This is a genomic window from Bradyrhizobium sp. USDA 376, assembly GCF_054063675.1.
Genome location: NZ_JBSSGN010000001.1, coordinates 6950367 through 7058644, shown reverse-complemented (window position 1 = coordinate 7058644; position 108278 = coordinate 6950367). Strand labels below are relative to the sequence as shown.

Below are 108278 nucleotides of genomic sequence, written 5' to 3'. Positions count from 1 at the left end.
CCAATATGGATGTCTTCCGGGGGAGCAGCACGGTCTTCAACCACGGCAGCCTGTGTCGGCGTCTCGCTGCTCGCAGCAACAATTTCAAGGCGATCAGCCTTCGCCAGCGCGCCATGTGAAGCGGAAATGTCTGTATTTTGCTTGACCATCGCGGCTGCGCGCCGCGATGGAGCACTCAACTCCATGGCCGACAGCATTCCTACACTCAGCAGGATCAGGAGGCCCAACAACGCCGTTCTCAGCATAATGCGCCTCTAACCAACGTTAGTGCTGCTGAAAATTCTCCGCTCCAATAAGGCAACTTGTCGGCGGGCCGCGGGCCCACGACGGATCATTTACCGACAGGGTTAACGTCGGTGATGCTCCCCACACATGCCGAGAATGCTGCCGCTCACGTCCTTCCGGCGGCGAAAATGGAGGCGACTACACGCTCTAAATCACCCCCACCAGCCGCAGCGCCACCCCGGCCGCGCAGCTGCCCGCCAGAACCGTCAGCATCCCCAGCCTGAACCGGAAGATCGCGGTCGCCGCCGCGATCGCCAGCACGAGCGCGGGGATGTCGACGCTGGTCAGCACCGGTCGGTCGAACGCGAACGGGAAGGCGTGCACCGGCGCGGTCTCGCGGAACAGCGTGTGCAGGGCGAACCAGATCGAGAGGTTAAGGATCACGCCGACGACCGCGGCGGTGATCGCGCTGAGCGCGCCGGCAAGGCCTGTGTTGCCGCGCAGGCGCTCGATGTAGGGGGCGCCGACGAAGATCCAGAGGAAGCAGGGCGTGAAGGTCACCCAGGTCGCGAGCAGGCCGCCCAAGGTCGCCGCAAGCATCGGTGATAGTCCACTCGGGTCGCGGTAGGCCGCCATAAAACCCACGAACTGGAGCACCATGATCAGCGGGCCCGGCGTGGTCTCGGCCATGCCGAGGCCGTCGAGCATCTCGTGCGGCTTCAGCCAGTGATAATGCTCGACGGCCTGCTGGGCGACATAGGCCAGCACGGCGTATGCGCCGCCGAAGGTCACCAGCGCCATCTTGGAGAAGAACAGCGCGATCTGGCTGAACACGTTGGCCTGGCCGAACGCGGCGAGCAGGGCGATCACCGGCACCAGCCAGAGCGCCAGCCACAGCGTGCCCACGCGGATCGCGCGGCCGGTGTCGGGTTTGACGTGATCGGGCACGGCCTCGCCGAGCATGCTGTCGATCACGGCGCTGCTGTCGCCATGACCGTGACCGGCGGGAGCAAATTCCGGACGGCCTTGTCTGGCGCCGATATAGCCGATCACGCCGGCGGCAATGATGATGACCGGGAAGGGGACGGCGAAGAAGAAGATTGCGACGAAGGCGATTGCGGCGAGCGCGATCATGATGCGGTTCTTCAGCGCGCGCTTGCCGACGCGCACCACGGCCTCGACGACGATGGCGAGCACGGCGGCCTTGAGGCCGAAGAACAACGCCTCGACGAAGCTGACATTGCCGAAAGCCGCGTAGATGTAGCTGAGTCCCATGATGGCGATGATGCCGGGCAGGATGAACAGCCCGCCCGCCATCAGGCCGCCGGCGGTACGGTGCATCAGCCAGCCGACATAGGTCGCCAGCTGCTGGGCCTCCGGGCCCGGCAGCAGCATGCAATAGTTCAGCGCATGCAGGAAGCGGCCCTCGGAGATCCACTTCTTCTCCTCGACCAGGATGCGATGCATCACCGCGATCTGGCCCGCGGGCCCGCCAAAGCTCAGGCAGGCGACGCGAAGCCAGACGCGGAAGGCTTCATTGAAGCTGATGCCGTGACCGGCATCAGCTCCCGTTTGACTGGCGCGGGTGTCCATTACGCCTTCACCTTGTTGGTCGGCCAGTTGTGGGTCTCGGTGGTGGCATCGCGGCACCAGCGGTAGAAGGCATCGTAGAGCGTCATGCCGGCCTCGAGCTGCTCGAGATCGTCATCGTACATTCGCGACAGCCCGAGCGAGGCCGCGAGCAGACCCGGCGCCTCAGGCGCGAGATCCGGCCGCGCGGTGTCGGCGCCGCGCACCAGCGTCGCGAGGTGGAGCAGGGGCGGCGTGGCAATGCCGAACTCCTCGATCATGACGTCGAAGGTGCAGAGCTCGCCGCGGTGGCTCCAGAACACATTCTCGATGTCGAAGGGTGCCGCGCTAAACCGCTCGCCCACGCCTGTGACCTCGGACGGTGCCACGTACAGGAACACCGCATTGGGATCGACGAAGCGGCGGATCAGCCAGGGGCAGGCGATGCGGTCGACCTTCGGCCGCGCCCGCGTCACCCAGACGGTGCGCCCCTTCGCATCGCGCGGCGGCAGCTTGCGGGTGTCGAGCAGCGGCAGGTTTGCCGCTTTCCAGCCCTCGTAGCCTCCGTCGAGCGTCTCGGCTTGCACGCCGAGCTGGCGGAGCCAGGCCGCGGTGCCCTGGGCAAGCTTTTCACCGCGCAGGCAGGAGACGATAACCCGGCGGCCGGCAAATGCGCCGCCCCAGTCCTGGACCTTGTCGTGGCTGAGTTTGACCGAGCCCGGGATCAGCCGCCGGTCGGCGGCAAAATCCTCCTCCGTCCGCACGTCGATCAGGGCAGGGGCATTGGCCGTGCCGATCAGGCGCGCCAGTTTGTCTGATGATATGGTCGTGAAAGTAGACATGATGCGTCCTCGCAAAAACCGAACGGGACGCGATACTTGGGCATGTCGCCTCGTGGGGAGATCGCTCAAATCCCCATGGGGTAATTACAGCGAAACCGGGGCGGCCTGTCAACGCCGGTTTCGTCGGTATTTGACGTTAGAAAGATATGCTGCCGGCGCATATATTGGGCTGCGGATTCTGTTTTCCGGAGAGACGAGCATGCATTCCCATTCCATCGAGCAGTGGACCCATGACCACGCCTTCCTGGGCGAGAAGCACGACGAGAACGAGCGACGCACCTGGCTCGTGGTTGTGCTGACGCTGGTCATGATGGTCGGCGAGATCGTGGCGGGCTCGCTGTTCGGCTCGATGGCGCTGCTCGCCGACGGCTGGCACATGGGAACGCATGCGGCGGCGCTCGGCATTGCCGCCTTCGCCTACCGCTTCGCGCGCCGGCACCTCGGCAATGCGCATTTCACTTTCGGCACCGGCAAGTTCGGCGATCTCGCCGCCTTCTCCAGCGCGATCATCCTGGGACTGATCGCGGTCGAGATCGCCTATGAGAGCGTGCTGCGGCTGATCACGCCGGTGCCGATCGTCTATGGCGAGGCCATCGCGGTGGCCGCGCTGGGGCTGTGCGTGAACCTCGCCAGCGCGTGGCTCTTGCGCGACAGCCATGACCATCACCATCATGGGCATGATCATGGCCACAGCCATGCGCATCATGATCACGATGATCATGACCACGGCCATGATCACCACCACCATCATCACGACAACAACCTTCGCGCGGCCTACGTCCACGTCATGGCGGACGCAGCGACCTCGGTGCTGGCGATCGGCGCCCTCGTGGTCGCGATGTATTCGGGCTGGGTCTGGGCTGACCCGGCGGTGGGCCTGATCGGCAGCGTCGTGATCGCAAGCTGGGCGTTCGGCCTGATCAAGAGGTCGGGTGCGGTGCTGCTCGACGTGCGCGCCGACGAGAAGCTGGAGCGGGTGATCCGGGCCCGCATGGAGGTCGGCGAGGATCGCGTCACCGATCTGCATCTGTGGCAGGTCGGCCCCGGCCATTGCGCCGTGCTGGTGTCGGTGGTGTCGGACAAGCCGAAGCAGCCAGCCGTGTACAAGAAGCGGCTCGCCGGTCTGAAGGGGCTCAGCCACGTCACGGTCGAGGTCGAGACCTGCCCGCATTGACGTGTTCGGCGTGAGCGGAATTCTGCGGCGCGGCCGGGGTTGATCCTCGGTCGTAGCTTCCCAAGCGCTTGCCAAGGAGGGAACCAGGGATGACGTCCAGGATCAAGCTCGCTCTCGTGGCCGCCGCGCTCGCTTTGTCCGGCCATGCAGCGATGGCGCAGTCGGAGAAGACCGGCGTCGAAAGGCTCTACGTCCTCAATTGCGGCGAGGGCACCGCCGGCGACATCTCGCGCTGGACGCCCGGCCTCAACGAGGGCAAGACGATGGACTTCGTCGACAGCTGCTATCTCGTCAAGCACGCCAAGGGCTGGTTCCTGTGGGACACCGGCATCGCCGATGCCGTCGCGGCCATGCCCAACGGTCTGGCACCGGCCGATCCCAAGGCCGTGACCTGGCGGCGGCCGAAGACGCTTGCCGCCCAGCTCGAGCAGCTCGGCGTCAAGCCCGACGACATCAAGGCCATGGCGGTCTCGCATACGCATCCGGACCACACCGGAAATGTCGAGCTGTTCCCGCAGGCTATGCTCTACGTGCAGAAAGTCGAATATGACTGGCCCGGCGCCAACAACGAGCCGCGCTTCAAGCCCTCGCATCCGGTCGAGCAGCTCGTAGGCGACAAGGACGTGTTCGGCGACGGCAGCGTGACCATCCTGTCGACGCCCGGCCACACGCCGGGACACCAGTCGCTGCTGGTGAAGCTGCCCAAGACCGGCGCGGTGGTGCTGTCCGGCGATGCCGTGCACTTCAAAGACAATTGGGACAACCGTCGCGTGCCCAGCATGAACGTCAACAAGGACCAGAGCGCGGCCTCGATGCAGAAGATCGCCGACACTCTCGCCAAGGAGAAGGCGCAGCTCTGGATCAACCACGACAAGGCCCAGCGCGACAGCCAGAAGATGGCGCCCGAATTTTACGACTGACCTCGCGCCGCTGTTGCCATGACGATGGCAGCAGCAGCGTGTTAGGCCCCCGGGAAAGCTCCGCGACAGGAGACGAAGCGTGGGGGAGTGGCTCGGGGTTGCGATCGCGCTGGCGTCGAGCAGTCTCGGTGGCACCGCGGCGGCGATCACGCGCTATCTCGTCGGTGGCGCCGATCCGGTCCTGCTGGCGATCCTGCGCTGGGGGATCGGATTCCTCTGCCTGCTGCCATGCGCACTGCTGCTCAGTGTGCGCTGGCCACAGCGATCCGACTGGCCGGCCGTGGCGTTGCTCGGCATCTGCTTCTTCGGCCTGTTCTTCATCCTCTACAATATCGCTGTGTCCTACACGACCGCGGCGCGCGCCAGCCTCGCGCTGGCGACGCTGCCGCTGCACACCATGGTGGTCGGCGCGATCCTCGGCGTGGAGCGGCTGACCGCGCGCAAGATCATCGGCGTCGGCGTTGCCGTGCTCGGCGTCGCGGCGGCGCTCGCCGCGGGGCTTGCGCAGAGCCCGCCGGGCGCGTGGCGGGGCGAGCTGATCATGACCGCGGCCGTGTTCTGCATGGCGTTCTACAACGTGCTGTCGCGCCCCCTGATGCAGCGCTCGAGCGCGCTCGGCTTTCTCACGGTCGGCATGGGCGCGGGCGCCGTGGTGCTGGTGCTGGCGGGTTTCGCGAAAGGCAGCTTTGCGGCGCTCGATCATTTCACCGCGGCGCAGTGGATCGCCGGCATCTATCTCGGCGCCGGCGGCGGCGCGCTCGCCTTCATCCTCTGGGTCATGGCGCTGGCGCGGGCGACGCCGACCCGGGTCGCCAACACCATGACGGTCAATCCGATTGCTGCGACCTTGCTGGCCGCGCTGCTGATCGGCGAGCCGATCACGGCAAATCTCTTGATCGGGCTGGTCGCCGTCTTCGCCGGCATCTGGATTGCGACCAGCGAAGCGAAGCCGGCCTAGCTCTTCGGCGCCGTGGCCGCGGGCGGGCTCGCCTCCGGCGTCTTCTTCGGCTTCAGCGTGCCGGCATAGAACGACAGCAGCCACACCAGGAGGAGGGCGAGGAGATAGACGCCCCAGGCCTGCGGCGGCGTGGTCGCCCAGCGCAAAAGGCCTTTGAATGTGCGGGGCGGGCTGTTGTCGTCGGTCATGGCCCGCTTGTGCGCGAAAGCGGCAGTGCGGTCAATCCGGCCGCCGCCCGGCGCGGATCAGGAACAGCGCCGCCAATGCCGAGAGGCTGAGCGCGGAGGAGACGATCAGCACCTTGGCGCCCATGACGTCGATCAAGAGGCCGAAGACCAGCGGCGCCACCGCCTGCGCCATCCGCGCCGGCGCGCCGATGATGCCGAGGCGATAGCCGAAATCCTTGGGGCCGAAGATCGACAGCGGCAGCGTCCCGCGGGCGATCGTCAAAATGCCATTGCCCGAGCCGTGGAACAGCGCAAAGGCGCTGGCGGCGGCACCGCCAAAGATGGCGAGGACGGCAGCGCCGATCGGATGGGTGAGGCAGGCGAGCCGCGTCGACCACAAGGGATGAAAGCGGCTGAGAACGCTGGCTTCGAGGATGCGCGCCACCACTTGCGCCGGGCCGATCAGCGCGCCGGCCGCGATCGCCTCGACATGCGTCGCACCGGTGGCCTCGACGATGCGCGGGAAATGCACCGCCATCGCGCCGGTGACGGTCCAGACCGCGGCGAAGACGAAGGCGAGCAGGATCATGGTGCGGTCGAGCGGCACATGCGGTTTCTCCGCCGTCGCCGCCGCCTGCTTGGCGCCCTTGATCGCGGGCAGCATGAGGAAGTTGAGCGGCAGGCCGATCAGGATGTTGGCGGCCGCCCAGGCAAAGCAGGTCTCGCGCCAGCCGATATGGGCAAGGCCCCAGGCGGTGAGCGGCCAGCCGACGGTGGAGGCAAAGCCAGCCATCAGCGTGATGCCGGTGATGGGCCGGCGCGCCTCGGTGCCGTAGATGCGGCCGAGCGCGGCGAAGGCGGCATCATAGAGACCCATCGCCATGCCGATGCCGAGCACGAGCCAGGCGATCGCCATCACCGCCACGGACTGCGAGAGGCCGAGCAGGACGAGGCCGGCGGCGATGGTCAGGTTGGAGGCCGACAGCACCTGCCGTCCGCCGACGAGATCGATCTGCCGTCCGATGCGCGGGCCGAGCATCGCGGAGATCACCAGCGAGGCCGAGAAGGCGCCGAAGACCCAGTTGGAGGAGACGCCGAGGTCGCGCGCCATGGGGTCGGCGATCAGGGCCGGCAGATAATAGCTGGAAGCCCAGGCCAGCGTCTGCGTGGTGCCGAGCGCCAGGATGATCGGAAGCTGGCGCTGGCTCATATTCCGGTATTTCTGATCGGCGGGGTCATCGGCTGCATTTGCGGCCTGCGGCGAGAGCGCGTCAACAGCGCCTGCGGCATATTCGACCTGCTGCTGGCGGGAGCCTCCTTGCACGTGCTCCGCACACGGCCTTTCGTTCGTCACGAATGCACGCCATAATGGCGTATGCAACTGACCTCGCGCCTCGCGCTGATGAACTGGCTGACCGGCCAGGGGCTCACGGGCCTGCCCGAAAACGAACTGCTCCGCGGGTTCTGCGAACGCTGCCGCGCCGAAGGGCTGGAACTCTCGCGCGGACTCGTCGTCATCGACACGCTGCATCCGATCTATGAGGGCCGCGGCTTCCGCTGGAGCGACCGTCCCAGCAACGAGAGCGACGCCTTCGAATACGGCTCGACCGCTGAAGGCGACGCGGCCAAGAGCTGGCGCCGTTCGGTATTCTTCCACATGCTCGAGCACGGCCACGACGAGATGGTGATCGATCTCGCCGATGCGCCGTCGCTGGATTTCTCGCAGATCGGCGATCTCGCCGAGAAGGGCCACAAGCACTATCTCGCCTTCGTGCACCGCTTCGGCGAGAACGGCGCGCTCGGCCTGATGGATTGCCTGTATTCCTGCTGGACCACACGCCGCCCCGAAGGCTTTGGCGAAGACGGGCTCGAGGCGCTGCGCGATCTGGTGCCGGTCTTGGGACTTGCGATCAAGTCGGCGCAGCAGGTCGATATCGCGCGCACGCTCGGCCGGGTCTATCTCGGCCGCGACGCCTCCGAGCAGGTGCTGCGCGGACGCATCTCGCGCGGCGTCACCGAGCGCATCAACGCCGTGCTGTGGTATTCGGATTTGCGCGGCTCGACCGGTATCAGCGAGAGCATCGGCCCCGACGAGATCATCCCGTTCCTCAACGACTATGCGCAGGCGGTGATCGATGCGATCCACGACGCCGGCGGCGACGTCCTGAAGCTGATCGGCGACGGTGTGCTCGCGATGTTCACCGGCGAGGACATGGCAGCCGCGCGCCGTGCCGCGCTGCGCGCCGAGCACCTGTTCCGCCAGAACGTCGCGGCGCTGAACGCGCGCCGGGCGGCCGACGGCCGTCCCACCACGTCGGCCTATATCGGCCTGCATGTCGGCGAGGTCTTCTACGGCAATATCGGCAGCGAGGACCGGCTCGATTTCACGGTGGTGGGCCCGACCGTCAACGAGGTCAGCCGCATCGCCTCGATGAGCCGCTCGGTCGATCGCGAGCTGTTGGCATCGGCGGAGTTCTACAAGGGCCTGGATGCCGCCGGCCGCCGCTATCTCGTCTCCACCGGCCGCTACGCACTGCGCGGCATCGGCCGCGCGCAGGATCTCTACACGCTCGATCCCGATGTCGACGCCAGTGAGCCGGTGACGGGGAGCTATGAGCGGTACCTGGCGGGTTAGGCTCGACTGTCTCTCCAACGTCGTCCTGGCGAAAGCCAGGACCCATAACCACCGGCCTCAGTTTTGCGAAGACTGGGGGGTAGCAGCTTCGTCCAGCAATTTCCTGTTGGGGTAATGGGTCCTGGCTTTCGCCAGGACGACGGCGGGGAAATTGCCTAACACCTCACCGCCACCTCATCCCCCACCATGTCCGGCTGCCGGTCGAGTGCTGCTGCCGGTGACAGCAGGATCACCAGCGCCTGCGCGCCGAACACCGCCGCCGCCAAATAGAGGCACGCTTCGGCGCTCCAGACGCCGCCGACGATCGCGCCCAGCGCCGAGCCGAGCGGGCGGGCGCCGTAGCTCATGATGTTGATGGCGGAGACGCGGCCGAGCAGACGCGGCGGCGTCACCGACTGGCGCAGCGTCGTGGTCGAGATCACCCACAGGATCGGCCCGACGCCGAGCAGGAAGAAGCTCAAACCCGCAAGCCAGGGCGAGGGGACCAGGACCGTGAGCGCCATCACCACCGCGGCGATGAAGCCCGTGACCGGACCGAGGCCGACAACCGTGCCGAAGGCGATGCGCTTCATCACGCGCGTCGCGAACAGCGCGCCGATTACCATGCCGACGCCGTACATGGTCAGCACCGTGCCGACGCCGGCCGCGGTCAGACCGAGATGGCGCACCGCATAGGGCACGAACACCGCGATCTGCAGAAACCAGCCGGTGTTGAAGATGAACTGGGTGATGAACACCGGCCGCAGCAGCGGATGGTGGAACACGAAGGCCGCGCCTTCCCGGATCTCCTGGAGCGGGTGACGGCGCGGAGAAGGCGCCCGCGCGGGCTCGTAGATGCCGGAGAGCAGCACCACGGCGATGGCCGAGAGCGCGGCGGCAAAGCCGAAGGCGAGACTCGCCCCCCACCAGCCGACTAGTGCGCCGCCGAGTGCAGGCCCACTCGCAAAGGCAATGGTGCGTGCAAGCTCGATCCGTGCATTCGCGGCGGGCAGGAGATCCGCGCTGACCAGCGAGGGCACCAGCGCCGGCGCAGCGACGCTGTAGACGACGGTGCCGCACACGGCAGCGAAGCCGAGCAGCGCCAGCAGCGGCAGATTGAGCGCGCTTAGCGCGAGCAGCAGCACGATGGCCGCGAGCGCCGCCGCCCGCAGCGCCTCGGCGCCCGCCATCAGCGCGCGGCGCGAGATGCGGTCGGCGAGCAGGCCGGCCGGAATGGCGAACAGCACGAAGGGCAGGGTCAGCGCAGTCTGCAGCACGCCGGTCTGACCCTCGGCGACCCCGAGCATCAGCACGGCGACGATCGGGGCGGCGGCCAGTGCGATCTGCTCGGCGGACTGCGCTGCGAGATTGGACCAGGCGAGGCGGCTGAAGGTGTCAGGGAGGCGCGGCGAATTTGACATGGCTCATTTCCTGCAAAGTCGGATTGGCGCCAGTATCCGCTTCCGGGCTCGGCCAAACCCACCCGCTTTCCGACAGGGCGGGGCAAAACGCGGCCGCACCGGGAACTGATGCGGCTAGATGCAGTTGCAAATGAGTTGCAATAAGCCTCGACTTCGGTATTCTGACCGCATGGATGCCCGATCGCCCGACCTGACCCCCGATGCCGCCGGCTGGCGCACTGATGCGCCAGCCACCAAAAGCCTCGCCGAGGTGAACGCCACGGTCGCCATTCCGGTCGCGGCCCAGTGGTGGCGGCGGCTGCTCGCCTTTGTCGGTCCGGGCTACCTCGTCTCGGTCGGCTACATGGACCCCGGCAATTGGGCGACCGACCTCGCCGGCGGTTCGAAGTTCGGCTACACGCTGCTCTCTGTCATCCTGCTCTCGAACCTGATGGCGATCCTGCTGCAGTCGCTGGCGGCGCGGCTCGGCATCGTCACCGACCGCGACCTCGCGCAGGCCTGCCGCGCCACCTATTCGCCGGCGGTAAATTTCCTGCTCTGGCTCGCCTGCGAGGCCGCGATCATCGCCTGCGATCTCGCCGAGGTGATCGGCACCGCGATCGCGCTGAAACTCCTGTTCGGCATCCCCCTGATCGGCGGCGCATTGCTCGCAGCGCTCGATGCGTTCCTGCTTCTCATCCTGATGAACCGCGGCTTTCGATTCCTCGAGGCCTTCGTCATCGCGTTGCTGGCGGTGATCGCGGCCTGCTTCGTGGTGCAGATCGCGGCGGCGGCACCTCCGGTCGCGGAGGTCCTGCGCGGCTTCGTGCCGAAGAGCGAGATCTTCACCAATCCGGAGATGCTCTACATCGCGATCGGCATCATCGGTGCCACCGTGATGCCGCATAATCTCTACCTGCACTCCTCGATCGTGCAGACGCGCGCCTATCAGCGCAACGACGAAGGCCGCCGCGAGGCGATCAAATGGGCGACGACGGACTCCACCATCGCCCTGATGCTGGCGCTGTTCATCAACGCCGCGATCCTCGTCGTGGCAGCCGCGACCTTCCACAAAAGCGGCCATTCCGACGTCGCCGAGATCGGCCAGGCCTTCGAGCTGCTGTCGCCGTTGCTCGGCCTCGGCATTGCCTCGACGCTGTTTGCCATCGCGCTGCTTGCCTCGGGCCTCAACTCCACGGTGACGGCAACGCTCGCCGGCCAGATCGTGATGGAGGGCTTTCTCAATCTGCGCCTGCCAAGCTGGGCGCGCCGCCTCGTGACGCGCGGCATCGCCATCATTCCCGTGATCATCGTCACGGCGATCTATGGCGAGCGCGGCACCGCCGATCTGCTGGTGTTCAGCCAGGTCGTGCTGTCGATGCAGCTGCCCTTCGCCGTCATCCCGCTGGTCCGCTTCGTCTCCGACCGCCGCAAGATGGGGAAGTTCGCGATACCGGTCTCCGTCGCTGCGATCGCGTGGATCGTCGCGGGCGTGATCGTGATTTTGAATCTGAAGCTGCTGGCGGATACGTTTTTCGGGTGATGTTGCCACCACACAGCTGTCATCGCCCGGTTCAACCGGGCGATCCAGTATTCCAGAGACGGTTGTGATTGAGCCGAGAAGCCGCGGCGTACTGGATGCCCCGCCTGCCGCCTACGCTAAAGCTTCGGCGCCCCTGGACCTCAGCCCCGGCGAAGCCTTGGCGTAGCCGGGTCGCGGGGCATGACAGAAAGCTAGTCCTGCGGCTCGGACGCCGTATCGCCCTGCGCATCGATGCGCAGCCAGCCTGAGGGCGCGAGGCGCTGCTGCGGCAGGAAGCGGGCCTTGTAGTCCATCTTCTTGGAGCCTTCGATCCAGTAGCCGAGATAGACGTAAGGCAGGCCCTGACGTCGCGCGCGGGCGATGTGGTCGAGGATCATGAAGGTGCCCATCGAGCGGCTGACCTGGCTCGGCTCGAAGAAAGAATAGACCATCGACAGCCCGTCGCTGAGCACGTCCGTGAGGGCGACTGCGATCAGCTCCTCGCCGCGGCCGGTGATGCCGCTGTCGGGGCCGCGCTTGCGGTACTCGATGATACGGGTCTCGACATGGCTGTCCTCGACCATCATGGCGTAGTCGAGCACGGTCATGTCGGCCATGCCGCCATGGCGGTGGCGGGCGTCGAGATAGGCGCGGAACACCGAATATTGCTCGGAGGTCGGCACCGCGCTGCGCTGCTCGCCGATGATGTCGGCGTTGCGCGCCATCACCTTGCGGAAGTTGCGGGAGGGGCGGAACTCGTTGGCGATGACCCGGACCGAGACGCAGGCGCGGCACTGGTCGCAGGCCGGCCGGTAGGCGATCGACTGGCTGCGGCGGAAGCCGCCATGGGTCAGGAGGTCGTTGAGGTCGCCGGCGCGGTCACCCACGAGGTGCGTAAACACCTTGCGCTCATGCCGGCCCGGCAGATACGGGCAGGGCGAGGGCGCCGTGAGGTAAAACTGGGGGGTGTCGCGCGAGTGCTGGGTCAAGGGACGTCGTGGGCCTCCGAAATGAATATCAGCATCGCGCTACGGAAGCTCTCGGTCAATTGGTCTGCTCGGCAGGTCAGATGCGTCAGCTTAGTCGGTCCTGGTTGATAGGTCCTTGATCGTCGGGTTCTCAGTAGGTCCTTGCGCCTTGCGGCACGGGTGCGCGGACGGAATTGTTGATCACGACCGTTCCCAGCACGAAATCGTGCAGCAGGCGCCGGCGGCCGTTGAACGGGCCGACCAGCACCACGAAGGGCGACAGGAACGACACCGTTACCCAGAACAGCACGGCATGGGTGGCGCCGAGCACGAAATAGCCGGGCGCGCCGTACCAAGTGCGCAGCTCCAGATCCATGACCCGCATGCCGATCGTTGCCGAGGAGGGACCGCCGATGCAGGCGCCGTAGTAGACGATGGCCCAGATCACCGAGGCCGGCCAGGCCAGCCAGAACAACGCCCAGCCGATGCCGAGCGTAACCACGCCGAACAGCGCGATGAAGATGTAGCCGAGGATGACGGGAACGGAGATCACGACCATGTCGATCAGGAACGCGAACACGCGCCGCGTCGCGACGCCGCGGAACAGTTCCGGATGCAGATAGGGATCGTAGGCGTGCGGCTGGACCGCGCCGTCGTTGCGCCAGGCGCCTGAATTACCCGAGTCGTACGACATGGTCCGTTCTCCAGCGAAGCCCCCGTCGCAGGACATGGGAACAGGCCATCCCCGTGCCAAGGGCGCGCAGGCGTCAGCAAGCCGAAATATTCCGGCGATTCGGGGGCGGTTCTTCTACCGTCGTCATTCCGGGGCGGTCCGCAGGACCGAACCCGGAATCTCGAGATCCCGGGTTCGATGCTGGCGCATCGCCCCGGAATGACGAGGGCTGGTGGGCACGCTACGCTTTGCCCACCCTACGGCACCTTATCCTTGGCTGCGCAGCTTCTCCGCCGCCTTCGGCGCAAAATAGCTCAGCACGCCGTCGGCGCCGGCGCGCTTGAAGGCGAGCAGGCTTTCCATCATGGCGCGCTCGCCGTCGAGCCAGCCATTGTTGGCCGCCGCGGCGATCATCGCGTATTCGCCGGAGACCTGGTAGGCGAAGGTCGGCATCGCAAACGTGTCCTTCACGCGGCGGACGACGTCGAGATAGGGCATGCCGGGCTTCACCATCACCATGTCGGCGCCCTCGGCGATGTCGAGCTCGACCTCGCGCAGCGCTTCATCGGTGTTGGCACTGTCCATCTGGTAGGTGCGCTTGTCGCCGGTGAGCGTCTTTGCCGAGCCGATGGCGTCGCGGAACGGACCGTAGAAGGCGGAGGCGTATTTGGCCGCATAGGCCATGATCTGCACATCGAGCAGGCCGGCGCGATCCAGTCCCTCGCGGATCGCGGCGACGCGGCCGTCCATCATGTCGGAGGGAGCGATGATGTCGCAGCCGGCTTCGGCCTGCACCAGGGCCTGGCGCACCAGCACGGCAACCGTCTCGTCGTTCAAAATCTTGCCGTCGGAGATCAGGCCGTCATGGCCGTGGCTGGTGAAGGGATCGAGCGCGACGTCGCAGAGGATGCCGATCTCCGGAAACTCCTTCTTGATCGCGCGCACGGCCTGGCAGACCAGGTTGTTCGGATTAGTCGCTTCCGAGCCTTCCTCGTCCCGCAAGGAGGGGTCGGTGTAGGGAAACAGCGCGAGGCACGGGATGGTGAGCTTCATCGCGCGCTCGGCCTCGCGCACGGCCTGGTCGACGCTGAGGCGGTCGACGCCCGGCATGGAGGCGACCTGCTCGCGCTTGTTGTTGCCGTCGATCAGGAACAGCGGCCAGATCAGGTCGTCGGTGGTGAGGACATTCTCGCGCACCATCCGCCGGGCCCATTCGGCCTTGCGGTTGCGGCGCGGGCGGACGGTCAGATCGAGGGCAGGGGAGGCTGCTCCGCCATCCCGGCGCGAAACCTCGCGCAATTCGATCGGACGTCCGTATTTGATCGCCATTACTCTTCCTCCGGCTGGAATTATTCTTATACCAGCTCGCATGGTTCCCGTCACCGCGGCTTGACCTGCCGCAAGGGATGGCAGCCGATTGATTTTGCGGTCCGAAGCAGCCAGAAGGGGCCATGTCCGAGATCTCCACCCGCGAAGCGGCCCGTGACAGCGCCAGTGCCAGGGACGCTGCCCGAGACAATGCCAGAGAGAGCGCGCTCTCGGTGGCGGCGATCTCGTCGGAGCGGCCTGAGTCCGACGACAATGTCTGGACGCGGCGGCTCGTGCTGTTCCTGCGGGTGATGGCGCTGCTCTCGATCCTCAAGGGCCTCTATCACTGGGCGCAGGTGACCGGCTTCGTCGGCGGCGAGGACGAGGCGTTCGAGAACCAGGCGATGGCCTGGCAGGCCGCGACCGTCTACTTCGCCGTGATCGAACTCGTCGCCGCCGTCGGCCTCTGGCTCGCCACGCCCTGGGGCGCGGTGGTGTGGCTGACGACCGTGGTGTCGATGGCGGTGATCGAGCTGATGTTCCCGGGAATCTATGGCGGCAGCCTGGTCGTGGTCGGCGTCGAGGTGTTCATGCTCGCCGCCTATCTCGCGCTCGCCTGGATGGCCGCGCGCGAACGGCCGCCGTAGGCGACGTCGCTCGCAAATACTCTCGTGCCCCGGACGCGACGCAGCACGCCGCTACTTGCGGCGTGATGCGTTGCAGAGCCGGGGGCCCATCGATCCGCAATCTCGCTTTGAAACATCTGGGTCCCGGCTCTGCGCTCCGCTTCGCTGTGCTTGTCCGGGACACGAGAATGTTGCAATTGGTTGACCGCTGGTTGCCTAAAATTTGCGGTAAGTTTTCGTTGACCAGCCGGTTCCGCCACAGCCGTTACGCGCCCGTTTCGAAACGGGGCGGGGCTGTTCTGGAATGCGACAGTCGCTGCGGACGGAGGGTGAACAGGACCTTGCGAAGGTCAACAGACGGTTGCGAAAAGTCCTTGCGGGACAGGCTTAATCCGCAATTCACTGTCTTAAATTCATGATCTCTTTATTCTCTTATTTAAGCCGATCTTCAAACGAGCCCCTTAAGTTGCACCTATCGGACGGGACACAAGTTTCGTCGAATAAGTGTCGATAAAAACGACAACAGGGGAAGTGTCATGATGAAAGCCGTCGCAACTGCGGCAGATACCGCAGAGCGCGTCTCCGGCCAGCAGGGTTCGGTGCAGTCGCTCTATCTGGAAGCTTTGACTCTGGTGGAGCGGCTGCATCGCCGGCTCCTCGACGTCATCAAGGACGAGTTCGATCGCCGCGGTCGCGCCGACATCAACTCGGTGCAGGCGCTGCTGCTCTACAACATCGGCGACAAGGAGCTGACTGCGGGCGAGCTGCGCACGCGCGGCTACTATCTCGGCTCCAACGTCTCCTACAATCTGAAGAAGCTCGTCGAGCTCGGCTTCCTCGATCATCAGCGCTCGCGCGTTGATCGCCGCTCGGTGCGCATCCGCCTGACCCCGCAGGGCCAGGAAGTTCGCCGCATCGTCGACGCGCTCTACCAGAAGCACGTCAAGACGGTCGAGCAGGTCGGCGGCATCTCGGGCGAGGAATTCTCGACCCTCAACAAGTCGCTGCACCGTCTCGAGCGGTTCTGGACCGACCAGATCCTGTACCGCCTCTGAGTTCCAAGGGATCAAGGCCAAGCCGGCCCGATAACAAGACCGGCAAGCCTCCCGAACGTGCCTGACTTCCCCAAGCGCATCGGCCCGGCTTTGCCCGGACCGGTGCGTTTTGCCGTTGTGCACCTGCGAAAAAAATAGCCTATCGGGCGGAACCAGACCCCCGCGGTCGCGGTTAGTCCTCTGGATCGGAGGATGCAATGCTGGGTGGGCGCGGGTTGCAGGCAATGAACGTCGAGCTCGTGAGCGATGCCTATGCGATCGCCGCGAATTATCTCCGCCGTTCCGGCGCAATCCCCGACACGCTCGTCACCAACGAACGCCTGCTCGAGATCATCATCAAGCTGCTCCAGCACGGCGAATTCAACAAGATCAGGCTCGCCAACAAGGCGATCGCCCGGTTCGAGACGCAGTCCGAGGCCCGCGCGGTTGCCTGATCAAGATTCCCAAGATTTGAGAGAACCAGAGGGTGCAATGGAAGCTGCCATCGACCGCATCATGCAGACCTATGACCTGCTCGCGAACCGCACCGCGGCGGCCAGCGAGGAGGCACGCGCAAAGGTGACGAACTACCTCAACACCCTGATGGAAGCGGGCGAGAGGGACCCGCACAGGTTGACGGTCTGCGGCTTGACCTATCTGCGCCAGCTCGACGGTAGCGTGGACCCGGTGAAGGCGGGGTATACCGGCTTATAGCTCTTTAGGGTCCAAAACGGGCGCTTCCGGGAGAATGGGGAGCGGAGGCGGTTCCAGAAGACCGCCCTGTCGCCCCAATCCCCGATCCCCACCATATCTGGCATAATTGCTGCGCCCGACCCGCAAATGCTTGGCCGGGGGCGGGCGATGTGGTAGATCGCGCGTGCTTCCGATCGCCACACCAGACCCGCCCGTAGCCCGCCAAAAGGCTGCGGCGGTGGAGATATTCGCAAGATGACCCTCGCAAAAACCGCCTCCGCGCCCGATTCGTTTTTCACCGCCTCGCTCGAGCAGGCCGACCCGGAAATCGCAGCCGCCATCAAGGGCGAGCTCGGCCGGCAGCGCCATGAGGTCGAGCTGATCGCCTCCGAGAACATCGTCAGCCGGGCCGTGCTGGAAGCGCAGGGTTCGGTGATGACCAACAAGTACGCGGAGGGTTATCCGGGTGCGCGCTATTACGGCGGTTGTGAGTGGGTCGACGTCGCCGAGAACCTCGCGATCGATCGCGCCAAGAAGCTGTTCGGCGCGAACTTCGCCAACGTGCAGCCGAACTCCGGCAGCCAGATGAACCAGGCGGTGTTTCTGGCACTGCTCCAGCCCGGCGACACCTTCATGGGCCTCGATCTTGCGGCTGGCGGCCATCTCACCCACGGCTCGCCCGTCAACATGAGCGGCAAGTGGTTCAAGGCCGCGCACTACACCGTGCGCCGCGAGGACCAGATCATCGACATGGACGCGGTTCAGAAGCAGGCTGAAGAGGTGAAGCCGAAGCTGATCGTCGCCGGCGGCTCGGCCTATTCGCGCGCCTGGGATTTCAAGCGTTTCCGCGAGATCGCGGACAGCGTCGGCGCGTATCTGCTGGTCGACATGGCGCACTTCGCCGGTCTCGTCGCCGGCGGCGTGCATGCTTCGCCGGTGCCGTATGCGCATGTCACCACGACCACGACGCACAAATCGCTGCGCGGTCCCCGCGGCGGCCTGATCCTCAGCAATGACGAGACGCTCGCCAAGAAGCTCAACTCGGCGATCTTCCCGGGTCTGCAGGGCGGCCCCTTGATGCACGTGATCGCGGCGAAGGCCGTTGCCTTCGGCGAGGCGCTGCGGCCGGACTTCAAGGTCTATGCCAAGAATGTCGTCGAGAACGCCAAGGCGCTGGCCGAGGCGATGAAGAGCCACGGCTTCGACATCGTCTCCGGCGGCACCGACAACCACCTGATGCTGGTCGACCTCCGGCCGAAGGGCCTGAAGGGCAACGTCTCGGAGAAGGCGCTGGTCCGTGCGGCCATCACCTGCAACAAGAACGGCATCCCGTTCGACCCCGAGAAGCCTTTCGTGACCTCGGGCCTGCGTCTCGGCACGCCCGCCGCGACCACCCGCGGCTTTGGCGTTGCCGAATTCCAGCAGGTCGGCGGCATGATCGCCGAGGTCCTGAACGCGATCGCGCAGTCCGACGACGGCAAGGCGCCGCTCGTGGAAGCCGCGATCAAGGAACGGGTCAAGGCGCTCACCGACCGGTTCCCGATCTACCAGTAAGGCCAAGGTAAACTGATCAAGGCAAGCGGATGCGGTGCCCGAACTGCAACAGTCTCGATACGCAGGTAAAGGACTCGCGTCCGACCGAGGACTCGTCCGTGATCCGCAGGCGGCGCGTGTGCGTCGCCTGCAATTTCCGTTTCACCACCTTCGAGCGCGTGCAGCTGCGCGAGCTCACGGTGATCAAGCGCAACGGCCGCCGCGTGCCGTTCGATCGCGACAAGCTGATGCGCTCGGTGCAGATTTCGTTGCGCAAGCGGCAGGTCGAACCCGAGCGGGTGGAGAAGATGGTCTCCACCATCGTGCGCGAGCTCGAGACCGGGGGCGAGGCCGAGATCTCTTCCGAGGTGATCGGCGAGACCGTGATGGAGCATCTGCGCACGCTCGACGACGTCGCCTATGTGCGGTTCGCCTCGGTGTACCGCAATTTCCGCGAAGCCAAGGATTTCGCCGACGTGCTCGGCGAGCTCTCCGGTGAGGAGGAAGCGCGGCTCGCCGCGATCCGCAAATGATCTTCCGCATCCTGGAAGATCAGTTCGCGCAGAAGGCCCGCGACGCCAAAGAGGCCGATCGCCGTTTCATGGAGCTTGCGCTCGCGCTGGGTCAGCGCGGGCAGGGGCGCACTTGGCCCAATCCGGCGGTGGGTGCCGTGATCGTCAAGGACGGCCTCATCGTCGGCCGCGGCTGGACGCAAGCAGGCGGGCGCCCGCATGGCGAGCCCGAAGCGTTGCGGCGCGCGGGCGAAGCGGCGTGGGGCGCCACGCTCTACGTCACGCTCGAGCCGTGCTCGCATTTCGGCAAGTCGCCGCCTTGCGCCGATGCGGTGATTGCGGCCGGCATCAAGCGCGTGGTGGCGGCGATCGAGGATCCCAATCCGGAAGTGGCGGGCCAGGGCCATGCGCGCCTGCGCGCCGCCGGCATCACGGTGGATGTCGGTCTTTGCGCGGCGGAGGCTGCGTTCGACCACGCCGGCCATTTTCGCCGCATCCGGGACAAGCGTCCGCATGTGATCCTGAAGTTCGCGGTCTCGCCCGACGGCAAGATCGGTGCGGCCGGCGGCAAGCCGCTCGCGATCACGGGGGAGGCGGCGCGCAATCGCGTGCATCTGCTCCGTGCGCAGAGCGACGCCATCCTGGTTGGTATCGGCACCGTGCTGGCGGATGATCCGCAGCTCAACTGCCGCCTGCCGGGCATGGCAGCGCGCTCGCCGGTGCGCGTGGTGCTCGACCGGAGCCTGCGTATCCCCGCATCGAGCCATCTCGTGCGCTCCGCACGCGAGACACCACTTTGGGTGATCGGTTCTGAACTTGCCGAAGCCGCGGCCGCGACCCGCCTTGGTGCGGCCGGTGCGCAAATCATGCGCATGCCGCCTGGCAGTGCATCCGGGCTCGATCTGGCGGCCGTGCTGCATGCGCTGGCCCAGAAGGGCATCACGCGGCTGATGGTCGAAGGCGGCAGCCGCGTTGCGGCTTCGTTCGTCGCGGCCGATCTCGCCGACGAAATCTGGCTGTTCCGCGGGGCGGAAGTGGTCGGCGAAGGCGGCGTCGATGCGCTCGATGCATTGCCCCTGTCGAAAATCACGCAGTCGCAGGCCTACAAGGTTCATGCTAGCGAGACATTCGACCACGATACTCTCACCATCTACGAGCGCGCGTAACATGTTCACCGGCATTGTCACCGATATCGGCGAGATCGTCAGCTTCACGCCGACGGCGCAGGGGCAATTGCACCGGCTGCGCATCGCCTGCAGCTACGATCAGACCACCATCGCCGATGGCGCCTCGATCGCCAGCAACGGCGTCTGCCTGACCGTGGTTGCGTCCGGCGTCGCGGACGGCAAGGATTCTACTCAAAAGACCTGGTATGACGTCGATGCGGCGGCGGAGACGCTGGCGCTGACGACGGCGAAGCACTGGAAGCTGGGCACCAAGCTCAACCTCGAGCGCGCGCTCAAGATCGGCGACGAGCTCGGTGGCCATATCGTCGCCGGCCATGCCGACGGCATCGCCACCATCGTCAGCCGCGAGGACCTGCCTGATATGGCGCGGTTCGTGCTCTCGACCACGCGCGAGCTGGCGCGGTTCATTGCCACCAAGGGCTCGATCACGCTCGACGGCGTCTCGCTGACGGTGAATACGGTCGACGACGTGACCTTTTCGGTGCTGATCATCCCGCACACGCTGACGGTCACGACCATCGGTGGCTGGAAGGCGGGGGCCGAAGTCAATATCGAGGTCGACCTGATGGCCCGCTACGCGGCCCGGCTGACGGAAATGAAGTGACGGCAGAGCCGTCATTTCGGGGCGGCTCGAAGAGCCGAACCCGGAATCTCGAGATTCCGGGTTCGATGCTTCGCATCGCCCCGGAATGACAGTTTCTAACTTGGCTTACGGACCTGCGGCGACTACATAGCGCCGACCCCTTTCGAAACGGATTGAACGATGGCAGACGCGCGGCGCGCACCCCTGAAGGACCAGACCGACATTTCCGGCGCACGCGCGCTGATTGTCGAGGCGCGGTTCTATGACGATCTCCAGGACGCGTTGCTGGACGGCGCGGTGGCCGAGCTGAAGGCGGCCGGCCTGACCCATGACGTGATCACGGTTCCCGGCGCGCTGGAGATCCCTGCGGCGGTGGCCATCGCGGTCGATGCCGCGGCGGCGAACGGCAAGCCCTATGACGCGGTGATCGCGCTTGGCTGCGTGATCCGCGGCGACACCATCCATTTCGAGATCGTCTCGCAGGAATCCTCGCGCGCGCTGATGGACCTCGCCGTGGCGCGAAAGCTGCCGCTCGGCAACGGCATCCTCACCGTCAACACCGAGGCGCAGGCCTGGGCGCGGGCGCGCGCCAGCGAGCTCAACAAGGGCGGTGATGCCGCGCGCGCGGCGCTTGCGATCCTGCGTATCAAACGCCGCCTGGCGCGGGCCTGAAGCCATGGCTGACACCAAGAAACCGGCGGGGCTTACGGAGAAGAAGGCGAACCGGCGCGGTGCGGCGCGGCTTGCGGCCGTCCAGGCGCTGTATCAGATGGATATCGCCGGCGCCGGCATCAATGACATCTTTGCCGAGTTCGAGAGCCACTGGCTCGGCAACGAGGTCGAGGGCGACACATATCTGCCGGCGGAAGCCGCCTTCTTCCGCGACGTCGTCTCCGGCGTCGTGCGCGACCAGAAGAAGCTCGATCCCCTGATCGACGAAGCACTGTCGAAGGGCTGGCCCTTGAAGCGGATCGAGGCGATCCTGCGCGCGGTGCTGCGGGCCGGGGCCTACGAGCTGGAGCACCGCAAGGACGTGCCGGGCCGTGTCGTCATCTCCGAATATGTCGACGTCGCCAATGCCTTCGTCGACCGCGAGGAGACCGGCATGGTCAACGCCGTGCTCGACCAGATCGGCCGCCAGTTTCGCGGCGACGAGTTCGGGCGGGGGTAGGACGGGACGATGACTTTGGCAGTAGCCGTCATCCTGAGGTGCCGTAGCGAAGCGGAGGCCTCGAAGGACGACGGCGTGCCACTGAAGGTGCACCTCGGCCGTGCATCCTTCGAGGCTCGCAAGAGCTCGCACCTCAGGATGACGGGTTTACTGTCGTGACACAGGACAGAGCACAGCCCTCCGCCGAAGACTCCCTCATCGCGCGCTATTTCAAGCCGCTGGCGACCGATCCCGGTGCGTTCGGGCTGGTCGACGACGCCGCGATCCTGTCCGCATCCGGCGATGACATCGTCGTCACCACCGATGCCGTGGTCGAGGGCGTGCATTATCTTGCCACTGATCCCGCCGACACCATCGCGCGCAAGGCGCTGCGGGTGAACCTGTCCGATCTCGCGGCCAAGGGCGCGGCGCCGGCCGGCTTCGTGCTGACGCTGGCGCTGCGCAGCAAGGAAGACTCCTGGCTCCAGCCGTTCGCGGACGCGCTCGGCGAGGACGCCAAGACGTTCGCCTGTCCGCTGCTCGGCGGCGACACCGTCTCGACGCCGGGACCGCAGATGATCTCGATCACCGCCTTCGGCCGCGTGCCGAAGGGACGGATGGTCGGCCGCACCGGCGCCAGGGCCGGCGACCGCATCCTGGTGACCGGCACGATCGGCGATGCCGCGCTCGGCCTCGACGTGCTTACCGGCGGCGCGGTGGCCGCGGCGCTCATGTCTGATCCCGCTGCACGGGATTTGCTGGTGTCGCGCTATCGCGTGCCGCAGCCGCGCAATGTGCTGGCGCAGGCGGTGCGCGATCATGCAACCGCGGCGATGGACGTCTCCGACGGGCTCGCCGGCGATCTGACGAAGCTCTGTGCTGCATCGGGCGTCTCGGCCACGGTCGAGGTGGCGAACGTGCCGCTCTCGGCCCCGGCCGCAAGCCTGATCGCGCGCAACGTTGTTGGTGTTGAGACGCTGCTGGCCGGAGGGGACGATTACGAGGTGCTCTGCACTGTTCCGTCGGCCCAAAGCGATGCGCTGATTGCAGCCGGTCGGGCCGTGGGCCTTGCCGTCACCGCCATCGGCACGATCATCGGGGGCGGGACGCCGCCGCGCTTCATTGACAGGCAGGGCCAGGAACTAACCCTGGAGCGGTTGTCCTACAGCCACTTCTAGGAATTGCTCCAAACCGGCGGCCAGACTCTCAAGGTTCGTCTAAATACCTGCCGAGATCGGTCTTTTCGGCCTCATCCGGCGTTGCACCCTCAATTTGATTTTGGCAAGCTTGTGACCGACTGGAGCCGCCCCTTCGGGAAAGGGGCGGCTTTGTTCAAAATCAAGGCGCCGCACCGCACGACGGACAACAAAAGGCGCCGGGGGTACATCAAGGATCTGAGGCAAAAATCACATGACAGCATTATGGTTGATAGTGCTCTGCGGAGTGCTTTCCGTCGTCTACGCGATTTGGGCGACGTCTTCGGTGTTGAGCGCGGATGCGGGGTCGCCGCGTATGCAGGAGATCGCAGGTGCGGTGCGCGAAGGCGCACAGGCTTATCTCCGGCGCCAGTACACCACGATCGGTATCGTCGGCATCGTCATCTTCTTGCTGCTTGCCTATTTCCTCGGCCTCTATGTCGCGATCGGTTTTGCCATCGGCGCCGTCCTGTCGGGGGCGGCCGGCTTCATCGGCATGAACGTCTCGGTCCGTGCCAATGTGCGCACCGCCCAGGCCGCGACGACGTCGCTCGCCGGCGGCCTCGAGCTCGCCTTCAAGGCGGGTGCCATCACCGGTCTTCTGGTGGCGGGCCTCGCACTGCTCGGCGTGACCCTCTATTTCGGCTTCCTGGTTCACTCGCTGAAGCTTGCGCCCGATAGCCGCACCGTGGTCGACGCCATGGTGGCACTCGGCTTCGGCGCCTCGCTGATCTCGATCTTCGCCCGTCTCGGCGGCGGCATCTTCACCAAGGGTGCGGACGTCGGCGGCGACCTCGTCGGCAAGGTCGAGGCCGGCATCCCCGAGGACGATCCGCGCAATCCCGCGACGATCGCCGACAACGTCGGCGACAATGTCGGCGATTGCGCCGGCATGGCCGCCGACCTGTTCGAGACCTATGCGGTGACCGCGGTCGCCACCATGGTGCTCGCGGCGATCTTCTTCGCCAAGACGCCGATCCTCGCCAACATGATGACGCTGCCGCTCGCCATCGGCGGCATCTGCATCATCACCTCGATCATCGGCACTTTCTTCGTCAAGCTCGGGCCGAGCCAGTCGATCATGGGCGCGCTCTACAAGGGCCTGATCGCAACCGGCATCCTGTCGCTGATCGGCATCGCCGGGGTGATCTATTCCCTGATCGGCTTCGGCAAGCTCGACGGCGTCGACTACACCGGCATGGCGCTGTTCGAATGCGGCGTGGTCGGCCTCGTCGTCACCGCGCTGATCATCTGGATCACCGAATACTACACCGGCACCGACTATCGTCCGGTGAAGTCGATCGCCCAGGCCTCGGTGACCGGCCACGGCACCAACGTGATCCAGGGGCTCGCCGTCTCGATGGAAGCGACCGCGCTGCCCGCGATCGTCATCATCGCCGGCATCCTCGTCACCTACAGCCTCGCCGGCCTGTTCGGCATCGCGATCGCGACCGCCACCATGCTGGCACTCGCCGGCATGGTCGTCGCGCTCGACGCCTTCGGCCCCGTCACCGACAACGCCGGTGGTATCGCCGAGATGGCGGGCCTGCCGAAGGAGGTGCGCAAGTCGACCGATGCGCTCGATGCGGTCGGCAACACCACCAAGGCGGTGACCAAGGGCTACGCGATCGGCTCCGCCGGTCTCGGTGCCCTCGTGCTGTTCGCCGCCTACAACGAAGACCTCAAGTTCTTCGTCGCGAACAAGACCCCGTACTTCGCCGGCGTCAATCCGGACTTCTCGCTCAACAACCCCTATGTGGTGGTGGGCCTGCTGTTCGGCGGCCTGCTGCCGTATCTGTTCGGCGCGATGGGCATGACCGCGGTGGGCCGTGCGGCCGGCGCGATCGTCGAGGAGGTCCGCCGTCAGTTCCGCGAGAAGCCGGGCATCATGCAAGGCACCGACAAGCCGGACTACGGCAAGGCCGTGGACCTGCTCACCAAGGCGGCAATCAAGGAGATGATCATCCCCTCGCTGCTTCCGGTGCTGTCGCCGATCGTCGTCTACTTCCTGATCTACGCGATCGCGGGTGGCGGCGCGGCCGGCAAGTCGGCGGCGTTCTCTGCCGTCGGCGCGATGCTGCTCGGCGTCATCGTGACGGGCCTGTTCGTCGCGATCTCCATGACCTCGGGCGGCGGCGCCTGGGACAACGCTAAGAAGTACATCGAGGACGGCCATTTCGGTGGCAAGGGCAGTGATGCCCACAAGTCGGCCGTCACCGGTGACACCGTCGGCGATCCCTACAAGGACACGGCGGGACCCGCGGTGAACCCGATGATCAAGATCACCAACATCGTGGCCTTGCTGCTGCTGGCGATCCTCGCGCACTGAGCGGCGATGTCGAGACAAGACAAAACCCCGCGGCGCGAGCCGCGGGGTTTTTGTTGTGTGCCGAGTATGAGCGACAGCTTGGAGGTGGAAGTCCTCTATCCAGCCTGATGGCGGCGAAGGATTAGCGAAGCGCAAGGGCGTCATCGTGAGGTGGGGTCTGAAGAAAGCGTGGAGCAAAGCCGCGGCCCGATGGACAAACACCGGATAACGAGGCCTACCCGGCCGGACGAGCGAGCAATTGATCGCGAAGTCCAAGGTCATCAAAGGTCGGGGTGGTAAATTCGGCGGGCGTGCGGTGAAGGCGGTCGGTCTTACCTCGGGAGGTCTGCGCTGTGTCTCGGCAACGAGACTGAGACCGTCGCAAGACGGCCTGACCGCAGCGCAGAAGTCAGCCGAGGGCGTAGTAGGCGGCAGCGCGCCGCTGAAGGCCTGAACGGTGGAAGTGGTCAGTAGAGCGGCGATCTCGTGCGAGCCATGCGGCAGAAGAATCAGGTCGAGCTGAACTTGAGCCCCGGAGCGGAGGGTGAAGCCCGAAGCGCCGGCGCCCGAGAGCCTGAAGCGCGTGCGGCGGAAGTCTGTCTCGAACGCCCGGCGGTCGCAGGACCGTCGATGGAAGACGTTGTCGAGAGTGAGAATCTGAAGGCAGCGTTGGCGCAAGTAAAGCGCAACAAGGGCGCGGCGGGCGTCGACGGGATGACCGTCGGCGAGCTGTCAGCCCACCTGAAGGAGCACTGGCCTGCGATCCGAGCCCAGTTGCTTGACGGCACCTACAAGCCACAGCCGGTGCGGCGGGTGGAGATACCGAAGGCGTCGGGCGGCCTGCGGCCGCTCGGCATTCCGACGGTGCTCGACCGCTTGATCCAGCAGGCGGTGATGCAGGTGCTGCAGGCGGATTGGGATAGGACGTTCGCCGAGACGAGCTTCGGCTTTCGGCCGGGGCGCTCGGCACATCGGGCGGTGGAACGGGCGCAGGCGTACATTGCGGCCGGCCACAGCATCGTGGTGGACATCGACCTGGAGAAGTTCTTTGACCGGGTCAACCACGACATCCTGATGGGACTGGTTGCCAAGCGGGTTGCTGACAAGCGCATCCTGAAGCTCATCCGCGCCTTCCTGAATGCGGGTGTGTTGGAAGGAGGGCTGGTCAGTCCGACGGAAGAGGGCACGCCGCAGGGCGGTCCGCTCTCGCCGCTGTTGTCGAACCTGATGCTGGATGTGCTGGACAAGGAACTGGAGAAGCGCGGCCACCGCTTCGTGCGTTACGCCGACGACTGCAACATCTACGTGCGCAGTCAGCGGGCGGGCGAACGGGTGCTGGCTGGCGTCGAGAGGTTCCTCGAAAAGCGCCTCAAGCTCAAGATCAACAAAGCGAAGAGCGCGGTTGCCAAACCGAGTGTTCGCAAGTTCCTGGGCTTCAGCTTCACCGGCGGGCAAGAACCGCGGCGGCGCATCGCGCCGCAGGCACTCGCCCGCTTCAAGGCGAAGGTTCGGGAGCTCACGCGACGCACGCGTGGTCGATGCCTCGTGCAGATCGCCAAAGAACTGTCGACCTACCTGATTGGGTGGCACGGCTACTTCGGCTTCTGTCAAACCCCGTCGGTGTTGCGCGTGCTTGACCAGTGGATCAGGCGACGGTTGCGCGCCGTTGCCTGGAAGCAATGGAAGTATGGACCCGCTCGCTTTGCCGAGTTGCGACGCCGCGGCGTCGGCCGGGATCTGGCGGCGCAAACCGCCGGCAGCCCACGTGGCCCTTGGCGGCTCGCGAACAGCCCCGCGCTCACCATTGCTCTGCCAAACGGCTTCTTTGCCTCACTCGGCTTGGCTTCCGTCGCGGCACGGCGACCCGCATAATCCGCTGAACCGCCGGATACGGACCCGTATGTCCGGTGGTGTGGGAGGGGCGGAGCCGCGAGGCTTCCCCCTATCCCGATTTTCACCGTCGTCATTCCGGGGCGATGCGCAGCATCGAATCCGGAATCTCGAGATTCCGGGTTCGGCTCTTTCGAGCCGCCCCGGAATGACGCTGCGCGTCACTGCACATCCATCTGCAGGCCTTCCTTCTGGATGATGCCGGCGAACTTCTTCGTCTCGGCGTCCACGAAGTCGGTGAACTGCTGCGGGGTGCCGTAATCGGCGCGGGCGCCCATGGCGGCGATCTGCTTCTTGATGTCGTCGCGCTCCAGCATTGCCTTGACCTGGAGATTGAGCGCCTCGAGGACGGGTGCGGGCACGCCCTTTGGCAGGAAGACCGCGAACCATGACGACACGTCGAAGTTCGCAAGCTCCGGCGCGCTCTCGCGCATGGTCGGCAGGTTGGGCGCGAGGTCGCTGCGTTCGGGCGTGGTGACGCAGAGGCCGGTGAGGGTGCCGTTCTGCACCTGCGGCAGGCTCGGATAGAGATTGTCAAACAGGATCTGGATGTCGCCCGCGAGCGCAGCCTGGAGCGCGGGGCCCGCGCCGCGGAACGGGATGTGCGTCATCTTCAGGCCGGTCAGCTGGAGGAACCAGGCGCCGGTGAGATGAGGGCTCTGGCCGACGCCGGAGGAGGCGTAGCTGAGCTTGTCCGGATTGGCCTTCAGGTACGCGATCAGCTCGACGACCGACTTGATGCCGGTCTTCGGATGGGCCGACACGATGTTCGGGATCCGGATCATGTTGGAGACCGGCTGGAGCTGGTCCGGCTTGTAGGTCAGGTTCTTGAAGATGCTGTAGGCGATCGCATTCGGGCCGGGGTTGCCGACCAGGATGGTGTGACCATCAGGCTTGGCGCGGACGGCCTCGGCCGTGCCGATCGTACCTCCGCCGCCGGAGCGGTTCTCCACGACGGCCGACTGGCCCCAGGCTGTTTGCAGATGCGCGGCCAAGAGCCGGCCCATGACATCGGTCGAGCCGCCGGCCGCTGCCGGCACGATAAGGCGGACGTTTTCGGTGGGCTTCCAGTCCGCCAGGCTCGATCGCGGCAGGATCGCTGTGGCCGAAAGGCCGGCAGCACCGGCAAGCACGCGACGGCGGGACAATAAACGCTGAGGCACGAATCCACTCCCTGCTTCTTGTTTTGCAGGGAGCGTAGGGAACCCGGCGTGCAACGGCAAGCCGCAACCGGCGGCACGACGCCGCAGGCTAGAGCCATTTCCGTTCCGATGAATCGGAACGGGGCTCTAGATTTTTGTTTTGACGCGTTTTCTTGACGCGAACCGGCGTCCACTTCGCTCGAAAACGCTCTCAGGGCTCAGTTAAAGCTGAGCAGCTTGAAGATCGGCGTGAGGTAGCTCATCTCCTGGCCCGATGTCGGCGTGGTGCGGCTGATGAAGTCGAAGATCTTGCCGTCCTGCAGGCCGTAATTCGCCAGCCGGCGCACGCGCCGGTTCTTGTCGAAATAGATCGCGATCACGCGCTGATCGACCACCCTCTGGTTCATGAAGGCGACCATCCGCTCCGAGCGCTGCGAGATGTAGTAGAACACCTCGCCGTCGAGGGTCGCGACCGTGGAGGGCGTGCCCATCACGATCAGCACCTGGTCCTGGCTCGCGCCGATCGGGATCTGCTCCAGCGCGCCGGGCGGCAGGATGTAACCCTTCTGGAATTGCTCGCCGGTGCAGCCCGCGAGTGCGGCGCCGACCAGGGTCGCGGCCGCGAGCATGCGCAGGCCGCGCCAGCGTGCGTGAAGGCCGCGCCGCTTGTCCGCGCGCAGGCCAGTCTGGTTCATTATCGTCATAGCGGAACTGATTCCGTCCCCTTGCGTCGCGCGAGGCGCTGAAGTACCGGGCGGAGGCTCTGAATGCAACACGCGCGCGCCCGCTTGCGGAAACCACAATGCTTTGGCCGTTCAATCACTTCAGGAAACCCCGGCTAACCCCGCCAGGCACCATTGAAGCCATCTATGGCATGATCGTGACGCAGGCGCGAGAACCCATATTTTACCGCGACTTGGGCGTGCCGGATACGGTTAACGGTCGTTTCGACCTGTTGCTGCTGCATCTGTGGCTGCTCTTGCGCCGCCTGCGCACGGTTCAGGGCGCCACGGAGCTGTCGCAGGCGCTGTTCGATCGCTTCTGCGAGGACATGGACGACAATCTGCGCGAGATGGGCGTGGGCGACCAGACCGTCCCGAAGCGGATGCGCGCCTTCGGCGAGGCATTTTACGGCCGGGTCCAGGCTTACGACCAGGCCATGGACGGCGGTGGCGAGGCGCTGGCGGCGGCGATCTGCAAGAATATCTTGAATGGCGCCGGCATGGACCAGGCTCGGCAGCTCGCGGCCTATGCCAGGGCCACCGAGGCCGATCTTGGCCGAACCGGCGAGGCCGCACTGCTCGGTGCGTCCTTCAAATTTCCCCCGGCGTTCAGGGAGGGTGTCACGCCATGAGCCGACCCAACACGACATCCTCGCCCGATCCCTGGCGGGCGCCGGTCATCGTCGCGCAGATCCCCGACACCGGCCTGCATCGCGAGCTCGAGGCATCGGCCGCCGAGCGGCAGGCCATGGCGGATGTCGCTGGCGTCCGGGAGATCCTGTCCGCTCACGCCAGCTTCGACGTCGTGCCGAAGAGCGGCGGCCGGGTCCAGGTCACGGGGCAGGTCCGCGCCCGGGTCGGCCAGACCTGCGTGGTCACGCTCGATCCGATCGAGAGCGAGATCGACGAGGAGGTGGACCTGATGTTCGCCCCCGAGGCCGAGGCGCGGCGCCTCGCCGACCTGATCGAGGAGGGGCAGGACGACGAGGAGCCGCCGCAGGTCGTCGATCCGCCGGAGGCCATCATCAACGGCGTCATCGACCTCGGCCGGCTCGCCACCGATGCCCTGTTCCTGGCGATCGATCCCTATCCGCGCAAGGAGGGGGCCGTGTTCGAGGCGGAGGTCACCGCCCCCGATCCGGAGGACCATCCGTTCGCGGCGCTGAAGGCGCTGCAGGACAATAAAAAGGACCAGTAGAGGCCGATTCCCCGTAAGACCGCTGCCATGGCGCTGCAGGCGTTTGCGGCGGTGGTTTGAGAGTCGGATTTATCTGTTTGATTTCTATACGTTTCCGGCGCATTCGCCGGGTCCGTGGCCGGATCGCCCTGAATGCAAAAGGCTGGGGGCAAGAGGTTGTTTCGGGATAACAAAACGCTATTGTCGCGCCCCGGTCCGGGTGCGGCGTGGCGCTTGGCCGGTCGCCATGTCCATGGCGAACCCATATGCGGCCCCGCTCGTTCATGACCGCACCAGACCAGGTTTCCAGGACTTTCATGCCTAGCAAGGTTCGCATCGCGCTTGACGCCATGGGGGGCGACGACGGCGCCGCCGTGGTCATTCCAGGCGCGGCCATCTCGCTTGGCAGGCATCGCGACACCGAGTTCCTGCTGGTCGGGGACCGGGCCAGGATCGAGCCCGAGCTAGAGAAGCATCCCCAACTCAAGGCCGCATCGAGGATCGTCCATACCGACGTCGCCGTCAGTGGCTCGGACAAGCCGAGCCAGGCGCTGCGCCGCGGCCGCAAGACCTCCTCGATGTGGCTTGCCATCGACGCCGTGAAGAAGGGCGAGGCGGATGTCGCAGTTTCCGCCGGCAATACCGGCGCGCTGATGGCGATGTCGCGCTTCCACCTGCGCACGCCGCCGGGCATCGACCGTCCGGCGATCACGGGGATATGGCCGACCAAGCGCGGCGAATCCGTCGTGCTCGACCTCGGCGCCACCATCGGCGGCGATGCGCACCATCTGGTGGCGCTCGCGCTCATGGGCGCAGCGATGGCGAGCGTGCTGTTCGACAAGAAACGCCCCACGGTCGGGCTCCTCAATATCGGAACCGAGGAGATCAAGGGGCACGAGGAGATCCGTGAGGCCGGGGAAATCCTGCGTGCCAGAAATCTGCCGGAGCTGGACTATATCGGCTTCGTCGAGGGCGACAGCATCGGCAAGGGGCTGGCCGACGTCATCGTGACCGAAGGTTTCAGCGGCAATATTGCCTTGAAGGCCGCCGAGGGAACCGCGCGGCAGATGGCGGAATTACTCCGCAACGAGATGCAGCGGAGCTGGTTGTCCAAGCTCGGTTATCTCTTTGCGCGCAGCGCCTTCCAGGCCCTGCGGGACAAGATGGACCCCAACAAGTCCAATGGTGGCGTGTTCCTGGGGCTCAACGGACTGGTGGTTAAAAGCCACGGCGGAACCAGCGCCGAAGGCTTTGCCTATGCGATCGATGTTGGCTATGAGATGGCTCACTACGATCTCCTGAACAAGATCAATCAGATGCTCAACCGCGAGGGTGGTGCACTCAGTTCCGTGCAGGCCGCGCAGGAGGCTGTTTCGTGACGAAGATTCGTTCGGTCGTGCTTGGCTGCGGCTCCTACCTGCCGGAGCAGGTGGTGACCAACGCCCAATTGGCGGCGCGTATCGACACCTCCGACGAGTGGATCGTCCAGCGCACCGGCATTCGCGAGCGGCACATTGCGGCCGAGGGCGAGTTCACCTCGCACCTGGCGATCAAGGCGGCGCAGGCGGCGCTCACCGATGCCGGCGTGGACGCGCAGTCGATCGAGCTGATCGTCCTGGCAACCTCGACGCCTGACAACACGTTCCCGGCAACGGCGGTCGCCGTGCAGCACGGCCTCGGCATCAACCATGGTGCGGCCTTCGACCTTCAGGCGGTATGCTCCGGCTTCGTGTTCGCGCTCGCGACCGCCGATAATTTCCTGCGCACCGGCGCCTACAAGCGCGCGCTGGTGATCGGCGCCGAAACCTTCTCGCGCATCCTCGACTGGAACGACCGCGGCACCTGCGTGCTGTTCGGCGACGGTGCCGGCGCTGTCGTGCTGGAGGCGCAGGAGCAGCCGGGCAATGCCGCGACCGACCGCGGCATCGTCACCACGCATCTGCGCTCGGACGGCCGCCACAAGGCAAAGCTGTTCGTCGACGGCGGGCCGTCCTCGACCCAGACCGTCGGCCATCTGCGCATGGAGGGCCGCGAGGTCTTCAAGCATGCGGTCGGCATGATCACCGACGTGATCGTCGATGCCTTCCAGGCGACCGGGCTCAATGCCGACAGCATCAACTGGTTCGTGCCGCACCAGGCCAACAAGCGAATCATCGACGCGTCCGCCCACAAGCTGCACATCGCGCCGGAGAAGGTGGTGCTGACGGTGGACCGTCACGGCAACACCTCGGCCGCCTCGATTCCCCTGGCGCTGGCCGTGGCGCGCAAGGACGGCCGCATCAAGAAGGGCGACCTGGTCCTCCTGGAAGCGATGGGCGGCGGCTTCACCTGGGGCTCGGCGCTGGTGCGCTGGTAGCGCCACAGTCGATAAAATTTTGCCGGAATCAGCGCCGATTATCGATGCGTCTGCATTGATGAGCGCTGTTGACCGCCGTATCGTAACCTCATAATTTCAGACAACAATTGTTCGCCGTGATGTGGGGCAGGGCGATGACCGATCAAAGTAAAACCGTAACGCGTGTCGATCTCTGCGAAGCCGTCTACCAGAAGGTGGGGCTGTCGCGGACGGAGTCGTCCGCGTTCGTGGAACTCGTGCTGAAGGAGATCACCGACTGCCTGGAGAAGGGCGAGACGGTGAAGCTGTCCTCGTTCGGCTCCTTCATGGTGCGCAAGAAGGGTCAGCGTATCGGCCGCAATCCGAAGACCGGCACCGAGGTGCCGATCTCGCCGCGCCGCGTCATGGTGTTCAAGCCGTCGGCGATCCTGAAGCAGCGGATCAACGCGCAGCACCGGACCAACGGCGACGGCAGCAAGGTTCAACCCGAGGCGTAATCGCCTTTCGGATAAGGATTTGGCATTTGGACAAGGCGCCGGATGCGTTCCGAACCATCAGCGAAGTAGCGCAGGAACTCGACATTCCGCAGCACGTGCTGCGGTTCTGGGAGACCCGCTTCTCCCAGATCAAGCCGATGAAGCGCAGCGGCGGCCGCCGCTATTACCGCCCCGACGACGTCGACCTGCTCAAGGGCATCCGCCGGCTGCTCTACGGGGAAGGCTACACCATCCGCGGGGTGCAGCGGATCCTCAAGGAGCACGGCGTCAAATCGGTGCAGGGTCTCGCCGACGGCGCGGCCGCGGTCTCGTTCGGGGCCATCGAGGACGCCATCGGCGCGAGCCTGATGGAGCCGGACGACGAGGGCCCCATCAAGGGCATCGCCGACGCCGACGATGACGATTACCAGGGCGATGAGGAGGAAGGCATCGACTTCCGCTTCACCGAGGTCGACGACGAGGAAATCCTCACCACCTTCCGCAAGGGCGGCACCGCCGCCGCGCCGGCCGGCCCCAGCGCGCTGGACCGGGAGCGCTTGGGACGGGCACTCGCCGACCTCGTCGCCTGCCGGGAGATGCTGGATGAGGCGCTGAAGGACGGGTAGGGGGCGGTCCGCCCGGCTTTGCGGCCAGTTCCGGGGGCTTTGGGCTTCCGATTGAGAGAGGGCCCAAAATGGTGTGGCCTCGCCTTGCGCAAAGCGACGATCCTAGCTAATGGAACGACGTTCGGAGCGTGGCGCAGCCCGGTTAGCGCACTAGTCTGGGAGACTAGGGGTCGGAGGTTCAAATCCTCTCGCTCCGACCAAAATTTCAAACGAAATCAATCTCTTATTACTGACTCGTGTTTCATGCCTTGCCCGGAAAAATTGCTGGGGCAAGGCTGGGGCAAGGATTTGTTGAGACCTTCTTATCTTCAGGACATTGGGGCCCGCGATTCGGTCCGTGGCCGCATAGCCAGTCCTGGCGGCATTGGGCTCGTGGATTCGCCTCGCTGAAAGCGCGACCGCGACCAAACTTCTCAGCTGTTCATCGACGAACGTTCAACGGGCGCGCTACTTGCGGCGTCGGCACAAAAACTGAATAAATCGCGGCATGGGAGTGGTGGAGTGGGTTCGCAACCCTTAATCCATCTTGGGGGACCGGCTAGATGGCGGCTGACGACAGCCAACAACTGTTCTTCGATGAGAGATTTCTTGAGCGTCATGCCGGCTCGATAATTGTCGACCCCAGCGTGGCGATCGTTGAACTGGTCGCGAACGCCTGGGACGCCTGGGCTACCCACGTCGATATCGTTTGGCCTGAGCGCGGTTCCGGCGTTGAGTTCTCCATCCGTGACAACGGCAAGGGGATGACCGAGCGGCAATTCCGGCGACGATGGATGACCATCGATTACAACCGGATGTCCGATGAGGGCAGGCAATCTGCACCCCCGCCGGAACTGTCGTCACTGCGGCCCCGGGAAGCCTATGGACGCAACGGAAAAGGTAGGCATGCGGCTTTTCGCTTCGGCGATGCCTATCGCGTTCGAACTTGGCGAGATGGCGCGGAGGTTCTCTTCGAGGTCCGCCGCGGTGAAGCTCAAGCACTGCCGTTTGTCGTCACGCTCATCGAGAGCCGGTCGGACGTAGAAGGTCACGGCACCGAGATTCAATCGGCTGGCAGCTCCGGTATGGTCATGACCGCTGAAGAGGCGCGGGAGGTGATCGGAGCGCGATTCCTTGCCGATCCCAACTTCGCGGTTGCGATCAACGGGACCAAAGTCACCTTCGATGACATCCCGAAGGATCAGCGCCAAGAGATCAAAGTTGACGTTCCCGGGTATGGCGTCGTGCACCTCATCGTGATCGACACGCAAAAGGCTGACCGTACCACGCGGCAGCACGGCATTGCGTGGCTGGTCAACAACCGGTTGGTCGGTAAGGCGGGCTGGCTGGGCTTCGATCAAGCTCGGCTTTTGGACGGTCGCAGCAGCGAAGCGAAGCGCTTTCTGTTTATCGTTGATGCGGAGTTTTTGAAGGATGTCGTCCTTCCCGATTGGTCAGCCTTCGACCCTACAAGCGACGCTTGGCTTGCTAGTCAAGCTGCTGTCCACAATCGCATACGGGAGGTGCTGGCAGGTGTCAGCGCCGATCGCCGTCGCGCTACTAAAGAGAGCATCCGCGACACGTTTGAAAACACGGTGTCGAAGTTACCCCCGGTGGGGCGGGACCGCTGGAACTCGTTCGTTGATAAGGTGGTCGATACCTGCCCGACTATTTCCGTGGATGCCATCGAACAGGTCTCGGGGGTGTTGGCAAACCTTGAGCTTTCCACCTCCAAATATGAGTTGATCGCGAAGCTTCACGACATGAAGCCGGGTGGGCACTTCGCTGCTTTGATCGAGCTGTCTGTGAGTTTGGGCATCTGTGAACATTGCTTGAGCTGCCGCCCTAGTCCCGTGCGGAAATCCTTGCCCCGGGGCAAGGAATTGTCGGGATAGGGTGGTACGCCATGAGACGTTGGGAGACGTTAAGTGATTGGATTTACTTTGGAAGTTTATCCTAACACGTCTCGCAACGTTCTGCAAATGTTCTCAATTTTTCGCCTGGGAGACTAGGGGTCGGAGGTTCAAATCCTCTCGCTCCGACCAAATTCCTCAAGAATCAAATTCCTTTCCGGGCCGTCGGTTTACCGCGGGCCGGCCGTTTGCGGTTGATTTTGCAACGTCCCGCAAGTGTTGCCCTCGCGTCACAGCGTGCAGCGTCAACATGATTTAAGAATTTCGGGCACTTTGGAATCGCGGAGGGGGCGTCCCGTGAGAAGAGTACTGGCTGCTGTAGCAGTCTTGGCGAGTGTCGCGTCGGGGGCGGAAGCTGCTGATCAAAGCCCTGCACTTTTCACGAAAGTGCGCCCGGCTGACTCCAGTCCACGCTGGACGGGATTTTATGCTGGCGGCAACGTTGGCGGCGCATGGGCAGACCGGTCCGTGAATTTCACGAGTGACGCGGCCTCCGCTTTCATCTTCAATCCTGGAGTTCCGATTGCGCCTGCGTTTGCGGGGCAGGTTGCTCCCAGCCCTCACGATTTTTCGATGAGTGGTGTAACGGGAGGGCTGCAAGCGGGCTACAATTCGCAACTCGATAGCAAATGGCTGGTCGGCGTAGAAGGTGACTTGAGCGCATCCAGCTTGCGCGGCGGCGGTCGTGAAACAACGCCGCTTCTACCCCCAGCTTTCGCACAGACCATCTCGGCTGAGCAAAAGATTGACTGGTGGGGGAGCATTCGTGGGCGTCTGGGGGCGCTGGTCACGCCTAGCGTTCTTTTGTATGGGACCGGCGGCTTTGCGTTTGGTCGAGTAGCGACATTTGACGACTACATCGCGAACGGACCGGGTGGCGCTTTCGGTGTCTCCGTCGCCGGCACTTCATTCAACTGTACGATCGGATCGACTTGCTTCACGGGGACCGATTCCCGCATTCAGGCTGGCTGGACGGTCGGTGGAGGCGGCGAATGGCGCTTTGCGCCTCGTTGGAGCTTCAAGGCCGAATATCTCTACGTTGACCTCGGCAAATCGTCGGTGGCAGTCAACGCACTCGCAACGGGCATCGGTCCGAACCTGTCCAGATACACCGCAAATTTCGGCCGGGCGGATTTCCACGTCGCCCGAGTCGGCGTGAACTATCATTTTTGACGTTTGGAGCAGATCGCGCCCTCGGAATGATAGGGACCTCCGGCAATCGGTCGCGCAAGCCCGCCGGAATGTTTTCCAGTCATAGCCGGAGTCAGGCCTTGTTGAAAAGGTGGGGCTAGAGTGCAGGCGCGCCCACATCGTTCTATCCGTAAGGGCCACCTACCTCAAATACCCCACCACCATCCGCGTCGTCTCGTCCACCAGCACCTTCACCGTCTTCTCCGTCAGCATCTCGGCGTGGTTCAGCACCGTGTTGTGCGCGACGGATTCGATCGCGCTGACACAGATGAAGGTGGCTAATCCCGGGTCGATCTTGCGCATCTCCTTGCGGCGGCTTTCGAGATAGGTGCGCACCAGGGTGTGGACCTCGCGGTTGAAGGCTTCGACCTCGGCGAGCTGGCCGGTGCGGGGGATCTGCTCGGCGAGTACCCGATGTAGTTTCGGGTTGATGCGGTGGGCTTCGATCGCGACGGTGACGAGTTTTCGCACGGCCTTGTCGATCGGGAAGTCGGCGACTTCGGTGAGCGCCGTGCGGACGAGGCCCATGATCTCCTCGTTGTGGCGGTCGATCACGGCGGCGACGAGGGCCTCCTTGCTTGGAAAATACTGGTAGAGCGAGCCGACGCTGACGCCGGCCACTTCGGCGATGCGGTTGGTGCTGGCCTTCTCAAAACCTTCCTTGACCAGAATGCGAGCAGTTGCCTCGACCAGTGCGTCGACGGTGGCGCGGGATCGCTGCTGCGAGGCATTTTTCCGGGGTTTTGTGTGCGATTTGCGGGCCACGGCCTTGTGATCTGAATGCGAGTAGGAAAAGCGAGTGAATGCTCGCATTATAGCGACAAGTGGCGGCGGGTCGGCAAGCCCCTTTGTCGCCGTTTCGAACGCGCCAGATGGGGATGTGGCCATGAGCGTTGCCAGACTTGTGTCGTCATTTCAGTTCTGCCCAGGCGGCTGCGTGTTCGGTGCGCGGGCGCCGCGCGATCCCGCGCCGAGCCTGCAAAGCCGCGCCTTCAACATGCTGCTGCGGCAGCTTCCCTACAAACAGCAGCTCGCATCAGCCGAAGCCGTGCAGGCGCATGTGCAGAAGCTCGCGTTGGAGCCTGTAACGTTCGAGCCGACTGGGCTCGGCCGCGGCGTCGAGGCAACGCTGACCAAGATGGGCGGATGGCCGGTCTATTACACCGCGCCGTCGTCAGGACACGAAGGCTGCAACTACGTCATGTTCCTGCATGGCGGCGGCTTCATCAACGAGATCGTGCCGGCGCATTGGCGTTTCGTCGGCGAGATGACGCGCAAGGCGCGCGTCTCGTGCGTCGTGCCGATCTATCCACTGGCGCCGCGCGCGACCGCGAAGGACCTCGTGCCGGCCACGGCCGAGCTGCTCCGCATGCTGCTGGAAGACGCAGGGCCCGCAAAGGTCACGGTGGTCGGCAACTCCGCCGGCGCGGGGCTCGCGCTCGCGGCCTGCCAATGGCTGCGCGATCGCGGTCATCGGCAGCCGAGCAGGCTCGTGTTGATCTCGCCTGCGGCCGATGCGTCGGTCAGCCGTCCGGAGCAGGTTGCGATCGCGGGCGCGCGATCCGATCCAGGACATTCCGGGGATCGTCGAGGCGGGACGGCTCTATGCCGGTGAGCTCGATGTCGGCCATCCCTTCGTCAGCCCGCTCAACGGCGCATTCCGCGCGCTGGCGCCGATGACGATCTTCGCAGGCACGCGCGATCTGCTCTATCCTGATAGCGTCGATCTCGCGGAGCGGGCGCGGGCGGTGGGCGTGCCGGTCGAGCTGCATCTCTTGCGTGACCAGCCGCACAATTATGCGCTGATGCCGACGCCGGAGGGACGGCGGGCGCGTGCGATCATCTTGCGTGAGGTTGGCTAGGATTGCGGCGTGATCATTGTCACAGAGCGCGCTGCCGCGAACGGTCTGGCGCTGCGAGCCCGCGTGGAGCGATAAGGCGGCCCCCGGGGCGTTTCCTCCTAGATCAGTCGTCCTGGTATCCGTCGACCCGGAACCAGTGGTTTTGCGGGGCCGTCAGGCGTGGCCCTTGATCTCGTAGTGACCCGGCACGCATTTGTAGCGCTCGAGGCGCCAGTTGGCGTGATAGATCGGATGCTCGCCCATCCATTTGGCCAGCGGTGCCTGCGCACCGATCGCACACTGCATCATCGACATTTCGGGCGTCATGTTGCTGTCGGTCACGATTTCCTCGACGCAAGCGCCCGAGGCAGATGCACCTAGCCGGCAGAGCACGGCAACGACGGTCACAAACATTCCTGTCACCTCATCGGTAGTTTCAGACCACGAAGAGGATGCAAGCGGAGTGCCAGAGCTTGTGACACAAACAACACGCTGGCCCGGACGACTCGACCTGGCGTCCACCTTCATTTGGCGATTCGGATTGTAAAAAAATTGCCATTAACCCGAAGCCGGACAAATACGGGGAACCCGCAGGAAACCCCCAGGAATGATCGATTGTCAGAGCAGCGCCGCGTATGAGCCACTTCACAAGGCCCGCACGGCCGATACGATTCCTGGCGTTGCGGGCACTCGTCAAAAGAGCGGGGCTGCCGCAGCACCACAGGAAACGCGAGGGCGGACCATGAAGGTACGACCGACCGGCGTGATCCCGCCGATGACGACGCCGTTCCGGAAGGACGGCGAGATCGACCTTGAGCTCGTGGCGCCCCAGGTCGACTGGATGATCGGTGCCGGCGTGCACGGCGTCGCGGCCGGCGGCTCCACCGGCGAGGGCCACACGCTCGACCATGAGGAATATCGCGACCTCATGGAAGCGACGGTGGCGGCGGTTAAGGGACGCATTCCCGTGATCGCCGGCATCATCGTCGATTCCACGCGCGATGCGATCCGCCGCGGCAAGCTGGTCCGCGACATGAATGTCGCCGCGCTCCAGGTCACGCCGGTGCACTATCTGTTCAAGCCGGACGACGAGGCGATGGTCGCGCATTTCCGCGCCATGGCGGATGAGACCGGCATGCCCATCATCATCTACAACGTGGTGCCGTGGTCGTACCTCTCGCCGGCGCTGCTGACGCGGATCATGACCGAGGTGCCGCTGGTCGTCGGCGTCAAGCAGAGCGCGGGCGATCTAAAACTGTTCGCGGACCTCATGATGATGGCGCCCGACAAGCTGATCGATGCCCTGATGTACCCGTCCTACACGCTCGGGGCCCATGGCTCGATCGCCGCGATCCTGACGGCGGCGCCGCACGCCTCCGTAGCATTGTGGGATGCGGTGAAGGCGGGCGACCATCCGCGCGCGCTCGATCTGCACAAGAAGCTGCTGACGCTGTGGAACGCTGTGATCGCCGACAATCTTCCGGCTTGCACGCGCTATGCGCAGATACTCCAGGGCCTGCCCAGGACATATCCGCGCGCGCCGATGCCGGAGGCATCAAGTGCGCAGCAGGCCGCGATCCGCAAGGCGCTCGAGGGCCTCGGCGCGCTGAACGGGGCGCGCATCGCGGCGGCCGAATAGTCCGCGGCCCGAAATAACCGACGTCGAACGGCAGCGCCGATCCGCTTTTACCTGCGGATGCGGCGCTGCTACATTTTGCGCGCGCGTCAGCGCGTAGCGATGAAGAAACATACCAAAAAGGGAGGGGCCGAAAGTCCCATGAAGGATTTTGCTGGAAAGATCGCGGTCATCACCGGCGGTGGCACGGGAATGGGGCGCGAGCTCGCGCGGCAGCTCGTTGCCGAGGGCTGCAATGTCGCGATGTGCGACGTCTCCGAGGCCGCGATGGCCGAGACCAAGCGGCTGTGCGAGGTCGAGAAGCTGCCGCAGGGCCTGCGCGTCACGACGCATGTCGCCGATGTCGCGATCGAGGATCATCTCAAGCGCTTTCGCGACGAGCTCGCCGAGCAGCAGAAGACCGACAGGATCCATCTCTTGTTCAACAATGCCGGCATCGGTGGCGGCGGCAGCCTGTTCACCAACACGCGCGAACAGTGGGAGCGCACCTTCAACATCTGCTGGGGCGGGGTCTATCTCGGCGTGCGCACCTTCCTGCCGATGCTGGTCGCGGCCGACGAGGCCCACATCGTCAACACCGCCAGCGTCAACGGCTTCTGGGCCTCGATCGGCATGAACCAGGCGCACACCGCCTACAGCTCGGCCAAGTTCGCGGTGAAGGGATTTACCGAGGCGCTGATCAGCGACCTGCGCCTGCACGCCCCGCACGTCAAATGCTCGGTGGTGATGCCCGGCCATATCGGCACCTCGATCGTCTCCAATTCGCGCAAGGTGCAGAGCGCGGACGGCTCGGAGCGGCTCAACGGCGACGAGGTCGCGCTGACCCGCAAGCGCATGGTGGCGGCCGGCGTGCCGGATGCCGACAAGATGTCGGACGAGGACATCCAGGCGGCGTTCGCCGAGCGCGCCCGCAGCTTCCTGGAGGATGCGCCGACCACGGCCGCGCAGGCCGCGAAGATCATCCTCGACGGCGTCAAGGCGGAGCGCTGGCGCATCCTCGTGGGCGAAGACGCCAAACGCCTCGACGAGCGCGTGCGCGCGACGCCGGAGCAGGCCTATGACCGCGCCTTCTTCGAAAGCTTGACGCAGGAGGTCGGCTGGCGACTCGGCTGAGACTGCTTTGCCGTGGCGACCGGCGACGCGCGCATATAGGTATGATGATCGTCATGACAAGAGGTGCGCAGGTCATTTGACGTGCCACCTCCTGCCATTGTTCACAGCCGTGTGACGAATTGGAATGTCACGCATGCGACGCGGTCCATCGTTCAAGCATTGTTCAAGCGATGGTGATGGCAAACAGGTCTCATTCGGCGCACGGCAGCTTGGTTGGCGAACCAAAATAGTTTAGTCAATCAGGGGTAACGCGATGATAGAGCGTAGCTCCGATGATACCCGCATGCCTCTCCGACGACTGGACCCTTTGCCCGGAGCGAGAGGACATCTCCGCTGAATTCACGCGGCTCCTCACCGCGGCCCAGGAGGGCGGCGCCACGATCGCGGAATGCCTGATGATCGCGCGGCAGCTCAAGCGGGGCGACGAGCAATCCTGGCATCGCGAGTGGAAGAAGCTCGCGCGGACCAATCGCCATCGTGCCGAGGCCGCCTTCGCGGAAGGCCACATGGCCACCGCGCAGCGCAACTGGCTGCGGGCCCTCAACTACTACGGGGCAGCGGCGATGCCGCTCGATCCGGCCGACGAGCGGCGCTGGGTTGCGGTGCTGGCGATGCAGGAGTGCGCCCGCCGCTATCTCACGGCGCGCGCGCCGGCCGGCGAGGTCGTGACGATTCCCTGGGTCGAGGATCATGCGTTGCAGGGCTACTTCCTGCCCGCGCCGTCGGTACGAGGGCGGGCGCCGACCGTGATCTGCATCGGCGAGCCCGGACATCGCAAGGAGGAATTCCTGTTCAAGCTCGCGCCGCATGCGCGTGAGCGCGGGTTGTCGATGCTGGCGCTGGACCTGCTCGGCGACCAGCGCGACGACTTCACCGATACGCTTCTGCAGCGCCGCGACCTCGAGAGCTCGATTGCGAGCGTCATGGATTATCTGGAAACGCGCGGCGACGTCGATTTCGACCGCGTCGCCATCGTGGCGGACGGGTGGGGCTCCTCGTTCGTGGCGCGCGCGGTGTTGCAGGAGCCGCGGCTGGCTGCGGCGGTCTGCGACGGCGGCCTGTGGGATCTGCACGAACGATCCTTCTTCGCCAGCCGATTCGCGATGAGCGACCTCAGCATCGTCCCGGTGCCGCATTCACCGCTGATGGCCTCCAGCGCCGATTGTCCGGTGCTGATCACGCTCGGCGAGGATGGCTGGCTCAAGGCCGACCGGGCGCGTCAGATCGTCCAGAAATCCCGGCTCGGCAGCTCCGACATCGCGCTGAAGGTGTTCACCGCGGCGGAGACCGGCGCGGCGCAGGCGCATGCGGACAATCCGAGCCTTGCCAACGAATACATCTTCGACTGGCTGGAGAGCCGACTCGGCGCCGGGCGCGGCGCCTGAGCGCGCAATCTCGCTCAGAAATCGAGCGAGATCCTGACGCAGGCCTTTTCCAGCCGGGTCTTCAGCGTCGCGAGCTTGGCGGTGAATTCCGTCAGCTCGTTCTCGTCGAACTCCTGGAAGACGAATTCGCGAATCGTCTTGTACTGCTCGTTGAGGCTCGCAATGTGCTTCTGGGTCTTGTCGACCAGGGAGAGCCGCACGACCCTGGCGTCGGTCGGCGAGGGCCGCCGGCGGAGCAGGCCCTTCTTTTCCAGCAGCTTGGACTGGGTGGTGACGAACGAGGGATCGACGTGGAGCAGCTTGGAGACCACGTTGACTGGTACGCCGTCGTCCTTGTCGAGGTCGGAGATCGCCATCAGGATCAACCATTGCGGACCGCTGATGCCGAGCGTTCTCGCCCAGAACTGACGCAGCTCCTCCAGATACATGTTGATCGAGGAGATCTCCCAGGTGAAGCGCCTGATGATATCCAGGTTGCCGATGGGGCGCAGGCGCGCTCCTTCTTTCCTCGTCGCGGACACAGCATCACTCCCGTGAAATGATTCTTCAGGCCGGTGTTCGTGGCGGGGCATAGTCCACGCAAGCCTGCCCTGACGCAAGTGCAGAGCAGGGTAATTTTGTCACTAAAACTACAAAGATGAGCCGGTCAGTATATTTGTCCGGCCCGGGTGTTGCGCCCGGGGCACAGGTTTAGTGAAACCACAAAGCTTACCAAATAAACTATTTTGATTAGTGGAACGGCGCAGGCATATTGCTCGGCGACGGTGGGGGGTACTCGATCGTCCCGTTGCAGGTGGTTCGCTCACGTCCCTCGCGTCGAAAGCGGGTGTGTCCGAAAGCGCGAAGCGGCCGAGCGGATTTGATGAGACGGGGATCTGGGGGGCCTCACGGTCCAGTCTCCGCAAAATGAGCAACTTGGAGGTTTTAAATGAAAATGGTGAAGAGCCTTTTGCTCGGCACTTCGGCGGTTCTGATCGCCGTCGGCGGAGCTCAGGCAGCCGATCTTCCGGTCAAGGCCAAGGCGGTCGAGTACGTGAAGGTCTGCTCGCTCTACGGCGCGGGTTTCTACTACATCCCGGGCAGCGACACCTGCATCAAGCTGGGCGGCTATCTGCGTGCCGAAGTGGCGCTCAATGCCGGCGGCAACTACAGCGCCCAGTACAACAACGTCTTTGCGGCGAACAACCGCCTGACGAACTACTACTCGATGCGCGCTCGTGAAGATCTCAACATCGACACGCGCACCGCGACCGAGTACGGCGTGGTCCGCACCTATTTCGATGCGGTCTTCACCTGGACGACCGGCAACTATGTCGGCACCGGTTCGGGAACGGGCGCCACCCAGTACAGCGGCACGCTCGGCCTCAACGCTGCGGGCACGGGCCTCGTCGGCTCCAGCGGCGGCAACGTCAACGGCACCGACGGCAACCTCTCGGGCGGCTCGCTCGGCGTCTACTACGCCTTCATCCAGTTCGCCGGCTTCACCCTGGGTAAGGCGGTGTCGCAGTTCGACGCGCCCTGGATCAACTATCCCGGCAACAACTTCGACCAGCTCGTCGGCGGCAGCGGCACCACCAACGGCGTCGTTCAGGCCACCTACACGGCCGATTTCGGCCAGGGCGTGACGGCCGCGTTCTCCTTGCAGGATCAGACGCAGGTCTTCCAGACCAACCTCTGGAACACTGCCGGCATGAGCACCACCGGCGTCCTCGGCGGTGCCTACGGCTCGAACAACCTCGGCGGCACCCGTGCTCCCGACATCGTCGGCATGGTCCGCGTCGACCAGGCCTGGGGCCTGTTCCAGGCGTCGGTCGCCGCGCACGACAACCATGTCGGCTACTACGGCGCGACCGAAGTCACCGGTCATCCGGAAGACAAGTGGGGCTGGGCCGTCCAGCTCGCCTTGCAGATCAAGAACATCCCGACCGGCGCCGGCGACGTGATCAACATCTCGGGCGTCTACACCGACGGCGCGAGCCGCTACAACTTCCAGGAGCTGGCCGCGACCAGCTACTCGATGTTCGGCAGCTCGAACGCGGCGTATCAGAGCATCGGCTTTGCCGGCGTATCTGACGCGGTGTTCGCTCCGGGCGGCGGCCTCGAGCTGACCAAGACCTACGGCTTCCGTGGTGCCTACACCCACAACTGGAGCCCGTTCTGGAACACGGCCGTCTACGGCGCGTGGGCTGCGGTCAACTACAGCGGCACGGCGAAGAGCCTGATCTGCGGCAGCGCCGCGTTCGCCACCCTGACCGGCACCTGCAACCCGGACTTCAACATCGGCCAGGTGGGTGTCATCACCCGCTGGACGCCGGTGAAGAACCTGACCTTCTCGGCCGACTTCACCTACAGCCATCTCGACCAGAAGTATTCGGGCGTGATCACGACCGGTGCTCTGACGGGCGTCGCCAAGCCGGCGGCCACCTACGAGCTGAAGGACCAGGACACCTACAGCCTGCTGCTGCGCGCCCAGCGCAACTGGTAAGGTTGGTCCATCGGACTTGATGAAGCCCCGGCGGGAAACCGCCGGGGCTTTTTCGCAGATAGGGCCTTTCGGAAAATCCGGCAGCCTCTGCCGGGAACGAAGACGAGCTATGCGATTCGATCTCCCTCAAACTTATTTACTTACCTGAGTTAATCAGCTATATAGCTCTCAGCCAAATACGAAAGTTGCGGCTCTTAGCTTCACGCTAAGCCTCCAGGAACCTCCGGTGATGCCCCGCCGGAGGTTTTTCTTTTTTGGAGAGCAGGGCTCAGCCGCGCATCATGCGGGCGCGCGAGTTCGGCCGGTAGGCGAGGCGGCTGTGACCGGCGCAATAGGACTGGCCGTCGGGCGCGGCATTGCCGCAGAAGCAGAAATCGTCTTCGCCCGGGCTCGAGATCGGCCAGCGGCAGCGGTTCTCGGACAATTCCAGCAGCGAGCAGCGATTGGCATCATCGATCGGGCCCGCGACCGCGGGCGCGTCGGTCTCGCCGTAGATCGTCGCGAGCATCTCGTATTGCAGCCGTGGCACCGCGCGTGTCGCGCGCGCCGGCGGCGCGAGGCTTCGCTCGAGCCTGCGGTCTTCGACCGCGCGGCTGCGCGTCAGATTGAGCCGGGACAGCTTGCCGATGACCGCGTTGCGGCTGACGCCGATGTCGGCGGCGATCTCACGGCAGGAGAGGCCGGCCTCGAAGTGCTGCTTCAGAAGTTCAATTCGCTCGTCAGTCCAGGTCGGTGAGAGAACAGGCATTGGTAACGGTCCCAGGTTGCAGATGTCGGCCATCCGCCCTGTCGAGATCCGTCCGCCTCACGTCCGGCGCGCGCTCACGTCCTGCCATTGTCGCGAATCGACAAAAGCCCGTCCTTGATGGCGAGACGGATGCCTTCCTCGATCAGGGTTCGTGCGACGCCGGGAACGCTGGTGCCGTGGGTGCCCTGTCTCACCAGTTTCTCCAGGTAGGTGATGGTCGAGAGCGCCAGGGTTACGGGAATGCGGTCAGTCTCGGCTTTTTCGGTGGCCATGGCCCGAACGCTAGCCTCTTACTCGGGTACATAAAAGTAACGATTAAGACTCTATTTAGGTTCGGGGGTGGAAGTCAAATGCGGTCGCGGACCGCAGCTCAGCGCATTGGAATCACTTGGGAATCGGGCGCGCCCCACCGCGCCGCGCGGAAAGCCCGCGCCGCGGCTTGGCGTCTACAGCTCGGAAGGCGTCGGCCGGCTCAGCCGTGCACGATGGCCTTTTCGATCATGCAATGGATGCCCTTGGAGCCATTGACGGTCTGGGTCACCCGCAGATCGGCCGCCAGGCTGCACAGGGTGTAGGCGTCCTCGCGCGACAGGTTTCGCCGCTCCCCGAGCAGGGCGATCATGTCGCGCAGCGCGCGCACCACGCAACTGTCGAGGTCGGGGTCCATCGCCATGGTCATGTAGTGCGTCGCCGTTTCGGCGCGGGGATAGTCGAGCTTGAGATCCTTGCGCAGCGTCAGGCGGAAGCGGCCCTGCAGCGCGGTCTCGATCGCGGTGACGCAGACCTCGCCGTCGCCCTGCACGCCATGTCCGTCGCCGCAGGAGAACAGCGCGCCCGGAACGAACACCGGCAGATACAGCGTCGCGCCGGCGCCGAGCTCCTTGTTGTCGAGATTGCCGCCCATGGCGCGCGGGACCAGCGAGGAGATGCGGCCCCAGCTAGGTGGCGGCGACACGCCCATCACGCCGAAGAAGGGTTTCAGCGGCAGATCGAGGCCCCAGGGCAGGCGGCCGACCATCCGCGCCCGGTCCAGCGGGATGTTGAGGATGCGCGTCTCGTGGAAATCGTCGGGCAGGGTGCCGGACAGCGGCTTGATCATGTTCCAGCCCCAATCCTGCCGGAGCTGGACGTCGAGAATTTCGACCGCGAGCACGTCGCCGGGCTCGGCGCCTTCGACCGCGATCGGGCCGGTGAGGATGTGGCCGGGCAGCATGCGCTCGCTTTTGGCATGGACCTCGTACATCTCCGGCGGAATGTGAAATCTGTCGCGGTCGGGCAGCATGTCGGGACCGCCGCTGATGGTGTCGACCGTCACCTCGTCGCCGCTTTTTATCGTCAGCACCGGCTTGAGCTTGGCTTCGAAGAAGCCCCAATGACAGGTCTCCGGGCTGGAATGCAGGTGGTGATGGGTCATTTGCGGCCGTCCAATCGGTTCTTGCTTGTCATGCCCGGGCTTGACCCGGCGAGTGATCCTCTTTCAAGAAGATTTCCGATCATGGACGGGCCGGTCAAGCCCGCGCATGGCACGTCATTCGAGCGAGGCTCCCCTGTATTTCGTCCTGTCCAAGACCCTCGGCACGGCGCTGCTGCCGATCAATCTCCTGGTCGAGCTCGGCATCCTGTCGCTGGTGCTGATGCTGACGCGCTTTGCCGCGCTCGGTCGCAAGCTTGCGGTGACCACGCTGGTCCTGCTGGCGCTGGCTGCGTTCTCGCCGCTCGGCAATCTGCTGCTCTATCCGCTGGAGTCGCGCTTTCCGAAATGGGACCCGTCGCGGGGCGCGCCCGACGGCATCATCGTGCTCGGCGGCTCGGTCGACACCGATCTGTCGGCGGCGCACCGCACGCCGGTGGTCTCGGCCGCGGCCGATCGCATGCTGGCACCGGCCGAGCTCGCGCGCCGCTATCCGAATGCGCGCATCGTCTTCACCGGGGGCTCGGCGAACCTGGTCTCCACCGATGCCAAAGAAGCCGACTATTCTGCGCCGATCCTGGAGAGCTTCGGGATCCCGAAGGAGCGCCTGATCGTCGAACGGGACTCGCGCAACACCTGGGAGAATGCGGTCTTCACCAGGCAATTGGTTTCGCCGAAGCCGGGCGAACGCTGGCTGCTGGTGACGTCGGCCTTCCACATGCCGCGCGCGATGGGGATCTTTCAGAAGGCCGGATTTGACGTCGAGGCCTATCCGGTCGACTGGCGCATGGGCGGGCGTGATGATCTCTTCGCGTTCACCCATCTCGGCAAGGAAGGTCTCGGCAGGACCGACGTCGCCATGCGCGAATGGATCGGTCTTCTGGCGTACCGGATCATGGGCCGGACCGGCGAGTTGCTACCGGGGCCGGGCAGGGACTAGAACAGGGTCGCAAAACAAGAACACAGCACCGGCGCGCGATGCCGGTCGGGAGGACGCGATGCAGCAGCAGAGTGCAGAGAGGATCGACCTTGCCGGCCTCGTCGCCGATCTCAACAGCCTGTTGCGGCTGAAGACCACAGTGATCGGCATGAAGCTGTTCGCGCAAGCTGCCGACATGGAAGCGATCCCGAAGATCCGGCGGCCGAATGCGATCCACACCACCGACCAGATCGTCAGCATGGCCGCGCGGCTGGGCTGGACCGTCGGCATCACCGCCGACGACCTTGTCGGCGCGCAGTGCCGCGCGGTGATTGGGCTTAGCCCCCAGGACGACAAATGGCTCGCCGGCGAAAACTATGTCGGGGTCTGGCACGGCACCGCGGAGGACGCGCGCAAGCGCCAGGAGGCGCTGGACGTGGTTCCGTTCGGGCATTATCAGGCGCTCGCGGTCAGCCCGCTCGCGAGCGGCCGGCTCGATCCGCCCGACATCTGCCTCGTCTACGCGACGCCGGGGCAAATGATCATCCTGATCAACGGGCTGCAATATACCGGCTACAGGAAATTCGAGTGGGGCGTGGTCGGCGAGACCGCTTGCGCGGATTCCTGGGGCCGGGCGCTCAAGACCGGGGAGCCCAGCCTGTCCTTGCCATGCTATGCCGAACGGCGCTATGGCGGCGTGCCGGACGAGGAGATGCTGATGGCCTTGAAACCGTCGCATCTCGCCAAGGCAATCGAGGGCATGAAGGCGCTGGCGAAGAACGGCCTGCGCTATCCGATCCCGCCCTATGGTATTCAAAGCGACGTCCGTGCCGGCATGGGCGTGAGCTACGCGAAGAAGTAAAGGCCAGTCATGAGCTCTGCGAAATTCGACATCGTCGTCTACGGCGCGACCGGTTTCACCGGCCAGCTCGTCGCCGAATATCTGGCGGCGCATTACAAGGACGACAAGGCGCTCAAATGGGCGATGGCGGGCCGCAGCCTCGACAAGCTGAAGGCGGTGCGCGATGCCATCGGCGCGCCCGCCGACACGCCGCTGATCGTGGCGGACGCGTCCGACGCGGCCTCGCTGAAGGCGATGGTGGCGCAGACCAAGTCGGTGATCACGACGGTCGGTCCGTATCAATTCTATGGCGAGGACCTGTTAGCTGCCTGCGTCGCTGCGGGTACGGATTATTTCGATCTCTGCGGCGAGCCGGTCTGGATGCGGCAGATGATCGACAAGTACGGTGCGGCCGCCAAGGCAAGCGGCGCGCGCATCGTGTTCTCCTGCGGCTATGATTCCGTGCCGTTCGAGCTCGGGACGTTCTTCGTGCAGGAAGAGGCGAGGCGCGTGTTCGGCGCGCCGGCGGCCCGCGTGAAGGGCCGCGTGCGCGACATGCGCGGCACGCTGTCAGGCGGCACCGCGGCGAGCGCGAAAGCGACCTTCGATGCCGTCGCCAAGGATCTCAGCCTTGTCGCGATCCTCAACGATCACTTCGCGCTCACGCCCGGCTTCACCGGCCCGAAGCAGCCGAAGGGCAACAGGGCCGCTTACGAAGAGGACCTGCAATCCTGGGCCGCGCCGTTCATGATGGCGCTGATCAACACGCGCAACGTCCATCGCTCCAACATGCTGATGGGCTTTCCCTACGGCCAGGACTTCGTCTACGACGAGATGGTCCTGACCGGCCCAGGCGAGAAGGGCGAGGCCAACGCGAAGCGCGTGATGGCGGCCAACGCCGAGAAGACCGGCCCGAATGCGCCGAAGCCGGGCGAGGGGCCGTCGAAGGAGGAGCGCGAGAACGGTCTCTTCAACCTGCTCTATGTCGCCATCGCGCCCGACGGCCGCATGGTCCGCGCCGGCGTCACCGGCGACCGCGATCCCGGCTACGGCTCGACCTCCAAGATGATCTCCGAATGCGCGATCTGCCTGCTGCGTGACGCGACGGACGTTCCGGGCGGCTTCTGGACCCCGGGCGCCGCGATGCAGCACAGGCTGATCAAGCGGCTGCAGGACCATGCGGGGCTGACGTTCGGGGTGGAAGGCTAGCTCGGTATCGTAGGGTGGGCAAAGCGAAAGCGTGCCCACCACTTCTGTCGTGATCGCTGACAGATGGTGGGCGCGGCGCGTTGCGCCTTTGCCCACCCTACGGCAGCGTTCGTGCCGCTACGCCGCTCGCGCGTCATACGCGTACATGAACTCCATGCTCTTCGAGCCCAGCGGCAGCAGCCATTTCAGCATCTGATTGCGCATCCACGCGCCGGTGGCGCTGAACTCGCGCTTGCTGTTGCCGTTGCGGCGGGCCATGGCGACGATCTTCTCGGTGCGCGGGCGGCGCTCGGCCTCGAAGGCCTGGAAGGTGGCGCCGAGTTCGTGGCCCTCCTGCATCAGCCGCGCCAGCCGCATCGCGTCCTCCAGTGCGAGCGAGGCGCCCTGGCCGGCATGGGGGCTGGTGGCATGCGCGGCATCGCCGATCAGCAGCGAGCGCTTGCGCGACCAGGTCGGCAGGGTCGCGACGTCGAGCGTGTCGGTGACGACGATGTTCTCGGCTGCCTCGATGATATCAGGGATCGGATCGTGCCAGCCGCGGTGGAATCCGCGCAGATGCTGCTTCAGCGTCGCGGGGTCGAGCGCGCGGAACATCGCCGCGTCCATGCCGTGCGCGGGCTGCGTGCTCCACCACATCACGCCGTCGTTCGGATCCGGGCTGCAATAGCCATAGCCGAAGAAGCCGCTCTGGCCGAAGGTGGTCTCGACATGCCGGCCGATCGGCCTGCCGTCGAGGACGGCGTACGGCACGAAGCCGCCGAAGCCGATCAGGCCGGTGTCGAACGGCTGCGGGCCATCAGGCACGACCTGGCGGCGCACGACCGAGTGCACGCCGTCGGCGCCGATCAGGAAGTCGCCCTCGGCGGTGGTGCCGTCGGCGAAGTAGGCGATGATCGGCTGGTCGCCGCGATCCTCGATCTTGATCAGGCGCTTCTCGAAATAGAGCGAGACGCAGGCGCACCAGGCCTTGTCGATCAGGATCTCGTTCAGCGCCGCGCGAGAAATGTTGACGGCCGGCTGGCCGAAGCGCCGCGCCATGTCGCGGTTGATCGAGCCGAGCTTCTCGCCGCCCTGGGAATAGAAGTCGAAGGCTTCGGCGACCGAGCCGCGGCTGGTCAATTCGTTCGCTAGCCCGATCTCGTCCATGACATGCATGCCGTTCGGCGCGATCTGAAGACCGCCGCCGATGCCCTTTGAATAGGGCCACGCCTCGTAGATCGCGGACTCGATGCCGGCGCGGCGCAGCAGGATCGCGGCGACGGGCCCGGCGATGCCGGCACCGATGATCAGGGCCTTGCGGGGACGATAGGACATGACTTGCTCCCGACGTTTCCGTGGTGCTAGGAGAAATTACGGTCGCTAAATCTCTTAGTGACTAAGATATATGTCGAGTAAGATAAGAGGCGGACCTTGTCAAGGACGAAGGCGCGCGCTGCGCTGTTGCAGGAGCTCGAGGCGGCGATGCGCAGGTCCTCCGCGCAGGGCGTGCTCTATGGCCAGACCGTTGCGAACGTTGCCGGAATCGCCAACTCCGACCTCGAATGCATGGACATCCTCTATCTCGAGGGCCGCGTCACCGCGGGCCGGCTCGCAGAGGTCACTGGGCTTACGACCGGCGCGATCACCGGCGTGATCGACCGGCTCGAGAAGGCTGGCCTCGTGCGCCGCGAGCGGGACGAGAAGGACCGCCGCAAGGTCTTCATTTCCGTCGTGCCGGAGACGGCCATGAAGATCGGCCAGCTCTACGTGCCGATGCAGCAGGCGATGGAGAAGGTGTTCGGCGCCTATTCGGACGAGGAGCTGCGCCTGCTGCTGCGCTTTGCGACCGAGGGCTACAAGGGCGTGCTCGCGGCGACGGAGGCGCTGAAGGGCCTCATCGACACGCCGCCGGAGAAGCGCCCCGATCTCAAGCTGAAGAAGCTTCGTCCCTGACCTTGTAGATCTGCGCCGCAGCGATCATGCCCCACATCGCGCCCAGCATCATCCAGAAGTGGCGCCAGTGGTCGGTGTCGATCACGAAGCTCTCGCCGACGGTGCCGACGAAGGCGGAGAAGATCGCGAGATAAGCGCGCTGCCAGGGTACGCGGACGAAGATGTGCCTGAAGCCCATGATGACGGTGGTGAAGACCAGCGCGGGATAGCACACGCCGGACAGCCAGCCGCCGGACATGAAGGCGTTGAGGTAGGAGTTGTGGGTGTCCTCGGGGAAGTAGCGGTGGAATTGCAGGGGGCCGATGCCGAACGGCAGGTCGAGCGCCATCTCCGCACCGAGGATGTGCCGGCCGAACCGGCCGAAGCGGCCTTCGTCATAGCTCTGGTCGAAGCTGGCGCGCTGCTTGAACATCTCGGCGGTGGCATCGAATGACAGCAGCACCGCGATCAGCGCGAGGCCCAGCACGGCGGCGACGATCGCCATGATGACGATGCGCGAGCGCTGCGCGTTGGTGCGGCTGGTCAGAACCATCAGCGCCAGCATGAAGGCGGAGGTCAGCACGAGGCCGCCCCAGGCGGCGCGCGAGAACGCGAGCAGGATCGCCAGCGACATGATGCCGAAGGCGATGACGTTGCGGAACGCCTTGCCGAGCTTGTCCGAAACCACGCTCTGGAGCGCAAACAGCGCCGGCAGGATCAGGAAGGCGCCGAGCACGTTCGGGTCCTTGAACGTGCCACGCGCGCGTCCGTAGAGTGTGAGGAGGTCGTCGCCGCCCGGCACCAGGTGGAAGTAGCCGGCGACCGCCAGGAGTGAGGCGATCATCGCGCCGACCACGAGCCCTCTGCGGAGCATGTCGAGCCGGGCCGCGGTGTCTTCGGAGGTGACCATCGCGAAGAACACGACAGTCACCGCCATGTACCAGGAGGTCGCGATCCAGCTCACCACCTCGGGCTGCTCGAACAGCGGGATCGCGCTGATGGTGTAGCCGACATTGAGCAGGACCAGCATCAGCACCAGCGGCATCAGCACGAGCCGCAGGCGCAGGCCGGTGGCGAAGAAGGTGACCGTGGCGAGCAGCGTTGCGATCTCGTAGGGGCTGGGCTCGATGAAGACGATGGCGCCGGAGGCGCCGACCAGCCACACCAGCGCGCGCTGGAGCGCCAGCACGCCGGGCGCGGCCGGTGCGGCCAATCTCACTCCACCGGCTGTCGCCGCATACGCCATCACACGCTCATACGCTTACGCAACTGGTACACCACAACTTCCGCCGTCATGCCCCGCCTAGTGCGCACTTGCGCACGGGGGGCGGGGCATCCAGTACGGCCGAGCCGTTCGTGGCAGTTCTCGCTGCCGGTGATTACTGGATCGCCCGGTCAAGCCGGGCGATGACAGCGGGGCTCTGGCACGACAATACTCAATACGCGTTCTCGTTCTTGGTCAGCAGCGAGACCGGCGTCTTCAGGAGAATGACGAAGTCGAACAGCGCCGACCAGTTCTCGATGTAGTAGAGGTCGAACTCGACGCGCTTCTGGATTTTCTCTTCGTTGTCGATCTCGCCGCGCCAGCCGTTGATCTGGGCCCAGCCGGTGATGCCGGGCTTGACGCGATGGCGGGCGAAATAGCCGTCGACGGCTTCGTCGAACAGGCGGCTCTGGAGCTTGCCCTGCACCGCATGCGGGCGCGGGCCGACCAAAGAGAGATTGCCGGAGAACACCACGTTGAAGAGCTGCGGCAGCTCGTCGAGGCTGGTCTTGCGGATGAAGCGGCCGACGCGGGTGACGCGCGGATCGTTCTTGGTCACCACCTTCGACGCCGTCGGGTCGGCCTGGTGGTGGTACATCGAGCGGAACTTGTAGACGTCGATGCGCTCGTTGTTGAAGCCGAAGCGCTTCTGGCGGAACAGCACCGGCCCCGGGCTGTCGAGCTTCACGGCCAATGCCACCAGTCCCATGATCGGCAGCGCTGCGAGCAGCGCGAGGCCGCCGACGATGCGGTCGAACAGCCACTTCATCACCAGGTCCCAGTCGGTGATCGGGGCCTCGAACACGTCGAGCGTCGGCACCTCGCCGAGATAGGAATAGGAGCGGGGGCGGAAGCGCAGCTTGTTGGTGTGCGCGGAGAGGCGGATGTCGACAGGCAGCACCCAGAGCTTCTTCAGCATCTCCAGGATGCGCGTCTCCGCGGAGATCGGCAGCGCGAACAGCACGAGATCGACGCGGGTGCGGCGGGCGAACTCGACGATGTCGTCGACCTTGCCGAGCTTGCGCGCGCCGGCGCAGGTGTCGAGCGCGCGGCTGTCGTTGCGGTCGTCGAACACGCCGAGCACGTGGATGTCGGAATCGTCCTGGGCCTTCAGCGCCTCGACCAGCTCTTCGCCGTTGCGGTCGGAGCCGACGATGATGGTGCGGCGGTCGAGCCGGCCCTCGCGCGCCCAGGCGCGCACCAGCGAGCGCAGCACCAGGCGCTCCGCGATCAGCGCGGCGAGCCCGAGGAAGTAGAAGGCGGCAAGCCACAGCCGCGACATTTCGCTGCCGAACTTGGCAAAGAAGGAGACACCGATGAACAGCAGGAAGACGAACGACCAGGACGAGATCATCCGCGTCATCTGCCGGAGCTGTCCGCGGAACAGCTGCACCTGGTAGATGTCGGCGGCCTCGAAGCAGACCACGGCAGCGACCGCGACGGCGACGATCTCCGCCGGATAAAGCCAGCTGAAGCCGGCGAGCGGCATGACATAGCCGACATAGAGCGCGATGCCGACGAGGCTCAGCAGCGCGAAGTCGATAGCGCGCACAATGCCGGCGATCACGATCGGCGAATAGGCGCGGGCGACCTTCTGGTTGACGACTTCGAGCGCGGCGGGCGAGAGCCGGCGGCGGCGCTCCACAAAGGGCTGGTCAGCGGGCTTCGCCGCGGCACTGGTCGCGGCATCGAGCATCGAGCGTGCGTTGAGCGGTTCCACGGGCGTCCACGTCCATTCCAAGAACCCGCGGGCAACGACTTTGCGGCCCCGGGCAAGCATCCCCTGGCACTCGATTACCGAATAAATCGGAAGATTTTCTAAAGCGGCCTTAAGGATGGTTAATGATTGGCAAATGCATCGCGGTAGCCCGCGAGCACGCCGTCGACCATGGCCTGCTGGGAGAAATGCGCGGAGATCCGCTCGCGCAAGGATACCGCGCGTTGCGCGGTCGCTTGCGGATCGTCCAGCGCCGCAGCGATCGCCTCGGCCATGGCCTCGGGATTGCTCGGCGCGAACAGAGCGGGGCTGTCGGTGCCGAAGATTTCGGGGATGCCGCCGATCTTCGAAGCGATCATCGGGATGCCGGCCGCTCCCGCCTCGATCACCACATAGGGCATGGAATCGCCGCGCGAGGGAACGACCAGCAAGCGCCCCTTGGAGAAGCCGTAGCGCGCCTTGACGTGGCCGACGAAGCGGATGGCGCCGGAGAGGCCGAGCTTCTCGACCTGCGCCTTCAGCGCCGCGGTCTCCTCGCCGTCGCCGCCGAGCGTAAGCGTGACCTTCTTGCCGCCTTCGTGCAGCCGTGCCACGGCATCGACCAGCAGGTCCGCGCCTTTGATGTGCCTGAACTCGCCGACATAGCAGAGGTCGGTTGCATCCTCGGCGGTGATGACAGGTTCGAACTCCTCCGGCGTCACGCCGTTGAAGACGCAATGCACCACGCCCTTGGGCGTGCCGACGATGCGCTGATAGGTGTCGCGGGCAAAGGCGCTCTCGAACAGGAACAGGTCGGTCGCGCCCATCAACGAGCGTTCGAGCCGGGCGTAGAACTCGCCCTTGAAGGTGTTGAGCGGATAGTGCAGCGAACCGCCATGCGGGGTGTAGATGCGGATGGTGTCGTCGGTGCGCCGCCGCATGCGGATGAAGGCGCCGGCCTTGGCGCCGTGGCCGTGCATGACGTCAGGCTTGAGCTTCGCGATCAGGCGCCGCATCCGCATCCACACCATGACATCATCGGGCGACGGCTCGCGGCGGATCGCCATGCGGTGCACGCCGAGCTTCAGCCGCGGCGCGAGCTCGGCCAGTGCCTTGTCGGCACGTTCGCCGCCGGTGAGGCTGTCGGCGAGGATCCCGACGTGATGGCCGCGGTCGACCTGGCCGTTGGCGACGTCGAGGATGTGACGGAAGATGCCGCCGACCGGGGCGCGCACGGCGTGCAGGATGCGAAGCGGCTGGTCGGGTGAGGGGGGCATGATCAAAACCAGCGCTCGACGGCGAGTAGCGAACAATTCCAGGAAATATCGAGATGGATTAAGAGCCTTCGTGGTTAACAAACGGTGAGGAGCGCGCGCGCGCGAGGCGCGAGACGACGCGATTAACCCAGCGGCAACCTTAATGGAGTGTAATCGCCGTGGTTGAGGTAGAGTCGCGGCGTTGCCCTGCGGGAGTGTTCGATGCGTTTAGCGTTCTGGCGTGCCGGCAAGGACAAGGCGGTGATCGAGCGGGCTGTTTCGAAGTCCAAGGCCGAAGCCAAGGTGACCGAAACCAAGGTGGCCGAAGCCGCACCGGAGGTTGAAGCCGCCAAGGTTGAAGCAAAGCCTGCGCCTGCTGTCGCGAAGCAGGCCGCAGTCGAATCCGGTGACATCGATCTGCATGCGCTCGGCGCGGCACTGGCGCGCAAGCGCGGCTGGATCATCGTGCCCACGGTGCTGGCGCTCGTCGCGTCCATCGCTGCCGTCAATTTCGTGACGCCGCGCTACAAGTCGGAATCCCGCATCCTGATCGATGGCCGCGAGAACGTGTTCCTGCGCCCGAACAGCGATCGCGCCGAGGAGCGGCAGGCGCTCGACGCCGAGGCCGTCACCAGCCAGGTGCAGCTCGTGCTGTCGCGTGATCTCGCGCGCGAGATCATCAAGAAGAACAAGCTCGCCGAACGCCCCGAATTCGATCCGGTGCTGCAAGGCATTTCGCCGCTGAAGTCGCTGGCGGCCCTCGTCGGCATCGGCCGCGATCCGTTCTCGATGACGCCGGAAGAGCGCGTGTTGGACGCCTATTACGAGCGGCTCCAGGCCTACGCCGTCGACAAGTCGCGCGTCATCGTCGTCGAATTCCAGTCCGCCGATCCGGACCTTGCCGCACGTGTCGCCAACTCGATCGCCGAGGGCTATCTCGTGCTCCAGCAGAATGCGCGCCAGGACCAGGCCAAGAACGCGAGCCAGTGGCTTGCGGGTGAGATCGACAATTTGCGGAAGAAGGTCTCCGATGCCGAGGCCAAGGCCGAGGACTTCCGTTCCAAGTCGAGCCTGTTCGTGGGCACCAACAACACCACGCTGTCGAACCAGCAGATGGGCGAGGTCAACACCCAGCTCAACAATGGGCGTGCGCTGAAGGCCGACACCGAGGCGAAAGCGCGGTTGATCCGCGAGATGCTCCAGAGCGGCAAGCCGATCGAGGCGTCGGAGGTTCTGAATTCGGAGCTGATGCGGCGGCTGTCCGAGCAGCGCGTGACGCTGCGCGCCCAGCTTGCCGAACAGTCCTCGACGCTGCTCGGCAACCATCCGCGCATCAAGGAATTGAAGGCGCAGCTTGGTGATCTCGAAACCCAGATCCGCGACGAGGCCAGCAAGATCTCGCGCTCGCTGGAGAATGACGCCCGGATCGCCAGCGGCCGGGTCGACAGCCTGACCGCAAGCCTCGAGCAGCTCAAGAAGCAGGCGACCTCGACCAACGGGCAGGACGTGCAACTGCGCGCAATGGAGCGCGAGGCCAAAGCGCAGCGCGACCTGCTCGAGACCTATCTCGCGAAGTATCGCGAGGCCAATACCCGCGAGACCATCGACACCGCGCCGACCGATGGCCGCATCATCTCGCGCGCCATCGTCTCGAACACGCCGGCCTATCCGAAGAAGCTCCCGATCGTGCTGATCGCGACCATCGCGACCCTGCTGCTCTCGTCGGGCGTCGTCGTCACCGGCGAGCTGCTCCGCCAGACCGCGCCGCGCGCGGCGGCTGCCTTCACCCCGGCGCCGGCGCAAACCCAGGCGGCGGTTCGCAAGGAACCATTGGTCCAACCGGCGGTCGAGCCCTTCGTCGAACCGGTCATCGAAGAGCCTGCGCCGCTTCAGCCGGAGATGACGGCCGATGCCGGCGTCGCCGAATTCGCCGAGATCGAGCATCTGGCGGGTAGCCTGCGTGCCGCAGGCGCGGCAGCGAAGAAGGTCACGGTGCTCGGCACCGCGTCTGGCGAAGCCGTCACGCTGTCGGCCTTGACGCTCGCCCGCCATCTGGCGCGCGACGCGCGCGTCGTCGTGGTTGATCTGGCCGCGTCCTCGCCGACCATCGCCGCGGTGTCGGTCGATGCCTCCGCGCCCGGCTTGGCCGAGCTGATGCAGGGCGAAGCCTCGTTCGCCCAGGTCATCACCCGGGACAAGCTCTCGCGGCTGCATCTGGTCATGGCCGGCCGTCCCGGCTTCGACCGCAGCCTGCTGCAATCGCCGCGCGTGAGCCTCGCAATCGACGCGCTGCTGCGCGCCTACGACCACGTGCTGCTCGACGCCGGCGGTGCTTCCGACCTTCCGGCGGAGCTGCTGACGACCAGCGCCCGCGCCGTCGTGGTGCCCGATGCCTCGATGGCGCCGGATGCGCGCACGCTGATGCGCGAGCAGCTGAAGGCCGTCGGCTTCAGCGAGGTGACGATGCTGAGCAAGCCGGTGCAGGCGTCGGATGCCGTGGAGCCGCCGCGCGTGGTGGCGGCGTAGTTCTTACCCTCTCCCCTTGTGGGAAAGGGACGAAATGGCCGAAGGCATTGAGAAGATACGTTCTTTTGATCTTCGGCCGCCGGGCGATACTGTAAACCGATACTGTATTTTCCCGGAGCCGCCTATCCCCATTAAAAAAGCCCGGATCGGGGCCCGGGCCCTTTCATGGGGCCCGGATCGGAGGGCGGCCATGCGGCTCAATATCGTCGGGCGGCGAACGGCGCCGTCGTAGTCTCCGGACGTGTACTTACAAAAGAGACGTAGCGGATCAGGCGCGGTGGATGATCAACAGCGGTTCGAAGGGCGGACATCGCCCGAGGTCCGAGTCGGGCCAACGGACTTTGAGCTTAGTCGCTAGCAGTCGATCATGCGAGGGGGCCGACCGGTTCGGCATCACTCTCAGCAGACACCAAGAACTCATTTAGCAGGTGCCGCTTGATCCTAATCGGTTCACGCTCCCCTTGCGAAGCGAGCCAGAGAACACGCTCGGCCACTTCCACGGCAGATCGCTGCTGCTGACGAGTGAACGACGGGCTGGAAAGAACGTCGTCTAGAACGTTGCGGAGCATATGTACTGTTGCCGTGTCGTATGCCATGCGCCAAATATCCCGGCCGTCGAAACAAAATGCGCCGTAGCGATGGCGCAAGGGGAAAGGAAGTGAAGCGTCGCCGGGCTCGAAATAAGCGTCCCGGCAGCGCCTATTCTCTAACTGAGCGCTGAAATCCCAGTTGCCCTGAATTATGCAATGGTCATGCCACAGGTTTGTAACGCGGTTCTCGCTGGCGTGCCGCCATGCTACCGTCGAACGGCGACCGGAAGCCCCGATCGCAATCTACAGTCCAAACTCCCGCCGGCTCGCAAAGGTCGGCGGTTTTTCTTTGTCGATTTACTCCGCCCCCGTTCCTCGCTAAAGCCTATCCGTATTGCAGATCCGAAATTTGATTGTGAGGTAAGATTATGTCGACTGCGATTGAGTTGATTGTGGACGGCTATACAAGACTTAAGGACCGCCAGTCGCTGGAGAATCTGAGGACGCATCGTCGGCGCTTGGCATTCGACCTGAAGGCCAGGACGGGCTTCGATTGTCGGTCGTCTATTGCGCAGCTGGAGCAGGATATCGCGACCATTGAGGCCGAGTTGCAGACGCTTTCAGGGCCGATCGGAGGCTAGGCGCCGGCTCGCAGGGGGGCCTGGGTAACGCCGGGCCGGCTGACCCATCTCGGTCGTTGGCGCGGACGCGCGTCGGAGCGTTCAGCGGTCGGCGTCAGGAATGCGGAGCCGGCTAAGTAGCCAGGCGATGATTCGCTGCTCATCGCCAGGCTTCTTGATCGCCTGTCGGATCTCGCCGAGCAGCTTTTCCCTTTCGGATAGTTCGTGCCGCGTTACGCCGCGCTCTGACCTCAAAGCGCTAATCTGCCTTTGCATGCCTGCGCCATCACTGCGGGTGCGATTGCATTTCATTAGTGAAATATTCACGTGCCTAACAATGCAGCCATTCTTGTCGACCGGGAGAAAATGGGCAACCGAACTGGAGTTGGATTCCCTGATTTTTCTGCTCTTGGATATCGATCCCGTGGTTTCCCTTGGCAGAACTGGCAGAAACTGCATAGTCAGCCGAAATTGGCCCATGCTAATTTTGAACAATGAACGACAGCGTATTTTTCACACTAGTCATTTTGGCCGCAGTCTTCACCGTCGCAGCCACGTCGGTGCTCGTCTTCGGCAGTTGATCTACCTCAAGCCGCGCCGGCTCCTAGCCGTACGTAGGTCCCGCTCTCGTGCAGTTCGAGCCAGCGATCGCAGCCCAAAAGATCGTCAGGCTGGTTTCTTTTCGTGACGCATGAACGTTGGCGGTACTATGCTCCTTATTTCTTAATGAAAATCAACACTTTGCGCGATGTTTTCCGAGGCAAGTGTTGTAGCCGAGCTACAGCAACCAAGAGTCGAACCGGCTAATATTGATTCCGAAAGTGGGGCGTCACGCCGTTTCTCGTATTTGTTTCTGGGGAGATCACTTACATGAAGAAGCTTCTGGTTGCCGCGGCCGGGATGATGGCCGTGGGTCTATCTGCTCCTGCGTCCGCGGCTGATCTGGCGGCGCGTCCGTACACCAAGGCGCCGCCCCCGATTGTCTCTCCGATCTATGACTGGACTGGCTTCTACATCGGCGCTAACGGCGGATGGGGCCAAAGCCGCGGTTGCGTGGATTTCGTAACTGACCTTGGAACAGTCGCAGGTGGTTGCGCTTCTCGCTCCGGAGGCCTAGTCGGCGGACAGATCGGGTATCGCTGGCAAACCAATCAGTTCGTGTTCGGATTGGAAGCGCAGGGCGATTGGGCCGACATTAAGAACACGCGCGTCAGCCTGATCGATCCGCTGCTTTCGACCACAGGAAAAACCGACGGTATTGGTCTCTTCACGGCCCAACTCGGTTGGGCGTGGAACGCCTCGCTGCTCTATGTGAAGGGTGGTGCCGCCGTGACCCACAATCGTCTTGATGTCTTCAACAACCTCACCGGAGTCGGCCTGGACTCGGCAAGTCACACGCGCTGGGGCGGCGCCTTGGGCGTCGGCTGGGAGTATGGCTTCGCGCCGAACTGGTCGGTCGGTGTTGAATACGACCACCTCTGGATGGGGAATGACACCCGCACCTTCGTGGGTGCAGGCGTGGTCACGCCCGGTGGCGTCACCCTCCTTGGCGAGCGGTTCAGCCAGGATGTGGACATGGTCACCGTCCGGTTGAACTATCGCTTCGGCGGCTACGGCGCTCCGGTCGCGGCCAGATACTAATCGCTTCAGTCTGCGCAAACCAAAGCCCCGGCTCGCCGGGGCTTTTTTGGTTATGATGCTGGCGATTGCTGCATTTGCGGTGTCTGAGTTGGGTCAAAATCGGCAATGCTCTGATTGAGCAGAAAATTTCAGCTTAGCCCTCAAAGCCGACATCGGCGCCTTTATGAGTGCCCGTCCTGTCGTGGCGATGATGATGGCGCATTTCTTTGAATCGCCTGGGCCCCTTAAGACTTAGCGCCCGGATTGGGCACCAGATCGGGCAGCGCCGCATACATGACGTCGATGCTATCGAGGTCGATCAGAGTCCGGGCGTCGAATTTCTTCGCCTTGATCCGCCCGGCATTGATCAGTTCGTAGCATTTGGTGTGCGAGAATTTCCCGTAGCGGCACGCCTCCTTTACGGTCGCGAGCCGGTGGCCGCTCGCGGTATCGATCGCGCTCACCTTTACGTCCTCGGTCATCGTCAATTGCCTCGTTTCCCTCGCCCGACGGCGCCGCTCCTGCGTGCTCTGCGCGGTGCGCGCCCGATGGCAGACTTTGCAGACTGTCATCCGCCGGGGCGCATAGCCGTCGCGGGCCTGCATGTAGAAATCGGCCTCGGGCTTCTCCTGCTCGCATTTCCTGCAAATCATCGTCGCCAGGACGGCCGGCCCCTCGGTCACTTGAGCACCTTGGCAATCTCGGCCAGCGACTTCTCGATTTTGTCGGCGACCGCGATCAGCCGCTGCGCCTCGCTGATGCCCGGCTCGATCGCCTTGATCTGCGAGAGCAGTTCGCGCGCGTCCTTGATCTGCTCGCGGATGCTTTCGTTGCCGACCTCGTCGCCGAAATTCTCGTCGCGGATCAGCTTGACCCATGCGCGCGGGATGCCGAGGTCGTTCGCGACCTTCTCGTCGGTCCACCCATCGCCATAGCCGATCTTGTCGTTGACGTAGACCTCGTTCAGCTTCTCGAAAATGATGCGGCGATCCTCGCGGCTCATCACCCGCATGTTGTCCTTCACGACCTTGAGTTTGTCGGTCATCGCATTTCCGTTCTGCATGGCTTCCGCCTTCCTGATCGATGAGAATTTCGCGGCCTTGAAGCAGCGCGGGCAGCGATGGGCGTCGTGGCTGCGGCCAACGCGCCAGCCCTTCGCCTCCAGCTTGCGCGCGATGAACCGCCATTCGATCTCGGTGTCGTCGCCGCGAGAATTCTGCAAGGTGTTAACAGGCAGCGGGATCGCGGCCTCGCAACCCGGCGCGCCGCATCGAGCGATGATCCCGCGCACCAGCTTGCCGTCGTCGCCATACGGCACCGTCGTGTGAACGAACGCCTTGTCCGCGCTCATGGCTGCGCCCTCCGCTTCTGGAACGAGCGCTTCGGCCAGCGGCTCGGCGGGCGCGGCTCGCCCCGGTCCTTCGCCAGCAGCCGGGCGCGAAACTCGGCCTCCGATTTCGTCACCGCCCGGATGTGGGCGATCTCGGGCAAGTCGACCTTGGCGGTCTTGCGCCGATGCGCGCGGATCAGGCGCGGCACCAAATTCCACGGCAGCGCCGGGCCGCCAGCCTCCGCCCGGATCGGATAGTGGTCGAAGTGGAACAGCGAGATGATCTGATCCGAAGTCATCTCCTGGGCGTGCTCCCATGGGATCAGCGCCCTTGTCGTCGGTCAGAGCGAGCAGCGCCGCCGCGCATTTGACGCGCAGCCGGATCGGCGGTCGGGAACGGCCCATCCTCATTGCAGCCGGTCCTTGATCTGATCGGCGATCATCTGGCGCGTGTACGCCGCCCAATGATCGAACTCCTCCAAGGCGGCGCCGGATTCGAGGAACGGCACGGCTGTGAAGACCGACACGGTGATGTTGCCGATGATGTTGTAGGCGATGCTGACGGGCGCGCCCTGCATCAGATCGAGGATAATGTTGGCCGCGTCGCGCGCGATCTCGGCGTCACGTTCGGCCCGTTCCTCGGCCCTCTGTTCTTCATTCATCGCCGCGATCAGTTCGGCCGCAGCCGTGCGCGTAGTCAGCGCGGCGTTGATGTGCAATTCAACCTGGCCGCCCTCAGTCTTGAGTTGGATGTCGGCGCCTTTCGGGATTTTCATTGTCCGTCCTCCTTGTAAATCGCGGCGCGCACCGCGCAGTCCTTCGCCTCGATAAGTTTGCGAAGGCAGGCGGTGCGCTCGGGATTGCGCGGCAGCAGCGAGACCACCCATTCGGCGACCTCGGCAAACTTGGCGCTGGTTGGTTGAAGTTCGGGCTTCAAATGCGAGTAGGCGAAGAATTGCAGCATCGGTTCGGTGTTCACGTCAGTCTCCCGTTGTCATGGTCAGTGCTCGGTTTGCGGGTCGTCCGTATGGACGGCTCCGCCGTTGCGGCGGGCCACAATCGCGGCCATGCCGCCCTCGATCTCGCCGCTCGCCTCCTCGCGCCGCTCGACCTCGCGCTCGGCGGCGGCGTATTGCTTCAAGCCGTGCACCAAGGTGGCGCCGCATTGATCGAGCAGGCTCTTGATCGCCTCCGAGCGCCGGATCAGCGCGTCGCGATCGGCGTTCGCCTTGGCAAGTTGCTGCTTCAAGCTGTCGTTCTCAAATTCAAGGACGGCGTTCTTCTTGCCGAGCGCGTCGGTCTCAACGCGGCAGCTTTGCAACTCGGTCTCCAACTTGGTGATTTCGCTCGCGAGGGTCATAGTGCTCTCCTTTCTTTGGAATCGCGGTCCTTGCAGTGCAGTGGGTAGGCTTGCGCGCTCATGGCGCAATTTTCCGGCGGAGCTGGGAGCGGATCATCGCGGCGTAGCGGGTGGTGACCGTCTCGCCGCGATGGATCAGGAGATGGGATTTCCGGCCGTTCGGGCCGGTGAAGTGGACGCGCGTGTGCTTGCCGCCCTCGGAGACCCACACCTCCGAGCCCCCGGCCTCGCGCACCAAGGTGACAATCTCACGCATCAGTTTCCGCATCGGGCTCGCTCGTTGGTTGGACCGACGAGATGGTGGCGCGAACAGCGGCGGCAAACCGGGCGCAGGCCGTTCCGACCGAGGAGTGATCGCGCTTGAAGACCAGCCCGACCTGACGGTGAGTGGCCCCGGTCGTGACCGCCACAAACGCCATCATCTTCTGGCGCATCTCGATCAGTTCGGGGTCGCGATCGGGCCGAATGACGATGCTGGGCTGGGCGCCATAACCCTTGACGATGCAGGCGAACGCCTGATCGCACTGCTTCATGTAGCCGCGCGCGGCGCGCTGGCGGCGAAACTCCTGCTCGGCGAGCAGCATGACCCGGATGTCCTGCGGTGAGAGCAACGGGCGGGAGGCCGCGTCGCCACGGCGCGGGGCCGCCTCGATGCGGAGAACGTCGCTGAGCCGGGTTGCGATGATGGGCGTAGCACAGGACGAGCCGTCGGGGTCGCAGAAGTCAGGCATTTCCCACTCCTTCCAGCTTCTTAAGCGTCGCCCGAGGGTCCCTCGGCAGGCGCCTTCGCTTTTGATTTCGGGGCGTGTTCTGCAGCCTGCGCATCGATCGCGGCGATAGCCGCCTGACCGATCGAGGGCGCGGTGCCGCGCAGGCGTTCGGCGAGACGAGGCGAGACATCGCGAGCGGCCTCAGACGCGACGGTGAAGCCCGCGTCCTCCATCTCGTCGCGGCCGTACATGCCGGAGATGACATCGGGCGCATACATGCGCGCCCAATCGCGGCTCATGTTGTAGAACAGTTGCAGGTCGGGCTTGATGTCCCAAAGCGGCGAGCCCTTGATCCGGCCACTGTCGTTCCGCTTCGGGCGCAGCTTGCCGAGTGTAAACTGATCCGGCGCGGCATCGAGCGGCGGGAAATAGCGCGGCTCCTTCTCGCCCTTGAAGGTCGCCCACACCCGGCACCGCCGCATGTCGCCTTCGCCCTCATAGGCAACTTGCAGGCGCGTGGTGATCGGCGCGCGCGCCTCGATCACGGCGTGAAACATCTGGCTCTCGTAGGCGATCTGCTCGACCTTTTGGCCGCCGCCGAACTGCTCGACGACATAGGTCCACTTCGCCAGGGCGAGCGGCGAGACGCCAAGCTCCTGCGCCCGCATGCAATTCGCGAAACATGCGCCGACGTTGCCCTGCATGAATGGCGGCAGGTACGGCCCGGACGCCGCCAGTAGCTTCGCGGCATCGACCAGATCGCGGAGGTTCGCGTAGTCCACGCCGCCGCCCTTGAACAGCGTCACGGCCTCGGTGCGCTCGCTGACCACCTTCTCCGCGTTCCCCTCCACAAGGTCGCGGCGGGTCACACGATCGGGCTGCGCCTGCTGTTGCGAGGGCGGCGGCGTCTGCGGGGCCTCGGTGGTGACGGTTTGATCGGTCATCACGCAGCCTCCCGCAATTCGAACTTGATCCGGTCATCAACAGACTGGCGATACCAGTCGGGCAAATCGACATACTCGGCGTCGGCGCGATCATCGCCCGGGCCGGGCCAGACGCCACTCTGGAAGCACTGCCAGAACGTCTTGGCGGCGAGTTCATTGAGGGCGGCGCCGCGCGCCAAGTCCTCGTCCTTGAGCGTCTGCGCGCGGACGCAATGCGGACGCTTGCTCTCGACCCACAGCAGCGTGAATGAGGACGCCGGGATGCCGAGCGCCCGCGCGCCTTCCATCACCATCGCGCCCTGCTGGTGGTAACCGTAGTCGATGATGGACCGCTGCGTGTCGCGATAGAGGACCGAGCTCGTCGACTTCAGATCGACGAAGTCGCCGCTGTCGTTCGGGATTTCATCTGGCCGCGCTTTCTTCCAGAAGCCGCGCGAGTCCTTCCAGATCAGCGAGCGCTCCGGCGATCCGCCCAGCATGCCGTGCTGCACGAGCGGAAACTGACCGAGCGCGATGATCATGCCCTTGGCGCGCTCCGCCAGGGCGGGCGAGATCACATACTTTCCGGCGCCGCGCTGCTCCTTGAGCCAATCCCGCCATTCCTTCCTGTTCGCGTTGTACGCGAACCCGCCAACGGTGGCCGGGCGCATGACTGTATCGTCATCGAACGGCTCGCCAGCGACCGCCTTGTGCACGAAACGGCCGAGCACGATCGCCTCGGTCTCGGTCTCGCCGTCTTCGCGATCGGGATTGAGCGACGATTTATCGAAGGCGTGCTTTGGTGACTTGTTAACGATGTGCCGAAACATCGACGATGAGACGCTGATCGCATCGCAAAGGTCGGCGCGGTGATAGTCGTGCAGCGGGATATCCCGATAAACGCCGGGCACCGTGATCGTTTTCCCGTCCCACCGGAGCGACTGCATGCCGACCTCCCTAAGCCTTGCAGCGTTGCAAGGAACGCACAGAAACCAATCCCACCGGTCCCAAGGTGCACTTGGAGCGCGGCATCGATGATGCTTTTGTCGGGTGTGAGGGCCGCCCGCTGGTAGTCCGCAGGCGGTGCGCCGTGGTGATCAGGTCAGTGCGTTATTGTTTGCTTCAATCTGCCTGTCATCGCGATTGTCCGCCCGCTTCGAGCAAGCTGTCAACATGCGCGATCAAAAAAAGCGGGTACGGATCAACTTCAACGTGCTGTCGAAATTGCTGCCACCAACCAATGAACTCGCGGCGAGTTGTCAGCGTTCGTTCGCATTTGTCCGCCGGTCCTGAGTTACGCAATTGGTGGGTACGGGCCGCAGAAAACAGATGACGATGACGCGAAGCAGTGACTATTAAAACGACCGTCGTGCTTCGCGACAAACGGGGCGGCCCGATGGTCTATCAATCGACATGGGATGATGCGGCTGAACAAACCCTGCGGCGCTGGGTCGCCGAGGGCGCGTCGTCGTCGGTGATCGCCGATGCGATGCATCGCACGCGCAGTGCGGTCTCCGGGAAAATCTCACGCCTCAAGCTTAAACGTCCCGAGGGCCAGTCGCCGATGACTAAAGCCATCACCAAGCAGCCGCCGAAAGCCGAGGCGTCGGTCGCCCTGGCGCGGAAGCTCGCGCCGATCGAGGCCGTCAACAGCAAGCCCGTGCCCTTCCTGCAAGCCAAACGCTTCCACTGCCGCGCCGTGCTGAACGAGCGCGGCGAGGACGGTCTCGCCATGTTCTGCGGCGCCAAGAAGCGGCCCGGCTCGTCATGGTGCCCGAAGCACCATCGCCTGTTCGTCAACTACGGGAGGGCCTGATGCCCGGGGCTCCGATGCGACCACGCGCGGCCCGGCGATGATCCCAATTCGCCGAGGCCCCGCAACGCAAAGGGACCTTTCATATGGCGAAGCCAGCAGCAACGCAGACGAACGATTTCGACCCCGAGATCGTGCAGGAAATCCTCGGCAAGATCGACGGCTATCATGCCGATCTCGCGTCCGAGCGCGGGTCATCGATGGCCCGGTGCCGCAACATCCGCGAGAGCATCAACGCCTGCTTCAAGGAAGGGAAGGCGCGCGGCATCCCGACCAAGGAGCTTCGGTCGCTCGTCAAGATCAGGATCAACGAGGCCAAGAACCGCGAGATTTACGAGGAGCTTGAACAGGATCAGCAGCACATCCTCTCGATGCTCGCGACCGCCGAGGGTGTGAAGGATTTGCCGCTCTGGCGGGCGGCGGCGATGTCCGCCGTCAATGGTGCCGATAGCGCCACCGCTCATTAGCGGAGGCGCGGCATGGACCCGCGCATTCTGGCGCTCGATCTCGCATCCCGCACCGGCTGGGCCTGCGGCAATCCCTCTGAGGATCGCCCACGTTCGGGCTCAGTGCGTTTTGCGCGCCAGGGCGCCAGTCTTGGCACGGTCTATTCGGCATGCCGACAGTGGCTCGCCGATTTCCTTACCGCCAATCCCGACGTGCGGCTGATCGTATTCGAGGCGCCGATGGCGCCCCAGCACATGGCGGGCTTCACCACCGCGCACATCATCCGCGTGCTGATCGGGCTTTGCGCCGTGGTGGAGGAATTCGGCCACTCAGGCGGCTATGACGTGCGCGAGGCGAAGGTCTCGGAAGTTCGCGAGCATTTCCTCGGCACCAACCGGATCAAGCGGAAGGAAGCGAAGTCGGCGACGATCGATGCATGCAATCGGCTCGGCTGGGCGCCGTGCGATGACAACGCCGCCGACGCACTCGCCCTCTGGCACTATCAAGCCTCGGTCTTCGACCCGAAGCTCGCGCTGCAAACCTCACCACTGTTCCGGCGGAGGATTGCATGAACGCGGGCGGGATCGTCCTGTCGCTCTGCGATCGAACCGGCACCATGGTGCTGCCGTGGATCGAGGCGGGCTATTCGGCGATCACCGTCGATCTCCAACCGGCGCCGCGCGAGCACCATCGCCGCCATCACATCGTCGCCGACATCACGCAATGGCGCTATCCCGCGCATCTGCCGCGCCCCGTCATCGTCTTCGCATTTCCGCCGTGCTCGCATCTCGCGGTCTCGAGCGCCCGCTGGTTCAAGGGTAAGGGCCTCGGCGCCCTGATCCATGCGCTGCAAGTGGTCGATGCCTGTCGGCGCGTCTGCGAGGACAGCGGCGCGCCCTACATGATCGAGAACCCGGTCTCGACCCTTTCGACCTACTGGCGCGATCCCGACTACACGTTCGATCCCTGCGGCTACAGCGACCCCTATACGAAGCAAACGTGCCTGTGGGTCGGCGGCGGGTTCGTCATGCCCGAGAAGGTCCGGATCGGTGATCTGTTCGCCGAGCCGACGTGCGTCGAGCCGGTGCTGGGCTCCGCAATCCTCAATTTCTCACCGACTGCCGATCGCGCCGACACCCGCAGCATCACGCCGCCAGGTTTCGCGACCGCCGTCTATCGAGCCAATGATGGGAGGGTCTGATGGCGCGCATCAGGACGATCAAGCCCGAGTTTCCGCAATCTGAGACCATCGGCAAGCTGTCCCGGGATGCGCGCCTGCTGTTCATCCAATTGTGGACCCTCGCCGATGACGAAGGGAGGGCTCGCGCGGCCTCGCGAATGCTCGCGAGCCTTCTCTACCCATACGATGACGATGCGCCGGGGCTCATGGACGGCTGGCTCGCCGAACTTGAGCGTCATGGTTGCATCACCCGTTACGTGGTTGAGGGCTCCACCTATCTGCAAATCGATAACTGGCTGAAACACCAGAAGATTGATCGCCCGACGCCCTCGCGTTTGCCGGTTGTCAGCGAGGCTACGCGATTGCTCGCGAGCCCTCGCGAGGCTTCATCGACGGACCTTGGACCTAGGACCGTGGACCATGGACCTAGGACCGAGGACCATGCCGCGCCGATTGGCGCGCGCTCGGGCTCTGGCGAATTGGATTTCGGCGAGACGGTCCCGCCACCGCGAACGGCCAAGGCGCCACCGCCGTCCGACGCGGAGACCGAACTGTTCCGGCGCGGCAAGGAAGTCCTCGGCAGTGCTGCGGGCGGCCTCGTCTCGCGATTGCTCAAAGCGAAGGGCGGCAAAGTCCCGCTGGCGCGGGCGGCGATCGAACAGGCGTCCACCAAGCACGATCCCCGCGAGTACATCGGCGCCATCATCCGGGCCCCGCCGGAACATGAACCGTCGAGGGTGGTGCAGCCATGACGCGCCGCCTGTCGCTGGACGAGGTGCTGCGCATGTTTGCCCGGATCGGCTTCGACCCGCGCTCGCACAGCGGCACCCACGAACTCCGCTGCCCCGCCTGCTCACATCTGCGGCGCAAGAAGACCCACAAGTGCCTGTCCATCCGCTGCGATGCGGACGGTTTTTTCTTCCGCTGTTTCCACTGCGACGAATTCCATGGGAGCTATCGCTATGACGACGCTCGCGACGCGACACGTCGAGTTCTTCGAGGCCCGGGGGATATCGCCCGAGCTGGCCGCCAAGTTCGAGATTTATACGGGTACTCTCGTCGGTGAGAAGCCGAACCGTCACGTTGTCGCCAATCCGCGCGGCAACATCCTCGTCTATCCGTTCATCGAGCACGGCGTGGTCGTGAACGAGAAATATCGCACCGAGCGCGATGGCGAGAAGTTCTTTTGGCATCGCAAGGGCGGAAAGCGGACGTTCTGGAACGCCGACGTGCTCGATGACCTGATGCTGGAAGCGGGCACGCAAGCGCTCGTCATCACCGAGGGTATCGAGGACGGCATGGTCGCAGTCGATTGCGGGTGGCCGCTCACTGTCTCGGTGCCCGATGGTGCGCCGCCCGTGCCGAAGGATGGACGCTTGCCGCCGCTCGATCCGCAGACTGAGGCGAATGGCAAATTCGAGTTCCTGTGGCTCAACCGGGATCGGTTGAAGCGGATCAAGCGGTTCATCCTTGCGGTCGATGACGATGGGCCAGGGCAGCGGCTCGCTGCCGAGATCGTCCGTCGCCTCGGCGCCGTGCGGTGCCTGTTCGTGACGTTCCCGGCGGGCTGCAAGGATTTGAACGACGTGTTGCGCCAGTACGGACGCGATGCGGTGAGCGCCGTGCTGCGGGATGCCAAGCAGTATCCGGTTCGCGGGCTCTATCGGCTCTCGGAGTATCCGGCGCTCCCGGCGCTGCACCCCATCTCGATTGGCTGGCCCCTGTTCGACGGTGACACCGTCGCGTCCGCCAACAATGCTTGGCTGAAACTGTTCCCGGGCGAGTTCATGGTCGTCACCGGCATCCCGAGCCACGGCAAATCGACTTGGGTGCTGAACGTGCTGGTCAACATCGCCCGCGCCTACGGATGGCGTTCGGCCGTCTTCTCCGCCGAGATGCCAACGGTGCCGCATCTCCGCGACAAGCTGCGCCGGATCATCGCGGGCACCGCGGCTGCGCCGGCCGAGGCCGACGAGTTCATCGAGGGCAGCTTCACGTTCATCGACCACGATCCGAATGATGCTGACGAGGAAGATATCACGCTGGAATGGATCATCGAGAAGGCCCGCGACGCGGTGCTGCGCGATGGCATCCGTGTGCTGGTCATCGACCCATGGAACGAGATCGAGCACGCCCGGCGCCGCGATGAGAGTTCGACGGAATACATCGGCCGGGCGATCCGCATGCTGAAGCGCTTCGGGCGGCAGTACGAGGTGGCCGTGATCGTCCTGGCGCACCCGACCAAGGACGTGTGGGAGCACGGCCGGGCCCGAACCGCCACGCTCTACGATATCGAGGGGTCGGCCCACTGGTTCAACAAATGCGACCACGGCGTCGTCATCGAACGCGCGCCGGAAGCCAACAGATCCACCGTGCACATCGCCAAGGTTCGGTTCGAGGAAACCGGCTTCAAGGGCGCGATCAACATGGGGTTCGACGTGCAGACGCAACGGTTCGAGGAACTGGCCGAAAAGCAGAAGGAGATGGCCCTTGAGTGACGTGCCCGTGATCCGCCGGGATGACCCGCTGAAATTCAACCCGCTCGAAGACGCCGTAATGGAGGACATCGCCCCCTCGGTCTGGAGCGGCCCGCATGTCGGCAAGCGTCTCGCCGAGGCGATGCGAACCCTGCGCCTGATCCCGATGCGCGCGGTCGCGGGCTATGGCGCGCCGTGGCCTGCCTACAGTTACGAGTTCGAGGACTTGCTCGCTCAACAGGCGCAAGGCGAACTCGAGAAAACGATGCGGATGCAGAACCGCACGCGCCTGCTGCCGTCCTTCAGCGATGTCACCCGCATGGAGGCGGCGATCTGCTGGCCCGCCCGCTACCTGCTCGGCCAAATGCATCTGCTCCGGGCGGTCAACTGTGTCGCCCTGGCGCACTCTCTCGAACGCGACGCGGGATGGGTCGCGGTCAAGCGCGGCGGCTATGCCGACACATGGCGGGCCAACCACGATCGCGGCTGCGATGTCATCGCCGAGGGTCTGCGCGGCGAGCTCGTGCCGGTCTTCTAAGGGAGGGCACCATGCGGATCACCGAGGCGATGATTGAGACCGCCGCCATCGCGATCAGGGACGCGGTCGCGAACAGGGTTGTCGGCGAGGAAGCCCGGCGTCGGGGAAAGCCATGGGCGGCTTTGCCCGCGAAACTGCGCGACGCCTGCCGCGCGGAAGCGGCGGCGGCGCTGCACGCCGCATTGCAAGGTGATCAATGAGCGACGGCAAGCGCGGGTGGAGATACGATGGACCTTGAAATCCCCCATGGCGCGGACAGGGAGTACCTGATCGTTTTCGGCGTGGCGGCGATCTATATCGCCACGATCCCGCGCGGCGAGCCGTGCATCGTCGGCGTCTCCCGCGACCTCGGCCGGACCTTCGATGGCATCCGGGACAATTGGCCGTGGTCGGAGATCGGCTGCGCGTATTGGGTCAAGGACCGCGACACCGCCGAGGCGATCGTGGCCGAGGCGACCGAGGTGCTGCCGCGCGATCCCGAGGGGAGGCTTGCGGTCCGCGCCGAGTTCGCCCGGCGCCAAGTCGAGGCGGTCGCCGCGCGCTGGAAGATCACGCTGACGAACCACGACGCGGCGATGTCGCGGGTGCATGCGGCGGTTCGCCATGTGCAAGAGACAATCAACCACGCTAACGCGACCGGTGATCTCGCTTGGTTCAACGCCGCCTATCGTGCCTGGCGGATCGAAGCAGAAAAAATTGGGCGCGTCATGAGCTACGCCGAGGTGCTCGCGCGGCTGCGCAAAGCGGTGACTAAACGGCTGATTACTCTCGACGTAATCAATTTGGACGCCGATCTCTTGCCCGGCATCTTCCCCGAACTGCCGAAAGAGCGCGCAGAAAATTACGTTGACGACTTGAAAAAACCGGTGCCTTCTTCGCGCACGCGCCCGAGGCCAAAGCCACGCGCTGATGGATCGGGCCGCCGTGGTATTTCCCACTAACGCAAGACTGTTCGACCGATCCCGGCGGCGGGGTCGGTTTTTTGGGGTCACGTACTCAAGAACCACGTGCCGCAGATCCGGGCGCATATGACAGTGGCCCGCTGCCCCCCTGTTAGCGGGCGCGAGAGCGGATCTCGAGGTCGGGGTTGGGCCAAGAGCGGTCATTCAATCACGTCATCTGCACGCAGTAACAACTCTCGGCTAATCGGCAATCCAATGCTGCGCGCTGTTTTCAGATTAATCACAAGCTCGAACTTCACTGGTTGCTCAATCGGCAGGTCGGCCGGTTTTGTACCGTTCAGCACCTTCTGCACGTAACCTGCGATGCGCTTGGCCTCAAAAATCCTATCTGGTCCATACGACAACAAGGCCCCGCTGGCGGCGAATTCGCGCCACGCTGCGATGACCGGAAGCCGCTGCTCCAATCCATATTGGGCAATTCTTGGGGCGACAAAATTAGTTAGGCGCGAGGCGACCACAAACAAACCGTTCGCGCCATTGGTACTTGCTGCACGAAGCGCGGGCTCAAGTTCTCCGGGGCTACCAATCGGATGCGCTGTTATATCGATGCCAAGCGATTGTGCCGCTTTCCGTGCAAACGTTAGCTCATCATCGAGATGTTGCGGATTGAAAATGACTGACACCCGCTTTGCCTTAGGAGCTACCTCGCTTAGCAATTCCACCCGTTTGACCGCCATTTCATCGGTAAGAAAGGTTACACCGGTAAAATTCTTGCCAGGGTTGGCGAGAGACGTGGCCAGACCTGCTCGTATCGGACTGTCGCTGACGCCACCCACGACAGGTATGACGCCCCCGCTTGCATCGAACAGCGCTTTGATGAGGTCGCCACCAATCGCAAGCAGTAGGTCGGGCTTCTGCACAACGAGTTCCTCCGCCAACTCTCGGAGTCGCGTCGAGTTGCCTTCGGCGTAACGGTAAATGATCTGGAGATTGCTGCCGCTCGCGAAGGCGCCCTGCGCGAGCGCATCCTTCAGCGATTGATCGATCCGCCCCAGCGATGCATCGTCGAACACGAGCCAACCGATCCGAAGGGGCTTTTTTTGCGCAAGCGCCCGTCGTGGAAGCGACAACGCCGCAAACGTGATCAAGGCAACGAAATCGCGCCGCCTCATGGTCGTTCACCAGAATTCGAGCCGCCCGGCAGCCAGAATATAGCAGTCCGGAGAGCAGCAGCGTTCGCTTTTTTGAGAGCACATGTTCCGTTGAGGGGCAAAAGCAGTAAGGCTCTGGCTAAGCGTAAGAATTCCGCCTGGCCGTCAGAAGCTTGACCTCTACGCCTTATGAGCACACCCACCACCCATGCCAACGCTCGGGGTTGATTTCGATTTCTCGCAGATCGCGCAGCGTGCCATGGACCTCGGCGCGACGGTCGATCAAATCCCCTACATCATGGCGACCACACTCAACATGGCCGCCGAGAATACCCGGTCGTACCTGATCGAGACGACATGGCCGTCGTCAGTGACCGTCCGGAATCGTTCGTTCATGAATGCCGCGCTGACCACGAAGGGCTCGCGCGCCACGAAGGGCGATCTGACGGTCGAGATTTACGACAAGATCGGTCGGGCGAACCTGTTTCTGCATGCCAAGGGCGGCACGCGCCGGGCGAAGGGCGGCAACCTCTCGATCCCGTCGTCGGTCAACGTGCAGCGGACGAGCGGCGGCGCCGTGCGGACGCAGCAGCAGCCGAAGAATTTACGGAACAGCTTCAAGCGCGGGCGCTTCATCTTCCAACGTCAGGGCCGATCGACACGCAAGGCGAAGGGCCGCATCAAGCTGATGTATTCGCTGCGGCCGTCGGTCCCGATCCGGCAAGACGTGCCGTTCTACAAGGACTTCGCCGAGGTGATGCGGCAGGAGATGACGCTAAACCTCGCAATCGCGGTCATCCGGGCGATGTCGACCCGGCGCCGCTAACACTGAGGGTGCCATGGCAGGCAAGCCGAAAGAGGACGAGCACGAGGACCGGCGCCATGCGGACAAGCCGCCGGCGGACAAGGCCGAACAGGAGCAGCCGAACGCGGATAAGCCGGAAGATCCCCCGCCCGGCGTGCCGCCCTACAAGGACTAGGCCGTGCTGATCCAGCGCGTTGCGCGAGATCGTGCTGTCAACCGGCTCGATCCCGAATACCTCGCGCAATGGCGCGCCTACCATCGCAACATCGTCGAGCGATACATCGCTCGCGCGATGTCATGGGCCGACGCCCACAATGCGCTGGTCTCCCTCGGCTACCGGGACCAAGCGCTCAAGATCGAACTGCTCAGTTGGATAAGGCCCGCGCCCGGCAAGGACATGGCTAATGATCCTTACTCGATTCGCGCCATTTCTTAGCGTCGAAGAGGCCTGGAGCTTGGCTATAGGTGTGATCTTTTCAATCGAACCTATAGGACGCCTGAAAGAACGTGCCCCAGCGCTCCATGCTGTGCTTTGCAAATATGGGTGCACCAACGCAGCCGCTGTCGCTGCACGGCAACGTATCGCTCCGCCTGTTGGTCCACATCGCCCAATAGCGGCCACCGACGCCGACGCTGAAGTTCCTGGTGATGAAGTAGGACAAGACGCCTTCAACCTGAACGCCGCCGCCACGATTGCCCCGTTGCTCATCGAAGGTGGTCATAGGGCGCAAGAGATGGTTGTCACGCCCCTTGAAATCGGTCCAGGGCAGGTAAGCGACGTCAGCGTTCAAACGCCAACGCTCGGTGAGCATGGTTTCGGCGCTCAGGCCGATCCGAGCTGCATTCCACTGAGTATTCTGGCTTCCAACGACCCTGTCGTCACCCGGCGGCAAGCAGGGTTCCGGGTGAGCTATCTGTACACAGCCCCTCGTGTCGGAGCTCTGTTCGTAGTAGGTCCAGCCGATAAATCCGCCGACCTTGTAGTTGGCGGCGCGCAGGAAATCGTAACCTACATCGGCCGTGTAGTACGTGAACCTCCCGTTTGCCTGGCCTGAGATCGTGTTGACATAGGAGAAGTTCGGGGGGAGCCCCCAATCTTCATCGTTCATGTGTCCTTTGTCGAAGCGCCCGAGGCCAATGTTGCCCTTCAGGAACACTCCCCACGGGCTGTCAACACGGCCAAATAGCTCTCCGGAAAGTCCGTCAAGTCCGTGATAGGTGAGCCTCGATTGAAGAATGCTGGGGTCATCAAGGCCGCCGGCGCCCACTGCGCTGTGGTCCCATTGGAAGCGTCCCCGGCTGAGCCAGAGCCGCGATCCGCCTTCGAACGACCAACCGGCCGTGTAAGCAATCGGCGGCGCGCTGGCGGGGGCTTTTGCGTATAGCGGCGCGTCGGGCCATTGCACCGCCCACGGGTCGGCGCCAAAATGGTAGTTCAACCCTATCTTTCCGATGTGATAGCTGCTGGAGAGGCTGGTTATGTTCGCCGGAAGAATTGCGAACGGCGGATCCTGCACCGTCGGAGGCGTTGCGACACTCGGCCCGCCGAAATGGAGATAGTCATACTCGACGTTGACCGACCATGCAGGCGTAAGTGCTTGCTCGACGCCCAGCCCGATGATGCTACCGACTCGACCATAGTCGAAATGGGTTTTCTCCTGGGTGTAAGAGCCGTAATATTCGTTGTTGTTGATGACGTCGCCCCGATTGTTTTGCCAAGCTACGCCTCCCTTGAGATAGGCCAGTGTGTGGCCGAGTGCGCCAAAAGCGTAACCAACGCGGGCTGTCCCGGTAGCAAAGAGGTTGGGACCTGCCTTGCAGTTTGCGCTCACGACGAAGCCGGAGGCGGCGAGGCAGGTGTTTGTGCCTTCGGAGACAACACCGCTGGCGTCGAGTTCGAGACCAAACACCCAACTGCTGTTCTGCCAATTGTAGCCGACCTGGCCACCCGCGAGAAACACTGGGGTATCGACGACACCGCCATAGATTGACTGACCGTAGGGATTGCTGAAGGAGGTTCGGCCGTACCCGCCGCCGACGTGTCCGCCAATATAGCCGCCTGACCAGTTCCACACCGCGGGTGGCAGTTTCACTTCTGGCTCAAGGTCTGCCGCATTCGCTGCACCGTTTGCGACGAACGCAATGGTCGTGGCTCCTAAAAGAAGAACTCCAGATCGCATCCAACACTTCCCTGCATTTTCTCGGTCCACGACCGAGCGTCCTTAAGCTATCGCGCAGCAAACCGTCGGGGCGGACCAGACGCTAACAGCGACGCGCGCCGAGTCCGCCCCGAAGATCACCGCATGCGATTGGTGATGATGCCGTGAACAAAGCAAACCGCGTGCCGAAGTGAATTCGCAGGCTGCGAAGGCACTTCGTCGCGGCATGTAGCGTCAAGTTGCTGACATTGGTCTCGATACCGACAGTCGGCGCAGCCAGTGCCCGACAGTGGCCCGCGCGCGCGCTGAATGTGCGGGGCAGGCCTTGCGCAGCATTTCATTCTTACGCGCGGTGCGCACGCTGACGCGTGCAGACTCCGGCGGTGCGATTTCAACAGGGTCTTCTGTGCGCGTCCTCGACGACCGCGCTGTGTCGTCGTTGATTTGAACTTTCACGGGGTCCTACCGATGGGACGAGCTTGCGCGGGTACGCGGGACCGCGCACCTTGCGCATATAAGGCCCTTTCCGTTTGCGGCTTTGATTGAGCCCCGGAAGCCCGGGAAACGGCCAATAAATCGGGAATAATCGGCTCTCGAAATGGACGCTTTGATCGATAAAGCCACCGTTGAGGTATGGCCGATCGAGCGCCTGCGGCCCTATGAGCGGAATTCGCGGCGGCATTCGCCCGAGCAAATCGAGCAGATCGCGGCCTCAATCCGCGAGTGGGGTTGGACCATTCCGATCCTGGCCGCCGATGACGGCATGGTGCTAGCCGGTCACGGACGGTTAGCGGCGGGCCAATTGCTCGGCATAGCTGAGGTCCCGGTCATCGTTGCGCGCGGATGGTCCGAAAACCAGAAGCGCGCTTATATCATCGCCGACAATCGGCTCACCGATGCGAGCGATTGGGATGACGAGATGCTGCGGCTCGAATTGAATGATCTGCTTGAGGGCGGCTTTGAGCTATCGCTGACCGGGATCAGCGCGGATGAATTGTCGAAACTGTCGGTCGGCGTGGGCGAGCTTGAGGCGATGCCCGAATTGCCCGACGGCGATCGATCGCCATACCGGGACATGACGTTCATCCTGTACGGCGAGCAATGGGAGATCGTCGACCGCGCGATCAAGCTGGCGATGGTGCCGCGCCAGCCGGATGATCCGAACCGATCGCCGCAAGGCAATGCGCTCGCCGCGATCTGCGCCGAATATCTAGGGCGCATAAATCGAGATTGATTGTTGCGGCTTGCTCGATGTCCGCTATGCCCCGATACCGACCAAATACCGCAGCGCCGCGAAATGACACGATGGGGGCCGCCAACTGAGGGGCGGCCTTACTCATTTTGGGCTGGTTCTGGTGGTTGAAGCCCCGGAGAGGAAAGCCATTCGCCAATATGGGCCGCGGTATCAAGTTGCCTGATCTTTCTAAGCAGTGCGTCCTTCTGAGGACCAGGTTTTAGCTTGGCAACTTGGGCTTCGAGCTTGGCTTTCTCGGCTGCGATATTTTCCTCGAACGTGTGGGGAACTGATCGGCGACGCTGCATGATACAACCTCGTGCTTACGGGTCCCAACCGTAGGGTTTGCACTTCGGATCTTAATATGCAGATGCCCGGCGGTCGGTTCCGAAGTGAACAATCCAGATTTGGCCACTGCGATTTTCAAACTAGGCCAGTGAGCCCGGAAACAGGCCGCCAGATTGGCAATCAGAACTTTTCATGAAGGACGCGGCCAATTGTGCGGCGCAAAATTCAGGGCATTGGCGGGCTCCGCGACGGACTGTTGGGGGCCTGCCTCCGCAACTCCTCACCCCGGCGAGGGCTCACGACCAACCGCCTTTGCCTTGGAGCTAATTGAAGCGCCATGGGACATGCTAAAGATATCCGCGTCGCGCCGATCGCGAAGCGCGATGCCGACGCGCTGATCATCCGGCTCCATTACAGCCACAAGACGGTCAACAACGCTTTTCTCGCGCTCGGCGTCTTCCTCAACGGGCGCCTTGAAGGCGCGATGACGTTCGGCCCGTCGATGGACAAGAGCAACATTCAAGGGCTGGTGCGCGAGACGCCGTGGAACGGCTTTCTCGAATTGAACCGGCTCGCCTTTTCGGAGGCGCTGCCGCGCAATAGCGAGAGCCGCGCGCTGGCAATCGCGATGCGGATGATCAAGAAGAACTATCCGCACATCGGCTGGGTCATCTCATTCGCCGATGGATGCCAGTGCGGCGACGGGACGATCTATCGCGCGGCTGGCTTCGTGCTCACCGGCATCAAATTGAACAAGAGCCTTTTGCGACTGCCCGACGGCTCGGTCACGCACAAGATGACGCAAGTGACGGGAAAGAACCGCGCGGCCCATTTCGCCAAGACAGGCGGATCATGGTCGGGCCAGGGCGTGCCGCTCGACGGCTACCAGATGCGGTATATCTATTTTTTCAACCCGGCGGCGCGCGAACGGCTTGTGCCGAAGGAAATCCCTTATTCCGAGATCGAGCGGCGCGGCGCCGGGATGTATCGCGGAATTGCGCGTGGTAAGCAGGCGATGGCCGAGGCCCCCTCGGAACAGCGGCGCGGCAGCGGCGACCACCACGCTCCAAGTTAGGCGGAACGCGACAAAAAAGGCCCCGGGGATGCCGGGGCCGGTTTGCCTTACTCGATTTCGAGGTTGGCCGCGCCGTAGTCCTGACATCGCTTGCATGTCGCGCGGTGCGTTCGCGCGAAAGCCTCGGTGATGTCATCGATCCGCGCGCCCATGGCGCGGGTCATCGGGTCGCCGAATAGCGCGGCCATGAAGGCCGCGACATCCGGGCAGTCGGGATCAAGCGGTGCGCGATACTTCACGTCTCGATCCTCCCGGCGCGGCGGGCGGCCTCATAGAAGGCCGAGAGCGGCTTGTCGGTGTCGAAATACATATCGCGTTCGAGCGGCAGACCATGGCGGCCGATCTTGACCCGCACGCCCTCGATCTCCGATCGCGCGACATAGCCAAGCTCGGGCTCGCCCATGCCGAGGTCGCAGAGGCCGTACAGGCGATCTGGTTCGTCCGGGTCGCTTTCGGTCAGCAGCCAAGTGGCGCCGCCGTAGGGATTGAAGACCTTGACCACCGGGACGTGGTCCGGCTCGCGCTGACCGGCATTCTGCGCGGCGCGGGTGGCCGCGCCATTGACGGCGAGCTTTTCGAGAATTTCCTTCGTAAAGATGGCTTCCAAGATTGTCGTCCTTCTGATCGGGCGGCGCGCACCATGCGGGCCGTTCCGACCCCTCACGCCCGGGAGCCTCGCGGCGCCGGGCGTTCGGGCAACGACCGGAGGCGGCTAGGTTTCCGCCTTAGTGATGATCAGCTCGGCGTCGATGCCGTCGCGCAGCGCCTTGCGCAGCGTGGCCATGGAGTGATCGATCATCTCCGCGCTGTCCTCGTCGGCGTCCTCGACGGCAAAGAGCAGGAAGTCCCGCCCCTCGGTCGCGCGATCCCGCACGGCGTAGTGCAGCAGAATGCGATCGGTCTTCGCATATGCCCTGCGGGCGGCGACCTCGGCCCGATTGCTCTCGATAAACGCGAGCGCCTCGGTCCAGTCATCGCCGCTGAACCAATCGCCCGTGATCTCGACGCCGTTGCGCTGGGGCTCGATCGTAAAGCGATGGCCACTGCCGTGCTCGCGCTGACTGACATCGAGGTAGTCAATCCAGACGGTTAGCTCGGCCTCGTCGCTGGTGAAGCTCGGGCAAGCGTTGTTATGCCAAGAGGTATCGACGAAGTCCGCCGGGATGGCGGGCATGTCGGCCTCGGGGAAATCGGGAAACTCGGTTTTCCACGTCATCAGATTTTCTCCGCTCTATCCGGCGGCACCACCATCGAGAGCGTGCGGCCATTGTCCCATTGCACCGGGACATCCCAACTCTGGTCGAAAAATGTCGGCTCCCCGCTAACCGTGCCCTCGGTGCCGGGAGAGACCGGCGCCGGGTCATCGACCATCGCGATCAAGCGGATACGGTCGCCGTTGGCGAAAGGCGGCGTTCTCATTGGTGGCCGCCTCCCTGCTTGATGATCTTGACGTGCTCGCGCATGACCCCCCGGCATGCGCGCGCCTCGGGCGTGAGGCGGATGCAGACGTTGCCGAGGTCGGCGTCATCCACCGCGAAGCCATATGGCTCGGGCGATGTCACCACCCGCTGGCATCGTTTCATCATGATCCGGGCGGCTTGCGCCTGCCGATCGGCGCCGACCGCCTCGCGGAAGTCGCGCAAGTCATCGCGCCAGAGGCATCCAACGGTCCATGGGCGGGTGATCGCCACCGTATCGCCCGGGACCGCATAGTTCTCGCCCTTGGGATCGGGCTGCGCCGCATGCGCGGCGGTGACAGCCGCGAGCGCCATGATCGCGGCGGCTAAGGTCCGTTTCATCGGTCAGTCCTCCACGATCGCAATCGCATCGGCCCGAAAGTCGAGCGCGATGGTTTTCGCGCCGCCATCGAGCAGCGCCTTCAATTCCCGCGCCCATGGCAGGCACTCGCCGAAATCATCGCCGCCCACCAGCGCCCGAGCAGTCTCGTACCAATCGCGGTCGCGATCCGGGTGGCACCCCACGGCGTAGGCGCAGAATGCCGTTTGGTCCTTGACGATATCGCGCGGCTGGCCGTTCGACATCAGATAGATGCCCTGATCATGGACGAGCAGCACCGATGGCGCGGGCACCGGCTTTGTGATCGCCCGATATGGCGGGCGGCTCTCGTAGTCTACGAGCATCTCGCCTTGGCTCGGCGCGGCGATCGAATGTTCGACCACCCGGCGCACGTCGGCGGCGTTGAAGATCAAGCGGGGCATTCGGTTATCCTTTCGATTTGAGAGAAAGCAGTTTCTCGATCAGCGCGGCGGTCAGCAGCGTGGCGTGGCCGTCGGGCGCAATGGCGTAAATGATCGCGCGCCGGGTGAAGGCGGCGGGATCGCTCTCGATCTCGCGGGCAGCCTCCATGGCGGCGAGCACCGTGGATCGCTTCTCGACGCGGTACTGACCGCGCCCGAGGAAAAGCGAAGCGGTGAAGTAATCCGCTCTGCGGATCGCCTCGACCGCGCGGGCCTCGATTTCGGTCAGCGTCATCGGCCAACCCCGAGCGATAGCGCCGCGATTGCGAGCGAGATGTATTTCGGGATCGGCTGGTCGCCGTGCTCATAACCGGCCCATGCGCCGCGCGAGCAGCCGATCGCGTCGGCGGCTTGCCGCTGCGAATAGCCGAACCGCTCGCGCCATTCGGTCAGAGCTTCCGGCTTCGAATACAGGCGGGGCGTGGCCTCGGCCCCGATCTCGGCGGGGGTGCGTGCCATCGCTGTTATTCCGTGCCGTATTCGCAGGCGCGGTTGCCATTGACATCCTGCACCGATCCGCAGGCGCGGTGCCCGGCCTCAAGGCGATCGGCGATCTGGCGCAGGATGCGCGCGATCTCGCGCTCGAAATGATCGCCCGCGAAGGCGTCGCTGTCGGTTTTGATGCTGACGAAAAAGCGTTGCATCGGTGGGTCTCCAATCAGCCCTTGCGCGGGATTGCGAAGGGTCTCGACCCGCGAGGCCGGGTGGCTGATCGGCAGCGCCCGGCGGGAGACCGGCGGCGGCCCGGTAATGGGCCAAATCCCCGGCGGAGTGGCCCAGATTTAGGCCACTGGTCGGTGGTTGGAAGATCCTTCGGGGCGAATTGCGGGACTGAAAATGATGGAAGATCAAAGGGTTACGGCGCCTCCGCAAAGGCCCGTAGGGGCCTCACAGGGCCTCGCCGATCCCGGCGGGGCTTCCGGCGCCCCGGGCGGCCATCCCGCACCAGCGGGCGCGGACGGCGGCGGGCGCGGCCAACTACTGACGAGCAACCTTGCCGGGCGGATCCTCATGGTCTCGGCGGAGCGCGTGCGCCAACTCGCCCGCGAGGGATGGATCGAGAAGCAAGGCAAGGACCAGTTCTATCTGGTCGATGTCGTGCAAGGGTACATCCGCTTTCGCAACGATGCGGATCGGCGCGCGCAGAAATCCGCCGCTGACAGTCGGGTCCGCGACGCCAGGGCGCGCGAAATCGAGTTGCGTAACGCGGTGCGCGAAGGCCGCCTGATCGAGATCGACGAAGCGACCGCGATCGTCGAGCAGATGACCGGGCTTTTCAGAGCAGAGACCGCCGGGCTTCCGGCGCGCGTGACGCGCGATCTGCAATTCCGCAAGACAATTGAAACGGCACTGAATGACATCCTCGAACGGGTCGCAGATATTGCCGCCGAAAGGGGACGTGCTGTGGCATCGGCTCGCGTTGCTAGCGAGACCGTCGCGGCCGACGCCGCCCGACGTGTGGGCGGCGACGAACCGCATCTATCCGCAGACGGCAGCGATACCCGGGCCGCGTGACCCGCATCTAACGCCTTACGTCGTGGCGCCCGAGCGCGTGATCGCGAGCGGAGACTACCGGCGCGTCGTCATGGTGTTCGGCGCGCAGACCGGCAAGTCCGAGGCGATGCTCGATGTCGCGGGTCAGCGGCTCGATCAGCGCCCGGGCCCGATCCTGTACGTCGGCCCGAACCGGCAATTCCTCACCGAGCAGTTCGAGCCGCGCGTCATGGCGCTGCTCGATCAGGCGCCGACGCTGACCGAGAAGCTCGCGCGCGGCAAGCGGATGACGAAGACCCGCAAAATGGTCGCGGGCGTCCCGTTCCGCCTTGCGCATTCCGGATCATCCGCCGCGCTCAAGTCCGATCCGGCGGTCCTGGCGCTCGTCGATGAATACGACGAGATGCGCGCCAACGTGAACGAGCAAGGCGGCCCGCTCGGCTTGGTCGAGCGGCGCGGCGACACCTATGCGGATTTTGTGTGCGTGGTCACGTCGACACCAAAGCGCGGTCGGGTCGAGGCGGTCGAGGACAAGCGATCCAAACTGTTCTTTTGGGACGTTGCCGTGGCTGACGATATCGAAAGCCCGATCTGGCAACTCTGGCAGCAAGGCACCCGGCATCATTGGTGCTGGCCGTGTCCGCATTGCGGCGAATATTTCGTCCCGCGCTTCGACCTGATGCGCTATCCGCCGAAGGTCACGCCGATGGCGGCGGCGCGCGAAACCTATCTGGAATGCCCGCATTGCGGCGGCATCATCGAGGACGACCACAAAGCGGCGATGAATGAGCGCGGCCGGTACGTCGCGCCCGGCCAGACCATCGATCGCAACGGCCAGGTTTCCGGCGATCCGCCGGATACGTTGTCGGTGAGCTATTGGGTCTCGGGCCTCGCATCGCCGTTCGTCTCGTTCGGTGATCGCATTCGGGTCTATCTCGAAGCTATCGCGCTTGGCGACGACGCGATGGTGCAACAGGCGATCAATGCAGGCTTCGGTGAGTTGTATTCGCCCGGCGGCGGCGAGGTGCCGGAATGGGCCGAGATCAAGGAGAAGGCGCGCCACGCCGAATACCGGCGCGGTGAAGTCCCCGAGGGCGTGCTGCGGCTATCGATCGCCGCCGACGTGCAAAAGCAGTCCATCCCCTACGTCATTCGCGGCTGGGGACTCCGCGCCACGTCATGGCTGATCGATTGGGGATACCTGCGCGGCGATACCGCCGAGACCGAGGTGTGGGACCAGCTCGCCGAGTTGATCTCGACGCCGATCGATGGCCTGCCGATCCATCTGACATTCGTTGATAGCGGCTTCCGCCCGGGCAAGGCGGACACATTGCCGCTCAATCGCGTTTACGAATTCTGCCGCCGCTTTCCGAAGCGGGTCCGCCCGACCAAGGGATCGAGCGCGCCGATGCGGGTGCCGCTGCTCCTGTCCAAGATCGAGGTCAATCGATCGGGCAAGGCGGCGAAGTTCGGTCTCGATCTGGTGCGGCTCGATACCGATCATTGGAAATGCTGGGTGCACGAGCGCTTGCGCTGGCCGCCGGAAACTCCGGGCTCGTGGCAAGTGCCCGTCGGCATCGATGACGACTATTGCCACCAGATCGTTTCCGAGGCGCGGGTCAAATCGCCGACCGGGCGACCGGAGTGGATCAGGCGGTCGAAGAACAACCATTTCCTCGACTGCGAGGCGATGCTGGCCGCGACCAGCTACCTCATGAACATGCAGCGGGTCGGCATGCCGCGAGAGCGAGAGACGCCCGCCAGGACAAACGAAAATCCGCCGCCGCCGAATGACGTGCCGCCGACGCACCGGCCCATGCCGCGCGCGCCGCGCCGGATCGTGCGGTCGGGCTATTTGGGAGTGTGAGCCATGGCGAAGAAACCGGGCACGCTGACGTTCACGCAACAGCAGCAGCAAGACTTGCTGACCGCGATTGCATCGGGCGCCGAGCGCGTCAGCTATTCGGACAAGTCAGTCGAATATCGATCGTTGTCCGAGTTGCGGGAAATCCTCGCGGGGATCGATGCCGATCTGAGCGGCGTGAAGGCGCGCCGCACGTTCCGCATGGTCTCGCCGTGGGACAAGGACCTCTGATCGATGCCCGTCCCCGCCGCCGTCGAGAAGCCGCGCTATCGCGTCAAGGCGCCGTCGATCCGCAATCAAGCCGATCCGACGGCGCCCGCGACCATAGGCGGAACGCCGCGCCAGACCGGCTTTGATGCGGCGCGCTATGCCCGGCGGCTTGCGCCGTGGCGCCCGGCGACGGTTACGTCCAACGTCATCATGTCTTGGCAGGGCGACATGCTGCGCGCCCGCGCCCGGGACGTGCTGCGCAACAATCCGCATGCGACCGCCGCGTCCGAGAATTTCGTCGGCAACCTGATCGGCGCCGGGATCAAGCCGTCGTCGCTGATCACCACCGAGGAACAGCGCGATGCGGTGATGACCGCATGGCTCGACTGGACCGACGAGTGCGACGCCGACGGCCTCGCCGATTTCTACGGCCTGCAATCGATAGCCGCGCGTTCGCTGTTCGAGGCGGGCGAGTGCTTCATTCGCTTCCGCGCGCGGCGGGTCGAGGACGGGCTTTCGGTGCCGCTGCAAATCCAGATGCTGGAAAGCGAGATGCTGCCCTATTGGGACAACCGCATCGCGCCGAACGGCAACTACGTGATGAACGGCGTCGAGTTCGATTTCATCGGGCGCCGCGTCGCTTACTGGTTCTTCGTCAACCATCCTGGCGACGGGCCGATCGAGATGGGCGGCATCAACACCGATCAGGTGAGAGTGCCCGCCGATCAAGTCCTCCACATCTTTCGAGCAACACGCCCCGGCCAAGTCCGGGGCGTTCCGCTTGTGACGCCTGCGCTGGTCAAACTGTATTTCCTCGATCAGTACGACGACGCCGAACTCGATCGCAAAAAGCTCGCGGCGATGTATGCGGGCTTCATCACCACGCCCGCGCCCGAGGACATCTTGCCGGATGTCCAGCCCTCCGAGACCAGCGATCAAGTCGGCATCGCGCCGCTCGAACCGGGCACGATGCAAGCGCTGCTGCCCGGCGAGGACATCAAGTTCTCCGAGCCCGCCGATGTCGGCGGCACCTATGAGGCATTCCAGTATCGCAACCAGCTTGCCTGCTTCTCGGCGATGGGCGTGCCCTACATGCTCGGGACCGGGGATACGCGGCGCGCGTCCTACTCGTCGCTGCGCGGCGTCATCGTCGAATATCGGCGGCGGTTGGAGCAATTGCAGCACAACGTCATGGTCTTCCAGATGTGCCGCCCGATCTGGCAGCGCTGGATGAATGACGCGGCACTCGCGGGTACGGTCCCGCTGCCCGGCTATGCCGATGACCAGCGCGGTTATCTCCGGGCGAAGTGGATCGCGCCGCGCTTCGAGTGGGTCGATCCGCTCAAGGACCGGCAAGCCGAGAAGCTCGCGGTCGATAGCGGTTTCAAGTCGCGCAGCGATGTCATCGAGGCCGAAGGCTACGACCCCGAGGAAACCGACGAGCGGATCGCGGCGGACAAGGAGCGCGAAAAGAAGCTCGGGCTCGACTTCCCGATCCACGGCGCGTCCGCGACGCAACCCGTCGATCCGAACGCCGATCCCGCCGCGCCCGATCCGCAAGAGGTCGCCGACGAGACCGCCGACGAGGCCGACGACAATCAAGCCGCAGCATAGGAGCACGACCATGCGCCGATGGTTCTCGATGAAGAAAACCGACGATACGACCGGCGAAATCATGATCTATGACGAGATCGGCCGCTCCTATTGGGGTGAGGACACGATCTCGGCCAAGGATTTCGACACCGAGTTGAAGGCGCTCGGCGACATCACCCAGCTTGATCTGCGCATCAACTCGCCCGGCGGCGACGTGTTCGATGGCGTCACCATCCATAATACCATTCGGCATCATCCCGCGAACGTCACGGCCTATGTCGATGGGATCGCGGCCTCGGCGGCGTCTTATATCGCCATGGCGGCCGACAAGGTCGTCATGCCCGCGAACTCGTTCCTGCTCGTGCACGGCGCCAGCGGCTTCTCGTTCGGCAACGCCGACGACATGCGCGCGATGGCCGACGACCTCGATCGGATCGACCAATCGCTGACCGCGACCTATGCGAACCGCAGCGGCAGGCCGGTCGACGACGTGCGCGCGCTGATGAAAGAGGACCGCCTGATGTCGGCGGAGGAAGCGAAGGAATTCGGTCTCGCCGACGAGATCAGCGGCGAGGTCAAGATGGCGGCCAACTACTCGCTGCGGCTCCTGCCTCCCGCCGCTGCGGTCAAGTTCAAGGCCACCATCAAGCCTACCGCCGAGCGGGAGCCGCCTCCCGCACCGGCAGTTGAGGAACCGGGTCCGAAGCCGGTAACGGCAGTGGACCCGGCTCCTGTCAATCGCGGCGGCGGTGCCGAGGTGATCAACCTCGATGCGGCGCGCAAGGAGGGGCGCGAGAGCACGATCGCCTACGTCAACGAGGTGAATACGCTCTGCGCACTCGCGGGCCTTCCCGCCCTGGCGCGCGATTTCATCAAGGCGAGCGTGACCGTCGAGAACGTCCGCGCCAAGCTGATCGATGCGCGGGCCGCCGCCGACGAAAAGCTCCAAACCCAACACCATCGCGCGATGCCGACACAGGCGATGCGCGAGAAGAACACTGCTGCGTGGACGCGGGTCGCGGAGCAGTTGAATTCGCGCATCCGCACGTAACGGGAGAACTGAACCATGCCCACGTTCAATGAGGGTCGGCATCCTGCCGAATTTCTGCTTTCCGAGGCGAACGGCCAGCGCTCGCGCGGCAACATCACCATCGCACAGAACCAAACCGTCGTGCCCGGCCAAGTGCTCGGCAAGGTCACCGCGAGCGGCCAGTACGTCATGCATGATCCCGCCGCTGCGGACGGCTCGCAGACGGCGGCAGCGGTGGCACTTTATGGCGCCGTGACCGGCGCGGGTGTGACCGCCGCGATCTCGGCGATCGTTCGCGAGGCGGAAGTGAACGGCAAAACCCTGACGTACAAGTCCGGCCTGACGACTCCGCAAATCGCGCAGATCGCGGTCGATCTCGCAGCCATCCAAATCCTCGTCCGCTGATCGGCGGGCACCCTCTCACCCAAACAATCTACTCGGCCTCAACAACCACGGCGGCGTGCTGTCGGGGGTGCGGGTGACTTTTGTCCTTTTGAAAGGAAACGGCAATGCCCATGCTCGACATCTTCAACAGCGATGCATTCAGTGTCACGTCGCTGACCGATGCCATCAACAAGCTGAAGTTCGTCCCGGGCTATCTCGGGTCGCGCGGCTTGTTCACCGAGAGCGGCGTGACCACCACGTCCGTCGCGATCGAGCAGAAGAACAACGTGCTCGCGCTCGTTCCGCCCACCCCGCGCGGCGGCCCCGGCGTGACGCTGGACAAGGGCAAGCGCTCGCTGCTCTCGATCAACGTCCCGCATTTCGAGGTCAACGATGCGGTCTATGCCGAGGAAGTGCAGAACATCCGCCCGTTCGGTCAGGAGAGCGGCGAGGATAGCGTGATGCGGCTCGTCGGCGAGCGCATGCAGACCGACGGCCAGTCGCAAGAAGCGACCATCGAGTATTCGCGGATCGGTGCCGTCAAGGGCATCGTCACCTATGCCGATGGCAGCACGCTCAATCTCTACACGCTGTTCAACGTGGCCCAGCCTGCCGAAGTCGCGTTCGACCTCGCCAACGCGAACCCGGCATCCGGCGTGCTGCGGAAGCTTTGCTCGACCGTGACCCGTACCATCGCGGTGGCGCTCGATGGCACGCCATTCTCTGGTGTCGAGGCGATCTGCGGCGATGCCTTCTTCGACGATCTGATCGCCCACCCCGAGGTGCGCGAGACCTACAAGAACTGGACCGCCGCCGAAGAACTGCGCCAGGGCTACGTCGCCTCGGGCCAGATTTACGGCACGTTCCCGTTCGGCGGCATCCTCTGGACCAACTATCGCGGCCAAGTCGGCACCACGCCGTTCATCAACACGGACAAGTGCCACATCTTCGCCAGCGGCGTCCCGGGGCTGTTCCGCACCTACTTCGCACCCGCCGACTACTTCGACACCGTGAACACGCTCGGACAGAACCGCTACGCCCGGCAGTACATGATGCAGAACAACAAGGGCGTCCATCTCGACGTGCAGACCAACAATCTCAACATCTGCACGCGCCCGGGCACGCTGATCCAAGGCAGGCGGACGGCCTAACCGCAGCGGGGCGAGCCATGGGGATGGACTTTTCCACGCTCGTCCTTCTGCCGGGCATGACCACGTTCGCAATCTCGGTGACGGTGCGACCCGAGGTCTCGCAACCCGGCGCGCCCGACTATGCGGCGCGCGGCGTCTTCTCGTCGGCGCCGACCGACGTGCAGATGCAGGACGGCACTATCTTTTCCGATCAGCAGACGACGCTCGGCATCCGGCTGCGCGAATGGACCGAGCCGCCGGTCAACGGCGATCGGATCACGCCGACCGAGGGCGAAGCCGCAGGCACCACCTTTTGGGTCGCCGATAGCAGCGTCGACGGCCAGGGCGGAATGACACTCACGCTCCGAAAGACGGACCCGCCCGAATGAGCACCTACGCGATCAAAATCGCCGACAAGGTGCTCGAATTGCTGAAAGCGCCAACGCCTGACCAGCCGACGCCGTTCTTCAAGTCGTATTGGCGCACGCCGATGCGGCAAGTCGCGGCATCCGATCTGCCATTGCTCGGCGTCTACATCCTGCGCGAGACCCGCGCGCCGGATGGTGACGAGAACGCGGGCGAAATCCGTTTCATCCACCGCCTGCATCTCGGCATCGCTGGGGCGATCTCGAACGCCGATCCCGGCGAGCAGTTGCGGATTTTGGAAGAGCGGATGGCCGACATCGACGATCGGCTGCTCACCAATCCGGAATTCGTCCGCATGATTGAGGGCGTGACCGCGATGGATCGGCGGTCGCAATGCGCCGGTCAAAGCCCGGGCAGACCATGTATCGCTCGTGGGTCGATGAGGCGATCAGCACCGCCGTAGGCGAGGATCATCACGAGCTGACGTTCGTCACCACGCCTATGCCGGAGCCCGGCCACATGCCGTTCGTCGGGACCATCCTTTATGATTGACCGGCATGTGACGCGCAGCGGCGACGATTACACGATCACGATCACCGAATATCGCACGTTCGTCTGCGGCATCGATCGTTGCGGCGACAATCGCGTCTGTGGCGACGGCTCGGTGCCGTTCTACAGCGAGACATTCGTTCTCGGCGAAATCGCGGCCTGCAATCCGCGCGGCGTCCCGGTCGCGGAAGGCGAGTTGTCCGAGTGGCCGAACTACGGGCTGGGCCCCGATACCAACCGGCACTATTGGACCGTGCACGTCGACCAAGCGCGATTGACGTGGTTTCGCTGCGGTGGCGGCGGCGGGCAAACTGGCGTCGATCCGCATTTGCGGATCGGCCTCGCGACCGATCTCGAATGCCTGCTCAATCGGTGGAAGCCCGCGCACACGCAAATCATCTTCGACTATTCCGGCTTGAGCACTGGCGGCCCGATGGCGGGCACGCCCTAGAAGCGAACTCCGATCGACCCCCGACCTGACAAACCGGCAGCCGCCCTGGCGCGCTGTGAAGAGGACGCGCGAGCATGAAGTATCATCAGCCCTACGGCATCACCGACCCGAACGGCTCCTACGTCAACGGAGATCCGTCGGTCGGTCGAGCGGGCAGCATCCCGCCTGCCGAGAGCATCGAGTACCCGCAGCGGGAAATCGTCAACCTCATTACCGACGTTAACATCGCCGCCCCAACCGACGCCGATCTGCACCAGCTTGCGAAGGCGATCCAGTCGTCGCGATTGAACTATTCCGCCGACTACGGCACCGCGAACGCCTATGTCGCGCATCTCTCGCCCGCAGCGGACGACTATTTCACCGGCATGGTCTGTCGGCTCAAGGTCGGCGCGACCAACGCAGGCGATAGCACGCTTGCCCTCTATCCGTTGTCGCCAAAGCACGTCGTGCGGCCTGATGGCACCAATCTGCAACAATACGATCTAATTGCGGGCCAGATCGCGACGTTCGTCTATGACGGCGCGCAATGGGTGCTGACCGGCATCAATGCCGCCGGTTCGGGCGGCCCGATCTATCTCACTGCGCCGCGCACCTACTACGTCAACGCGAACATCGGGGACGACAATTTCGATGGTTCACAGGCGGCGGTCGGCACCTCGCCGAAGGGACCATTCAAGACATTGCAGAAGGCGTCGAACGCCATCTCCAAGTTCAACCTGAACGGCTACAATGTCGATGTCTACGTTGCGGACGGCACCTATGGTCCCGTGCAGCTTCCGCAAGTCGCCGGGCAAGGCAACGTGTTGTGGCACGGCAATACGGCAACGCCTGCAAATTGCCTGATCGCCGCCAATCAGACGAACGCCGCCGTCGGTTTCGCTGGCATCGCCAACTATATGCAGGGCTTCAAGGTTACGCACACTGGTGTCGGCAGCATCTCCGAGTGCAACGGCATCTATGGCAACGGCCCGCACTCCCTGAGCATCGACAACATGGAATGGGGCGCGACCGTTGGTGCGCAAAATCGCCTCGTGAACGGCGCGCAACTTCGCTTCGGCCTGTCTGCCTTCAAGATCTCCGGCGGCACGCCGGGCGGTCCCTACTCGCCGGGTTGCTTCATCGAGTGCTCGCAAGCCTCGAAAGCGGATTGTCCGATCTCCATCCACATGACGCTCAACATCGTCGGCACGCCGAACTACGGCACTGCGTTCATCCGCTGTTTCGATGTCGGCGTTGTCGATTGGGTGGCTGACGTGACCGGCGCGGCGACAGGCCAGCGCTACTACGCCGCAACCAACGGCATCATCAACACGGGCGGTGGCGGCGCGACCTATGTGCCGGGAAGCATCGCGGGCACGCAGTTGTCGGGAGGCCAGTATGTCTAACCTCTACAATCCGCATGATTGGTACTGGCGAGCCGATGACGGACGTGTCTTTGCGAGCGCGCGCCAGCAGATCGTTGCCGAGGACGATGCGGACTATCTCGCGTTCAAGGAATTCGCGGCGCCGACAACCTGGCCGCGCGATGGCGACGGCAACCAGACGCTCGCGGAGCTTCAAAGGGTGCTGTTCCCGTACAAGGTCGCGGTCGATCTCAAGGCTTACGCCTTCTACCTTCGCGACCAGAAGGAGCATGACGGCTGCGCGATTACTGACGTCGCGGGAGTGACCGAGACCAGAACTGACGCCTATACGCAAAGCCTGATCAACCGGTATCAGCAAGCAGGGGCGATCGATCCGCCGTTCACGGTCGCTTGGGTATTGCCGGATCGCAGCGCGGTGACGTTGAGCAAGGCCGACATCGATAGCCTGTTCACCCAGATCACCGCTTTCATCATCGGCACCTACGACACTTACAGCCAAGTGGTCAGCGGCATCGACGGGGGCACGATCACCACAATCGAGCAGATCGATCAGGCGTTCGGCACCAGCTTGCGGCGGACGAGCCCGGTGGACATCGGATGGCGATCGTAAACATCACCTGTCAGAACGATGCCGACTTCTATCGGCAGTTCGCCTACCAGACGCTCGATGGCGCGCCGATCGATCTGACCGGCAACGCCATGCGCATGGGTATTCGCAGGCACGCGGCGGATGCCGCCGAGGAGATGTTGCTGACCACCGAGAACGGCGGGCTCGCGATCGTCGATCCGCCGCACGGCAAATTCACGGTGCGGATCACGCAGGATCAACTGGTTCGGCTGGCGCTCGGCTCGTATGAGCACTCGCTGATCAGGATCGTCGGCACGATGCAATTGCGCATCTGGTCCGGGTCGCTCGTGAACAATGCGGGGGCGACCCGATGAGCACGGTCGAGGTCGGCCAGGACACGGATGTCTCGACGCCGCTCGCTGGCGAGAGTGTCACTGTCGTCACCGACTATCGGGTCGAGGTGATCCAAGAGTTGGAGCAAGGCCCGCCGGGCCCGCAGGGGCCGCCAGGCGCGCCTTCGACCATTGCGGGACCGCCGGGCCCGCAGGGCACGCCCGGCAACACCGTGCTCTATGGGTCGGTCGATCCGGTCAACTCCGATGGTCGCAACGGCGATTTCTATATCAACACGACGACGCATTTCATCTTCGGTCCCAAGGCGGCCAACATCTGGCCTGCGGGCACATCGCTGATCGGGCCGCAAGGCATTCCCGGCAACACCGTGCTCTATGGCACGGCTGATCCGACCGGCGCCGTTGGTGTTGATGGCAACTTCTACATTAACACCACGACGCACTTCATGTTCGGCCCGAAAGCCAGCGGCGCATGGCCTGCGGGGACATCGCTGGTTGGTCCGCAGGGTCCGCAAGGCATTCAGGGCATTCAGGGCATTCAAGGCGCCACGGGTCAGCGCGGAAGCCTGTTCTATACCGGCGCTGGCGCTCCCGGCACGATCTCGGGTCAGCTTGACGGCGACAACTATCTCAACACCACGAACGGCGATGTCTACACACTGACGTCGGGTGCGTGGGGCTCGCCGGCCGGCAACATCCGTGGGCCGCAAGGCATTCAGGGTCCGCCCGGCGCGGTGCCGGAGACGCCGAGCACAAGCGACGGCATCTATTACACGCGCAGGAATGGCGCATGGGTTGATGCCGCTGGAGCATTTGTTCGCTTCGACGTGGCTCAATCGCTCACGACTGGCCAGCAGGGTCAGGCCCGCAGCAACATCGGCGTCACGGCCATCGGTTCATCCCCGGTTGGCCAGATCGTCGGCACGACGGGCGCTCAACAGCCGTTGGCGGGTAACGTCGGCGAGCGCATCTACGCCAGTCTCGGTTGGAATTTTACCGGCTCCGGCGTCGTGCAAAACGGAGGGAGCATCACGGTCACGCCCGGCGTGTGGGACTTGGAATTGTGCGCGGTGTCCGGCGGTCCGGGTGCGACGAGCACGAGTGACATCCAAGTCGGCATCTCCACCACCAACAACGGTTCTCCTAACGTCGGCGTGAACCTCCACTATCGGTTGCCAGCAGCGACCGACGTCTCAATGATGTTCACTCATCCTCGTTGGCGTGTCGCGGTGACGGCCAACACGAGCTACTTCGGGGTCATGATCGCTACGTTCACCGGTGCGTCCTATGGCGGTTCGGGTTATCTGCAAGCGACGCGCGTCAGCTAATCCGCGTGAGCTGATGCCGAAGTTGCGCGGCGCGGACAGCGATATCGAGTTTGCGCTGGCCTCAATCTGGACCGCCCGGTCGCTGGCGTTCGTGGCGGTGGCGTAGCCATGGGCACGATCGGCAAGCTGGCGACGGGCGTGGCCGAAAGCCTCAAGGGTCAGCCGCTGGCGCTGGCCCTCGTCGTCATCAACCTGCTGTTTCTGTCCGGCTTCGCGTTCATGCTCCGCGAGATCGCGCAAGCCGTCGAACGAAAGGACGCTCTGCTCGCCGAGATCGCGAGCCACTGTTTGAAATAGGCGCGTGTGAACAGACCGACGGGAAACTCCCGAACTCGGCCCCGCTTTAACCATCGCCTTGAGCCGATCGGTGAGCAATCCGGCGCCGAGACCGGCGCGCCAGCACCATTGGTGCCATACCTATAAGCGCGCCGAATAGCCGATAGGCCCACTCGATCGTCGCGCCGCTCGATGGCGGATCGCTCAATACGATTCGGACGGGATGTGGAAGCCGTCCCTTGAAAGACCGGACAACAATTTGACCGCCTCGCTACCCAGAAACGGGGTGGATGCGAAGCATTCGATCGTTCTGAAGTGAGACCATCCTTCTGGCGGGGGAAACGCGTCTGGATCGATGGTATAACCCATCCCTAGTTTTTGGCGATAAACATGCACTTTGATCATCAAATATCCTTTTTGTTAAAAACGGCTATTCCGTCAGCAATACGCCGACGCCCCCAAATTATGCCCTCGAACGCGGCAGAAAAAAGATTGGCGCCTTCCTTAAGGACCCTGGACATACCGGCACCCTCGTCCCTCATTACTTCATCAGCCATGCCACAAGACCGATCAGGATCGTAGCTCCGGCAGCTATCCATCCTCGAAATCCCAAAGCGCCGGGCCGTTCCGCCATAACGGGACGACAGAGTGACGCGGTGTGGGACTTCTTGTCGCTCGCATCGTCCGGCGAGGTTGAGAATTTCACAAGTTATCCGCACCTAACGCTGGGGGTAGTGGCGCAACAGCTGGAAGCAATGGTGACAGTTCCTAATGCGGTGAACGGCACCATGCGACGTAATCTCATCAAATTGGGCGAAGATGGCTTTCAGCAACTTGCAACCCGCGTGCTGAACAATTTGAAGCCGCTGTTGCGCAAGCATCCAGGCGCTACCCCGTGGTGCCGGGGTGTACAGCGACGCTTTCCGTCCCAGCGCGCTATACCGTTTGTTGACGCGCGAATCGACTTTGATCTCCGCACGGCGGTTCCTCAGAGTGGTTCCCCAAAAGTGCAGCCACGATGGTTGTCCGCCGCCTATAACTCATTCGTGCACAAGGAAAGTTCTAACTACCAGATGCAAATGGGCGTTCTGTTCCGCTATGAACGTTGCCCCGGGTTGCGCAATGCCAACGCGCTCGATCTCGTGGCTGAGGCTTGGCTTGCCTGTAAGCCGCTTGTCGAGTTGGCGCACTAACGGGTGTGCCTAGTCTGCACCGATTATTCAGCGCGCCTAACACGGTCCTCAAGAACGCTGTAGTCGTTCATGCGGATCTTGCGCAGGGTTTAGCATGGGCCAGTGATAGCAGGCGGGCGATCGTCCGCGTAGCCAACTCGTTTCACGTAGAGGTGATGGAGTGCTCGTCGAGCGGTTGACCTATAAAGTCGCCACGCAGGGGCAATTGAATCAGCAGTCTAGGTCCTTATTCGCGCTCGCCCGTGCCGCTGACGGCTGGTGCGGGCTTTATTCGCGGCTTCACTCGGATCGGCAGGGCTCTCGCCCGCGGGGCTTTTGGCGGGCCGCATCGTGGCCCGGAGGCGGATGCCATGCATCATTCTCAAGAGTGTCGCCATCTAGTGACGGCGACGGCGCGAGATGATCGCCCGCGCGATCGGTAGCGCTGCGTTCCGCAACCTGACACAGCAATTCAACTCCTACACCTACTGGTCTGCATAGGTGCCGACTGGATTGCAAACCTGATGGCGAACTGGTAGGGCCGCAACGGCACCTCTCAACAGAGGAGCGCGCATGAAGTTCCGAGTGCCCGAGGTTGTTATAGGTTGCTTGCTCACCGTCGCCGCTTTCGCAGTGGAAATGGCCTTCATGCCGTCTGCGAGAGCAGGCGAACCCTTGCTCAGTTGGTTCACCAAGGATGCGAGTGGCTTCTTCACTTCGCTGCAATTCGTTGTGGCGACAATCCAAGCCGTACTCTTCGTCTATCAGCTTCGTTTCATCAAGGGCAGTTTGGATGTGGCTACTCGGCAAGCTTGTGCCGCCGAAGATACCCTCAACAAGATTGAGCGCCCTTACGTCTTTGTCTTCAATGTGAGCCCTCTCAAGATCGTACGTTGGGAGGATTGGGAAAACGGGACCGAGGGTGTGAGGTTGTCTGTCACTTACTCAGTCGCAAACTATGGGAAGCTTCCCGCTGTCATCGAAGCCATGCAAGTAAGCCTGGGCGTGCACGCAGAACCGCTAGCGCCGGTCAACTATGACTGCAATCATCCCCTTGCGGTCTCCGCTGTCCTCGTGCCTGGCGAGCCCCGCCATGATCTGGATGAGGGGCTTGCATGGAATGATGTGGTGTTTGACGACTACGAAGGTGACCGCCCCGATTTTGGCGACATGCATCTGTTCTTCTGGGTCATCATTCGGTATCGCGGCACGTTCACAAGCGGCCACACCACCCGAGCGTGCTGGCGATACGATGAGCGAACAGGCCGGTTTGTCGAGTTTAACGGTGGCCGCGAGTACAACAGTCAAACCTGATGAGTAAGAAGCGGGATGACAAAACACGGCTCGATCATTGAAGAGTGGCGCCGGACAAGCGCGGGGCGCTTCAGGCTCGCTGCCCTTTCATTGGCTAAGCTCGGAATTTTAAGTCTACGCCATGCGGAAGCGCAACGCGGGTTGATCCGAGGCCCGCTTCAGCCATCCGCATTCGGCGGGAAGGCTACCTGACACTCAGCGGATACTAACGCCCCGCGCCATTGATCTCTCAAATGCGTTTGCGCCGCCATTCCGTCTGTCGGCGCGCGGCCTGCCTCGCGCATTTCCCGACAATGACCGGCACCACTCCCTTGGCACAGTCGACCACTAGGCGGAGCGCGGTCTCGCGAAGCGGGGTCGCGTGCCCGGCCAGGAGATTGCGAGCAGTTGCGCGACCGTCGTGCCTGCCAGCTCCGGCTTTGGCGGCAACAGGGCCGGCCTGATCTGCTCGGAATAGCCCATCGGTCCCTCGCACAAGGCCGCATGGAAATCGCAATCCTCAGTCATCGGGCGTCCTCCCATGGCGGGCCAGCAATTCGGTGCGCCGCTCGATCCCGGGCCCGAGTTCCTTCTGAAAATCGCTGCTCAAGGTCGACGAGATTGCGAGCATGTCGGCAATCTGCTTGTGCGCAAGCGCAAGTTCGCCGACCAGTTCTTCGATCACCGCGCGCTGCACGCCGATGATGTCGGTGGCCTTGCGCGTCGCAATCTGCTGGCGGCGGAGCATCGCCTCGTTTGGATTTTTGCCAAAGGCGTATTGGTCGATGATCCGCGCCGCATCGGCAATGTGCCGCTCGTGGTCGTCCTCCGTCATTTTCTCGCTTCCGCTTCTTCGGATCGCGCCGATCGGGCCACGCGCCGCACGAGCGCGACGGTGAGCCGATCGAAGCGTTCGAGCAGATCGGCGGCCTGCTGGCGGACCCGGCTTGCTTCCAGCGCGGTCTCGACGGTCGCCAGGCCGCCATGGATTTGCCAGCGCTGGCCCCTCCGCAGATCGCCAACGAGTGCCGCGACCGCATCCGAAGGGGGCATGTCGAGCATAGCATTCCGCTCGCGCAACATGCCCGCGATCTCGATCCGCTCTCGCTCGGTCGGGTGCCAAACGAGGGACAGATCGCCAATCCGTTTCGGCAGGTCCGCCTGATCGATCATGCTGCTTTGCAGAGTTCGCCGAGCGCGCGGGCAATATCGATCACGAGCCGCCGCACCCTCTCCTCGTCGATTGTCATCATGGCCTCGATGATGGCGACGCCCTCGCGTGTCGCCATGAACTCACCGAACTCGCTCTCGTGGCCACGCCCCTTTTCCAGTTCCCCGATGAAATAACCGGTGTTGGTGTCGAGCGCCTCGGCGAGTTGCACCAGCCGCGCGGCGCCGACCCGATTGACCCCTTTCTCGTACTTCTGGATTTGCTGGAAGCTGACGCCGAGCACCTGACCAAGCTCCTGCTGGCTGATCTTCAGTTCCATCCGGCGCGTGCGAAGACGCTGACCGATCCGCACATCGCGCTCGTCGGCAGAACGCTTGTTGGTGGTGCCGATCTTCCGATACGTCGTTGCCTTACGTCCCATGATTTCACTTTCTCCTTCATTTTTTTGCGTGGCCGTTGGCCTTCCGCTTCTTTTTGGCGCCGCGGTTCTGTTTGCGAGCCAGCCGGCCTTGCGCTCGCGTTCGACATCAGCCGAAAACTGCGCGAGCGGCACGAGCGGGGCGGATCGACCCAGCCGCACGAACTGCGGCCTTCGCGGTCTTCCCGTTCTTCCCTGCTGGCGGCTTCGCGGCCTCGGCCGCCTCCCTCGCCATCTTCTGCGCGGTCTTCCAGTGAACCTTCTTCTTCGCTGCCTTGCCGTCCTTCGGCGGCTTCAGCTTGACCTGTCCCCGGAATATCTCGATCTCGTCGTGGTTCTTCAGATACTGAAGCTTCAGCTTGATCTGCTCTGCTGTGAGCCCGGTGTCTCGCGGCAGCGTGTCGATGGTCACCCATCGGTCGCGCGAGAGGTATTCGACCAATTTGACGCTGCGCGACGAGGTCGGTTTCGGAGCGGCTTCCACGGGCTTCGGCACATAGGCCGCGATGGTGTCGCGAACGCCGGTCACGATCTTGATGAGGCGCACCACCAGTTCGCTGAGATCAGCCATCTCGCTGCGCATCGCGGCGACTTGGTCCGGTATGGGCAGCACGTCGGGCTGCGGCAACGACATTGCCTTTTGGACCAGCAACTGCGCCGGCTTCTTCGGCTTCTCCTGCGACATCTTCGGCGAGACGTTGTCGGCACGGAGCAGCCTGCGCACGTCGGCGCGGGTATTCATGCGTGAGCGCCAGTCGCTGGTGGACTTGGCGACGACGATCTTGCGAACCTCCTTCTCGGGAACGACCTGCCACGCGATCTCGATATGGCCGCCATTGGTGTCGCGGAGATGCGCCTTGATCCCGTGCGCCTTCAGCTCGTTAACCGCGATCTCGGTCAGCTCATTGGAGTAGGCCATGGTTGTTAGCTCCTTCTTCCTTCTCTATGGCTAGACGATCGCCGCCGCGCGACCGCCGAGCGCCGCATCGATCTCTGCGAATGAATGCGTGGCGCCGGTCCTGGCGCCGCTGATCTCGTGCCATTCGCCTTTGTCGTCGAAGGGCGGCGCGAACACGGTCAGGGCGTCGCAGGCGTTGAAGCGAATGAGCGCGGCGATGCCGTCCTCGGCGCGGCGATAGAGCCAACGGCGCTGGGCCGGGTCGCGGTGCGCGTCCGGGTATTTGGGATCAACCCAAATCTGGACGACTTGGATGTTCTGCTTGGAGCCGTCACCATTCGTGATGGTGATGAAATCCGGCATCAGGTCGATGACGTAGTGCGAGCGATCGGGCCGGGAGAGTTCGGCGGCGTCGTCGTTGATCAGCCAGCGGCAGTTCCAGAGGCCGCATTCGGGCGGCATCTGGTGCGTGTGATAGACAATGCAGCCCTTGTGGAATTTCTGGAAGCGGCACGCGACGCCAGCGCCTTTCCTCAAGGGCGGCATCGGCAATAGCTTACAGCACAGCTGACAGTCTCCACACCTTCGCATGGCCCGTCAAACTCCCACACACGCTTCTTTTGTTCGCGCGGTTTGCCCGCTGCGATGGCGACGCGAGCAGTTGTGCCCGCGTCTCCTTACATCATCATTGGAATACCAAATACGGCGAGAGTTAGCCCGATACCCGCGAACATCATTGCTCCGAGATCCTGACGACCTCGGAGCGAATGAGCGCAAGAGTGCATTCGCCTCGCGCGAGATGACCAAGTTGGTCAGGGAAAAAGAAGCATTATCAATCGAGTCAAATCACAAGAAACGTCGCGCGCACTCCATCTCGATCTATTCCAGGGCGCGTAGTAGTGAGGTTCATGGCACGAGATACAAAACAAGATGTGATCAAACGGCAACGGCAGCAGGCGATTGTCGCCGATATGGTTCTCACGATTGTCGCGGCGATGCAGCGCGTTTATCGCCGCAAGCATGTTGGGGCGAGCTGGGAAGAACTGCTCGTGTCGATGGTGGTGAGGCGGAACGATGAGGCGGGAAAGCCGCCATTATCGATTGCCGACATCGAGAAAATTCTGAGAGTTCCTCGTTCCAATGTTCAGCGTGCCGTCCGCGCACTGATCCGCGAGGGCGTCACCAGCAGGGTCGGTCGCGACTATCGCGCCAATCCCGACTTCTTCGCGGCCCGAGTTGACGCCGCATACATGACGAAAGTCCGCGAGGCGATCATCACCGCTGCCCGAGAGTTGGAAACCCTCGACGCAGCGCGCCCCGCGATTTTCTGATAACCGCCATGCATTTTGACGGTGACCAAAGCGGTCATCCGACGTATTGAGGTTGTGGCGGGAATTCGCACACGCGCCGACCTGATCGTGGTCAGGCGGCCACCCGCCTACTTGCCCGCCCTCGCACCATCCGCGGGGGCGGGTCTTTCATGAATTCCTCCACACCTTCTTCTTACACCACAATGGGCTTGGCCGACGGGTTGCGGCAGCTCGACGTGGCGCTCCGATCCATGCAATCTCCTGATCCGCGACGAATAGGGCCGCGCGAAGCGGCCCTATTTTTATGCAGTTTGTGCCAGCGGTCAGGCGGCCACCCGCAGTTTCGGGGCGCCGGTTGCGCGCAACGTATCGACCATATCCGCCCAAAACTGCATTAGCTCGATGCGCTCGGGCAAGCGATCGTCGCGATCGTAGATCGCCCGGGTCGATGCATCGAGGCGGTCCTGCTGCATCTCGACCAGTGCTTGCTCGAACCGGCGGCGCCCATTGATACGCTCGCGATTGAGCATGGTCGAGGCGCTCGATCGGACGCCGTGGGCGCAATGCTTGCCCTTGTACCCGAGCAAGTGCAGCGCGTCGTTGAGACTGCCCTCGGCGATCATGCCACTGCTGGCCGCCTTCTTCGCGGTCGCCTTGCGATCGGCGCCGGGGAATAGGTAGCGGCTCGATCCGGTGATCGTGCGCAATTCCCGCAAGAGCGCGACCGCCTGGCGGGAGAGCGGCACCAAGAAATCGTTCCGGTTGCCTTTCTTGGCGCGCTCGGTCCGCATCTTGAGCTTCGCGAACGGCACGATCCAGAAGCTGTGGTCCTTGCCGAAATGGAAGTGATCCCACTCCGCCGTCTCGATAGTGCCCGGGCGCACGAAGGTGAGCGCCAGCAACTGCAAGGCGTAGCGGATCAACTTCCGGCGCCGCGCTGACATCGAGGGAATGATGGTCCCGAAATCATCGATCTGGCGAATGAGGTCGCCGAAGTCATCGGGCTGGATGATCGCGGGCCGGTTCTTCGTCTGGTGCGGCGCGAAGCCGTCGCCCAGCTTGATCTCGGCAAATGGCGATTGCCGATCCTGCGGAAAGTGGTTGTGGACCCGGGCGAAGGAGATGACGTTGCGGGCGGTCGAGAGAAGGCGCCGCCGGGTTTCGTGATTGAAATGGTTGAGCAGCGGCAGGATGTGGCTCAATGCGACCTGATTGGTATTGACCGCGCCAAAGCCCGGGATGCTGTCGGCGCCTTCCTTGAGATAACGGACCATCAATTCGTCGCGCAGGTAGGTTTTCTTTGCGCTGCCCTCGCGGGTCTTGAGCCATCCGTCGGCGTCAGCGCCGAAAGGGCTTTCGGCGGCCTTCCTCTCGGCCTCGGCCCGGCGCTCCTGATCGCGATGGTCCTTCGGATCAATGCCGCGCTTGACCAGACGGGCGGCGTTGTCGCGTGCGGTCATCGCATCGGAGAGCGAGACCTCCGGGTAAGCGCCGATCGCGAGCGTCTTCCGCGTGCCGACCTTGTAGTCGTAGCGCCAGAGCTTCGATCCATTGGCCTTGATCAGCAGATAGAGATTACCGCCGACCGTGCGGCGATAATCCTCGGCGGCGGGTTTGAGATTGCGGACCTGTACGTCGGTGGTGATGGTTTTCATGATGATTCCCGGTTTGGCTTTCGATTGCCAGCGCGGGTGCCGATACTGTAATCGGTACTGTAAAGGGCCCCGGCTAGCGGCTTATGGCGGCGAACGGCCGTTGACGGGAACGTATCGAGAAAGGTTCGTGGTTCAATAGGTTACGGGGGCTTCCGAATAACAAAGGATGGCCGCGAATAGCCGCGAACAGCTAACCTTTTCCCCTTGTGGGAGACGGGTGAGGGGGTCTCTCTCCGCGAGTCCGGAATCGTAGGGTGGGCAAAGGCGCACTTGCGCCGTGCCCACCACCTTTCAACGATTGCGGCAGACGTGGGCACGCTTCGCTTTGCCCACCCTACGATACTGCGAAGCCTACCCGAACGCCTGCCGCAGCCGTCGGGCCAGATCGAACAGAACCTGGTTCTGCTTCACCAGCCGCTTGCCGTGGCTCAGCGAGGACATCGCCATCGCCGCGAGCTTGCCGCGCGAGGTCAGCGGCACGAAACTGTCGAAGATGTCCTCGTCGTCCTTGCAGAACATCCGCTTGTACTCGTCCGAGCCGATGCCGAGGTCGAGCGAGCGGTAGCCGCGCTCGCCGTAGCGGTCGATGATGTAGCGCATCAGGATGAGCCCCGGGCTGTAGCGGGCGTGCTCCGACATCGTGTAGGTGTTGAACATCATCGAGAAGCGCTGGCCGTCGGCAACGCCGGCGAAGATCGCGATCACTTCCTCGTCGCATTCGAGCGCGTGGATGTCGATGACGCGGCCTTCGCCGCGCGGCGCGAGGCACGCGCTGCGGATGAATTGCTCGACGCCCGGTTCGGCGAAAACGTTCGGGAGCTTCTGTTCGGCCATCCGCGCCGGTTTGACGCGGAAGAACCAGTCGAGCAGGCGGGTAACGTCCGCGTCCGTGGTGGCCAGGTGATAGCGGTAGCCGGCGAGCGACTGGAGCTTCTTCTCCTTGCTCTTGAGGCGGCGGCGGAAGGAATTGCTGATCCGCGATGCGGGCGGGCCGCCCGGCTCCATCGTCAGCAGCGGGCAGCCGTTGATCGCGCTCTGCCGTGGCAGGGCCGCGAACGGGTTCTGCTGGTCGCTCCAGCGCAGCGGCTGCTGCGTCAGCGCGAGCACGTCGACATGCGCGCGCAGCGGCGCAAGCAGCGCGTCGAGATCGGCGGTGCCGGCCTCGCCTGCGAACTCGGCGTTCCACAGGCCCATGTTGAAGGTCGTGTGCTTGCCGCCCATGAAGCAGGCCGTGCGCACGCCGTGGCCCTGGCGCAGCGAGAGCGGCAGCAGCAGAAGTGGCTGGCGATCGGCGTCGCTGGCGATGACGATGAAGGGGCTGGCACCTTCGCAACCGCCGACCTGCTGTTGCCAGGGGCCGAGCAGGTCAAAGCGTTGATAGGGCGTGAAGAGATGACCAGGCTCCTCGAAGGCACGCCACACCGCCTCGGCCTCGCCGAGGTCACTGAGGATATCGACATGCGCGATACGGCTTGCTTTCGACCGCGCTGGCGCTTCTGCCGTCCGGCTTTGCATCGCCGCAGCCATGGTCATTCGCGAAACCTGTCGAGAAAACGAAAAAATGCGTAATTCGGCCTGTGGCCGACCTTTGCAAAGAAAGGTCAACAAAGGGTAATGACTATGGGTGAGGGAACGGGCCGCCGGCGAGCGCGAAGGTGGGATATTGGCATCCGACGACAGATGGCTGGAACGGCTGCGCCTTGAGCTGAGCTGGTTCACCGGCCAGGCTGCGCTACGCAGTCGTGGCGCCGGCGCCATCCTGCGCTTTGCGCATGTGCGGCCGCGGCGGCGCGGCGGATTTCAGCCGCTGCGCGAGCACGAGATCACGCCGCAATTCCTCGACCGCGCCATCCGCGCGCTGAAGCGGTGGAAGTATGATTTTCTCGGCATGGACGAGGTCTGCCGACGCGCCGTGACGCTGCCGGAGAGGCGGCGCTTCGTGGCGCTCACCTTCGACGGCGCGCCCAAGGACCTCATCAGCTTCGCCTATCCGGTACTGGCACGCCACGCCGTTCCCTTCACGATCTATGTGCCCACCGCGTTTCCCGATGGCGTCGGTGAAGCCTGGTGGCTCGGGCTCGAGCGGGTGATCGCGCGCGAGAGCCGCATCAGCCTGATGATGGGCGACAGGGAGCAGCGCTTCGTCGTGACGGGCACGGCCGACAAGCAGCAGCTGTTCTCGTTCCTCGAAGGCTGGCTGCGCTCGTTGCCACCGGCGGAACTGTCGGCCGCGATCGCCGATCTCTGCGCGCGTTACCGGATTGATCTTGCCGCGCTCTCGCGTGAGGCGTCGATGGATTGGGAGGATCTGACGAAGCTGGCTGCCGACCCGCTCGTCACGATCGGCAGCGCGACCGTGAACTATCCCGTTCTCGCCAATATGAAGGATGCCGCCGCGCTGCGCGAGATGACGATGGGCAAGGCGGTCGCGGAAGCGGCCTTTGGCCGCGAGATCCGGCATCTCGCGTTTCCGTTCGGCGACCGCGCCTCGTTCCGGCGCAGTCACGTCGTGATGGCGGAGGAGGCGGGCTTCGCCAGCGCGGTCTCGACGATCCCGGGCATCGTGGAGGCCGAAGGGCGCACCAATCTGCGGGCGCTGCCGCGGATTTCCTGGGACGGGCGGGTGCGCTCGCTTCGGATGCTGCGCGTGCTGGTGTCAGGCGTCGCCTTCGCCCCGGTGAGGCCGACCGGCAGCGCTACGAGCCAGACTTGACGCGGTCGGGCCGCTGCATCCAGCTCACGATCGGCATCGCCGGCAGCACCCAGCCCATGCCGACCACGACGTAGTAGATCGCCTGCCGCCAGCCGGACTCGGCGATCCACGGCATCTGCGCCGCCGCCATGCCGAGCAGGGCCCAGACGGTGGCCAGCACCAGGAGCAGGATGGCGCCGAGGAACTTGCGGGTGCGGATCGTCATGGCGGACTATTGCGGCTTTCGCGTAACTTGCGCTGCGGGAGCGGGGGACTATAAGGGGCACGCAGTCCGGTTCAAGTCTCTTAGGCACAGGCTTGGTTTTGTCCTTGAAATGACGATGATTTCCACCCCGTCCGAGCCGCACCGCGCCGTGCGCTGGTGGCTGATCTCCGTGGCCGCGCTGATCGCGCTGATGGTGCTGGTCGGCGGGGCGACGCGGCTGACGGAATCCGGCCTGTCGATTGTCGAGTGGAAGCCGGTCACGGGCAGCGTGCCGCCGCTCTCGGAGGCGCAGTGGACCGAGGCGTTCGAGGCCTACAAGAAGATCCCGCAATACCGCGAGCTCAACTCAGGCATGAGCCTGTCCGAGTTCAAGGAGATCTTCTGGTGGGAATGGAGCCACCGGCTGCTCGGCCGCTTCATCGGCGTCGCCTATCTCCTGCCGTTCCTGTTCTTCCTCTGGCGCGGCGGCCTGTCGGGTGAGTTGAAGCGCAGGTTGTGGCTGCTGTTCGCGCTCGGCGGGCTCCAGGGCGCGGTCGGCTGGTGGATGGTGGCCTCGGGCCTGACGGAGCGGGTCGAGGTCTCGCAATATCGGCTGGCGACGCATCTGGTGCTCGCGCTGCTGATCTTCGCCGGCATCGTCTGGACGGTGCGGCGGCTAAAGGAGCGGCCGCCGATCGCAGCATCTGCGCGGTTGCGCTTCACCAGCGCGCTGCTGCTCGCCGTGACCTTGGTGCAGATCTATTTCGGTGCGCTGGTCGCGGGTCTGCGCGCCGGGCGCGCCTACAACACCTGGCCTGAGATCGACGGCGCGTTCATTCCCTCAGTCGAGCGGCTGTGGTTCGAGACGCCGTGGTGGCGCAACATGTTCGACAATGTGCTGACCGTGCAGTTCGAGCACCGCATGACGGCCTATGCGCTGTTCATGCTGGCGGCGCTGCATGCGTTCGATGCGGTGCGCTCGCGCGCGGGCACGGCGGCCGGTGGCGCGCTCTGGCTGTTCGCCGCGGTCAGCCTGCAGGCGGTGCTCGGGATCCTCACGCTGCTCAACCAGGTGCCGATCGGCCTTGCGCTTTCGCACCAGGCTGTGGCGATCGTGGTGCTGACGCTTGCGGTGATGCAGGTAGAGCGGCTGGCCTCACGACACTCCGCGCAAGCGCAGCCGCGCGCGGTTCCTGTCAGCCAGCCCGGTTGATCAACAATAGCCGTAGACGCCGCACGCGTAGGGCAGACGCCAGAAATAATCGACCTGCTTCCCGCCGTAATACGGGCCCTGATAATCGTAGCTCCAGGGGCGGCCGTAGTAGCCCGGCAAGGTGCTGGAGCCGGGCAGGAGCGGCGTGCCCGGCAGGTTGCGGATGTAGCTGCCGATGCCATAGGCCGGCGAGATCAGCGCATCCGGATCGGTCTCGACATAGACCTGTGGCGGGTCCTGCGGCGGCACGACAGCACGCCGCCTCGCCGTCGCCGGCAGATCGGCGGCGAGCGCGCTTGAAACCGTCAGCATCGCCGCAAGGGCAGGCACCATCCAGCGCAGCATCGTCGGCTCCGAATCAAAGGGGCGATCCAGGGACGATGTATGCGGCAGATATGGTTAATGACTGTTAACTGGCGGCGGCTGAAACGGCCGCCGTCATTCCGGGGCGGCTCGTAGAGCCGAACCCGGAATCTCGAGATTCCGGGTCTGGTCCTTCGGACCATCCCGGAACGACAGTGATTACGCCCCCAGCGCCTGTTCCAGATCCGCGATCAGGTCTTCCTTGTCCTCGATGCCGATCGAGAGCCGCACCACGTCGGGGCCGGCGCCGGACTTCACCTTGGCGGCGTCGTCGAGCTGGCTGTGCGTGGTCGAGGCCGGGTGGATCACCAGCGAGCGGGTGTCGCCGACATTGGCGAGGTGCGAGAACAGCTGCAGCTTCGACACCAGGCTGACACCGGCGTCATAGCCGCCCTTCAGGCTGAAGGTGAACACCGCGCCGGCGCCCTTCGGTGCATATTTTCGCGCGAGTTGGTTGTACTTGTCGCTCGGCAGCCCCGCATAGCTCACCGAGGCCACCGCCGGATGGCCGGCGAGGAATTCGGCGACCGCCCTGGCGTTGTCGCAGTGCTTCTGCATGCGCAGCGGCAGCGTCTCGATGCCGGTGAGGATCATGAAGGCGTTGAAGGGCGAGAGCGCGGGGCCGAGGTCGCGCAAGCCCAGCACGCGGCAGGC

Annotated in this window: 128 protein-coding genes and 1 tRNA gene (2 of these 129 cut by a window edge); 74 read left to right on the top strand and 55 right to left on the bottom strand. The window is 64.2% G+C overall.

The genetic code is table 11. The features are described from left to right. The 3 genes from ACVJ19_RS32980 to ACVJ19_RS32970 all read right to left on the bottom strand — a co-directional run. Positions 1–197, bottom strand: partial view of a hypothetical protein gene (locus tag ACVJ19_RS32980; RefSeq protein ID WP_453953273.1) — the beginning only. 211 nt of this gene lie to the left of the window's left edge; only the first 197 of its 408 coding nucleotides appear in the window; it begins with the start codon at positions 195–197; its stop codon lies off the left edge, out of view. A 235-nt stretch (positions 198–432) separates the two neighbouring features. Next, positions 433–1818, bottom strand: a complete 1386-nt coding sequence (gene chrA / locus ACVJ19_RS32975; protein ID WP_453953272.1) for a chromate efflux transporter — start codon at positions 1816–1818, stop codon at positions 433–435. Then, positions 1818–2636, bottom strand: a complete 819-nt coding sequence (locus tag ACVJ19_RS32970; RefSeq protein ID WP_453953271.1) for a chromate resistance protein ChrB domain-containing protein — start codon at positions 2634–2636, stop codon at positions 1818–1820. Before ACVJ19_RS32970 ends, chrA begins: the two co-directional genes overlap by 1 nt. Before the next feature lie 199 nt (positions 2637–2835). Between ACVJ19_RS32970 and dmeF the strand changes: the two genes are divergently transcribed. The 3 genes from dmeF to ACVJ19_RS32955 all read left to right on the top strand — a co-directional run bounded on the left by dmeF (position 2836) and on the right by ACVJ19_RS32955 (position 5688). Further along, positions 2836–3810 (top strand): CDF family Co(II)/Ni(II) efflux transporter DmeF, encoded by a 975-nt coding sequence (gene dmeF / locus ACVJ19_RS32965; RefSeq protein ID WP_453953270.1) that lies wholly within the window; start codon positions 2836–2838, stop codon positions 3808–3810. A gap of 89 nt (positions 3811–3899) precedes the next feature. Then, a complete protein-coding gene (locus ACVJ19_RS32960) occupies positions 3900–4730 on the top strand; it encodes an N-acyl homoserine lactonase family protein (RefSeq protein ID WP_453953269.1) in 831 nt (276 codons plus the stop codon). A gap of 79 nt (positions 4731–4809) precedes the next feature. Continuing rightward, positions 4810–5688: a DMT family transporter gene (locus tag ACVJ19_RS32955; protein ID WP_453953268.1), complete on the top strand. Its 879-nt coding sequence runs from the start codon at positions 4810–4812 to the stop codon at positions 5686–5688. On the opposite strand, the gene ACVJ19_RS32950 is transcribed toward ACVJ19_RS32955, so the two are convergent. After that, on the bottom strand, positions 5685–5876 hold the full coding sequence (locus ACVJ19_RS32950; protein WP_453953267.1) for a hypothetical protein: 192 nt from the start codon (positions 5874–5876) through the stop codon (positions 5685–5687). The genes ACVJ19_RS32955 and ACVJ19_RS32950 overlap by 4 nt on opposite strands. Positions 5877–5907: 31 nt before the next feature. Continuing rightward, positions 5908–7065, bottom strand: a complete 1158-nt coding sequence (locus tag ACVJ19_RS32945; RefSeq protein ID WP_453955260.1) for an MFS transporter — start codon at positions 7063–7065, stop codon at positions 5908–5910. Between the two features lie 165 nt (positions 7066–7230). On the opposite strand from ACVJ19_RS32945, the gene ACVJ19_RS32940 reads away from it, so the two are divergent. Then, the gene (locus ACVJ19_RS32940; RefSeq protein WP_453953266.1) at positions 7231–8490 is read left to right on the top strand and encodes an adenylate/guanylate cyclase domain-containing protein; all 1260 of its coding nucleotides are present in this window, start codon (positions 7231–7233) and stop codon (positions 8488–8490) included. A 155-nt stretch (positions 8491–8645) separates the two neighbouring features. On the opposite strand, the gene ACVJ19_RS32935 is transcribed toward ACVJ19_RS32940, so the two are convergent. Further along, positions 8646–9890, bottom strand: coding sequence for an MFS transporter (locus tag ACVJ19_RS32935; protein ID WP_453953265.1), 1245 nt, complete (start codon positions 9888–9890; stop codon positions 8646–8648). Positions 9891–10059: 169 nt separating this feature from the next. On the opposite strand from ACVJ19_RS32935, the gene ACVJ19_RS32930 reads away from it, so the two are divergent. Continuing rightward, positions 10060–11412 carry an Nramp family divalent metal transporter gene (locus ACVJ19_RS32930; RefSeq protein WP_453953264.1) on the top strand — a complete coding sequence of 451 codons (1353 nt, stop codon included), beginning with the start codon at positions 10060–10062 and terminating at the stop codon, positions 11410–11412. 191 nt (positions 11413–11603) lie between these two features. On the opposite strand, the gene ACVJ19_RS32925 is transcribed toward ACVJ19_RS32930, so the two are convergent. From ACVJ19_RS32925 to hemB, 3 genes are all read right to left on the bottom strand, one after another. Next, on the bottom strand, positions 11604–12380 hold the full coding sequence (locus tag ACVJ19_RS32925; protein ID WP_018644615.1) for an arginyltransferase: 777 nt from the start codon (positions 12378–12380) through the stop codon (positions 11604–11606). A gap of 130 nt (positions 12381–12510) precedes the next feature. Then, positions 12511–13053 (bottom strand): RDD family protein, encoded by a 543-nt coding sequence (locus ACVJ19_RS32920; protein ID WP_453953263.1) that lies wholly within the window; start codon positions 13051–13053, stop codon positions 12511–12513. 246 nt (positions 13054–13299) lie between these two features. Next, complete coding sequence (gene hemB, locus ACVJ19_RS32915; protein ID WP_453953262.1) at positions 13300–14361, bottom strand: porphobilinogen synthase; 1062 nt, start codon at positions 14359–14361, stop codon at positions 13300–13302. Positions 14362–14483: 122 nt separating this feature from the next. Between hemB and ACVJ19_RS32910 the strand changes: the two genes are divergently transcribed. The 13 genes from ACVJ19_RS32910 (at position 14484) to ltrA (ending at position 27034) form a co-directional block, all read left to right on the top strand. Continuing rightward, entirely contained in the window at positions 14484–14987 is a 504-nt protein-coding gene (locus ACVJ19_RS32910) for a DUF6163 family protein (RefSeq protein ID WP_453953260.1), read from the top strand. Positions 14988–15502: 515 nt separating this feature from the next. Beyond that, positions 15503–16021, top strand: a complete 519-nt coding sequence (gene ldtR / locus ACVJ19_RS32905) for a transcriptional regulator LdtR (RefSeq protein WP_018320040.1) — start codon at positions 15503–15505, stop codon at positions 16019–16021. Between the two features lie 197 nt (positions 16022–16218). Continuing rightward, positions 16219–16455, top strand: coding sequence for a hypothetical protein (locus ACVJ19_RS32900; RefSeq protein ID WP_453953259.1), 237 nt, complete (start codon positions 16219–16221; stop codon positions 16453–16455). Between the two features lie 37 nt (positions 16456–16492). Continuing rightward, the gene (locus tag ACVJ19_RS32895; protein ID WP_453953258.1) at positions 16493–16714 is read left to right on the top strand and encodes a hypothetical protein; all 222 of its coding nucleotides are present in this window, start codon (positions 16493–16495) and stop codon (positions 16712–16714) included. Between the two features lie 234 nt (positions 16715–16948). After that, positions 16949–18247: a serine hydroxymethyltransferase gene (gene glyA, locus ACVJ19_RS32890; protein WP_145680152.1), complete on the top strand. Its 1299-nt coding sequence runs from the start codon at positions 16949–16951 to the stop codon at positions 18245–18247. A gap of 29 nt (positions 18248–18276) precedes the next feature. Further along, positions 18277–18759, top strand: coding sequence for a transcriptional regulator NrdR (gene nrdR, locus ACVJ19_RS32885; protein ID WP_011087793.1), 483 nt, complete (start codon positions 18277–18279; stop codon positions 18757–18759). Continuing rightward, positions 18756–19904, top strand: coding sequence for a bifunctional diaminohydroxyphosphoribosylaminopyrimidine deaminase/5-amino-6-(5-phosphoribosylamino)uracil reductase RibD (gene ribD, locus ACVJ19_RS32880; protein WP_453953257.1), 1149 nt, complete (start codon positions 18756–18758; stop codon positions 19902–19904). Before nrdR ends, ribD begins: the two co-directional genes overlap by 4 nt. Before the next feature lies 1 nt (position 19905). After that, positions 19906–20529, top strand: a complete 624-nt coding sequence (locus tag ACVJ19_RS32875) for a riboflavin synthase (RefSeq protein ID WP_453953256.1) — start codon at positions 19906–19908, stop codon at positions 20527–20529. Between the two features lie 159 nt (positions 20530–20688). Then, positions 20689–21180, top strand: coding sequence for a 6,7-dimethyl-8-ribityllumazine synthase (ribH, locus tag ACVJ19_RS32870; RefSeq protein ID WP_453953255.1), 492 nt, complete (start codon positions 20689–20691; stop codon positions 21178–21180). A 4-nt stretch (positions 21181–21184) separates the two neighbouring features. After that, entirely contained in the window at positions 21185–21679 is a 495-nt protein-coding gene (gene nusB / locus ACVJ19_RS32865) for a transcription antitermination factor NusB (RefSeq protein WP_453953254.1), read from the top strand. Between the two features lie 155 nt (positions 21680–21834). Then, positions 21835–22836, top strand: a complete 1002-nt coding sequence (gene thiL / locus ACVJ19_RS32860) for a thiamine-phosphate kinase (protein ID WP_453953253.1) — start codon at positions 21835–21837, stop codon at positions 22834–22836. 232 nt (positions 22837–23068) lie between these two features. Continuing rightward, positions 23069–25183 carry a sodium-translocating pyrophosphatase gene (locus tag ACVJ19_RS32855; RefSeq protein WP_453953252.1) on the top strand — a complete coding sequence of 705 codons (2115 nt, stop codon included), beginning with the start codon at positions 23069–23071 and terminating at the stop codon, positions 25181–25183. Positions 25184–25657: 474 nt separating this feature from the next. Beyond that, positions 25658–27034 carry a group II intron reverse transcriptase/maturase gene (gene ltrA / locus ACVJ19_RS32850; protein WP_028144467.1) on the top strand — a complete coding sequence of 459 codons (1377 nt, stop codon included), beginning with the start codon at positions 25658–25660 and terminating at the stop codon, positions 27032–27034. A gap of 179 nt (positions 27035–27213) precedes the next feature. Here the strand turns inward: ltrA and ACVJ19_RS32845 are convergent, their stop codons facing one another. Both ACVJ19_RS32845 and ACVJ19_RS32840 read right to left on the bottom strand, forming a co-directional pair. Next, the gene (locus tag ACVJ19_RS32845; protein WP_453953251.1) at positions 27214–28215 is read right to left on the bottom strand and encodes a Bug family tripartite tricarboxylate transporter substrate binding protein; all 1002 of its coding nucleotides are present in this window, start codon (positions 28213–28215) and stop codon (positions 27214–27216) included. A gap of 197 nt (positions 28216–28412) precedes the next feature. Then, complete coding sequence (locus ACVJ19_RS32840) at positions 28413–28898, bottom strand: outer membrane protein assembly factor BamE (protein WP_453953250.1); 486 nt, start codon at positions 28896–28898, stop codon at positions 28413–28415. A 98-nt stretch (positions 28899–28996) separates the two neighbouring features. Between ACVJ19_RS32840 and ACVJ19_RS32835 the strand changes: the two genes are divergently transcribed. The 9 genes from ACVJ19_RS32835 to ACVJ19_RS32795 all read left to right on the top strand — a co-directional run bounded on the left by ACVJ19_RS32835 (position 28997) and on the right by ACVJ19_RS32795 (position 36595). After that, positions 28997–29548: a ubiquinol-cytochrome C chaperone family protein gene (locus ACVJ19_RS32835; protein WP_453953248.1), complete on the top strand. Its 552-nt coding sequence runs from the start codon at positions 28997–28999 to the stop codon at positions 29546–29548. Further along, positions 29545–30114 carry a YceD family protein gene (locus ACVJ19_RS32830; RefSeq protein ID WP_453953247.1) on the top strand — a complete coding sequence of 190 codons (570 nt, stop codon included), beginning with the start codon at positions 29545–29547 and terminating at the stop codon, positions 30112–30114. Before ACVJ19_RS32835 ends, ACVJ19_RS32830 begins: the two co-directional genes overlap by 4 nt. Positions 30115–30410: 296 nt before the next feature. Beyond that, complete coding sequence (gene plsX, locus ACVJ19_RS32825; RefSeq protein ID WP_453953246.1) at positions 30411–31472, top strand: phosphate acyltransferase PlsX; 1062 nt, start codon at positions 30411–30413, stop codon at positions 31470–31472. Then, positions 31469–32449: a beta-ketoacyl-ACP synthase III gene (locus ACVJ19_RS32820; protein WP_453953245.1), complete on the top strand. Its 981-nt coding sequence runs from the start codon at positions 31469–31471 to the stop codon at positions 32447–32449. The genes plsX and ACVJ19_RS32820 overlap by 4 nt, the downstream gene beginning before the upstream one ends. Before the next feature lie 134 nt (positions 32450–32583). Continuing rightward, complete coding sequence (locus ACVJ19_RS32815; protein WP_026311906.1) at positions 32584–32925, top strand: integration host factor subunit alpha; 342 nt, start codon at positions 32584–32586, stop codon at positions 32923–32925. Between the two features lie 26 nt (positions 32926–32951). Further along, complete coding sequence (locus tag ACVJ19_RS32810) at positions 32952–33530, top strand: MerR family transcriptional regulator (protein WP_453953244.1); 579 nt, start codon at positions 32952–32954, stop codon at positions 33528–33530. A gap of 122 nt (positions 33531–33652) precedes the next feature. Further along, positions 33653–33730 (top strand) — tRNA-Pro (locus tag ACVJ19_RS32805). Between the two features lie 342 nt (positions 33731–34072). After that, a complete protein-coding gene (locus ACVJ19_RS32800) occupies positions 34073–35404 on the top strand; it encodes an ATP-binding protein (protein ID WP_453953242.1) in 1332 nt (443 codons plus the stop codon). A 234-nt stretch (positions 35405–35638) separates the two neighbouring features. Then, positions 35639–36595, top strand: coding sequence for an outer membrane protein (locus ACVJ19_RS32795; RefSeq protein ID WP_453953241.1), 957 nt, complete (start codon positions 35639–35641; stop codon positions 36593–36595). Between the two features lie 159 nt (positions 36596–36754). Here the strand turns inward: ACVJ19_RS32795 and ACVJ19_RS32790 are convergent, their stop codons facing one another. Then, on the bottom strand, positions 36755–37378 hold the full coding sequence (locus ACVJ19_RS32790) for a TetR/AcrR family transcriptional regulator (protein ID WP_453953240.1): 624 nt from the start codon (positions 37376–37378) through the stop codon (positions 36755–36757). Positions 37379–37499: 121 nt separating this feature from the next. Between ACVJ19_RS32790 and ACVJ19_RS32785 the strand changes: the two genes are divergently transcribed. Both ACVJ19_RS32785 and ACVJ19_RS32780 read left to right on the top strand, forming a co-directional pair. Then, entirely contained in the window at positions 37500–38228 is a 729-nt protein-coding gene (locus tag ACVJ19_RS32785) for an alpha/beta fold hydrolase (protein ID WP_456739480.1), read from the top strand. Beyond that, positions 38155–38475, top strand: coding sequence for an alpha/beta hydrolase fold domain-containing protein (locus ACVJ19_RS32780; RefSeq protein ID WP_456739479.1), 321 nt, complete (start codon positions 38155–38157; stop codon positions 38473–38475). The genes ACVJ19_RS32785 and ACVJ19_RS32780 overlap by 74 nt, the downstream gene beginning before the upstream one ends. A 153-nt stretch (positions 38476–38628) precedes the next feature. Here ACVJ19_RS32780 and ACVJ19_RS32775 read toward each other — a convergent pair whose 3' ends face one another. Then, the gene (locus tag ACVJ19_RS32775; RefSeq protein ID WP_027547402.1) at positions 38629–38868 is read right to left on the bottom strand and encodes a hypothetical protein; all 240 of its coding nucleotides are present in this window, start codon (positions 38866–38868) and stop codon (positions 38629–38631) included. Between the two features lie 328 nt (positions 38869–39196). On the opposite strand from ACVJ19_RS32775, the gene ACVJ19_RS32770 reads away from it, so the two are divergent. The 3 genes from ACVJ19_RS32770 to ACVJ19_RS32760 all read left to right on the top strand — a co-directional run bounded on the left by ACVJ19_RS32770 (position 39197) and on the right by ACVJ19_RS32760 (position 42588). Then, positions 39197–40093 carry a dihydrodipicolinate synthase family protein gene (locus ACVJ19_RS32770; RefSeq protein ID WP_453953236.1) on the top strand — a complete coding sequence of 299 codons (897 nt, stop codon included), beginning with the start codon at positions 39197–39199 and terminating at the stop codon, positions 40091–40093. A gap of 138 nt (positions 40094–40231) precedes the next feature. Further along, complete coding sequence (locus ACVJ19_RS32765; protein ID WP_453953235.1) at positions 40232–41203, top strand: SDR family NAD(P)-dependent oxidoreductase; 972 nt, start codon at positions 40232–40234, stop codon at positions 41201–41203. Between the two features lie 272 nt (positions 41204–41475). Beyond that, on the top strand, positions 41476–42588 hold the full coding sequence (locus ACVJ19_RS32760) for an alpha/beta hydrolase family protein (protein WP_453953234.1): 1113 nt from the start codon (positions 41476–41478) through the stop codon (positions 42586–42588). 14 nt (positions 42589–42602) lie between these two features. On the opposite strand, the gene ACVJ19_RS32755 is transcribed toward ACVJ19_RS32760, so the two are convergent. Then, complete coding sequence (locus ACVJ19_RS32755) at positions 42603–43109, bottom strand: MarR family winged helix-turn-helix transcriptional regulator (protein WP_453953233.1); 507 nt, start codon at positions 43107–43109, stop codon at positions 42603–42605. A 407-nt stretch (positions 43110–43516) separates the two neighbouring features. Between ACVJ19_RS32755 and ACVJ19_RS32750 the strand changes: the two genes are divergently transcribed. Continuing rightward, positions 43517–45073 carry a porin gene (locus tag ACVJ19_RS32750; protein WP_453953232.1) on the top strand — a complete coding sequence of 519 codons (1557 nt, stop codon included), beginning with the start codon at positions 43517–43519 and terminating at the stop codon, positions 45071–45073. Positions 45074–45341: 268 nt separating this feature from the next. Here ACVJ19_RS32750 and ACVJ19_RS32745 read toward each other — a convergent pair whose 3' ends face one another. The 3 genes from ACVJ19_RS32745 to ACVJ19_RS32735 all read right to left on the bottom strand — a co-directional run bounded on the left by ACVJ19_RS32745 (position 45342) and on the right by ACVJ19_RS32735 (position 47235). Then, positions 45342–45821, bottom strand: a complete 480-nt coding sequence (locus ACVJ19_RS32745) for a GcrA family cell cycle regulator (RefSeq protein ID WP_453953231.1) — start codon at positions 45819–45821, stop codon at positions 45342–45344. 74 nt (positions 45822–45895) lie between these two features. Beyond that, positions 45896–46093: a hypothetical protein gene (locus ACVJ19_RS32740; protein ID WP_007603456.1), complete on the bottom strand. Its 198-nt coding sequence runs from the start codon at positions 46091–46093 to the stop codon at positions 45896–45898. Between the two features lie 200 nt (positions 46094–46293). Beyond that, positions 46294–47235, bottom strand: a complete 942-nt coding sequence (locus tag ACVJ19_RS32735) for an acetamidase/formamidase family protein (RefSeq protein WP_453953230.1) — start codon at positions 47233–47235, stop codon at positions 46294–46296. Between the two features lie 169 nt (positions 47236–47404). Between ACVJ19_RS32735 and ACVJ19_RS32730 the strand changes: the two genes are divergently transcribed. The 3 genes from ACVJ19_RS32730 to ACVJ19_RS32720 are packed head-to-tail and all read left to right on the top strand — an operon-like array spanning position 47405 to position 50201. Next, positions 47405–48172, top strand: a complete 768-nt coding sequence (locus tag ACVJ19_RS32730) for a YdcF family protein (RefSeq protein ID WP_453955259.1) — start codon at positions 47405–47407, stop codon at positions 48170–48172. Between the two features lie 58 nt (positions 48173–48230). Next, complete coding sequence (locus ACVJ19_RS32725; protein WP_453953229.1) at positions 48231–49013, top strand: DUF169 domain-containing protein; 783 nt, start codon at positions 48231–48233, stop codon at positions 49011–49013. Between the two features lie 9 nt (positions 49014–49022). Then, positions 49023–50201, top strand: a complete 1179-nt coding sequence (locus ACVJ19_RS32720; RefSeq protein ID WP_453953228.1) for a saccharopine dehydrogenase family protein — start codon at positions 49023–49025, stop codon at positions 50199–50201. Between the two features lie 117 nt (positions 50202–50318). Here the strand turns inward: ACVJ19_RS32720 and ACVJ19_RS32715 are convergent, their stop codons facing one another. Beyond that, positions 50319–51515, bottom strand: coding sequence for an FAD-dependent monooxygenase (locus ACVJ19_RS32715; RefSeq protein WP_453953227.1), 1197 nt, complete (start codon positions 51513–51515; stop codon positions 50319–50321). Between the two features lie 147 nt (positions 51516–51662). Between ACVJ19_RS32715 and ACVJ19_RS32710 the strand changes: the two genes are divergently transcribed. Next, positions 51663–52133, top strand: coding sequence for a MarR family transcriptional regulator (locus tag ACVJ19_RS32710; protein ID WP_453955258.1), 471 nt, complete (start codon positions 51663–51665; stop codon positions 52131–52133). Here the strand turns inward: ACVJ19_RS32710 and ACVJ19_RS32705 are convergent. The 3 genes from ACVJ19_RS32705 to ACVJ19_RS32695 form a co-directional block, all read right to left on the bottom strand. Then, a complete protein-coding gene (locus tag ACVJ19_RS32705; RefSeq protein ID WP_453953226.1) occupies positions 52108–53358 on the bottom strand; it encodes an O-antigen ligase family protein in 1251 nt (416 codons plus the stop codon). The two genes, ACVJ19_RS32710 and ACVJ19_RS32705, sit on opposite strands and share 26 nt — an antisense overlap. A 190-nt stretch (positions 53359–53548) precedes the next feature. Then, positions 53549–55096, bottom strand: coding sequence for an undecaprenyl-phosphate glucose phosphotransferase (locus ACVJ19_RS32700; protein WP_453953224.1), 1548 nt, complete (start codon positions 55094–55096; stop codon positions 53549–53551). A 119-nt stretch (positions 55097–55215) separates the two neighbouring features. Further along, positions 55216–56349: a glycosyltransferase family 4 protein gene (locus ACVJ19_RS32695; RefSeq protein WP_453953223.1), complete on the bottom strand. Its 1134-nt coding sequence runs from the start codon at positions 56347–56349 to the stop codon at positions 55216–55218. Between the two features lie 201 nt (positions 56350–56550). On the opposite strand from ACVJ19_RS32695, the gene ACVJ19_RS32690 reads away from it, so the two are divergent. After that, positions 56551–58854, top strand: coding sequence for a GumC family protein (locus tag ACVJ19_RS32690; protein WP_456739478.1), 2304 nt, complete (start codon positions 56551–56553; stop codon positions 58852–58854). Positions 58855–59219: 365 nt separating this feature from the next. Here ACVJ19_RS32690 and ACVJ19_RS32685 read toward each other — a convergent pair whose 3' ends face one another. Further along, positions 59220–59450 (bottom strand): hypothetical protein, encoded by a 231-nt coding sequence (locus ACVJ19_RS32685; protein WP_028154370.1) that lies wholly within the window; start codon positions 59448–59450, stop codon positions 59220–59222. Between the two features lie 362 nt (positions 59451–59812). Here ACVJ19_RS32685 and ACVJ19_RS32680 point away from each other — a divergent pair, with 362 nt between their 5' ends. Together ACVJ19_RS32680 and ACVJ19_RS32675 are read left to right on the top strand one after the other, a co-directional pair. After that, positions 59813–60025 (top strand): hypothetical protein, encoded by a 213-nt coding sequence (locus tag ACVJ19_RS32680; RefSeq protein WP_453953222.1) that lies wholly within the window; start codon positions 59813–59815, stop codon positions 60023–60025. Positions 60026–60874: 849 nt separating this feature from the next. Continuing rightward, a complete protein-coding gene (locus ACVJ19_RS32675) occupies positions 60875–61645 on the top strand; it encodes an outer membrane protein (RefSeq protein WP_028153552.1) in 771 nt (256 codons plus the stop codon). 224 nt (positions 61646–61869) lie between these two features. On the opposite strand, the gene ACVJ19_RS32670 is transcribed toward ACVJ19_RS32675, so the two are convergent. The 10 genes from ACVJ19_RS32670 to ACVJ19_RS32625 all read right to left on the bottom strand — a co-directional run bounded on the left by ACVJ19_RS32670 (position 61870) and on the right by ACVJ19_RS32625 (position 66894). After that, positions 61870–62307, bottom strand: a complete 438-nt coding sequence (locus ACVJ19_RS32670; protein WP_207794713.1) for a helix-turn-helix domain-containing protein — start codon at positions 62305–62307, stop codon at positions 61870–61872. Beyond that, positions 62304–62975: a hypothetical protein gene (locus ACVJ19_RS32665; RefSeq protein ID WP_304567012.1), complete on the bottom strand. Its 672-nt coding sequence runs from the start codon at positions 62973–62975 to the stop codon at positions 62304–62306. Before ACVJ19_RS32665 ends, ACVJ19_RS32670 begins: the two co-directional genes overlap by 4 nt. Beyond that, positions 62972–63253, bottom strand: a complete 282-nt coding sequence (locus tag ACVJ19_RS32660) for a hypothetical protein (RefSeq protein WP_453953221.1) — start codon at positions 63251–63253, stop codon at positions 62972–62974. Before ACVJ19_RS32660 ends, ACVJ19_RS32665 begins: the two co-directional genes overlap by 4 nt. Before the next feature lie 108 nt (positions 63254–63361). Next, positions 63362–63730 (bottom strand): hypothetical protein, encoded by a 369-nt coding sequence (locus ACVJ19_RS32655; protein ID WP_453953220.1) that lies wholly within the window; start codon positions 63728–63730, stop codon positions 63362–63364. Further along, positions 63727–63933 (bottom strand): hypothetical protein, encoded by a 207-nt coding sequence (locus ACVJ19_RS32650; protein WP_453953219.1) that lies wholly within the window; start codon positions 63931–63933, stop codon positions 63727–63729. The genes ACVJ19_RS32655 and ACVJ19_RS32650 overlap by 4 nt, the downstream gene beginning before the upstream one ends. A gap of 21 nt (positions 63934–63954) precedes the next feature. Beyond that, complete coding sequence (locus ACVJ19_RS32645) at positions 63955–64314, bottom strand: hypothetical protein (protein WP_453953218.1); 360 nt, start codon at positions 64312–64314, stop codon at positions 63955–63957. A 58-nt stretch (positions 64315–64372) separates the two neighbouring features. Continuing rightward, positions 64373–64570 carry a hypothetical protein gene (locus tag ACVJ19_RS32640; RefSeq protein WP_453953217.1) on the bottom strand — a complete coding sequence of 66 codons (198 nt, stop codon included), beginning with the start codon at positions 64568–64570 and terminating at the stop codon, positions 64373–64375. Continuing rightward, entirely contained in the window at positions 64563–65045 is a 483-nt protein-coding gene (locus tag ACVJ19_RS32635) for a hypothetical protein (protein ID WP_212481401.1), read from the bottom strand. The genes ACVJ19_RS32640 and ACVJ19_RS32635 overlap by 8 nt, the downstream gene beginning before the upstream one ends. Positions 65046–65065: 20 nt before the next feature. Continuing rightward, the gene (locus tag ACVJ19_RS32630) at positions 65066–65968 is read right to left on the bottom strand and encodes a recombinase RecT (RefSeq protein WP_212481402.1); all 903 of its coding nucleotides are present in this window, start codon (positions 65966–65968) and stop codon (positions 65066–65068) included. After that, the gene (locus tag ACVJ19_RS32625; protein ID WP_208088751.1) at positions 65968–66894 is read right to left on the bottom strand and encodes a PD-(D/E)XK nuclease-like domain-containing protein; all 927 of its coding nucleotides are present in this window, start codon (positions 66892–66894) and stop codon (positions 65968–65970) included. The genes ACVJ19_RS32630 and ACVJ19_RS32625 overlap by 1 nt, the downstream gene beginning before the upstream one ends. 401 nt (positions 66895–67295) lie before the next feature. On the opposite strand from ACVJ19_RS32625, the gene ACVJ19_RS32620 reads away from it, so the two are divergent. The 9 genes from ACVJ19_RS32620 (at position 67296) to ACVJ19_RS32580 (ending at position 73343) form a co-directional block, all read left to right on the top strand. Continuing rightward, entirely contained in the window at positions 67296–67763 is a 468-nt protein-coding gene (locus tag ACVJ19_RS32620) for a GcrA family cell cycle regulator (RefSeq protein ID WP_208088752.1), read from the top strand. Positions 67764–67846: 83 nt separating this feature from the next. Then, positions 67847–68227 (top strand): hypothetical protein, encoded by a 381-nt coding sequence (locus tag ACVJ19_RS32615; RefSeq protein ID WP_208088753.1) that lies wholly within the window; start codon positions 67847–67849, stop codon positions 68225–68227. A 12-nt stretch (positions 68228–68239) separates the two neighbouring features. Continuing rightward, complete coding sequence (locus ACVJ19_RS32610) at positions 68240–68779, top strand: hypothetical protein (protein WP_208088754.1); 540 nt, start codon at positions 68240–68242, stop codon at positions 68777–68779. After that, positions 68776–69408, top strand: a complete 633-nt coding sequence (locus ACVJ19_RS32605) for a hypothetical protein (protein WP_453953216.1) — start codon at positions 68776–68778, stop codon at positions 69406–69408. Before ACVJ19_RS32610 ends, ACVJ19_RS32605 begins: the two co-directional genes overlap by 4 nt. Beyond that, entirely contained in the window at positions 69408–70139 is a 732-nt protein-coding gene (locus ACVJ19_RS32600) for a hypothetical protein (protein WP_212481408.1), read from the top strand. The genes ACVJ19_RS32605 and ACVJ19_RS32600 overlap by 1 nt, the downstream gene beginning before the upstream one ends. A gap of 210 nt (positions 70140–70349) precedes the next feature. Further along, the gene (locus ACVJ19_RS32595; protein WP_049831973.1) at positions 70350–71885 is read left to right on the top strand and encodes a DnaB-like helicase C-terminal domain-containing protein; all 1536 of its coding nucleotides are present in this window, start codon (positions 70350–70352) and stop codon (positions 71883–71885) included. Further along, a complete protein-coding gene (locus tag ACVJ19_RS32590; protein WP_155258121.1) occupies positions 71878–72402 on the top strand; it encodes a hypothetical protein in 525 nt (174 codons plus the stop codon). Before ACVJ19_RS32595 ends, ACVJ19_RS32590 begins: the two co-directional genes overlap by 8 nt. 11 nt (positions 72403–72413) lie before the next feature. Then, positions 72414–72602 (top strand): hypothetical protein, encoded by a 189-nt coding sequence (locus ACVJ19_RS32585; protein ID WP_028153569.1) that lies wholly within the window; start codon positions 72414–72416, stop codon positions 72600–72602. A 27-nt stretch (positions 72603–72629) separates the two neighbouring features. Beyond that, positions 72630–73343: a hypothetical protein gene (locus ACVJ19_RS32580; protein WP_453953215.1), complete on the top strand. Its 714-nt coding sequence runs from the start codon at positions 72630–72632 to the stop codon at positions 73341–73343. A 161-nt stretch (positions 73344–73504) separates the two neighbouring features. Here ACVJ19_RS32580 and ACVJ19_RS32575 read toward each other — a convergent pair whose 3' ends face one another. Continuing rightward, positions 73505–74476: an ABC transporter substrate-binding protein gene (locus tag ACVJ19_RS32575; protein WP_028153571.1), complete on the bottom strand. Its 972-nt coding sequence runs from the start codon at positions 74474–74476 to the stop codon at positions 73505–73507. Positions 74477–74663: 187 nt separating this feature from the next. Here ACVJ19_RS32575 and ACVJ19_RS32570 point away from each other — a divergent pair, with 187 nt between their 5' ends. Genes ACVJ19_RS32570 through ACVJ19_RS32560 form a run of 3 tightly spaced genes read left to right on the top strand, consistent with a single transcriptional unit; the run spans position 74664 to position 75696 of the window. Then, positions 74664–75281 (top strand): hypothetical protein, encoded by a 618-nt coding sequence (locus tag ACVJ19_RS32570; RefSeq protein WP_028154635.1) that lies wholly within the window; start codon positions 74664–74666, stop codon positions 75279–75281. 13 nt (positions 75282–75294) lie between these two features. Continuing rightward, complete coding sequence (locus ACVJ19_RS32565) at positions 75295–75435, top strand: hypothetical protein (protein WP_155258309.1); 141 nt, start codon at positions 75295–75297, stop codon at positions 75433–75435. A gap of 3 nt (positions 75436–75438) precedes the next feature. Then, positions 75439–75696, top strand: coding sequence for a hypothetical protein (locus ACVJ19_RS32560; protein WP_028154636.1), 258 nt, complete (start codon positions 75439–75441; stop codon positions 75694–75696). Positions 75697–75736: 40 nt separating this feature from the next. Here the strand turns inward: ACVJ19_RS32560 and ACVJ19_RS32555 are convergent, their stop codons facing one another. Then, positions 75737–77440 (bottom strand): outer membrane beta-barrel protein, encoded by a 1704-nt coding sequence (locus ACVJ19_RS32555; protein ID WP_453953214.1) that lies wholly within the window; start codon positions 77438–77440, stop codon positions 75737–75739. A 577-nt stretch (positions 77441–78017) separates the two neighbouring features. Between ACVJ19_RS32555 and ACVJ19_RS32550 the strand changes: the two genes are divergently transcribed. Continuing rightward, positions 78018–78653, top strand: coding sequence for a ParB/Srx family N-terminal domain-containing protein (locus ACVJ19_RS32550; protein ID WP_453953213.1), 636 nt, complete (start codon positions 78018–78020; stop codon positions 78651–78653). Positions 78654–78751: 98 nt separating this feature from the next. On the opposite strand, the gene ACVJ19_RS32545 is transcribed toward ACVJ19_RS32550, so the two are convergent. Continuing rightward, complete coding sequence (locus ACVJ19_RS32545; protein WP_453953212.1) at positions 78752–78961, bottom strand: hypothetical protein; 210 nt, start codon at positions 78959–78961, stop codon at positions 78752–78754. A 317-nt stretch (positions 78962–79278) separates the two neighbouring features. Between ACVJ19_RS32545 and ACVJ19_RS32540 the strand changes: the two genes are divergently transcribed. Beyond that, entirely contained in the window at positions 79279–80016 is a 738-nt protein-coding gene (locus ACVJ19_RS32540) for a Mom family adenine methylcarbamoylation protein (RefSeq protein WP_453953211.1), read from the top strand. A gap of 47 nt (positions 80017–80063) precedes the next feature. Here the strand turns inward: ACVJ19_RS32540 and ACVJ19_RS32535 are convergent, their stop codons facing one another. The 9 genes from ACVJ19_RS32535 to ACVJ19_RS32495 form a co-directional block, all read right to left on the bottom strand. Beyond that, positions 80064–80255 (bottom strand): hypothetical protein, encoded by a 192-nt coding sequence (locus ACVJ19_RS32535; protein ID WP_453953210.1) that lies wholly within the window; start codon positions 80253–80255, stop codon positions 80064–80066. Continuing rightward, a complete protein-coding gene (locus ACVJ19_RS32530) occupies positions 80252–80623 on the bottom strand; it encodes a DUF2958 domain-containing protein (protein WP_453953209.1) in 372 nt (123 codons plus the stop codon). Before ACVJ19_RS32530 ends, ACVJ19_RS32535 begins: the two co-directional genes overlap by 4 nt. Before the next feature lie 105 nt (positions 80624–80728). Then, complete coding sequence (locus ACVJ19_RS32525) at positions 80729–81232, bottom strand: hypothetical protein (protein ID WP_453953208.1); 504 nt, start codon at positions 81230–81232, stop codon at positions 80729–80731. Further along, positions 81232–81435 carry a DUF4314 domain-containing protein gene (locus ACVJ19_RS32520; RefSeq protein ID WP_453953207.1) on the bottom strand — a complete coding sequence of 68 codons (204 nt, stop codon included), beginning with the start codon at positions 81433–81435 and terminating at the stop codon, positions 81232–81234. The genes ACVJ19_RS32525 and ACVJ19_RS32520 overlap by 1 nt, the downstream gene beginning before the upstream one ends. Further along, positions 81432–81815, bottom strand: a complete 384-nt coding sequence (locus tag ACVJ19_RS32515) for a hypothetical protein (protein ID WP_453953206.1) — start codon at positions 81813–81815, stop codon at positions 81432–81434. The genes ACVJ19_RS32520 and ACVJ19_RS32515 overlap by 4 nt, the downstream gene beginning before the upstream one ends. 3 nt (positions 81816–81818) lie before the next feature. Continuing rightward, on the bottom strand, positions 81819–82235 hold the full coding sequence (locus ACVJ19_RS32510) for a DUF3085 domain-containing protein (protein WP_453953205.1): 417 nt from the start codon (positions 82233–82235) through the stop codon (positions 81819–81821). 4 nt (positions 82236–82239) lie between these two features. Beyond that, positions 82240–82509 (bottom strand): hypothetical protein, encoded by a 270-nt coding sequence (locus tag ACVJ19_RS32505; protein ID WP_453953204.1) that lies wholly within the window; start codon positions 82507–82509, stop codon positions 82240–82242. Next, positions 82506–82733: a helix-turn-helix domain-containing protein gene (locus ACVJ19_RS32500; RefSeq protein ID WP_453953203.1), complete on the bottom strand. Its 228-nt coding sequence runs from the start codon at positions 82731–82733 to the stop codon at positions 82506–82508. The genes ACVJ19_RS32505 and ACVJ19_RS32500 overlap by 4 nt, the downstream gene beginning before the upstream one ends. Positions 82734–82738: 5 nt before the next feature. Beyond that, positions 82739–82918, bottom strand: a complete 180-nt coding sequence (locus tag ACVJ19_RS32495) for a hypothetical protein (protein ID WP_453953202.1) — start codon at positions 82916–82918, stop codon at positions 82739–82741. A gap of 193 nt (positions 82919–83111) precedes the next feature. Between ACVJ19_RS32495 and ACVJ19_RS32490 the strand changes: the two genes are divergently transcribed. The 17 genes from ACVJ19_RS32490 (at position 83112) to ACVJ19_RS32410 (ending at position 97720) form a co-directional block, all read left to right on the top strand. Beyond that, entirely contained in the window at positions 83112–83789 is a 678-nt protein-coding gene (locus ACVJ19_RS32490; protein ID WP_453953201.1) for a hypothetical protein, read from the top strand. Positions 83790–83826: 37 nt separating this feature from the next. Continuing rightward, positions 83827–85635 (top strand): terminase gpA endonuclease subunit, encoded by a 1809-nt coding sequence (locus ACVJ19_RS32485; protein WP_453953200.1) that lies wholly within the window; start codon positions 83827–83829, stop codon positions 85633–85635. 3 nt (positions 85636–85638) lie between these two features. Next, positions 85639–85863 (top strand): phage head-tail joining protein, encoded by a 225-nt coding sequence (locus ACVJ19_RS32480; RefSeq protein WP_453953199.1) that lies wholly within the window; start codon positions 85639–85641, stop codon positions 85861–85863. Positions 85864–85866: 3 nt separating this feature from the next. Further along, entirely contained in the window at positions 85867–87456 is a 1590-nt protein-coding gene (locus tag ACVJ19_RS32475) for a phage portal protein (protein ID WP_456739477.1), read from the top strand. A 10-nt stretch (positions 87457–87466) separates the two neighbouring features. Further along, a complete protein-coding gene (locus ACVJ19_RS32470; RefSeq protein ID WP_453953196.1) occupies positions 87467–88486 on the top strand; it encodes a head maturation protease, ClpP-related in 1020 nt (339 codons plus the stop codon). Positions 88487–88501: 15 nt separating this feature from the next. After that, positions 88502–88870 (top strand): head decoration protein, encoded by a 369-nt coding sequence (locus ACVJ19_RS32465; RefSeq protein WP_453953195.1) that lies wholly within the window; start codon positions 88502–88504, stop codon positions 88868–88870. A gap of 104 nt (positions 88871–88974) precedes the next feature. Beyond that, complete coding sequence (locus ACVJ19_RS32460; protein ID WP_453953194.1) at positions 88975–90000, top strand: major capsid protein; 1026 nt, start codon at positions 88975–88977, stop codon at positions 89998–90000. 23 nt (positions 90001–90023) lie between these two features. After that, positions 90024–90368: a head-tail joining protein gene (locus ACVJ19_RS32455; RefSeq protein WP_453953193.1), complete on the top strand. Its 345-nt coding sequence runs from the start codon at positions 90024–90026 to the stop codon at positions 90366–90368. Further along, on the top strand, positions 90365–90808 hold the full coding sequence (locus ACVJ19_RS32450) for a hypothetical protein (protein WP_453953192.1): 444 nt from the start codon (positions 90365–90367) through the stop codon (positions 90806–90808). Before ACVJ19_RS32455 ends, ACVJ19_RS32450 begins: the two co-directional genes overlap by 4 nt. 81 nt (positions 90809–90889) lie before the next feature. After that, positions 90890–91345: a hypothetical protein gene (locus ACVJ19_RS32445; RefSeq protein WP_453953191.1), complete on the top strand. Its 456-nt coding sequence runs from the start codon at positions 90890–90892 to the stop codon at positions 91343–91345. Between the two features lie 74 nt (positions 91346–91419). Next, positions 91420–92730, top strand: a complete 1311-nt coding sequence (locus tag ACVJ19_RS32440) for a hypothetical protein (RefSeq protein ID WP_453953190.1) — start codon at positions 91420–91422, stop codon at positions 92728–92730. Continuing rightward, positions 92723–93319, top strand: coding sequence for a DUF4376 domain-containing protein (locus tag ACVJ19_RS32435; protein WP_453953189.1), 597 nt, complete (start codon positions 92723–92725; stop codon positions 93317–93319). Before ACVJ19_RS32440 ends, ACVJ19_RS32435 begins: the two co-directional genes overlap by 8 nt. Then, complete coding sequence (locus ACVJ19_RS32430) at positions 93307–93651, top strand: hypothetical protein (RefSeq protein ID WP_453953188.1); 345 nt, start codon at positions 93307–93309, stop codon at positions 93649–93651. The genes ACVJ19_RS32435 and ACVJ19_RS32430 overlap by 13 nt, the downstream gene beginning before the upstream one ends. Continuing rightward, positions 93648–94958: a hypothetical protein gene (locus ACVJ19_RS32425; RefSeq protein WP_453953187.1), complete on the top strand. Its 1311-nt coding sequence runs from the start codon at positions 93648–93650 to the stop codon at positions 94956–94958. The genes ACVJ19_RS32430 and ACVJ19_RS32425 overlap by 4 nt, the downstream gene beginning before the upstream one ends. Positions 94959–95066: 108 nt before the next feature. Then, positions 95067–95255: a hypothetical protein gene (locus ACVJ19_RS32420; protein ID WP_453953186.1), complete on the top strand. Its 189-nt coding sequence runs from the start codon at positions 95067–95069 to the stop codon at positions 95253–95255. A 647-nt stretch (positions 95256–95902) separates the two neighbouring features. Continuing rightward, positions 95903–96427 (top strand): hypothetical protein, encoded by a 525-nt coding sequence (locus ACVJ19_RS32415; protein WP_453953184.1) that lies wholly within the window; start codon positions 95903–95905, stop codon positions 96425–96427. Positions 96428–96979: 552 nt separating this feature from the next. Beyond that, positions 96980–97720: a hypothetical protein gene (locus ACVJ19_RS32410; protein ID WP_453953183.1), complete on the top strand. Its 741-nt coding sequence runs from the start codon at positions 96980–96982 to the stop codon at positions 97718–97720. A 327-nt stretch (positions 97721–98047) separates the two neighbouring features. Here ACVJ19_RS32410 and ACVJ19_RS32405 read toward each other — a convergent pair whose 3' ends face one another. Genes ACVJ19_RS32405 through ACVJ19_RS32380 form a run of 6 tightly spaced genes read right to left on the bottom strand, consistent with a single transcriptional unit; the run spans position 98048 to position 100723 of the window. Next, positions 98048–98227: a hypothetical protein gene (locus ACVJ19_RS32405; protein ID WP_453953182.1), complete on the bottom strand. Its 180-nt coding sequence runs from the start codon at positions 98225–98227 to the stop codon at positions 98048–98050. Then, positions 98220–98534, bottom strand: a complete 315-nt coding sequence (locus ACVJ19_RS32400) for a hypothetical protein (protein ID WP_453953181.1) — start codon at positions 98532–98534, stop codon at positions 98220–98222. The genes ACVJ19_RS32405 and ACVJ19_RS32400 overlap by 8 nt, the downstream gene beginning before the upstream one ends. Next, entirely contained in the window at positions 98531–98872 is a 342-nt protein-coding gene (locus ACVJ19_RS32395) for a hypothetical protein (protein ID WP_028154551.1), read from the bottom strand. The genes ACVJ19_RS32400 and ACVJ19_RS32395 overlap by 4 nt, the downstream gene beginning before the upstream one ends. Further along, on the bottom strand, positions 98869–99423 hold the full coding sequence (locus ACVJ19_RS32390; RefSeq protein WP_157783718.1) for a helix-turn-helix domain-containing protein: 555 nt from the start codon (positions 99421–99423) through the stop codon (positions 98869–98871). Before ACVJ19_RS32390 ends, ACVJ19_RS32395 begins: the two co-directional genes overlap by 4 nt. Then, positions 99398–100207 (bottom strand): hypothetical protein, encoded by an 810-nt coding sequence (locus ACVJ19_RS32385; protein ID WP_028150370.1) that lies wholly within the window; start codon positions 100205–100207, stop codon positions 99398–99400. The genes ACVJ19_RS32390 and ACVJ19_RS32385 overlap by 26 nt, the downstream gene beginning before the upstream one ends. A gap of 30 nt (positions 100208–100237) precedes the next feature. Continuing rightward, a complete protein-coding gene (locus ACVJ19_RS32380) occupies positions 100238–100723 on the bottom strand; it encodes a hypothetical protein (RefSeq protein ID WP_049831746.1) in 486 nt (161 codons plus the stop codon). Positions 100724–101094: 371 nt separating this feature from the next. On the opposite strand from ACVJ19_RS32380, the gene ACVJ19_RS32375 reads away from it, so the two are divergent. Continuing rightward, positions 101095–101517: a hypothetical protein gene (locus ACVJ19_RS32375; RefSeq protein WP_035679974.1), complete on the top strand. Its 423-nt coding sequence runs from the start codon at positions 101095–101097 to the stop codon at positions 101515–101517. 302 nt (positions 101518–101819) lie between these two features. Here the strand turns inward: ACVJ19_RS32375 and ACVJ19_RS32370 are convergent, their stop codons facing one another. Both ACVJ19_RS32370 and ACVJ19_RS32365 read right to left on the bottom strand, forming a co-directional pair. Further along, on the bottom strand, positions 101820–103151 hold the full coding sequence (locus ACVJ19_RS32370; RefSeq protein WP_166352141.1) for a tyrosine-type recombinase/integrase: 1332 nt from the start codon (positions 103149–103151) through the stop codon (positions 101820–101822). Between the two features lie 351 nt (positions 103152–103502). Beyond that, positions 103503–104684, bottom strand: coding sequence for a GNAT family N-acetyltransferase (locus ACVJ19_RS32365; protein ID WP_453953180.1), 1182 nt, complete (start codon positions 104682–104684; stop codon positions 103503–103505). Between the two features lie 130 nt (positions 104685–104814). Here ACVJ19_RS32365 and ACVJ19_RS32360 point away from each other — a divergent pair, with 130 nt between their 5' ends. Beyond that, on the top strand, positions 104815–105864 hold the full coding sequence (locus ACVJ19_RS32360; RefSeq protein WP_453953179.1) for a polysaccharide deacetylase family protein: 1050 nt from the start codon (positions 104815–104817) through the stop codon (positions 105862–105864). On the opposite strand, the gene ACVJ19_RS32355 is transcribed toward ACVJ19_RS32360, so the two are convergent. Then, the gene (locus ACVJ19_RS32355; RefSeq protein ID WP_018320088.1) at positions 105848–106069 is read right to left on the bottom strand and encodes a DUF2842 domain-containing protein; all 222 of its coding nucleotides are present in this window, start codon (positions 106067–106069) and stop codon (positions 105848–105850) included. The genes ACVJ19_RS32360 and ACVJ19_RS32355 overlap by 17 nt on opposite strands. Positions 106070–106178: 109 nt before the next feature. Between ACVJ19_RS32355 and ACVJ19_RS32350 the strand changes: the two genes are divergently transcribed. Next, positions 106179–107261 carry a COX15/CtaA family protein gene (locus ACVJ19_RS32350; RefSeq protein WP_453953178.1) on the top strand — a complete coding sequence of 361 codons (1083 nt, stop codon included), beginning with the start codon at positions 106179–106181 and terminating at the stop codon, positions 107259–107261. Here the strand turns inward: ACVJ19_RS32350 and ACVJ19_RS32345 are convergent, their stop codons facing one another. Together ACVJ19_RS32345 and ACVJ19_RS32340 are read right to left on the bottom strand one after the other, a co-directional pair. Further along, positions 107262–107606: a hypothetical protein gene (locus tag ACVJ19_RS32345; RefSeq protein ID WP_456739476.1), complete on the bottom strand. Its 345-nt coding sequence runs from the start codon at positions 107604–107606 to the stop codon at positions 107262–107264. A gap of 177 nt (positions 107607–107783) precedes the next feature. Beyond that, on the bottom strand, positions 107784–108278 hold the 3' portion of the coding sequence (locus tag ACVJ19_RS32340) for an O-acetylhomoserine aminocarboxypropyltransferase (protein ID WP_453953177.1). The gene runs 786 nt beyond the window's last position; only the last 495 of its 1281 coding nucleotides appear in the window; its start codon lies beyond the right edge, outside the window — the gene reads right to left on this strand; its stop codon occupies positions 107784–107786.

Coding starts and splice junctions, on each gene's coding strand:
- chrA (WP_453953272.1), bottom strand. CDS start 1,818: ATGGACACCCGCGCCAGTCAAACGGGAGCTGATGCCGGTCACGGCATC.
- ACVJ19_RS32970 (WP_453953271.1), bottom strand. CDS start 2,636: ATGTCTACTTTCACGACCATATCATCAGACAAACTGGCGCGCCTGATC.
- dmeF (WP_453953270.1), top strand. CDS start 2,836: ATGCATTCCCATTCCATCGAGCAGTGGACCCATGACCACGCCTTCCTG.
- ACVJ19_RS32960 (WP_453953269.1), top strand. CDS start 3,900: ATGACGTCCAGGATCAAGCTCGCTCTCGTGGCCGCCGCGCTCGCTTTG.
- ACVJ19_RS32950 (WP_453953267.1), bottom strand. CDS start 5,876: ATGACCGACGACAACAGCCCGCCCCGCACATTCAAAGGCCTTTTGCGC.
- ACVJ19_RS32945 (WP_453955260.1), bottom strand. CDS start 7,065: ATGAGCCAGCGCCAGCTTCCGATCATCCTGGCGCTCGGCACCACGCAG.
- ACVJ19_RS32940 (WP_453953266.1), top strand. CDS start 7,231: ATGCAACTGACCTCGCGCCTCGCGCTGATGAACTGGCTGACCGGCCAG.
- ACVJ19_RS32935 (WP_453953265.1), bottom strand. CDS start 9,890: ATGTCAAATTCGCCGCGCCTCCCTGACACCTTCAGCCGCCTCGCCTGG.
- ACVJ19_RS32930 (WP_453953264.1), top strand. CDS start 10,060: ATGGATGCCCGATCGCCCGACCTGACCCCCGATGCCGCCGGCTGGCGC.
- ACVJ19_RS32920 (WP_453953263.1), bottom strand. CDS start 13,053: ATGTCGTACGACTCGGGTAATTCAGGCGCCTGGCGCAACGACGGCGCG.
- hemB (WP_453953262.1), bottom strand. CDS start 14,361: ATGGCGATCAAATACGGACGTCCGATCGAATTGCGCGAGGTTTCGCGC.
- ACVJ19_RS32910 (WP_453953260.1), top strand. CDS start 14,484: ATGTCCGAGATCTCCACCCGCGAAGCGGCCCGTGACAGCGCCAGTGCC.
- ldtR (WP_018320040.1), top strand. CDS start 15,503: ATGATGAAAGCCGTCGCAACTGCGGCAGATACCGCAGAGCGCGTCTCC.
- ACVJ19_RS32900 (WP_453953259.1), top strand. CDS start 16,219: ATGCTGGGTGGGCGCGGGTTGCAGGCAATGAACGTCGAGCTCGTGAGC.
- ACVJ19_RS32895 (WP_453953258.1), top strand. CDS start 16,493: ATGGAAGCTGCCATCGACCGCATCATGCAGACCTATGACCTGCTCGCG.
- glyA (WP_145680152.1), top strand. CDS start 16,949: ATGACCCTCGCAAAAACCGCCTCCGCGCCCGATTCGTTTTTCACCGCC.
- nrdR (WP_011087793.1), top strand. CDS start 18,277: ATGCGGTGCCCGAACTGCAACAGTCTCGATACGCAGGTAAAGGACTCG.
- ribD (WP_453953257.1), top strand. CDS start 18,756: ATGATCTTCCGCATCCTGGAAGATCAGTTCGCGCAGAAGGCCCGCGAC.
- ACVJ19_RS32875 (WP_453953256.1), top strand. CDS start 19,906: ATGTTCACCGGCATTGTCACCGATATCGGCGAGATCGTCAGCTTCACG.
- ribH (WP_453953255.1), top strand. CDS start 20,689: ATGGCAGACGCGCGGCGCGCACCCCTGAAGGACCAGACCGACATTTCC.
- nusB (WP_453953254.1), top strand. CDS start 21,185: ATGGCTGACACCAAGAAACCGGCGGGGCTTACGGAGAAGAAGGCGAAC.
- ACVJ19_RS32855 (WP_453953252.1), top strand. CDS start 23,069: ATGACAGCATTATGGTTGATAGTGCTCTGCGGAGTGCTTTCCGTCGTC.
- ltrA (WP_028144467.1), top strand. CDS start 25,658: ATGCGGCAGAAGAATCAGGTCGAGCTGAACTTGAGCCCCGGAGCGGAG.
- ACVJ19_RS32840 (WP_453953250.1), bottom strand. CDS start 28,898: ATGACGATAATGAACCAGACTGGCCTGCGCGCGGACAAGCGGCGCGGC.
- ACVJ19_RS32835 (WP_453953248.1), top strand. CDS start 28,997: ATGCTTTGGCCGTTCAATCACTTCAGGAAACCCCGGCTAACCCCGCCA.
- ACVJ19_RS32830 (WP_453953247.1), top strand. CDS start 29,545: ATGAGCCGACCCAACACGACATCCTCGCCCGATCCCTGGCGGGCGCCG.
- plsX (WP_453953246.1), top strand. CDS start 30,411: ATGCCTAGCAAGGTTCGCATCGCGCTTGACGCCATGGGGGGCGACGAC.
- ACVJ19_RS32815 (WP_026311906.1), top strand. CDS start 32,584: ATGACCGATCAAAGTAAAACCGTAACGCGTGTCGATCTCTGCGAAGCC.
- ACVJ19_RS32800 (WP_453953242.1), top strand. CDS start 34,073: ATGGCGGCTGACGACAGCCAACAACTGTTCTTCGATGAGAGATTTCTT.
- ACVJ19_RS32785 (WP_456739480.1), top strand. CDS start 37,500: ATGAGCGTTGCCAGACTTGTGTCGTCATTTCAGTTCTGCCCAGGCGGC.
- ACVJ19_RS32775 (WP_027547402.1), bottom strand. CDS start 38,868: ATGTTTGTGACCGTCGTTGCCGTGCTCTGCCGGCTAGGTGCATCTGCC.
- ACVJ19_RS32770 (WP_453953236.1), top strand. CDS start 39,197: ATGAAGGTACGACCGACCGGCGTGATCCCGCCGATGACGACGCCGTTC.
- ACVJ19_RS32765 (WP_453953235.1), top strand. CDS start 40,232: ATGAAGGATTTTGCTGGAAAGATCGCGGTCATCACCGGCGGTGGCACG.
- ACVJ19_RS32760 (WP_453953234.1), top strand. CDS start 41,476: ATGATACCCGCATGCCTCTCCGACGACTGGACCCTTTGCCCGGAGCGA.
- ACVJ19_RS32750 (WP_453953232.1), top strand. CDS start 43,517: ATGAAAATGGTGAAGAGCCTTTTGCTCGGCACTTCGGCGGTTCTGATC.
- ACVJ19_RS32745 (WP_453953231.1), bottom strand. CDS start 45,821: ATGCCTGTTCTCTCACCGACCTGGACTGACGAGCGAATTGAACTTCTG.
- ACVJ19_RS32740 (WP_007603456.1), bottom strand. CDS start 46,093: ATGGCCACCGAAAAAGCCGAGACTGACCGCATTCCCGTAACCCTGGCG.
- ACVJ19_RS32735 (WP_453953230.1), bottom strand. CDS start 47,235: ATGACCCATCACCACCTGCATTCCAGCCCGGAGACCTGTCATTGGGGC.
- ACVJ19_RS32725 (WP_453953229.1), top strand. CDS start 48,231: ATGCAGCAGCAGAGTGCAGAGAGGATCGACCTTGCCGGCCTCGTCGCC.
- ACVJ19_RS32720 (WP_453953228.1), top strand. CDS start 49,023: ATGAGCTCTGCGAAATTCGACATCGTCGTCTACGGCGCGACCGGTTTC.
- ACVJ19_RS32715 (WP_453953227.1), bottom strand. CDS start 51,515: ATGTCCTATCGTCCCCGCAAGGCCCTGATCATCGGTGCCGGCATCGCC.
- ACVJ19_RS32710 (WP_453955258.1), top strand. CDS start 51,663: ATGCGCAGGTCCTCCGCGCAGGGCGTGCTCTATGGCCAGACCGTTGCG.
- ACVJ19_RS32705 (WP_453953226.1), bottom strand. CDS start 53,358: ATGGCGTATGCGGCGACAGCCGGTGGAGTGAGATTGGCCGCACCGGCC.
- ACVJ19_RS32695 (WP_453953223.1), bottom strand. CDS start 56,349: ATGCCCCCCTCACCCGACCAGCCGCTTCGCATCCTGCACGCCGTGCGC.
- ACVJ19_RS32690 (WP_456739478.1), top strand. CDS start 56,551: ATGCGTTTAGCGTTCTGGCGTGCCGGCAAGGACAAGGCGGTGATCGAG.
- ACVJ19_RS32685 (WP_028154370.1), bottom strand. CDS start 59,450: ATGGCATACGACACGGCAACAGTACATATGCTCCGCAACGTTCTAGAC.
- ACVJ19_RS32680 (WP_453953222.1), top strand. CDS start 59,813: ATGTCGACTGCGATTGAGTTGATTGTGGACGGCTATACAAGACTTAAG.
- ACVJ19_RS32675 (WP_028153552.1), top strand. CDS start 60,875: ATGAAGAAGCTTCTGGTTGCCGCGGCCGGGATGATGGCCGTGGGTCTA.
- ACVJ19_RS32665 (WP_304567012.1), bottom strand. CDS start 62,975: ATGAGCGCGGACAAGGCGTTCGTTCACACGACGGTGCCGTATGGCGAC.
- ACVJ19_RS32660 (WP_453953221.1), bottom strand. CDS start 63,253: ATGACTTCGGATCAGATCATCTCGCTGTTCCACTTCGACCACTATCCG.
- ACVJ19_RS32655 (WP_453953220.1), bottom strand. CDS start 63,730: ATGAAAATCCCGAAAGGCGCCGACATCCAACTCAAGACTGAGGGCGGC.
- ACVJ19_RS32645 (WP_453953218.1), bottom strand. CDS start 64,314: ATGACCCTCGCGAGCGAAATCACCAAGTTGGAGACCGAGTTGCAAAGC.
- ACVJ19_RS32640 (WP_453953217.1), bottom strand. CDS start 64,570: ATGCGTGAGATTGTCACCTTGGTGCGCGAGGCCGGGGGCTCGGAGGTG.
- ACVJ19_RS32635 (WP_212481401.1), bottom strand. CDS start 65,045: ATGCCTGACTTCTGCGACCCCGACGGCTCGTCCTGTGCTACGCCCATC.
- ACVJ19_RS32630 (WP_212481402.1), bottom strand. CDS start 65,968: ATGACCGATCAAACCGTCACCACCGAGGCCCCGCAGACGCCGCCGCCC.
- ACVJ19_RS32625 (WP_208088751.1), bottom strand. CDS start 66,894: ATGCAGTCGCTCCGGTGGGACGGGAAAACGATCACGGTGCCCGGCGTT.
- ACVJ19_RS32615 (WP_208088753.1), top strand. CDS start 67,847: ATGGCGAAGCCAGCAGCAACGCAGACGAACGATTTCGACCCCGAGATC.
- ACVJ19_RS32610 (WP_208088754.1), top strand. CDS start 68,240: ATGGACCCGCGCATTCTGGCGCTCGATCTCGCATCCCGCACCGGCTGG.
- ACVJ19_RS32605 (WP_453953216.1), top strand. CDS start 68,776: ATGAACGCGGGCGGGATCGTCCTGTCGCTCTGCGATCGAACCGGCACC.
- ACVJ19_RS32600 (WP_212481408.1), top strand. CDS start 69,408: ATGGCGCGCATCAGGACGATCAAGCCCGAGTTTCCGCAATCTGAGACC.
- ACVJ19_RS32595 (WP_049831973.1), top strand. CDS start 70,350: ATGACGACGCTCGCGACGCGACACGTCGAGTTCTTCGAGGCCCGGGGG.
- ACVJ19_RS32585 (WP_028153569.1), top strand. CDS start 72,414: ATGCGGATCACCGAGGCGATGATTGAGACCGCCGCCATCGCGATCAGG.
- ACVJ19_RS32580 (WP_453953215.1), top strand. CDS start 72,630: ATGGACCTTGAAATCCCCCATGGCGCGGACAGGGAGTACCTGATCGTT.
- ACVJ19_RS32575 (WP_028153571.1), bottom strand. CDS start 74,476: ATGAGGCGGCGCGATTTCGTTGCCTTGATCACGTTTGCGGCGTTGTCG.
- ACVJ19_RS32570 (WP_028154635.1), top strand. CDS start 74,664: ATGCCAACGCTCGGGGTTGATTTCGATTTCTCGCAGATCGCGCAGCGT.
- ACVJ19_RS32565 (WP_155258309.1), top strand. CDS start 75,295: ATGGCAGGCAAGCCGAAAGAGGACGAGCACGAGGACCGGCGCCATGCG.
- ACVJ19_RS32555 (WP_453953214.1), bottom strand. CDS start 77,440: ATGCGATCTGGAGTTCTTCTTTTAGGAGCCACGACCATTGCGTTCGTC.
- ACVJ19_RS32550 (WP_453953213.1), top strand. CDS start 78,018: ATGGACGCTTTGATCGATAAAGCCACCGTTGAGGTATGGCCGATCGAG.
- ACVJ19_RS32545 (WP_453953212.1), bottom strand. CDS start 78,961: ATGCAGCGTCGCCGATCAGTTCCCCACACGTTCGAGGAAAATATCGCA.
- ACVJ19_RS32540 (WP_453953211.1), top strand. CDS start 79,279: ATGGGACATGCTAAAGATATCCGCGTCGCGCCGATCGCGAAGCGCGAT.
- ACVJ19_RS32525 (WP_453953208.1), bottom strand. CDS start 81,232: ATGACGTGGAAAACCGAGTTTCCCGATTTCCCCGAGGCCGACATGCCC.
- ACVJ19_RS32520 (WP_453953207.1), bottom strand. CDS start 81,435: ATGAGAACGCCGCCTTTCGCCAACGGCGACCGTATCCGCTTGATCGCG.
- ACVJ19_RS32515 (WP_453953206.1), bottom strand. CDS start 81,815: ATGAAACGGACCTTAGCCGCCGCGATCATGGCGCTCGCGGCTGTCACC.
- ACVJ19_RS32510 (WP_453953205.1), bottom strand. CDS start 82,235: ATGCCCCGCTTGATCTTCAACGCCGCCGACGTGCGCCGGGTGGTCGAA.
- ACVJ19_RS32505 (WP_453953204.1), bottom strand. CDS start 82,509: ATGACGCTGACCGAAATCGAGGCCCGCGCGGTCGAGGCGATCCGCAGA.
- ACVJ19_RS32500 (WP_453953203.1), bottom strand. CDS start 82,733: ATGGCACGCACCCCCGCCGAGATCGGGGCCGAGGCCACGCCCCGCCTG.
- ACVJ19_RS32495 (WP_453953202.1), bottom strand. CDS start 82,918: ATGCAACGCTTTTTCGTCAGCATCAAAACCGACAGCGACGCCTTCGCG.
- ACVJ19_RS32490 (WP_453953201.1), top strand. CDS start 83,112: ATGATGGAAGATCAAAGGGTTACGGCGCCTCCGCAAAGGCCCGTAGGG.
- ACVJ19_RS32480 (WP_453953199.1), top strand. CDS start 85,639: ATGGCGAAGAAACCGGGCACGCTGACGTTCACGCAACAGCAGCAGCAA.
- ACVJ19_RS32475 (WP_456739477.1), top strand. CDS start 85,867: ATGCCCGTCCCCGCCGCCGTCGAGAAGCCGCGCTATCGCGTCAAGGCG.
- ACVJ19_RS32470 (WP_453953196.1), top strand. CDS start 87,467: ATGCGCCGATGGTTCTCGATGAAGAAAACCGACGATACGACCGGCGAA.
- ACVJ19_RS32465 (WP_453953195.1), top strand. CDS start 88,502: ATGCCCACGTTCAATGAGGGTCGGCATCCTGCCGAATTTCTGCTTTCC.
- ACVJ19_RS32460 (WP_453953194.1), top strand. CDS start 88,975: ATGCCCATGCTCGACATCTTCAACAGCGATGCATTCAGTGTCACGTCG.
- ACVJ19_RS32455 (WP_453953193.1), top strand. CDS start 90,024: ATGGACTTTTCCACGCTCGTCCTTCTGCCGGGCATGACCACGTTCGCA.
- ACVJ19_RS32450 (WP_453953192.1), top strand. CDS start 90,365: ATGAGCACCTACGCGATCAAAATCGCCGACAAGGTGCTCGAATTGCTG.
- ACVJ19_RS32445 (WP_453953191.1), top strand. CDS start 90,890: ATGATTGACCGGCATGTGACGCGCAGCGGCGACGATTACACGATCACG.
- ACVJ19_RS32440 (WP_453953190.1), top strand. CDS start 91,420: ATGAAGTATCATCAGCCCTACGGCATCACCGACCCGAACGGCTCCTAC.
- ACVJ19_RS32435 (WP_453953189.1), top strand. CDS start 92,723: ATGTCTAACCTCTACAATCCGCATGATTGGTACTGGCGAGCCGATGAC.
- ACVJ19_RS32430 (WP_453953188.1), top strand. CDS start 93,307: ATGGCGATCGTAAACATCACCTGTCAGAACGATGCCGACTTCTATCGG.
- ACVJ19_RS32425 (WP_453953187.1), top strand. CDS start 93,648: ATGAGCACGGTCGAGGTCGGCCAGGACACGGATGTCTCGACGCCGCTC.
- ACVJ19_RS32420 (WP_453953186.1), top strand. CDS start 95,067: ATGGGCACGATCGGCAAGCTGGCGACGGGCGTGGCCGAAAGCCTCAAG.
- ACVJ19_RS32410 (WP_453953183.1), top strand. CDS start 96,980: ATGAAGTTCCGAGTGCCCGAGGTTGTTATAGGTTGCTTGCTCACCGTC.
- ACVJ19_RS32405 (WP_453953182.1), bottom strand. CDS start 98,227: ATGACTGAGGATTGCGATTTCCATGCGGCCTTGTGCGAGGGACCGATG.
- ACVJ19_RS32400 (WP_453953181.1), bottom strand. CDS start 98,534: ATGACGGAGGACGACCACGAGCGGCACATTGCCGATGCGGCGCGGATC.
- ACVJ19_RS32395 (WP_028154551.1), bottom strand. CDS start 98,872: ATGATCGATCAGGCGGACCTGCCGAAACGGATTGGCGATCTGTCCCTC.
- ACVJ19_RS32385 (WP_028150370.1), bottom strand. CDS start 100,207: ATGGCCTACTCCAATGAGCTGACCGAGATCGCGGTTAACGAGCTGAAG.
- ACVJ19_RS32375 (WP_035679974.1), top strand. CDS start 101,095: ATGGCACGAGATACAAAACAAGATGTGATCAAACGGCAACGGCAGCAG.
- ACVJ19_RS32370 (WP_166352141.1), bottom strand. CDS start 103,151: ATGAAAACCATCACCACCGACGTACAGGTCCGCAATCTCAAACCCGCC.
- ACVJ19_RS32365 (WP_453953180.1), bottom strand. CDS start 104,684: ATGACCATGGCTGCGGCGATGCAAAGCCGGACGGCAGAAGCGCCAGCG.
- ACVJ19_RS32355 (WP_018320088.1), bottom strand. CDS start 106,069: ATGACGATCCGCACCCGCAAGTTCCTCGGCGCCATCCTGCTCCTGGTG.
- ACVJ19_RS32350 (WP_453953178.1), top strand. CDS start 106,179: ATGACGATGATTTCCACCCCGTCCGAGCCGCACCGCGCCGTGCGCTGG.
- ACVJ19_RS32345 (WP_456739476.1), bottom strand. CDS start 107,606: ATGCTGCGCTGGATGGTGCCTGCCCTTGCGGCGATGCTGACGGTTTCA.